Here is a 115,343-nt window from a genome sequence, read left to right as displayed (position 1 = left end):
GGGCCATCGCCCGCGGGGTCGCCCCGCAGCTGTTCTCGCCCTGGCGCATAGAAGTGCGCGATGTCAGCACACCCTCCGAGCGCGGCCAGTTGATACTGGCTTCCGTGCCGGCGTTGCTGATCATGACACTGTTTGTTGCCAGCCTGGCGACCGCTGTGGATGCCTCGGCGGGCGAGCGGGAGCGCCTCAGCCTGGAGAGCCTCTTGATGCAGCCACTGCCAGCCTGGCAAGTGGTGCTGGCGAAGACGCTGGCGGTGGCCAGCATGGGCTGGCTGGGCGGTTTGCTCGCAGTCGGGGCGCTGGCGCTGCTGATTCCGGTTATGCCGCTGGCGGAATTGGGGATACAGCAGAGCAGCAGCCTTGCCGACCTGGTGACCATGGGGCTGCTGCTGTTGCCGCTCGCCTTGATGGTGGCGGTGGTGCAGTTGCTACTGGCGCTGGGTTCCAGATCCTTCAAGGATGCGCAGATGCGGCTCAGCATTCTGCAGGTGGCCCCCCTGTTTGTGCTGATGGCTCTGGATATGTCCCAGGTGCAGCTGGATAAGCCGGCCTGGCAGCTGGTGCCATTGGTCGGTCAGCAGCAGTGGCTGAAAGCGCTGCTGGTGGGCGAGGCGGTGTCGCTGCCGATGCTGCTGGCGGGTTCGCTGGTCACCCTGCTGATGGTGGGCGGATTTGTCGCGATTGGGGGGCGGGCACTGCGCCGTGAAGCCTTGTTGGCGGCGGCCTGAACAGGGTGTATGCGTGGGAATCTTTTAGCTGGCAACGGGCTAGGGGCTTGTGCAAGCCGCCCTCGATACTAGCGGTCATCGGTCATCGGTCATCGGTCATCGGTCATCGGTCATCGGTCATTAAATTCTGACCCGTCTCGGCCGTCGCCAGCGACGGCAGTCTGACGCAGTGGGGAAAACGGATACATGAGTAAGGGTGCTTCAGCCGCATTGCGGCCGTTGATGGAGTTGCTGGCAGATGGTGAGATCCATTCCGGCGAATCTCTCGGTGCCGCGCTGGGAGTCAGTCGCGCCGCGGTGTGGAAGCAGTTGCAGAAGCTTGAGCAGCTGGGGCTGTCGGTTGAGTCGGAAAAGGGGCGCGGTTATCGCCTGCCGGGCGGTCTCGATCTGCTCTCTGTCGATGCCATAAAAGCGCGCTTGAGTGATGGCGGGCGGGCGCTGCTCGGCGAGCTTCGCGTCGTCGATCAGGTGGATTCCACCAATGCGCGGGTGCTGGAGTGCCTGGAATCCGGCTCCGGCCACGGCCTGGCGATACTCGCGGAACAGCAGACCGCGGGCAGGGGGCGCCGGGGGCGGGCCTGGCTGAGCCCATTCGGCGCCGGTATCAGTTTATCTGTCGGCTGGCAGTTTCAGGGCGGTGTGCAGCTGCTGGAGGGGCTGAGTCTGGCGGTGGGGGTGGCGCTTGCGCGGGCGCTGGAGCGCTTCGATGTACCGGGTGTGCGCCTGAAGTGGCCCAACGATGTCTGGTGTCAGGGGCGCAAGCTCGCCGGAGTGCTGCTGGAATTGAGCGGAGATCTGACCGACCGCTGCGCTGTTGTTGTGGGGGTGGGGCTGAACGTCGGCCTTGCCGAGGCTGCCGCGCGCGGCATCGATCAGCCGTGGATTGATCTCGCCACCGTGCGCCCTGGCGTGGCTCGCAATGAGCTGGCGGCGGCCATGCTGGACGAGTTGTTGACGCTGTTGAACGACTATCCCCGCGCGGGCTTTGCGGCCTATCGCAGCAGTTGGGAACGGCTGGATCAATTCGCCGGGCAGGAAGTCAGTCTGCACACGGCCTCGACCGAGTGGCGCGGCAGCAACCTCGGCGTCGATGCCAGCGGCGCGCTGCTGCTGGACATTGATGGCGAGGTGAGGCGCTTTCACGGCGGTGAGGTCTCCCTGCGCGCTTCGGGCGACTTAGATGCAGACCGAGGCCGCAAATGATCCTGGAGCTCGACCTCGGCAACACCCGCAGTAAATGGAGGCTGCTCTCGCCAGCTGGCGCCACGCCCGTGGGGATACCGGGGCATGCCGGCGTAGTGGAGACCCAGAGCCTAAGGGTTGGTGCGGTACCGGCAATGTGGCGGGAGTTGCCGGTCACGCGGGTACGGGCGGCCAATGTGGCCGGGAGCGAAGCAGCCACCGGGCTTTGCGCCATCGCCGAGGAGTTGGGCTGGGGCTCTGTTGAGTTTGCTCGCGTGGAGAGCCAATGCGCCGGTGTCACCTGCGGTTACCGCGATGTGTCCCGCTTGGGAGTGGATCGCTGGCTCGCGGTGATTGCCGCCCATCAGCATTTTCAGCGCCCCTGTCTGGTGGCTGACTGCGGTAGCGCGGTCACCCTTGACTTGTTGGGGGCTGGCGGACAGCATCTCGGCGGCTATATAGTCCCGGGGCTGGGTCTGATGCGCCGGGCGCTGTTCCGTGATACCGATGCGGTCAAGGTGCCCGATACCCTCGAGGCCGGAATGAGTCTGGATGCGGGCTGTGATACCACTGCGGCGGTGAACCGCGGGCTGGTGTTGATGGTGCTCGGCGCTATCGATGAAGCCATGGGGCGGCTCGCGGTTAAGGCGCCTGCGCCTTTACTGGTGCTCACCGGTGGTGATGGCGCGCTGCTCGCATCGCTGACGCGCCATCGCGCCGAGTTGCGGCCCGATCTGGTCCTGGATGGCCTCGCACTCAGCAACCCGTAACTGATAATCAACCGGGGCTTTCGCTCCCACTGACTGCCTATGCGCTGGATCGTACTCCTTCTCTTGGTCGCCAATATTGGCGCTTTTGCCTGGTTTCGCTATTTCGCCGGCCCGGCTGCACCGGCTGTTGCGGGAAATACAGCTGAAGTTCCGGCGCTGCCGGAAGGTAAGCGCATCGAGCTGGTGGGTGAGGTGCCTGCAAATACCCAGCCGAGGCTAGAGCAAGAGCCAAAGCCGCAGCCAAAGCGTGAGCGGGCCGTCAATGTGCCTGCCGCAGTGGCAGGCAAATCTCTGTGCACCATTATCGGTCCGGTGGAGGAGGTTTATCAGGGCGAGGACATCGTCGAGAGGCTGGCGGCGCTGCAGATTCCCGCCCGTTTGCGCGAAATACAGATGGCGGGACAGATGCGCTACTGGGTGTACCTGTCGCCACTGGGGTCGCGCCAGGAGGCCCTGCGCAAGCTGCGGGAATTGCAGGCGGAGGGCGTTGACACCTATTTAATACCCAAGGGGTCACTCACCAATGGGATTTCCTTCGGGATATTTTCCGAGGAGGAGCGGGCTGAATCCCTTGCGGCTGAATTGCGCCAGCGGGGTTATCCGGTGTTGACCCGCGAAGAGCCGCGCACCTATCTCGAGCGCTGGATACTGCTCGAGGCGGGCGCGGAGGCTGCGCTGGCGGAGGCGTTCTGGCAGCAGCTTCAGCTCGACTATCCACAGATGGATCGCAAACAGAATCTGTGTCAGGAGCTAGAGTCAGACTAGGGTGGCCGGCGGCTGTCGGCGTGACTGCCGGCGAAGTGAAAAAACTGCTTGTGCAACAGTTGCTTGTCGGCGGAAGTTACCCTAGAATCCCGGCCTCACTTGAGGGGTCGAACATCGGCAGCTCAAGTATAAGAGGCAAAGCTGGCGTAGCTCAGTTGGTAGAGCAGCTGACTTGTAATCAGCCGGTCGGGGGTTCGACTCCTCTCGCCAGCTCCATTTTGTCTCTGTGTTGTCACATTAGGTTTCGCAGCTAAGTCTGTGAAATCCAAAGAAAAAGTGTTGACAGCGCAACGGCCTGTGTAGAGAATACACGCCGCTTTCGAGCAGGGGTTCCCGAGTGGCCAAAGGGATCAGACTGTAAATCTGACGCGCAAGCTTCGGTGGTTCGAATCCACCCCCCTGCACCATTTTGAGATGCCTTTCACGAGGTGTCGCCAGCGGAAGGTTTGGTTTGAGGCCTTTTGCCTGGAGCTCCCGCACGCGGGCATAGTTCAATGGTAGAACCTCAGCCTTCCAAGCTGATGATGCGGGTTCGATTCCCGCTGCCCGCTCCACTTGTTCGCTCGTGGAGTATGAGGGAATGGGTCGCCGGGATGGCGCCCGAGTGGTCGGCAGTGTCGACCAGCTGCCTGGCTTTCATCTTTGTAGTGGTTGCTTGTGGTGGCGAAGTGCTCATGTAGCTCAGGGGTAGAGCACACCCTTGGTAAGGGTGAGGTCGGCGGTTCAAATCCGCCCATGAGCTCCATTTTTCAATGGCCGCGGGGGCAGGTGTCTCTGCGGCTGTTTGTATCCGGGTGTTGCGTTTTTGGTGCCCGATTCGGCGGCTTATGTGCATAGGTGACGCCTTGGTGCGCCTATCTTGAGGAGGCTAGCAATGGGAAAAGAAAAGTTTGAACGTTCCAAGCCCCACGTAAACGTGGGCACCATCGGTCACGTTGACCACGGCAAAACCACCCTGACTGCAGCTCTGACCCGCGTTTGTTCAGAAGTGTGGGGCGGTGCGGCCGTTGCTTTCGACGGTATCGACAATGCGCCGGAAGAGCGTGAGCGTGGTATTACCATCGCCACCTCTCACGTAGAGTACGAGTCCCCGACTCGCCACTACGCGCACGTTGACTGCCCCGGCCACGCTGACTACGTAAAGAACATGATCACTGGTGCTGCGCAGATGGATGGCGCTATCCTGGTTTGTTCCGCAGCTGACGGCCCCATGCCGCAGACCCGCGAGCACATCCTGCTGTCCCGTCAGGTAGGTGTACCTTACATCGTGGTATTCCTGAACAAAGCCGACATGGTGGACGACGAAGAGCTGCTCGAGCTGGTTGAAATGGAAGTTCGCGAACTTCTGGACCAGTACGAGTTCCCGGGTGACGACACTCCGATCATCACCGGTTCCGCTCTGATGGCCCTGAACGGCGAAGACGACAACGAAATGGGTACCACCGCTGTTAAGAAGCTGGTTGAAACCCTGGACGAGTACATCCCGGAGCCGGAGCGCGCCGTAGATCAGCCGTTCCTGATGCCGATCGAAGACGTATTCTCCATCTCTGGTCGCGGTACTGTAGTAACCGGTCGTGTAGAGCGTGGCATCATCAAGACTGGCGACGAAATCGAAATCGTCGGTATTCGTGAAACCACCACCACTACCTGTACTGGTGTTGAAATGTTCCGCAAGCTGCTCGACGAAGGTCGTGCTGGTGAGAACATCGGCGCCCTGCTGCGCGGCACCAAGCGTGACGACGTAGAGCGTGGTCAGGTACTGGCCAAGCCGGGCTCCATCACCCCGCACACCAAGTTCGAAGCGGAAGTGTACGTACTGTCCAAGGACGAAGGTGGTCGTCACACCCCGTTCTTCAAGGGCTACCGTCCGCAGTTCTACTTCCGTACCACCGACGTAACTGGTGCGTGTGAGCTGCCGGAAGGTACCGAGATGGTAATGCCGGGCGACAACGTCCAGATGACCGTTACCCTGATCGCACCGATCGCCATGGAAGATGGTCTGCGCTTCGCGATCCGCGAAGGCGGCCGTACCGTTGGCGCCGGCGTGGTAGCCAAGATCATCGAGTAATCGCTGATCCCGAAGGTGCCCCGGCTGTCTGCGGTCGGGAGCCTTTGCCAAATCGAGGGGGCGGTGCTAAGATTCGCCCCCTCGTTTTTCAGGTGCTGCGGCACCTGCGAGTGTTTCTAGGCCAGTAGTTCAATTGGTAGAGCACCGGTCTCCAAAACCGGCTGTTGGGGGTTCGAGTCCCTCCTGGCCTGCCAACTTCCGAATCGCCCTGTCATGATAATGCCTGAGGGCGTCGCAAGCCTTGGATGACTTCTAGGTTTGTGTTTGTAAGCGCTAAGGGCTTCTTCGTATGAATGCTAAAGTAGAGGCGAAAACCTTTCGTCTTGACGGCCTGAAGTGGCTGCTGGTGGCTCTGCTGGTCGGTGCCGCCGTGGCGGGTAACTCCTACTACGCCGAATTCCCCATTCTGTACCGTGTACTGGCGATTGTTGCCTTGTGTCTCGTGGCGCTGTTTGTAGCGGCGAAAACCGCCAAGGGCAATGCGCTCTGGACCCTGCTGCGCGAGGCGCAGACCGAGGTTCGCCGGGTTGTATGGCCGTCTCGTCAGGAGGCCACCCAGACTACCGCGATTGTGGTGGTTTTCGTGCTCATTATGGCGCTGATTCTATGGGCGCTGGATTCTGCCCTCGGGTGGGCGGCTTCCAAGATCATCGGCTAAGGGTGACGCATGTCTAAGCATTGGTACGTAGTTCAGGCCTATTCCGGTTATGAAAAGCGCGTCGCCTCCTCTCTGAAGGAGCGCATCGAGCTGCACGAGATGGATCACCTGTTTGGTGAGGTGCTGGTACCCACCGAAGAGGTGGTTGAAATGCGCGCCGGCCAGAAGCGCAAGAGTGAGCGCAAATTCTTCCCGGGTTATGTGCTGGTGGAGATGGAGCTCAACGACGATACCTGGCACCTGGTCAAAGAGACCCCGCGAGTGCTGGGTTTTATCGGCGGCAAGGCGGACAAGCCGGCCCCGATCACCGACCGTGAAGCGCAGGCCATCCTCAATCGCATCGACGATTCGGTGGATAAGCCGAAGCCCAAGACCTTGTTCGAGCCTGGCGAGATGGTGCGGGTTATCGATGGTCCGTTTAATGATTTCAACGGTGTGGTGGAAGAGGTCAACTACGAGAAGAGTCGCCTGCGGGTGGCGGTGTTGATCTTTGGTCGTTCCACACCGGTTGAGTTGGAGTTCGGTCAGGTCGAGAAGACCTGAGGCGAAGCTGAAGGATTTGGCCCTCTCCCGCCCAAGGTGGGGGAGGGCTTTCGCGTCCCTGAAAGATGCTGCCTGAGCGGTCATCTCGGGGTGAGAGGGGAGCCCAGTCCTGTGGCCATGCGGCTGTTCAGGGCAGGCGTTAACACCCAGACAAAGAGGAAGCTGTAATGGCTAAGAAAGTAGAAGCTTACATCAAGCTGCAAGTTAAGGCCGGTCAGGCCAACCCGAGTCCGCCCGTCGGCCCTGCGCTGGGTCAGCACGGCGTGAACATCATGGAGTTCTGTAAGGCGTTCAACGCGCAGACCCAGAGCCTGGAGCCGGGCCTGCCGGTTCCGGTTGTGATCTCTGTTTACAGTGATCGCTCCTTCACCTTCATCATGAAGTCGCCGCCCGCCGCAGTACTGCTGCGCAAGGCTGCCAAGATCAAGAGTGGCTCCGGTCGTCCCAACACCGAGAAAGTGGGTAAGGTTACCCGCGCTCAGTTGGAAGAGATCGTTGAAATGAAGAAGGCCGACCTGACTGCGTCCGACCTGGACGCGGCCGTGCGCACTATCGCCGGTTCCGCACGCAGTGCTGGTATCGAAGTGGAGGGTGTGTAAGTGGCTAAGTTGAGCAAGCGTCAGCGCGCAATCGCTGAGAAGGTAGAGTCCGGCAAGGCTTACGGTTTCGATGACGCCGTCGCACTGCTGAAAGAGCTGTCAAACGTCAAGTTCGCCGAGACTGTCGATGCCTCTGTGAACCTGGGTATCGACCCGCGTAAATCCGACCAGGCTGTGCGTGGCGCGACCACTCTGCCTCACGGTACCGGTAAAGACGTGCGTGTTGCCGTCTTTACTCAGGGCGCCAATGCAGACGCCGCTAAAGAAGCCGGCGCCGACCTGGTGGGTATGGACGAGCTGGCGGCTGAAGTCAAAGCCGGCAAGATGGATTTCGACGTGGTGATCGCCTCTCCAGACGCCATGCGCGTTGTCGGTCAGCTGGGTCAGATCCTTGGTCCGCGTGGCCTGATGCCGAACCCGAAGACCGGTACCGTAACCCCGGACGTGGTTACTGCGGTGAAGAACGCCAAAGCTGGTCAGGTGCGTTTCCGCGCTGACAAAGGCGGCATCATCCACGGTGGTATCGGCAAGGTGAGCTTCGACGCGAAAGCGCTGAAAGAGAACCTGGAAGCATTGATCGCTGACCTGAAAAAGGCCAAGCCGGCTTCCGCGAAGGGTGTTTACCTGAAAAAGGTCACTCTGAGCACGACTATGGGCCCTGGTCTGACCATCGACCAGGCCTCTCTGGACATCAAGTAATACCCGTCCAGGGGAACCTAACTTTGGGGTCCGCGCTTCGCGCGGGCCGTCAAAGACCGTAGGCGTCAGCGGGAATCGGTTATCCGTTTCCCGCGGCTTAATTCCGGGGCGAAGTTGTTCGGCTCGGGGCCTACGCAGACGGTGTCGCCCAAACCAGTATTTTTTTACTGGATTTGAGCTGTAAGCACCGGAACGGATCGGGGCATTAGCGCCGGTCTTTTTTCAAATCCAGGAGTGACACTATGGCTATTGGACTCGAAGACAAGAAAGCAATTGTCGCAGAAGTCCAGCAGGCTGCTGAGGGTGCTCTGTCTGCGGTCGTTGCGGATTCCCGTGGCGTAACCGTGAATGACATGACTGCCCTGCGCAAAGAGGCTCGCGAGAACGGCGTTTGGTTGAAAGTCGTCCGCAATACTCTGGCGCGTCGCGCTCTGGCGGGAACTGATTACGAATGTCTCACTGAGAAATTCGTCGGTCCCAGCATTATCGCTTTCTCCAACGAACATCCGGGTGCCGGTGCGCGCATCCTGAGCCAGTTCGCCAAGGGGAACGACAAGCTGGAACTGAAAGGTGCCGCCTTTGAAGGCGCGATCACCGACGTCGCACTGTTGGCAAGTCTGCCGACGTACGACGAGGCGATCGCCAAGCTGATGAGCGTTCTGAAAGAAGCATCCGCTGGCAAGCTGGTCCGCACTATTGCGGCCGTTCGCGACCAAAAGGAGCAGGAAGCTGCCTAATTGTTTCGCTGAGGCGAAATGGTGGTTTTCAATCAAATTTCGAGCAGGCGACTGCTCAACCAAATCAGGTACTGACAAATGTCTCTGACTAAAGAAGATATCATCAATGCTGTTGCTGAAATGTCCGTTAAGGACGTTGTCGAGCTGATCGAGGCAATGGAAGAGAAGTTCGGCGTAACTGCGGCTGCTGCTGTTGTTGCTGGTCCGGCTGGCGGCGAAGCTGCTGCAGAAGAGAAGGACGAGTTTGACGTAATCCTGGCTTCTGCCGGCGAGAAGAAAGTCAACGTGATCAAGGTTGTTCGCGGCATCACCGGCCTGGGCCTGAAAGAAGCCAAGGCGCTGGTCGACGGCGCTCCGAGCCCGCTGAAAGAAGGCGTGAGCAAGGACGAAGCCGAAGACGCGAAGAAGCAGCTGGAAGAAGCTGGCGCAACTGTAGAGCTGAAGTAATTCGGCTGTTGCGCATCTCCGCTGTCCGTCGGTTTGACCGGCGGTCAGCGGCAAGGCTGGTGGGCATTTGTCCGCCGGCCTTTTTGCCGTTTTCGGCCTAGGTGTTTTTCCGCGCCACTGTCGCTGAGGCAGTCCAGCGGCCTAGTAGCACCTTAACGCACACCGGACGCGACTGAAAAGCGCCGGATTATGGAGAGGTTTCCGATCAGTGTAGCGCGCTGCACTGGTCAGAGACTTCTCACCCGGGAGAGCCCCGTATCGCCGGTCAGCCGGCCGGGGTTCCACTGAAGTCTTGTCACTGATCAAGCTGGGGAATATGAATGGCTTACTCATACACTGAGAAAAAACGCATCCGCAAGGATTTTGGCAAACTGCCAAAGGTCATGGACGTGCCTTTCCTGCTTGCGATACAGCTGGATTCTTATCGCAAATTCACACAGGCCGACTCTCGCCCTGACGACCGACTGGATGTCGGACTGCAAGCGGCGTTTAAGTCCGTATTTCCAATTGTTAGCTACTCCGGCAATGCCGCGCTGGAGTTTGTGAGCTATACGCTGGGCAAACCGGCATTCGATGTGCAGGAGTGTACGCTGCGCGGTGTCACCTATGCGTGTCCGCTGCGCGTGCGCGTGCGGCTGATCATTTACGATAAGGAATCTGCCAACAAGTCCATCAAGGACATCAAAGAGCAGGAAGTCTACATGGGCGAAATTCCGCTCATGACCGAAAACGGTACCTTTGTGATCAATGGTACCGAGCGCGTGATCGTCTCCCAGCTGCACCGTTCCCCGGGTGTGTTCTTTGATCATGACAAGGGCAAGACTCACTCTTCCGGCAAGCTGCTGTACGCCGCGCGGGTAATCCCTTACCGCGGCTCCTGGCTCGACTTCGAGTTCGATCCGAAGGATCTCGTCTATGTGCGTATCGACCGTCGCCGCAAGCTGCCGGCGACCATTCTGCTGCGCGCGCTCGGTTACAGCTCCGAAGAAATGCTCGACATGTTCTTCGACACCAGCAAGTTCGAGCTGCACGATGACTCTGTCAGCCTTGAGCTGATTCCATCGCGCCTGCGCGGTGATGTTGCCTCCTTTGATATCAAGGATGGCAAGGGCAAGGTGATTGTCGAAGAGGGGCGTCGGATTACCCCGCGTCATATCCGCCAGCTGGAAAAAGCCGCTGTTGATCGACTGGACGCGCCGCTGGATTACCTCTACGGCCGTGTTCTGGCCCATGACGTGATCGACGATTCCACCGGCGAAGTGGCCGTGGAATGTAATACCGAAATCACCGAAGAGGTGATCGGCAAGCTGCGCGCGCTGAACATTAAGAGCATCGAGACGTTGTACACCAACGACCTCGACCGCGGGCCGTTTATCTCCGATACCCTGCGCAGCGAGCCCTCGCGCACGCAGCTCGAGGCGCTGGTAGAAATTTACCGCATGATGCGCCCCGGCGAGCCGCCGACCAAGGAATCTGCCGAGTCCTTGTTTGAAAACCTGTTCTTCACCGACGAGCGCTATGACCTGTCTGCGGTAGGGCGGATGAAGTTCAACCGTCGCCTGGGGCGCGAGGACGAAACCGGTCCCGGCACTCTGAGCAAGGAGGACATCGTCGATGTCCTCAAGACCCTGGTGGAAATCCGCAACGGCAATGGCATGGTCGACGATATCGACCACCTCGGTAACCGCCGTGTGCGCTCCGTTGGCGAGATGGCTGAAAACCAGTTCCGCGTTGGCCTGGTGCGGGTAGAGCGCGCGGTCAAAGAGCGCCTGTCCATGGCCGAGAGCGAAGGCCTGATGCCGCAGGACCTGATCAACGCCAAGCCGGTGGCAGCGGCCGTGAAGGAATTTTTCGGTTCCTCGCAGCTGTCCCAGTTTATGGATCAGAACAACCCGCTGTCGGAAGTGACCCACAAGCGTCGTGTATCCGCACTCGGCCCGGGCGGTCTGACCCGCGAGCGCGCCGGCTTTGAGGTGCGCGACGTTCACCCGACCCACTACGGCCGCGTGTGCCCGATTGAAACACCGGAAGGTCCGAACATCGGTCTGATCAACTCACTGGCCACCTACGCCCGCGCCAACCACTACGGCTTCCTGGAAAGCCCGTACCGCAAGGTGGTGGACGGTCAGGTCACCGACGAGACCGAATACCTGTCCGCGATCAACGAAGCCAACTACGTGATCGCCCAGGCGTCGGCAGCGGTGGACGAGAACGGCCGCTTCACCGATGAGCTGGTCAGCGTTCGTTACAAGAACGAGTTCAGCCTCAAGGGCCCGTCGGAAATTCAGTACATGGACGTCTCCGCCAAGCAGGTGGTGTCCGTGGCGGCGGCGATGATTCCGTTCCTGGAGCACGACGATGCCAACCGCGCATTGATGGGCTCGAACATGCAGCGTCAGGCCGTACCGACCCTGCGTGCCGAAAAGCCGTTGGTAGGCACCGGCATGGAGCGCACCGTGGCGCGCGACTCCGGCGTGTGTGTGGTTGCCCGTCGCGGTGGTGTGATCGAGCGTGTCGATGCCAGCCGCGTGGTGGTGCGTGTTCACGACGACGAGGTGGAAGCTGGCGAGGCCGGTGTCGATCTCTACGGTCTGACCAAGTACACCCGCTCCAACCAGAACACCTGCATCAACCAGCGCCCCATCGTTAAGACCGGTGACGTGGTTGCCCGCGGTGACATCCTCGCCGACGGTCCGTCCGTGGACCTGGGTGAGCTGGCGCTGGGCCAGAATATGCGCATCGCGTTTATGCCCTGGAACGGTTACAACTTTGAGGACTCCATCCTCATCTCCGAGCGTGTGGTGCAGGAAGATCGCTTCACCACCATCCACATTCAGGAGCTGACCTGTATCGCCCGCGATACCAAGTTGGGCAGCGAGGAAATCACCGCGGACATCCCCAATGTGGGCGAGTCGGCGCTGAACAAGCTGGATGAGTCCGGCATCGTCTACATCGGTGCGGAAGTGGGCGCCGGCGATATTCTGGTGGGCAAGGTGACGCCGAAAGGTGAAGCCCAGCTGACACCGGAAGAAAAACTGCTGCGCGCCATCTTCGGCGAGAAGGCGTCCGACGTGAAGGACACCTCCCTGCGCGCGCCCAGCGGCACTCGCGGCACCGTTATCGATGTGCAGGTCTTCACCCGCGATGGTCTGCAGAAAGACCAGCGCTCCCTGGATATCGAGAAGGCCCAGCTGGACCAGGTGCGCAAGGACCTCAACGAGGAATTCCGCATCGTCGAGGCCGCCACTTTCGAGCGCCTGCAGGCTGCCCTGCAGGGTCAGAAAGTCGCTGGTGGCAAGGGCGTCAAGAAAGGCGACGAGCTGTCCGCGGAAGTTCTGGAAAAGTTGCCGCGCGAGGACTGGTTCAAGCTGCGCATGGCGGAAGAGAGCCTCAACGAACAGCTCGAAAAGGCCGAAGCCCAGCTCAAGGAGCGCCGCAAGCTGCTCGACGAGCAGTTCGAAGACAAGAAAAAGAAACTGGAGTCCGGCGACGACCTGGCTCCGGGTGTGCTGAAAATCGTCAAGGTGTACCTGGCGATCAAGCGCCGCATTCAGCCCGGCGACAAGATGGCTGGTCGCCACGGCAACAAGGGCGTGATCTCCGTGATCAAGCCCGTGGAAGATATGCCCTACGACGAAACCGGCGAGCCGGTGGACATCGTTCTCAACCCGCTGGGCGTACCATCGCGTATGAACGTGGGCCAGGTTCTGGAAATGCACCTGGGTATGGCCGCCAAAGGCCTGGGCGTCAAGATTGATCGCATGGTCAAGGAGAAGCAGGAGGCGGAGAAATTCCGCGGTTTCCTGGGTGAGGTCTACAACTCCACCGGCGGCCGTCACGAAGACCTGGATCAGCTCACCGACGAGGAAGTGCTGGCCATGGCCGAGAACCTGCGCAAGGGCGTGCCGATGGCGACTCCGGTCTTCGACGGTGCCGACGAAGGCGAGATCAAAAAGCTCCTGCGTCTGGCGGATGTGCCCGACTCCGGTCAGATCACCCTGTACGACGGCCGCACCGGTGATGCATTCGAGCGTCCGGTTACCGTGGGCTACATGTATATGCTGAAGCTGAACCACCTGGTGGACGACAAGATGCACGCCCGTTCCACCGGTTCCTACAGCCTGGTCACCCAGCAACCGCTGGGCGGTAAGGCGCAGTTCGGTGGTCAGCGCTTCGGTGAGATGGAGGTCTGGGCACTGGAGGCGTACGGCGCCGCCTACACCCTGCAGGAAATGCTCACGGTCAAATCCGATGACGTGGAAGGCCGGACCAAGATGTACAAGAACATCGTGGACTCCGACCACCGCATGGAGCCCGGCATGCCGGAATCCTTCAACGTACTGGTCAAGGAAATCCGTGCGCTCGGCATGAACTTCGAGCTGGAACACGACTGACCCGTAGCGGTGTGAGCGCCTGCTGACAGGCGATAGCAATAGAATGCCGGCAATCCCAGGGTAACGGGATGCCGGCGGGCCCGGCTGAGGCCGGGTTGACTACCTCAAGTGGAGGAAAGGCCTTGAAAGATTTGTTAAACCTGGTGAAAGCCCAGGAGCACCTGGAAGAGTTTGACGCCATCCGCATCGGTCTGGCGTCCCCGGACATGATCCGGTCCTGGTCCTACGGCGAAGTGAAAAAGCCGGAGACCATCAACTACCGTACCTTCAAGCCCGAGCGTGAAGGTCTGTTCTGCGCCAAGATCTTCGGCCCGGTCAAGGACTACGAGTGCCTGTGCGGCAAGTACAAGCGCATGAAGCACCGCGGCATCATCTGCGAGAAGTGCGGCGTGGAAGTAACCAAGGCCAAGGTGCGTCGCGAACGCATGGGTCATATCGAACTGGCGAGCCCGGTTGCGCACATCTGGTTCCTGAAGTCACTGCCGTCCCGTATCGGTCTGCTGCTGGACATGACCCTGCGCGATATCGAGCGGGTTCTGTACTTCGAATCCTATGTGGTCACCGATCCGGGCATGACGACTCTGGAGCGCGGCCAGCTGCTCAACGATGAGCAGTACTTTGAAGCGATGGAAGAATTCGCCGATGAGTTCGAGGCCAAGATGGGTGCCGAGGCGATCCAGGAACTGATGCACGACATCGACCTGCCGTCCGAGATTCAGCGCCTGCGCGAAGAGATCCCGGCCACCAATTCCGAGACCAAGATCAAGAAGCTGTCCAAGCGTCTGAAGCTCCTGGAAGCCTTCTACAAGTCCGGTAATAACCCGGAGTGGATGATCATGCAGGCGCTGCCGGTACTGCCGCCGGATCTGCGCCCGCTGGTGCCGCTGGATGGCGGTCGCTTCGCGACTTCCGACCTGAACGATCTGTACCGCCGTGTGATCAACCGCAACAACCGTTTGAAGCGCCTGCTGGAGCTGAATGCGCCGGACATCATCGTGCGCAACGAAAAGCGCATGCTGCAGGAGTCCGTGGACGCACTGCTGGATAACGGCCGTCGCGGCCGCGCCATCACCGGTTCCAACAAGCGCCCGCTGAAGTCCCTGGCTGACATGATCAAGGGTAAGCAGGGTCGTTTCCGTCAGAACCTGCTGGGTAAGCGCGTCGACTACTCCGGCCGTTCCGTGATCGTGGTGGGCCCGACCCTGCGCCTGCATCAGTGCGGCCTGCCCAAGAAAATGGCTCTGGAGCTGTTCAAGCCGTTTATTTTCGGCAAGCTGGAATCCCGCGGCCTGGCCACCACCATCAAGGCGGCCAAGAAGATGGTCGAGCGGGAAGAGGCGGTAGTGTGGGATATCCTCGACGAGGTCATCCGCGAGCACCCGGTACTGCTGAACCGCGCCCCGACCCTGCACCGTCTGGGTATCCAGGCATTTGAGCCGGTGCTGATTGAGGGCAAGGCCATTCAGCTGCACCCGCTGGTCTGCGCCGCCTACAACGCCGACTTCGACGGTGACCAGATGGCGGTACACGTACCGCTGACCATCGAGGCGCAGCTGGAATCCCGCGCCCTGATGATGTCCACCAACAACATCCTGTCACCCGCCAACGGTGAACCGATCATCGTGCCGTCTCAGGACGTGGTGCTGGGTCTGTACTGGATGACCCGCGAGCGCGTAAACGACAAAGGTGAAGGCATGGCCTTCTCCGATATCAAGGAAGTGAGCCGCGCCTTCTACGCCGGCCAGGTGGGCCTGCAGGCCAAGGTCAAGGTGCGCATTCGCGAAGTGATCGTCGGTGAAGACGGCGAGAAGCGCGAGAATACCGCGGTACAGGACACCACCGTTGGCCGTGCGCTGCTGTGGAACATCGTGCCCGAGGGCCTGCCCTTCGAGCTGGTCAACCAGCCGATGAAGAAGAAGGCCATTTCGCGCATCCTCAACGAGTGCTACCGCAAGGTGGGCCTGAAGGCGACGGTAATCTTTGCTGACCAGCTGATGTACACCGGTTTCGACTTCTCCACCAAGTCCGGTTCCTCCATTGGTGTGAACGACTTCGAGATCCCCGCCGCCAAGGCGGAGCTGATCGCGGCTGCCGAAGACGAAGTAAAAGAGATCGAGAGCCAGTTCGCCTCCGGTCTGGTAACCGCCGGTGAAAAGTACAACAAGGTGATCGATGTCTGGTCCCGCACCAACGACAAAGTCACCCAGGCGATGATGGCTGGCATCCGCAAAGAGAAAGTCATCGACCGCGAGGGCAAGGAAACCGAACAGGATTCCTTCAACTCCGTATACATGTACGCGGACTCCGGAGCCCGGGGTAGTGAGGCGCAGATTCGCCAGCTGGCCGGTATGCGTGGCCTGATGGCGCGTCCGGATGGCTCGATTATCGAGAACGCCATTACCGCGAACTTCCGTGAAGGTCTGTCGGTACTGCAGTACTTCATCTCTACCCACGGTGCCCGTAAGGGTCTGGCGGATACCGCTCTGAAGACCGCCAACTCCGGTTACCTGACCCGCCGTCTGGTGGACGTGGCGCAGGACGTGGTGATCACCGAGGTGGATTGTGGCACCGACAGCGGCCTGACCATGGCGCCGGTGATCGAGGGCGGTGACGTCATCGAGTCTCTGGGTGACCGCATTCTGGGCCGTGTTGTGGCCCGCGATGTGACCAAGCCTGGCAGCGACGAGATCGCGGTGCCGGCGGGTACCATGATCGACGAGAAATGGGTCGAGCGCATCGAGAGCATGGGTATCGACGAGGTACTGGTGCGCTCGCCGATCACCTGTGAGACCGCCCACGGCATCTGTTCTCAGTGTTATGGCCGCGACCTGGCCCGTGGCCACCGCGCCAACTCCGGTGAGTCTGTCGGCGTAGTTGCCGCACAGTCCATTGGTGAGCCGGGTACCCAGCTGACCATGCGGACCTTCCACATCGGTGGTGCGGCGAGCCGTGCCTCCGCCGCGGACAGTATCCAGGTCAAGCAGGGCGGTACCGTGCGGCTGCACAACGTGAAAGTGGTGGAAACCACCAATGACACCCTGGTGGCGGTATCCCGTTCCGGTGAACTGGCGCTGGCAGACAGCGCCGGCCGCGAGCGCGAGCGCTACAAGCTGCCTTACGGTGCCAACATCAGTGTGCGCGAAGGCACCGTGGTTGACCCCGGCCAGATCGTCGCCAAGTGGGACCCGCACACGCATCCGATCATCACCGAGGTGGCCGGCTGGGTGAAGCTGTCCGGCATGGAGGATGGCCTGTCCATCCGCAAGCAGACCGACGAGATCACCGGCCTGTCCTCTATTGAGGTGATCGATCCGGCCGAGCGTCCGTCCGCTGGTAAGGACCTGCGTCCGGCCGTGACCCTGGTGGATGAAAACGGTGAAGAGCTGACCCTGGCGAACAGCAATGCGCCGGCTCACTACGCACTGCCGCCCCGTGCGATCCTCAGCCTGAAAGATGGCGACAAGGTGAGCGTCGGTGACGTTATCGCCCGTATTCCGCAGGAATCCGGCGGTACCAAGGACATCACCGGTGGTCTGCCGCGGGTTGCCGACCTGTTCGAAGCGCGCAAGCCGAAGGAGCCGTCCATCCTGGCCGAGATCTCCGGTACTGTGTCGTTCGGTAAAGAGACCAAGGGCAAGGTTCGCCTGCAGATCACTCCGAAGGACGGCAAACCGCTGGCCAATGGCAAGGATCACTACGAGGTTCTTATTCCCAAGCACCGTCAGCTGACCGTGTTTGAGGGTGAAACGGTGGAGAAGGGCGAGGTGATCTCCGATGGCCCGTCCAACCCGCACGACATCCTGCGCCTCAAGGGCGTGGAAGAATTGGCGCGCTACATTACCAACGAAATTCAGGAGGTTTACCGCCTGCAGGGTGTAGGCATCAACGACAAGCACATCGAAGTGATCGTGCGTCAGATGCTGCGCAAGGTGGAAATCCTCGAGATGGGCGATTCCGAGTTCATCAAGGGCGACCAGGTTGAATACCAGCGCGTCATCGAGGAGAACGAGCGCCTGCGTGCCGAGAACAAGCAGCCGGCGCAGTTCGAACGCCTGTTGCTGGGTATTACCAAGGCGTCCCTGGCCACCGAGTCCTTCCTGTCCGCGGCCTCCTTCCAGGAGACCACCCGCGTACTGACCGAGGCGGCGGTGACCGGCAAGGAAGACAGCCTGCGCGGCCTGAAGGAAAACGTGGTGGTTGGCCGCCTGATTCCGGCGGGTACCGGCCTGGCGCACCACCTGGAGCGCAAGCGCAAGCGCAGCCTGCAGTTGACCGAAGGTTACGCCGAAGGCCCGTCTGCCGCGGAAGTAGAGGCAGCACTGACCGAGGCGCTGAAGTCCTCCGGGGAGTAATCCCGGTAGCGGGGTGTGAGCCCCGCCACCTGGAGGCCCTGCAGTTGATGCGGGGCCAATACCATGGGTGTCGGCATGAGTGAGCACTCACAAATATGTCGATTGACTCGCGGGATGGCCGGCTATAGAATGCGGCCCCCGCATATGGGGTGTGCCGTCTGGTGAGCGCGTTTGCGTGCCCGGGCGACATACACTGACGATTGGCCCTCACTGTCAGAGGTGGGGGCGTTTTATTTTGGAGTGATTTTTAATGGCAACGATCAACCAGTTGGTTCGTAAGCCGAGAAAACGCAAAGTCGAAAAAAGCGACGTTCCCGCTCTGCAGGCCAGCCCTCAGCGTCGTGGAGTTTGCACTCGCGTGTACACCACTACACCGAAGAAGCCGAACTCTGCACTGCGTAAGGTTTGCCGTGTACGCCTGACCAACGGCTACGAAGTAACTTCGTACATCGGTGGTGAGGGTCACAACCTGCAGGAGCACAGCGTGGTACTGATTCGCGGCGGTCGTGTAAAAGACCTGCCGGGTGTGCGTTACCACACTGTACGCGGTGCACTGGACTGTGCCGGCGTAAACGATCGCAAGCAGGGCCGTTCCAAGTACGGCGCCAAGCGACCCAAGTAAGGTTTACCCCTTATTTGACCCAATGCGTTTCGGTTTCCAACCGGAGTAAGGCTGAGCTCGCCGATTTGTATTTTTACGGCGGCGTCTCAGAGCAACCCTGAAGAGAGGCAATTACAATGCCAAGAAGACGAGTAGTCGCTAAACGCGAAGTACTGCCCGATCCTAAGTTCGGGAATGTCACCCTGGCCAAGTTCATGAACCATGTCATGATCAGCGGCAAAAAATCTGTAGCCGAGAGCATCGTTTACGGTGCCCTGGACCAGGTTTCAGAAAAACTGAACAAAGACCCCATCGAAGTATTCGAAGAGTCCCTGGAAAATATCGCCCCCATGGTGGAAGTAAAATCCCGCCGCGTTGGTGGTGCGACCTATCAGGTGCCGGTTGAAGTGCGTCCCGCCCGCCGTATGGCGCTGGCAATGCGCTGGCTGGTGGAGTTCTCCCGCAAGCGCGGCGAAAAATCCATGTCTCAGCGCCTGGCCAACGAAATGATCGACGCTTCCCAGAACAAGGGTGGCGCGGTTAAGAAGCGTGAAGATGTACACCGCATGGCGGAAGCCAACAAGGCGTTCTCTCACTACCGCTTCTAAGCCTCATGACTTTTTTCAAATTGCTGAAAAACAGCGTGAGACATTAATACCGAAAGGCAGCGTGGGAACATTCCCTGGCTGCCTTTTGCCGTTATATCGAGGATACAACTGTGGCACGTAAAACGCCTATCGAACGCTATCGCAATATCGGTATCTGCGCCCACGTAGATGCCGGTAAGACCACGACCACCGAGCGCGTACTCTTCTACACGGGCCTGTCCCACAAAATCGGTGAGGTGCACGAAGGCGCCGCCACCATGGACTGGATGGAACAGGAGCAGGAGCGTGGTATCACCATCACCTCTGCGGCAACCACCTGTTTCTGGGCCGGCATGCAGCAGCAGTTCCCGCAGCACCGCGTCAACATTATCGACACCCCCGGACACGTTGACTTCACCATCGAAGTAGAGCGCTCCCTGCGCGTACTCGACGGCGCAGTCGTGGTTCTGTGTGGTTCTTCCGGTGTACAGCCGCAGACCGAGACCGTATGGCGCCAGGCCAACAAGTACGAAGTTCCGCGTATGGTCTTCGTCAACAAGATGGACCGCGCCGGCGCGGACTTCCGCAAGGTAGTCGGTCAGCTGAAAACCCGTCTGAACGCCACTGCAGTACCGCTGCAGATGACCATCGGCGCCGAGGACGAGTTCAAAGGCGTTGTCGACCTGGTCAAGATGAAAGCCATCCTGTGGAACGAAGAAGACATGGGTATGACTTTCGACTACGCCGACATTCCGGCCGATATGCAGGATGAGTGCGAAGAAATGCGCGAGTTCCTGGTTGAGGCGGCCGCGGAAGCCAGCGAAGAGCTGATGGAAAAATACCTGGAAGATGGTGAGCTGACCGAAGAGGAAATCAAGGCAGCAATCCGTCAGCGTACCCTGGCCAACGAAATCGTACCGGTTCTTGGCGGTTCTGCGTTCAAGAACAAGGGCGTACAGGCGATGCTGGACGCGGTTATCGAATACCTGCCGGCGCCGACCGAAGTTAAGGCGATCGAAGGAACCCTGGACGATGGTGAAACCATCGAGACCCGTCAAGCCGACGACAACGCGCCTTTCGCCGCGCTGGCGTTCAAAATCGCCACCGACCCCTTCGTTGGAACCCTGACTTTCTTCCGCGTCTACTCCGGCAAGCTGGAGAGCGGCACCGCGGTATACAACTCCGTGAAAATGAAGAAAGAGCGTGTCGGCCGGATGGTGCAGATGCACTCCAACGACCGTAAGGAAATCAAGGAAGTACTGGCGGGTGATATCGCTGCGGCCATCGGCCTGAAGGACGTGACCACTGGTGACACCCTGTGTGCCGAAGACGCGAAGATCGTTCTCGAGCGCATGGAATTCCCCGAGCCGGTAATTTCCGTGGCGGTTGAGCCGAAGTCCAAGCCGGACCAGGAAAAAATGGGTATCGCGCTGGGCAAGCTGGCTCAGGAAGACCCGTCTTTCCGCGTCAAGACCGACGAGGAAACTGGCCAGACCATTATCTCCGGTATGGGCGAGCTGCACCTGGACATCATCGTTGATCGTATGCGTCGTGAGTTCAACGTCGAGGCGAACATCGGTAAGCCGCAGGTGGCTTATCGTGAAACCATCCGCAACACCACTGAAATCGAAGGCAAGTTCGTTCGTCAGTCCGGTGGTCGCGGTCAGTACGGTCACGTATGGGTGAAGTTCGAGCCGGCCGAAGACGAGTCGCAGGAAGGCCTCGAGTTTGAAAATGCCATCGTTGGCGGTGTGGTACCGAAGGAATACATTCCGGCGGTACAGAAGGGTATCGAAGAGCAGATGCAGAATGGTGTACTGGCGGGCTACCCGCTGCTGGGCCTGAAAGCAACACTGTACGACGGCTCCTTCCACGATGTGGACTCCAACGAAATGGCGTTTAAAATCGCCGCTTCCATGGCTACCAAGAAGCTGGCTCAGGTGGGCGGTGCAGTCCTGCTCGAGCCGATGATGAAAGTGGAAGTGGTTACTCCGGAAGAGAACATGGGTGATGTGGTTGGCGACCTCAACCGTCGTCGCGGCCTGATCCAGGGCATGGAAGACAGTGCTTCCGGCAAGGTGATTAACGCAGAAGTGCCGCTGGCCGAAATGTTCGGCTACGCCACCGACCTGCGTTCGGCCACTCAGGGCCGCGCCACCTACACCATGGAGTTCCTGAAGTACGCGGAAGCGCCTAAAAACGTTGCCGATGAGATCATCGCAAAAACCAAAGCTTAAGCTTTAGCATCTTTAAAACTTTTTAGTTAGAGGATCCTGAAAATGGGAAAAGAAAAGTTTGAACGTTCCAAGCCCCACGTAAACGTGGGCACCATCGGTCACGTTGACCACGGCAAAACCACCCTGACTGCAGCTCTGACCCGCGTTTGTTCAGAAGTGTGGGGCGGTGCGGCCGTTGCTTTCGACGGTATCGACAATGCGCCGGAAGAGCGTGAGCGTGGTATTACCATCGCCACCTCTCACGTAGAGTACGAGTCCCCGACTCGCCACTACGCGCACGTTGACTGCCCCGGCCACGCTGACTACGTAAAGAACATGATCACTGGTGCTGCGCAGATGGATGGCGCTATCCTGGTTTGTTCCGCAGCTGACGGCCCCATGCCGCAGACCCGCGAGCACATCCTGCTGTCCCGTCAGGTAGGTGTACCTTACATCGTGGTATTCCTGAACAAAGCCGACATGGTGGACGACGAAGAGCTGCTCGAGCTGGTTGAAATGGAAGTTCGCGAACTTCTGGACCAGTACGAGTTCCCGGGTGACGACACTCCGATCATCACCGGTTCCGCTCTGATGGCCCTGAACGGCGAAGACGACAACGAAATGGGTACCACCGCTGTTAAGAAGCTGGTTGAAACCCTGGACGAGTACATCCCGGAGCCGGAGCGCGCCGTAGATCAGCCGTTCCTGATGCCGATCGAAGACGTATTCTCCATCTCTGGTCGCGGTACTGTAGTAACCGGTCGTGTAGAGCGTGGCATCATCAAGACTGGCGACGAAATCGAAATCGTCGGTATTCGTGAAACCACCACCACTACCTGTACTGGTGTTGAAATGTTCCGCAAGCTGCTCGACGAAGGTCGTGCTGGTGAGAACATCGGCGCCCTGCTGCGCGGCACCAAGCGTGACGACGTAGAGCGTGGTCAGGTACTGGCCAAGCCGGGCTCCATCACCCCGCACACCAAGTTCGAAGCGGAAGTGTACGTACTGTCCAAGGACGAAGGTGGTCGTCACACCCCGTTCTTCAAGGGCTACCGTCCGCAGTTCTACTTCCGTACCACCGACGTAACTGGTGCGTGTGAGCTGCCGGAAGGTACCGAGATGGTAATGCCGGGCGACAACGTCCAGATGACCGTTACCCTGATCGCACCGATCGCCATGGAAGATGGTCTGCGCTTCGCGATCCGCGAAGGCGGCCGTACCGTTGGCGCCGGCGTGGTAGCCAAGATCATCGAGTAATACTTGCTCTTGATCTGAAGCATAAAAGCCGCAGCGGAAACGCTGCGGCTTTTTTTATGGGCCCATATGCGTGACGCAAAGTCGTATCGCCTGCATGCTGACACAGGGATTGGTGGTGACTGGTTGCCGTTACGATGGCTCGTGGTTTCGAGCCGCCCATGGTGGCCGACGTGGCTGCAAAACCTCAGTGAGTTTTGCGGCATTGGTCGCCGCTAGCTGGGTTGCTGAGGGGGTTGTAAATAAACCGCCAGTGTCGCCGATGTGCGGAAGCTTACACCGGAAAGACGATATGAGAGCTGAGTGTTTGCTTCCGTGTTGGGCTAGATGTTGGACAGATTGTTGGGCGGTTGTTGGGCAGGGCGTTGACCTGCGGCAAGCGTGTCAGGCTGTGTGCTGTAAGCGAGTGGGCGGAAGCTTATGAATCAGCCCGCTTTATATCACCCGATAGCAATCACAAGCAAAAGTGAGCGCAATCCAGCATCGTTATATTTTCAAAATACAGAAGGAGTTTATTTAACATGTCGCAATTTACTGATGTAACCATTACCCGCGAAGCCAATATCTACTTTGACGGTAAAGTGACAAGCAGGTCTGTGCATTTTGCCGATGGTTCACACAAGACATTGGGTATCATGTTGCCCGGTGATTACGAATTTGGCACAGAGGCGAAGGAGCTGATGGAAATCCTGGCGGGAGATCTTGAGGTCCAGCTGCCGGGAGAGGGCTGGAAGAAAGTAGCTGCCGGGGAATCGTTTGAAGTGCCAGCCAACTCAAGCTTCAAACTCAAGATTTATGCAGTTACAGATTACTGCTGTAGCTATTTCTAACACAAAGTCATAGCCGGTTTTAATGCTGGCTGGTGAACGCTGCCCGTCACTTGCAGCCTGGCGAGCCTAGGGCGGCGTTTTCACCTTTGAGGTTAAACTGCACATCCAGCTAACAAAGCGCCGGTGCTAGGGGGAATGGGGACTTTGCCCGCCAATTGAAGCCCAGCCAGGGTTTACCGCAGCATCATAATTTTGCCCACGCCCACGCCCACGCCCACGCCCACGCCCACGCCCACGCCCACGCCCACGCCCACGCCCACGCCCACGCCCACGCCCACGCCCACGCCCACGCCCACGCCCACATTCACGTTCTCGTCCAGAATTGCGCCCTCAGTTGCGCCGCTAGTTGAGTAGAAGTGCTGGCATTCATTGGCGGCACTGTAAATGAAATATGCGCAAGGCTGTTAAAACTATGCTGTTGCGAGCTTGCTGAACGCCATTCGAGGAGTCAGTCTGGTTGAGTATTACAGACCTTGTCTTGAGTGTGGGCTGAGAGGCTGAAACGGCAGGTGGGAGAATGTAACAGGCAGAATGGGAGAGGGCGGTTAGATGAAGGCAATTCGTGAAAAGGTGCTGAGGCAAGGTGGTGTGGTCTGAATATGGCTCGAGGCAGTCTGTGGATCTGTGGACTGGAAGAATCCGCAAGGTCGGGGGTTGGCGTGTAATCCCGCCATGTTATCAGTCAATCGTAAGCTCATGCCTATCCTGACTTTAATCCGCGCGAGGGAAAGATCCGGTATTTTTTGATTACCCGCGGTGTGAAAAAGGGATAAATTAAGAGAAAAATTGGCTAGAAAGTCTGTATCCTTAAAAAAGAATTTTCCTGCCTAATTAGAAGATAAAAGTATATTTATATACTTCCGGAGCATAAGTGGATGAGCGAACTGCTGTTCTATCGCGGGCTGGTCGCGCTGCACCGGGAAAGTCATCGAAATCTCAAGTTTTCCCCATGCAGTAATTATCGCTTTTCGATTGCGGTCAATTCAGTTCCGCTGACGGGCGTGGAGTTCTTTGAAGCCAGCCGCGATCTCCCAATTCTGTTTAGCTGCAGTGATGCGAAGCGGTATTCGCCGCTGGCCTTACTGTCGTTGAGCAACCATGGCCATGGGCTGGTGGATGAAGAGGGTAGATGGCGCGGGAGCTATGTGCCGGCCTTTATCCGCCGCTACCCCTTTGCCATGAAAGATGGAGAGACGGTTTGTATCGATTTCGAAGCCTCGCACTTTTCTGAAGAAGAGGGTGAGCCGCTGTTCGATGATCGAGGCGAAAACAGCAAAGCGCTGAACGAGATACTGCGGTTTCTTGAGCACTACGAAGCCTCGTGCGAGCGCACGCGTGAATTTTGTCGGCAGCTCAGCGCGGCGGGGCTCTTCAAGCCTTTCAATATTCAGGTGATTGCGGGTAACGGCAAGCCGGTGCGCCTCGATGGCTTATATGTGATTGATGAAGCCCGGTTGCGGGACGTCGACCAGGAACAGGTATATCGGTTGTTCAAAAGCGGCGAGCTTGCCTGGATTTATGCGCATTTGCATTCCCTGGGTGCGTTGAAAGGGCTGGCAAAGCGGCAGGAGCAAGATGTGGCGCTGGGCCAGGCTAAAGAAAAAGCGCAGACCGGGGCCCTGAATTAACTGGAGCGATCGATATCATCGCAAGCAAGTGCCAGATTCATCGGTAGGGTCTGGTTAAGGGCAGCCCATACCGGGACAGCCTGCACCATATGTAGTGGCCTTTAGTCATGGCCATGAGCAAAGACTATGAGAAATGGCCATGAGAAATGGCCATGAGATATGGCCATTAGAAAAGACGCGGCTGCTTTACAGTTTTTATAAGAAGCCCGCGGCATATGCAGACGCATAATAGATAAAACGACCGAAGAAAACAGTCGTTGCCAAGGAAAATACCCATGAAGCCTTTCCGTCACCATCTGCTGACTCACGCCATTCGCAAGGCCACCAAGGCGCAAGCCGGTCAGGCGGGCACCGGGACCGGCAAGCAGTTGGGTAGGCAGCTGACCCTAGGAACCCTGCTGTCTACGGGGGCGGTGAACCTGATGGCAGCGACCCACAATATCGATGCGGTGGACGCTTTTACCAATGTTGAAGATCTGGGTAATAACACCGAGAAGGTCACCAGTAATTACAAGAAAGGTGATATTGGGGTCAACGTATTCAACAATTTCGTGGTTGGCGATATCAACACCGTCAACCTTGAGCTGGACAGTGATATCAGCCAGCTGGTGAATATTGTGCGGGATAGCCGTCCGGAGGTGTACGGTATCCTGAACAGCTATCAGGATGGCAGCCTGGGTGGCAATGTGGTGTTTGCCAGTTCGCACGGCTTCCTTGTCGGACCATCGGGAATCATCAACGTCGGGCAGTTGTCGATTAAAACACCCACACAAAGCGAGATTGATGGCTGGCTGGATGTGACGACACCGGCATTCTCAGATGATGGTTTGGCTGCGCTCGATAACAACAGCTATGCGGTTTCCGCCGACGGCCTGGTTACGGTGTCGGGAAAAATCAATACCGCAAGCGGTGTCGATATCCGCGCGAACCAGGTGGTGGTGGATGCCGGTGCGGTCATGACCGCCGGTAATGCGATTCAGGCCATCTATGTGGATGCGGCGCAGGTCAATGCCGGTGACGCCAGTGTGCCCACCGAGCTACAGGAAGAGAACGGCAGTATATATATCAGTGCAACAGGCGCTGCGGTGGGCACGGATGTCTCCCTGGCCGGCGATCTGCTGGCAGATGGGGGCATCACCATCAGTGCCGACACCATCGAAGTGAGCAGTTCGGCCGTCGTGGATACCCGCGATGCGGCCGCAGCCAACACCGCGGAAACCAGCGCGAGCTTTATCGGCGACAGCGTGATCGTTGCTGGGGCGGTACTGGCCAGCAATATCAATATCAGCGCGGATAGCGAAGTTGTTATCCGTGGTGATCTGACCGCTCTCGGCAGTGACGATGGCAGCAGCGTAACCGCCGGTGTGATCGATATCGACAGCGCCTACGCAAACATCAGCGGCGGTGCGAATGCGGTGATACTGGCCGGTAGCGGCGAGGACAATGCGGTGCAGACGGCGCTGACCGACGATGTGGTGATTGTCGGTCATCTGGATGTTTACGACCAGCTGGAGGTCAGTGCCGGTCGAATTGATATTGCTGCCGGCAACGGGGTTTCCGCATCGGATGTCAGTCTGCACGCGAGTGATATCAACATCGATGGCAGCCTTACGGCGGATGCCACCGCCGCCGGCAGCGCCGGCCGGGTTCAGTTGGATGGCGATGCCAACTATGGGGACCTCGGCAATATCAGCGCGGATATTCTACGGGTCGATACCGAGAATAACTTTTATATCAGTGGTGATGCCACTGGCCTTGGCAGCAGCGGCGATATCGTCTGGGAAGAAAACAGCGGTGCCCTGAGCGTGGGTTATGCGCTGGAAATCCATGCGGATAATATTTCCACCGGTGTTGATGTGAGCGCGGGTGGCATCACCCTGACCGCCACCAATGCGGTACAGGTGGATGGTGAGCTGAATGCGGCCGGCGACGGCTCGACATCGGGCCAGGTGGCCCTCAGCGGGACAACGCTGGCTTTGGATTTTGCGAAAATCTCAGCCGATGGCCTCGCCCTCACCACTTCCAGCCGCATGGTGTTCGCGCAAGATGTGACGGATAGCGAATACGTGGCTGCCGGGACTGAAGATTTTAAACTCGCCGGGGATGTAGACTTTGACGGTGACCTGACTCTGAGTGCCGCGGGCATTACCGTCACCCAGAATGCCTCGCTAACAGCGGCCAATGTCACCCTAGAATCCAATGACAGCAATATTGATGGCACTGTCACCGCCGATGGCGGCGACAGCGATGCCGCCACTTTCGGTAGCATCACCCTGGTGCAGGATGCCGATTACGAAGATCTCGCTAATCTCAATTACAGTCTGCTCGCCATCAGCACCGACAACGATATTGTGCTGTCTAACGATGCGAACTCCAGCGCGGTCACCACCGCCAACGGAGCGGATATTGTGTGGGTGGACGGCCAGGACTTCGATTTTTCCGGGCGCGATATCCGCTTCAATGGCGGCAGCCTGACCGTCACCACGGATACTGAACTGGCGGCGGATAATATTTCCATCGATGTGGATGCCTTTTATAACAGCGGCACCTTTACCGCTTCCGAATCGATTTTGCTGACGGGCGCGATCGATGACAGCCTGAACCTCGCCGGGCTGAATGCCAGCGCCCTGACCCTGCAAAGCGACTCCTCGTTGAGCTGGGCCGAAGATGTGCTCTACGGCGGCCTGCTCAAGTTTGTGGCCGATAGCGTCAGCATTGAATCCTCCGCCTCGGTGGCGGCCGCCGGTATTGCGGTGGAAGCTGACTCGATCACCATCGCCGGCACACTCACCAGTAGCGCGGGTAGCAGCGACACCGTGGGTGATATCGATCTGGTCGGAAAAAATATTACCCTGACCAGCAGCGGAGTTCTCGATACTGTCGATGGCGACAGCAGTACCACCGATGGCGATGTGAACCTGACCGCAACGGAAACCGACGCGGTGGGCTATGGCCGGGCCGCGGCCGAAACCAGTATTGCATTGTCCGGCTCCATTGAGGCGAACAATGTCACTGCGAAAGCCTTCAGCTCCTCGACCAGTTCCTTCTATGAAGAAATCGGCACCACCCTCGGCCTCAAAAGCGTGGCCGCACTGGGCGGGGTGGATTTCAATTATATGGAAGCGGATTCCGACGCGACGGTGACGGTCAACAGTGGTGCCAATATTAGCGCCGCCGGCAATGTCACCCTGTCCGCGGACTCCCACTCCGTTGCGGAAGCGATGGCGCTGGTGATGGGGGCCGACGTACTGACCGCCGCGCTGGCGGGGATTTACGTCAGTGGCGACGCCACCAGCACGGCCACTGTGAAGAGCGGTGCGACGATCAGCGCCGGTGGCGACCTTGCGGTGACCGCGCACAATGAAACCTATGTATCCTCCAGCGCCTTTGTGCTGGAGGCGGACAAGGCCAATAAGGTCGTTGCCGCTGTCGCCGTGGGCGAGGCCGATGTGGATGCCACGGCGGCCATTGAAACCGGCGCCAACCTGAGTGCGGACAACCTGCTGGTGGCGGCGGAAAACCTCAACCGCTTTTACACCTCCGCTTCGGTGTTCGGCCTCTCCAATACCCGCTACGGCATCGCCGTGGCGGTGGGCGATTTCGACTCCAGTGCCACGGCGGAAATGGGGGCCGATCTCGGCAGCAGCGCCAGCCAGGTTGGGGATGTCACCCTGCTGGCCCTCGATCGCACCGTAGAGCAGCGGGTGCACTCCGGTGTCGCGGTGGGCAGCAGCATTCTTGCCCGCACCATTGGCTCCAAACTGGTTTCCGGTATGGGCAAGGTGCAGGGCGGTGTGTCCAGCCTGTTGGGCAACTATCTGCCGGGCGGCGTGGACACCAGCGCCTCCAGCGATGCCAGTGGCAAGGTGAACTGGAAGGGCGGCCTGTCCTTCTCCCTCAACCTGTCGGACAAGGAAGCCTATGCCTATCTCGGCACCAATGCCGATGGCCAGAGCGACGCCCCGAGCATCGATGCCAGCGGTAATGTGCTGGTGGTGGCGGCCACAGACCTGGGAACCGACAACGATGCGGTGATTGGCGGCGACGGCCGCGGCGCCGTGGGTGGCGACCAGGGGGGGTACCGCACTTCGGCGGAAACTGCGGTCACCTCCCCCAAGGCCGGCACCGTCGGTGCCCAGCAGACCAGTGCCGCGGACAAGAGCGCGGCACTCGCGTTCAACTTCGCCATCCACGAAGGGGATGCGGTTGCGGAAGTGGGCGACTTCGTCACCATCAATGCCCAGAACCTGGGGGTGGTTGCCGAACAGAAAATGCCGATCGTTTCCACTTACGATCGCTGGGACACCCTGTCCGATGTGACCAGTAAATTCAACGGCATCGGTGGCCTGCAAAACAATATTCTCACCACCTTTGCCAACGCCGGTGCCGGTGCCGATAAGGAAGCCTACGGCGGCTCGGTCAATGTGCAGTGGAACGAGATCAATACCAAGGCGTGGATCGGTGATGGGGCCTCGGTAACGACCAGCGGCAGCGGCGATTGGAGTGTCTCCTACGATCTGGATTCCAGTGTCACCAGCCCGGGAATTTTCAGCGATTTCGAACCCTTCAAGGACGTCACCTACCGCTACGACTTCGACAGCTCGGTGACGGTGCGGGCCTACAACCTGGTTGAAAGCGCCCATGTGGCCGGCAATATCGGCAGTTTGGGGATACTGCCCAATGGCAACGGCACCAATGATGACGGCAAGTCCGTGGGCGGCAGCATCACCTTCGTGCAGCAGGCAAACCAGGCGATTGCCGGTATCGGTGATGCCAGCATCAGCGCTGCCGGCGACGTCACAGTAACGGCGGAGAGCGACGAGCGCCACCTGGTGGTGACGCCGTCCTCGGGTATGGGCAGCGGCACCGGCTTCAATGGTGTGATCGCCATTCTCAACAGCGAAACGCTGACCCACGCATCGCTGTCCAATCAGGCTTATGTGAGCGCGGATGACCTGATCATTATTGCCGATCACCAGGTGGGTAACTGGGCCGCGGCCGGTGCGGTTAACTGGTCTAACGGTGAGAGTGCGGTGGGTGTCGGCATTGCGGCGAATATCAGCCAGGGCGATACCAAGGCCTTCATTGGCGATAATTCGCAAGAAGCGGAAAAAGTCGAGTTCAACAACGATTCACAGCCGGCACCCTCCGCGCCCACCAATCCAACCCAGCCCGCCAGTCCCGCCATCATTGCCCGCAATATCGAAGTGCGCGGCAAGTCCAGTGGCTCCACAGGCAGCGTCGCCGTGGCCGGCGCGCTGCTGACCGAGAATACCGGCGAGCCGGGTCTCGGGCAGAAATTTGAAAACTGGTACGGGACAAAGTTTGGCGGCTGGTCCGGCGATCTGGAGAGCAATACCGCAAGCAGCCAGAGTGCAGCGAATTCCGGTTCCGGCAGCAGTTCGGTGGCATCCGCTTCACAGGCGGGCAGTAACGACAGCTCCTCGAGCTCCGCTGACAATGGCACGGCATCGCTGGATTCCAGCCAGACCAGCCTTGCGGGCGCGGGCAGCGTCGCGGTCAGCGTGTCGAATCTGGATGCGAAATCCATTATTGACGGTGCCACCATTGCCGGGCACAGCGGCGAAGAAGTGGATGTGGATATCCAGGCCCTGCAGAACATTGTTTCTGTGGCCGCGTCCGGCTCCGCCGCTCTGAACCTGTCGAAGTCTCCTTCCACGCCCAACTCCAGCGCCATGGCCGGTGCCATTGCCTACCAGATCACCTTCAACGACGCGCTGGCGTGGTTGCTCGAGTCCGATGTGAGCGATGTCGATGACCTGTCCATTCAGGCATTGCACGGTGGCGAGCTCACCTCTGTTGGTCTGGCGCTGGCAATCGATAGCCCCAGCGCCGGGGGTAAATCTACCTCTGCAGGCCTGTCGATTTCCGGTGCTCAGGTGCGCGACGGTACCTCCGCACGGATGGAGGGCAGCAGGGTCAGCGGCAGTGGCAGCGGCGCTAATGGCTTCGAAGTGAGCGCCTACAACAACACCGATATCGGTGTGGGCGGCGGCACTTTATATGGCGGCGGCAAAACCGGTTTTGGTCTGGCGGTGACCTTTGCCGATATTGATGACCCGGGCAATCTGCTCGGCGATTCCAACCCCGATGGCAACAATGTGCTGTCGTCCGCTTATGGCGAGGACGTCTACGCCGGCAAGGCCGTGGAAGCGGTGGTTACCCATGCCGACGATAGTGCGCAGACTGGCAGCGAGATTACCGACTTCGACAACATTGCCATCAGTGCGCGCGGTGTGCAGCGTATCGGCATCGGCGCGGCCGGTGTCGGTTACAACAACAACGCCAGCAATTCCACCGGCTATATGGGCAGCTTCGCCATCGGCTCCATCAAAGGCGACACCCGCGCGCTGCTGGAAGATGTCACCATTACCGGTGCCGACAATGTCGCGGTCAATGTGGCGGGCACCAGTGTCGGCAGTCTGGATTCCGTGCTCGATACCATCGGCTCCAGCTCGGTCAATGAGGACTTTGATTTCAGCGGCGCTGCGGTTTTTGACAACTCGCAGATACACACCAGTGACGATGGCAGCGGTTCCGCATACAGCTATGCCAGCGAAGGCGAACGGATCATTGCCGTGGCCGGTGTGTTGCAGATGGGTGGCTCCAACTTTGGTCTGTCTTATGCCCATGCGGATGTGCAGACTGAAAAAACCGCGATTATCCAAAACGCCAATATCAACTCCAGCGGCGACATCGCCGACAGTATCGATATCTCCGCGCGGGATGAGGCGCTGCTCTACACGGTGGCCGCCGGCCTCGGTGTTGCCACCGGCAAGTTCTCCGGGGTTGGCTCGGTAGCGGTCAACAGCCTGAATAATAGTGTGCGCGCGGAGCTGGGAGACTGGGATGGCGACGATCTGGGTACCGTGTACGCGGACAATGTTTCGGTAACTGCACAGAATGACATGGACCTGGTCAATGTGGCCGGTTCTGTGTCCGTCTCCTCCGGCAGCGGTTTTGCCGCGGGGCTGGCGGTGGCTCTTAATCTGATCGGCGACAGCGGCCATGAAACCCGCGCGCGCATCGGCAATGTGGACCTGGAAGCCGCAGGCGATATCACCGTCAAAGCGTCCAGTGGAGCCGACGGCGATGCCAACCTGCTGGTGGGCAATGCCATCGGCATCGGTATCTCCACCGGTAGCTCCGGGCTGGCATTTGCCGGCGCCCTGAGTGTTACCGATATGGATCAGACGGTGCAGGCGTCGATCAAAAACGTGGGCAGCAATTCACTCGGCTCCGCAGGCAGCAGTGGTGGCACTATTCGCGTGCAGTCCGCCGATTACACCGACAGCATATCCACCGCATGGATCGGGGCGGTTTCCACAAGCGGTTCCGCCGGCGGTATCGCCGCGGCGGTGAACCGTGTCGACAGCGACGTTACCAGTGAAATTCTCGGCGATGATGTTTCCGCGTCCAGCACCGCGCTGCAAGCCGCAGATGTTTACCTGGAGGCATTACGGGACAACAGTCTTCTGACCATTGATGCCGGGGTCGCGGCCTCCAAGCAGGCCTCTGTGGCACCGTCCATCGGTACCGGCGTTGTGGATGGCGATGTCACTGCGCGAATCGCGGACAAGGCCACTATCGACGCCTACGGCAACGTGGCGGTGGAGGCACTGGCCAGCAGCGAAAATGTGGTGGGCAGTGGCGCGGTGGGGGTGGGCCTGAATGGTGGCGCCGGCGCCATCGCCATTTCCACCGCGGCGGAATACGGCCAGACCCAGGCCTATATCGAAGATGCCAGCGTCACCGCCCTCGGCCTTGGGGGCAGCTTCGATATTCTCGATGGCGCACTCACCGGCATGACGGCTCTGCCGGACCTCTCCGCCACGACGGAGGAGAGCGATGGCAGTTCCAGCGCTGCCGGTAACGGCGACGTTTCCATGGACGACCTGACCACCGCCTTCGGGTCGCAGGAACTGAAGGAGGGGACCGAGGCCGTCAGCGGCGTTGGCGTCAACGCCACCAGCTATGTGAAGCAGCAGGCGATTACCGTGGGTGGTTCCGGCGGCAAGAATGTGGCCATCACCGCCAACGTGGCCACCAATGTGTTCGAATCGAGCACCGATGCCTACATCAGAAATGCCAGCATCAACCAGGGGGTTTCCGCCGGCGATGGCGCCGATGTCACCGTGCGCGCTTCCAGTCACGATTATGGTCTTGGCGTTTCCGCCGGCATTGCGGTTTCTCTCGGCGGTGCCGGGGTGGGCGGTTTCTCCACCAACCATATGGGCAAATCCGCCAGTGCGGAAATCGCCAATTCCACCATCAATGCCGACGAGCTGACCCTGGATGCCGCTTCCACCCAGCTGGCGCAGGCGGTCTCCGCCGGTGTAGCCGCGGGCGTCGGTGCCGAGGGTGGCATTGGTGGTACCGCATCGGTCACCATCAACCTGATGAAGGGCGGCACCGAAGCCTGGCTGCACGACAGCACCGTTACCGCCGGTGATGTGGTGGTCAGCGCGGAGCGTCGTCAGGACGTGAACTCCGCTGCCGGTTCCGTCGGTATCGGCACCACGGTGGGGGCGGGAATTGGGCTGGCGGTGAATATTCTCGGCGGCGACAGCAGCGCGAAGATCGGCAACGATCTGGACGATAGCGCCGACGCAGACACCACCCTGATCAAGGCCGATAACGTCACCGTGGATGCGGATCGCCTGCAGAGCGTCAACAGCTACTCGCTGGGCGCCGGTGTCAGTACCGGTTTCGGTGTGGCGGCGATGATCAATGTCAGTGAAGTGAAAGGCGAGACCCGCGCCGCTGTGCACGGCCTGCTGCACGACAACGAAACCGCCAACAACAGCGCGGACGATTACTTCACCACGCAGATTATTGGCAGTGATGGCAGCAGCGATGCCACCACTGTCAGCGTCAATGCCCAGGAAATCCTCGATGTGGATCAGGAAACCCTGGGGATCGGGGTCGGCGCCAGCGCCGGTGTGGGTGCGGTGGCCAACGTGGTGCTGGGGCGCAGCCAGGTCTACGCCGAAGTGGTGGGTGCGGATATCGATACCGCACTGCTGGACATGGACGCCACGGCCCAGCGCCAAGCGTCGATGATCTCGATTGCCGGTGCCGGTTCCAGCAATGTGGGCGCCGCATTAAGTATCGGTGTGGCGCTGTTCGGGCAGGGGGATACCACCACCGAAGACGGCACCGATGCCGAGGGCGAATTTGATCCGTCGCGCCAGTCCGCCAACAGCGTGATGTCGGAAGACACCGCCGCCTACAACCCGCACCTGTCGAGCGAGGATATTGCCGCGATCGAGCAGGAGAGTGGCGACACTATCGAAGCCAGCAGCGCACCTTCCACCGCCACCAGTACCGAGTCCGGCAGGTCGCTCACACTGAGCGGCGAAAGTGTGGTGGCGGCGCGAATTTCCGGCGGTGATATCGATGCCGATACCCTGGATGTGGATGCGCAGACCCTGCTGCATACCTATCAAGGGCTGGGCGCGGCGCAGGTTTCCAGTGTCGGTATTGCCGGTGCTGTGGGGGTTACCCGTCTCTATGACATGACTATCGCCACCGTCGACAGCGATCTCACCTCGAACAATGTCACCGTGGATGCGCAGGTCAAAGACGTATCCGAGGATGACGCCGCCGGTGAAATGAAATCCTTCGTGGTTGGCCTCGGCGGCACTTCGGTGGTGGTGAATTACAACGATGTGCGCAGTGAATTGCGCACCGTCGCCGGCGTGACTTCGGCGCTGGGCGACGACAGCGGGGATATTGCTGTTTCCGCCCGCGACACCACCGAACTGCGTGTTGGGGATGTGGATGCCGGCAGGCCGGACGATCCCACCGACGGTTCCCTGAGTGTCAACATCGGTGCCGCGGCGGTGGGTGTGTCCATCGGTTTTGCGGAAAAGCACAGTGACGTAGATGCGTGGCTGGGCGAAACCGGTCAGGGCGTGGATGGGTTCAACAATATTTATGTGGACGCCTATTCGGACGGTCTGGTGAAAACCACCGCGTTCGCACTGGGCGGTGGCCTGCTGGCCGGGATTCAGGGTGTGGTTACCGATGCCCGCGATGAGTCCGAGGTGAACAGCACCGTATACGGGACTATTTCCGCCGGCAGCGGGGTGGTCAACATCGAGGCGCAGGCGGTGCCGGAGGTTTATTCCCGAGCCTACGGTGTCACCGTGGCCGGCGTCGGCGCTATGGGTGGCTCCTTCGCCTATGCCATTGCCGACACCAGCGCGGAAGCCGAAGCGGCGGACGGGACCTATTTCACCGGCGAAGGCTCGGTCATTATCCGTGCGGAAACCGGCGACGGCTCCGACGAAGATTATGTGAGTGCCGACGCCAATGCCTTTGCCGCGTCCGGCGGCCTGCTGGCGGGCATCGCCGGCAGTGAGGCGCTCGCGCGCAACAGCTCCCAGGCGGTGGCCACGGTGGGCGATGGGGTGCGAATCCCTGACAATGATTTCGCTGTGTATGCGCGCAACACCGCAGTGCAGATCGCGGATGCCGATGGTTATTTCGTCGGGCTGGTTTCCGGTGGCTACAACGAATCCACTGCGGAATCGAAAACCTCCGCGCGGGTGGATTACGGCAGCAATCCCATTTCCAACGCCGTCATGCGCAGCGGCGATTTTATTCTCGATGCCTACAATTACGACGAGAACCAGAGCTTCACCACCGCCGGTGGTGGCGGTTATTACTCCGGTTCCGCTGCAGTGTCGAACGCCAACAGCTACAACAACAGCAGCGCGAATAAAGCGGCGAGTATCAATATTGCCGACTGGGCTTCCGGTTACGCCGTTGTACCGGTGCTGGGCGGTGAGGTGCGCCTGTCTGCTGCCCACGAGAGCCAGTTCTTTGCCGGCACGGATTCCACCACGGTTTCCGTAGTGGGGGGGTCCGGCGCGGTGGCCAATACGGATGTCGACAACGATGTTGAAGTGAATCTGGGGCAGAACGTCAGCTTCAGTGCTCTGGAAATCGATATCGACGCGGACAACAGCGCGCTGCATATTCAAACACCCAGCCGCTCCGGCTTCGAAACCAGCATCAATGCCGGTGCCGGTGGCGCCGCCAACGGTTCTGCAGGAGTTTCCGATCAGGAGCTGACCGGCATCGATGCCGCGATCAATATTGGTCACAACGCCGTGCTGTCCATCAGTGATTTCGCCTGGCTCGACGGTACATACGACCACAACATTTCTCTCGATGCCCACAGCCGTTTTTATGTCTACGATTCGTCGGTGCTAAAAGTGGGCGGCGCATTGCAGGGGGCCGGGTCCGAGTCCGATGTGGATGTCAGCACCAGCAATACCATCATCCTTAGTGATGGTGTGCTGATTTATAACCCGGTTGGTGAAATCGGTATCGGTACCTATACCACCGGCTCAGCCACCGCCCAGGCCAATACCACGGTGTGGGCCGTTGCCGGTGTGGCCGGCGGTGTTTCCGATGTGGATGTCACCGTGACCAATACAGTGGATCTCGGCGAGGGCGTGGTGATCAATGCCTACGACGATATCGGTATCTATGCTGGTCGCGGTTCCAATTATCTGGGCGAGAACCAGATTACCGCCGACGCCCGCACCAATGTGTACAACTGGACAGCAGTTCCGATTCCCGCGGGCAACAAGGCCAACGCGGATATCAGCGTAAACAACACAGTGGTGCTGGGGAATGCGATTGATGTGGGCAGCGATGGTCACATCAATATCGAGGCCAACGAAGGCACCCTCTATGCCAATGCCGAAGGGGTTGAACGCAACCCCTATATGGAGCTGTTCAGCACCGAGACGACATTTGGCTCCAGCGCCAGTAACAGCAATTCCGTATTGACCTTCGAGGGCTCCGGCAGCGTCACCGCAGGTCAGAACGCTTATCAGTGGGTGGATGTGGATGCTTCGGGCAACATCACTTCCGACCTCGCCGGCTACGGGCTGGCCGAGCAGCTGGCCGACAGCTACTCTTCCCGCGCCAGCCTGCAGGCGTACATCGACGAATTGCAGGCGCTGGTGACCGAATACGAAGCCTGGACCGAGACCAGCACCAGCACCACCGGCACGGCTGCCGACGGCAGTGATGGCACAGGCACTGGCGGCAGCGCCAGTAGTGGTTCCACGACTACCTCTGGCAGCAGCGGCGAGAACCCCTATACCGATGAGATCAACGCGCTCAAGACCGAAATCGCCAATCTGTCGGTAATTCTGAATGACCTTTCGGCCCAGGAAAATAATGTTGTCTCCGTGACCGGTATCAGTGCCTCGGCGGGCAACGTCAGCCTGGTGGCGGACACCATCGATCTGCAGGGTGGCTTTGGCAGCGCGCCGCAGATCACCGCGCGCGGCGATGCGTATATTGATATCAACAACCGCGATGACCAGCACCTGCTGGTGGGTAACCTTTATATCGCCAACCAGACCGGCGGCAACGTCTATGTCACCGGCGGAGCCAGTCTCGACAGCGCCTATATCCTTGAAGAAAACAGCGCTACTACCGGCATCAGCTCCGGTATCCACATCACCCACAATCCGTCCGGCGGCAATATCAATAATTCCGATGTGATCGTGGCCGGTGACATTACCAACCTGCTGTCGACGGTGGACATCACCCTGGAAGAGGGCGACCTGCTGCAGCAGGCGGCAATTGAAGCCAACACCATCAATCTGACGGTGGAAAACGGCAGCCTGGTGGTCAACGCCGGCAACCAGGATCTCGCCTACGGCCGTTCACCGGCGGCCTATGTGAATTTCCTCAGCGGCTGGAAACCCACCGATGCCGACGATTTTGTTCAGTACTGGATTAATGACCGCTATGAAACGCAGATCGATGCCGTTGGTATCGATGAATTCAACAACTGGTTCTATGCCTGTGCCACGGCCAATAAATGTTTTATCGGCGGCAGTGCATTCAATGATGAAAATGCGTATTTCAATAATGCCAGTGACGACAATGCGGACTACAACAAGATCCATGTGTTCTTTAACTGGGGCTTCAGTGACAGTCAGGAATATGGCGGTTCAGACGCGGTAGACCTGAAGTTCAAGACCGACAGCAGCAGCCGCGGCGGCCGCCACTGGAAATTCCAGCCGGTGTATAACAAACAGGGCAACCTGGAGCGCTCTGCCAGTTACAGCACCGTCAAGAACAGCATGGGCGCACCGGGGGCGAGCATCGTCGGTGAGAAAGTCGTTATCAATGCGCGCCGGGTGGATATCAACGGCACCATCGAGGTGGGCAAGGAGAATAACTGGTCGGTGACCGTGGGCAGTGGCTTCGACAGTGCCATTGCCGGCTACATCGCAGTGGCGGGGCTTACCGATGGTGACCAGATTGAACTGTCACCGGGTGGTACGCTCAGCCACCGATACGAAAACCCGAATTACCAGCCGAATCCGTTTGCGCCGCAGTATGATCCATCGCGCTATGTCACGGAAACCTTCGATCCGGAAATCGGCAGGATCAACGGTGCTGAAAGTATTTCGCTGACCTACGACGTAGCCAGTGGCCAGCTGCTGGTGGACGACGTGCCGGTATCCGGCGGCGGTTATCTGTCTATCAATGCGAAGATTTCCTCCACCAGTGCAGACGGCAAGATTCTGGTGCGCGATGGCCTCGGCCAGATCAGCATCGAGAATAATTCCAATACCGATCTGGTGATTAATTCTCTCGATGCCGGCGACGATGCCGTAGGCATCGTGCGGATCACCGATCAGAACTTCACCAAGAACATGAATGACGGTGGCAGTCGCAACGACTACTACAGCCACTGGTATGTGCACAGCCCGGGCGGCAAGATTCAGGAATACGAGACCACATCCTGGGCGACCAGTTATGAGGACGGCACCTATCTGGGTGAGTCCGGTGGTACCGGCACCACCTCAAGCACCACCTATAATCCACTGGCCGGGCAGCTGTATTACATCCGCGAAGACGCAAGTGTCAGCCGCACTTATACGGACTTCCCCGACGGATATCTGGCCAAATACCCTAACACAGTGGGCGAGTGGCAGGGCACTGGCGCCGGCGGCGCGATTGAGTGGAATGTGGAGGCGAGCTATTACACTTCTTGTGCGGCCAACCCCGGTGTCTGCACCAATGGCAGCGCCAGCAGTTTCATTACCCAGGAATATGATGCCGATACCATCCGCACTTACTGGTGGGGCATCGAATACAGCTATTCGGATTACTACGGCAGCAACTGGACCAACACCGATCCGAGCGTGTATATCCCCTACTACCTGAATATGGAAACCCACAGTTATGTGAAGGCGGATAACGCCATCGGGATTTCTTTCAATGGGGTGGCCAGCGGTAGTATCGATATTGATTCCACAGCCAATGTGTTCGTCAACGGCAATATCTATAACCCACTCGGCACCACCGATATTCGCACCAATAGCAGTTTGAGTGCCGGTGCCGGTTCATCCTTCGATGCCGATACGCTGCGTCTGTACGCCGGCCAGAGTGACCTGGGTGCGCTCGCTGATCCGCTCAACGTCACCGCGAATACTGTTTCCCTGCAGGCCCGGGGCGGTTCGCTGTATTTCGATATCACCGGTAAGTCTGCGGCGGTGAACCTGGAAAATTTCACCGCGCTCTATGACATCGTCGGCACTGTGGATAAAGGCCTGGTCGGTGTCGGCAGCGGCATACATATCCAGAGCGACACCGTTAATCTGGTGAGCTATTCCGGCGGTATTGGCAACGCCGGCATTATTGGCGACAGCGCAACCTACGACTACATCAATCTGGATGTGAATGAAGTCACCCTGGAAGCTGCTGATGATATTGTGATTCACCAGGCCCAGGGAGATCTGGCGGTCAACACCATCAGCGCCAGTGAAGATGTGGTGATTTCGCTGGGCAATGGCAGCCTGATCAACGGTATTGGTCAGAGCGAAAAATCCGATGAGGAGCTGGCCTATCTGCAAAGCGTCTGGGATGCGCTCAATCTTCAGGGTGCGGATGCCGGTGTCATTGCGGTGACCGGTTACGAAAACCAGTTTACGGCGAATTATCACAACTACTGGCTGATCAAGCAGCGTCTCGATGACGACAGCGAAGCGGGCTTCGCGGTCAACGCGGCCTTTATGGACAGCTTCAAATCCCGTTACGACGTCTCCACCGATGCGGAAGCGACTGCGGCGGCGAAAGCGGAATTTTTTGCTCTGCAGGACTGGTTTGCCGACCAGACCGCGTCTGCGGACGTGTACGTCAATCCGGAAGATGCGATTGGTATTGAGCAAAAGGGTACGCTGGAAGGTTATGACTACGGCGATCTGTTTACCGGCAGTTACGACAGCAGCTTTGCGCTTGCCATCGACGATAGCTCCAACTGGTATGCGAACCTGATCGATGGCGCCCAGTGGAGCCAGAGTCAGCTGGATATCAGTATTAACGCCGCCGCCCTGAATGCGGACGCACAGGCCACACTGACCAACCGCGAGGCCAATATCGTCGCCCCGAACCTGCATATTGCCGTCAGTGGCGGCAGCGTCGGCGAAGACCTGGATGATCTGGTGTTTGCGATTGATCGCAGTAATCCGGTGATCACCGATGCACAGAAAATCGCGCTGCTGGAAGCGGGCCCGGGCGATATCGAAACCCTGGAGAACGGCGATCTGGTGACCTTCAGCGTGTCGCAGGTAGACCCGCTCAAGATCGATACCACCGGTGAGCTGACTGTCAGTGCCGCCGATGAGATTTATATCGAGTCAGCCAGTGGCCTCACCATTGGCAATATCGCTTCCAGCTCCAGTGATGTGCGCCTGGCTGTAAACGGTGCGATCAGCGCGGCCGCGGGCGGCTTCAATATCTCTGCACAGGATCTGTATATCGCCAATACCCAGGGGGATATCGGCGCGGGCAACGCCAATCTCAGGCTGCAGCTTTCCGGTGTGCTGCGCCAGGCCGGTGCGGCCGGCAGTCTTTATGTCACCCAGACCGGTGGCGACCTCGTGGTGGATGCGGTCAGTGCGGGTGAGCGTATATGGATGGTGAGCAGCCACGACATTGTCGGCCTCGACAGCGAGAGCGTGATCTCCGCCAGCCTATTGGGGCTTTCCGCCAGTGACCTCGGCTCCTCTGCCCAGGCGCTGAACCTGCGCATGTCCGGTGGCGGTACTGTCACTTTTGATGCCGCCAACGCCTGGCTGAATATTGCCGATACCTCGGAGGCGAATTTCAGTGGGGTCAGCGCCGGCATCATGGATATCGATGCCAGTGGTGACCTGGTGTTGATCGGCGACTTGCGGGCGGATTCGCTCGACCTGTATGCGGCAGGGGATATTCTCGGCTCGGTCGCGGGCGTCATTGATGTCAACGGTCAGGCGAAGTTGGCGGCGGACAATATCGCGCTCGACACCCATGATCTGGATATCGGCAGCGGCGACTTTAATGCCTCCGCCGGTGGCATGACGCTGGCTGGCGTCACCGTCGGGGGCGATTTCGATTTGCTGGCCGCCGGTGAGTTGCTGTTTAACGGCGACGTGGACGTGGCCTATAGCAGTGCCTCCAGCGGCGGCAGCGCGCGGCTGTTGGCGGATGCCCAGAGCATCACAATGGCGGCGGGCGCCGAGCTGCGCACCGAGGGCGATATCACCCTGACGGCGATCGACGGCCTGGACCTGCAGACGCTGATAGCCGCAGGCGATATCAGCCTCAGCGCGCTCAACCTGACCGACAGTGTCAGCGGCAGTATCAGTGCCGTGCAGCTGAATGCCAGCGCCGTTGCTGCGGACGCCCAGGCAACTCTCACGCTGGGTCATGTGACCGCGGCCGATATCGATCTGGATGGCAATACCATCCTCGTAAGCGGTGATCTTGCTGGCAGCGGTGTGATCAGCCTCGATGCGGACAGCGGGCTTGAGGTCCAGGGCGATATCGCCGGCAGCAGTCAGCGCGCAACTGGTATCACCCTCAATGGCGGCACCGGCGCTGTGGCGCTGGCGGGCGATGCCTACAGCAATGGCGATTTCCTGGTTGGCAATGGCAGCCTGCTGACGCTGGCCGCCGGCAGTGTGGTGGATGCCAGTGTGATCGATGTGACGGTTGCCGGTTTGCAGGCGAACGCCAGCAGCCGCATGGTGTCTGCGAACGGTGCGTCTTTCGAACTCGGTGCAGACGGGGCCGGGTTCGGCGCGCTGGATATTAACGCTGCGCTGCAGATCGCCAGTGCGGGTGATGTGACCTTCCTCGCCGACACCGCAGTTGGCAGTGATCTGCTACTTGATGCGGCCGGTACTGTGGGCGTAACCGACGCGGTGCTGGTGGATGTGGCGGGCAGTCTCAAAGGCAGTGCCGGGACTGCTGCACAGCTGCGCAGCTGGAGCATGGCCGCGGGCAGCGAGCTGCAGGTGGCGGGCGATGTCGGTCTGCAAACCCAGGCCGGGCAGGCGTTTGCCCAGCTGACCGTAGGCGGTGATGCGACCCTTATGGACGCTGATCGCATTGCCTTCAATGGCGGTGCGGATATCGGCGGTTTTCTCGCTATTTCCGGTGCAGCCGATCTGGCTTTCAACGGTGATGTCGATGTGGGTACGGCTGTTGCTGGTTCTCTGCTGATCGATGTCGATGGCCTGGTTTCCCAGGCCGCGGGCCAGCAGCTCAGTGTCAGCGATGCGATCACCGTTACAGCCGCGGGCTGGGATGCGGATAGCAGCAGCGAGCTGCGCAGTGCTGGCGGGGCCGAATTCACTCTGTCAGACGACAGTAATTTTGGTGTGCTGACCAGCCTGGCCGATCTGAAAATGGACGCCGGTGGCGATGTGACTTTCCTTAACACCGTCACGGTAGGTTCCACACTCGCCTCTGCCGCTCTATTACTGGAGGCGGATGGTGCGGTAGTGATCGGCGACGATGTGCTGGTCGATATCTACGGCGGCCTGCGTGGTATCAGCGACACGACAGCTTCGGTAGGCAGCTTCCACGCCGGCAGCGGCAGCCAGCTGCGCACCGCGGCCGGCTTGCAGTTGCAGTCCGCAGGCAGCATCCACCTTGCCCAGCTGGTTGCCGGAGGTGATGTGTCGCTGAGTGCTGTCGGTGATATGACCTTCGCTGAAAGCGGCAATATCGCCGGCGGCCTGCTGATTGTCGATGCCGCAGATATCTCTTTTGGCGGTGACACGACTGTCGGCGACAGTGCTTCTCTCTCCGCAGTCTCTGGAGTAGACCTGGCCGCGCGCGGTGCGGTGAATCAGCCTGCGGGGCAATCACTGATCAGTTACGGCGACATTACTGGCAGCGCCGCAAGCTGGAGCATGGGTGCCGATGCGCTGCTGCAATCTCTGGCCGGGTCGATACAGCTCAGTACCGATGGTGCAATGACGCTGGATTCCGTGGATGCCGACAGTGGTATCGAGCTGACCGCTGGTGATGCGCTCGCCTTTAACAATGCACTGATCAGTGGTGCGGACATGCTGGTGCAAGCCGCGAGTGTGGCAATGGATTCCGGGGCGAGCCTGCATGTGGGCGGTGATTTCGGCGTGACTACCTCGGCGGAGCAACAGTATGCGCTGCTGGCGATCGAGGGCGACACGGCACTCAGCGCCGGCGGCGACATCACCTTCAGTGAAGCCGCCGATCTGAGCGGTGCGCTGAACATCCTCGATGGCAATCACCTGGCCCTGGTCGGCGATGTCAGCGCGGCCAGTGCTGACCTTAGCTTGCAGGGCGACGTCACCCAGTCAGCGGCAGAGACTTTCACCCTGAGCGGCGACCTGCTGGCCTCAGCGAACAGCTGGAGCATGGCTGAAGGCGCACTGCTGCAGACCGGCGGTGCTCTGACACTCTCCACCGCTGCGGCAATGGAGCTGGCCCAGCTGGACAGCGGCGCTGCGCTCGCGCTCGACAGCGGTGCCGGCATCGCCCTGCGCGAATCCCTGCTCGCAGCGGATGACATTATCCTGCAGGCCAGCCAAGCCATCGCCATCAGTGAGACCGCACTCTTGCAGGGCGGCGGTACCCTGAGCCTGAGGGCCGGCAGCTTCACCATGGGTAGCGGTGCTTCCGTGAACCTGAGTGGCGCCTTCTCTGCCATGACTGCGGGCGAGCAGCAGTTCGCTGTGCTGACTATTGGTGGCGACACGTCACTCAGCGCCGGCGGCGACTTCACTTTCAGTGAAGCCGCCGATCTGAGCGGTGCGCTGAACATCCTCGATGGCAATCATCTGGCCCTGGTTGGCGATGTCAGCGCGGCCAGTGCTGACCTTAGCCTGCAGGGCGATGTCACCCAGTCAGCGGCAGAGACTTTCACCCTGAGCGGCGACCTGCTGGCTTCGGTGAACAGCTGGCAGATGGCCGCGGGCAGTTTGCTGGAGATTGGCGCTACCACTGCGATCAACAGTGCCGGCGACATAGTGCTGGCCGGGCTGGTGGGCAACGGCGATGCCCGCTTTGTCGGCGGCGGTAACGTCCAGTTCAATGAGCACGCGGAAGTGTTTGCCAATCTGACTGTGGATGCCGCCGCACTGATGGGGCAGGCCGAGGCGCAGCAGCTGGTCGTCCACGGCGACTTCGAGTCCCGTGCGGGCAGCTGGCAGATGGCGAGCGAAGCCCGCCTGCAGGTTGTCGGTCAGGGCGGAGTGGAGCTGGCTGGCGATGCGGATCTGCAGCAGCTCAATGTGGGAGAAAACCTGCTGTTGCAGAGCGGTGGCGAGGTGACGCTGGGGGGCAACATTCATACCGGTGGCGACCTGTCCCTGACTGCCGTAGGCGATGTCACCCAGGGCGCCGCGACCCTGATAAATGCGGCAGGCGCCGTCGACATCGAGACCAATCGCTGGACCATGGGCGCCGGCAGTGCGCTGCAAGCTCTGGGGCCGATCCGCGTTCACAGCCGCGAGGATATGCTGCTGGCAAGCCTCAGCAGCAGCTGGAGCGGAGACTATGCCTTCGATCTCAGCAGCGATGGCCGTATTGACGGGCGCGCGGATTCCGACCTGCACCTGCAGGGTGTCGCAGGCGGCCGCAGCTACCTCAGTGCTGCCACTGGTATCGGTGATGCGCTGGTGATGGATCTGCCGTGGCTGTCCGCGGTCAGCGATGACGGTGATCTGAACCTGATTCTGCTGAATGATGCTTACGCAGAATTGTTGTCGGCGCAAAATGGTGAGGTGCGGATTCGCGCATTTGGCGATGTCGAGATCGAGGAATTGATCGGTACCCCATACCTGTGGATTGACGGCTTCCTGCTCGCCAAGCAACTCACCATTCCGGAGGGGACTTTTATTGGTGGCGAGGGCGTGCGGCTGAATCAGGTGAACCTGACTACTTCCGGACCGCTGCAGGTGCAGGGCCCCAGAATCGATATCAATCTGGATGGTGGCGACAGTGCCGAAACCTTCCTGACCCTGACCGGTATGGACGGGGTGGCCGCGCAATGGGTGGGTGTCAGTGCGGATAACACCGGCGGACTGGTGATTGAGCGCCTGTTTACCGACTACGGCGCCATCTCCACCAGTGGCGACTTGCGGCTGGAAAGCGCGGAGGTTTACTCCGCGCTGGATCTTAACAGTGCAGAGCTGGCCCTGGCGCTGAACAACGTCGACCTGTCACCGCGGGATGTCAGCGGGCAGCTGGTGACTCCCTACGGCGACTTCTGGCTGGATGTGCGTGGGAATCAGCTGCTTACCAATGCCCAGGTGACGCGCTATCGCGATCCGCTGGTGCTGACCTACCAGGGTGACAGCGACCGCTATATCGAGGGTGACACGGGCTTCTCCCGTCTTTCCATCGAGTATCAGCTGGAAAACGCGGTGCAGGGAGAGCGGGCCGAGGGTCGGGATCTCTGGCGCCAGTGGTTCAATCCAAGATTTGATGATCTGGGGACTGATGGCGAGCGCTGGACGCCTGTGGAGTGGCTGAACCCTGAGGATTACGGAGAGCTCGATGCCGAGGCCGACAACCCCGATTACGCGGAAATTGACTGGCAGCCGGATCTGGCGCGGCGAAACTGAGGCTGTTCGCCCGGCTCGGTCCGGGTGATGCCTCTCGCGAATAACGGGTGATGCCTCTCGCGAATAAAGAAGTGCATTAAGAACCAAATAAAGAAAAGGCGGGCGCACAGGGGCCTGCTAACGAGGTGAATATCTGTGGCAACCTTTGCTGTTAGGACGCGGACATCGTTATTGCTGCTGGCGCTTGGCGCGCTCCCCCTGAGTGCCTGGGCGCAGACAGGGCCCCCCCCGTCACTGCCATCGGGGGTGGACATCATTCCCGGCGCCGATGCCGGGGCCCAGGCTGCGGAGGCCCTGCGTCGGGAGGAGCGCCTGAGAGCGCGGGCTTCGCAGGAGCTGGAGGCCTCGACGGGCGAGGTGGAGGCGGTTGAGGTTGAGGAGACTAAGCCTGGCCCCGCGTTCCTGTTGCGCAGCGTTCGCTTCAGTAAATCGGAGCTGCTTTCCGAGCAGCAGCTCAGGAATATTGTGACTCCCTACCTGGGGCGCGAAGTGGCGCATGCGCAACTGATGGAAATCGTGGAGAAAGTGAACCGCACTTATCGCCAAGAAGGTGTGTATACCGCAGTGGCGGTACTGCCGCAGCAGGAGATTCGCGATGGTGTGGTCATCATCCGCCTGATTGAGGGCAGGCTGGGGAAAATTCGTTTTGAGGGCAATCAATACACTTCGGATGCCTTCTTTGAAAGCTGGCTCAGCGGCCACGAAGGGCGGGAAACCGTCGATATGCCGCTGCTGCAAGCGGATATCCTCGCTTTCAACCGGGTCCACGACGCGCGTGTGCAGGCGGAGCTTCGCCGCGGCGAGTCATTTGGTCTTACAGATATTGTCATCAAGATACAGGAGCCCGAGCGGGGTTACTTTCAGGGTTTTACGGACAACTATGGCTATGAAAGCTCCGGCCGCGAGGAGCTGGGCTTTATGTACCGGCATCAGCATTTGCTCGACGACGGCGACCGCGCTATCGCCTACCTGTCCGCCAGCGAGGGCGCCCAGTCACTGAGTCTCGGTTACAACCGCCCTCTGGGCCAATCCCGCTGGCGCGCAGGGGTGAGCGGCTCTCTAACTCGCACCGATCTCAAGGAAGGGGATTTCGCCACCTCGGATGTTAATGGTGATTCCTATCGCATCGGCATGGAATCGTCCTGGCTGGCCTGGTCCGGTGAGCGAATGTGGCTGGATATGGTCGGTGCGCTGGGCTACACGCGCTCCACCACCGAAATTGCCGGCGTGGTCTTCAGTGACGACGCCATTGTCCGCGCAGAGCTGGGGGCCTCGTTTACATGGATTGGCAGCCGCTGGCAGGTCAGTGGCCGCCAGACCGCCGCGTTTTCGGACCTCGATGACAAATCCGATGTGGGCAGTGCGCAGCAGGCATCCAGCGAGGTGCTGTTTAATGGCGGATTGAGCGGCTACTACCGTTTCGGAGCCAGTGGCTTTTACAGTCTCGCCGCGGCAGAGTGGCAATACAGTGATGCAGAAGCGCTGCCGGGGTCACTCTCCTTTACCCTCGGCGGGCCAGCCAGTGTGCGCGCCTACCTGCCCAGCGCTGTCAGCGGCGATAGTGGCTGGTATGGCCAGGTCGAAGCCCATTACGATGCCTGGCAGCTGTTGGGGGTGGCGGTAGATGCCTTCGCGTTTTATGACTACGGCGAGGCTGAATCACTGAACCCGTCGCAAACCCTGGCGGCAGCCGGGCTGGGGCTCTCCTTAACTGAGCGGGTCTGGTCGCTGGAGCTGACCGTTGCCGCCGCCATGCGAGACGTGCTGCCGACCCAGGATGATGAGGTTCTGTTTGCGCGTTTTAGTTATCGCTACTGAAAACCATAATCTGGTCGGCAGGTGATTGGATCTGACAATCTCTGGCATGCGGCTGATAGAGCCGTTCGTTGGTGGTGTGTTATGGCCAGTCCTTACTGAGATCGGCGTGATGGCAGCTGGAGAGTAGGGCGTCAAAATCCCGCCCATCCATAGCCACCAGGCCCTCGTGGTCTCCCGATTCGAAATACACCGTGTCACAGCGTCCGAGGCTGCTGTCGACGAGGGTGGTGATGCCGTAGGCAGGCCCGATGGGGGGTAGGGCACCCAGTTCACAGTCGGAAAACGGCTTGGCAAGCTCACTCTCCGCGACCATCTCAAGCTGGTTGCGCCCGGTTTCATCGTGCACAGCCCTCAGGTCGAGGCTGCTGCTGGCGGGGATGACCGCCATCACCAGCCCTTGCGCGTCCCGCAGCAGGATGGCTTTGGCCACCTGGTCCTCGCGGATGCCCGCTGCATGGGCGCTCTCCCGGCTGGTTGCGCTGTGGGCATGAGGTATCACCCGGTAGGATGCCGAGTGTTCTTCGAGAAATTGACTGACTGAGGCGGCGATGGTCACGGGGTAGCCCTCCCTTGTCGTGCTGTTGCGATTGGCAATGTAGAAAGTGATTCGGCTAGTGTAGTTTCGTCCGCGCCAGATACCCTCTTATTGAGTCCGCTACCGGCTTGACAGTCCGCGCCTCCGCCCGTAGAATTCGCGCTCCTTTTCGCCCGCCCTCGGGGCTGCGGAGAAGGACGTTCTTTGGTTATTAAGTTGGAGTTTGATTCCATGCAGGGTCAACGAATCCGAATTCGCCTGAAGGCGTTCGATCACAAGCTGATCGACACGTCCACCCAGGAGATCGTAGAGACGGCCAAGCGCACTGGTGCGCAGGTTCGCGGTCCCATCCCGCTGCCGACTCGCAAAGAGAAGTACACAGTGCTGGTTTCCCCGCACGTCAACAAGGACGCGCGCGATCAGTACGAGATCCGTACTCACAAGCGTTTGCTGGACATCGTTGAGCCCACCGAGAAAACCGTCGACGCGCTGATGAAGCTCGATCTGGCGGCCGGTGTTGAGGTTCAGATCAGTCTCGGCTAACACTTTAATTAACTACCGAATCCCGGGCGAAAAAGGTCTGGGTAGTGTAACGCTCTGAAACTGGGCGGCCGCAGTGGGTTAAAGCCCCGTGCACTGAGAGGTTAATGCAATGACTATAGGTATTGTCGGCCGCAAGAGCGGCATGACTCGCGTTTTCACTGAGGATGGCGCATCCATTCCGGTTACCGTTATTGAGGTAGCTCCGAATCGCGTTACTCAGGTGAAAACCGTGGAAACTGACGGGTATGCAGCGGTTCAGGTAGCTGTTGGCAACCGTAAGGCTTCCCGTGTCTCCAAGCCCCAAGCGGGCCACTTCGCCAAGGCCAACACAGAGGCCGGCACTCGTCTCTTTGAGCTTCGCGCTGAAGGTTCTGACGAAGCTTTCGAAATCGGTTCTGAAATCACTGTCTCTGGCTTTGAAGCCGGTCAGAAGATCGACGTAACCGGCACTTCCAAGGGTAAAGGTTTTCAGGGCGGCATTAAGCGCTGGAACTTCAGCATGCAAGATGCCACCCACGGTAACTCCCTGTCTCACCGCGCCCCCGGTTCTATCGGTCAGTGCCAGACTCCTGGCCGCGTGTGGAAAGGCAAGAAAATGGCTGGGCACATGGGTGCTGAGCGTGTAACCGTGCAGAACCTGGAAGTGGTTCGTGTGGATGCCGAGCGCAACCTGCTGCTGGTTAAAGGTGCCGTACCCGGCGCGCCCGGTGGCGATGTGATCGTCCGTCCGGCAGTTAAAGCCTAAGTCTGAGGGGAAATAGATATGGAACTGAATATCGCTACTCCCGAAGGCGCTAAAGGCACTGTAGCTGTCTCTGAAGTGACTTTCGGACGTGAGTTTAATCAGGATCTGGTACACCAGGCGGTGGTGGCCTACATGGCCGGCTCCCGTCAGGGCACCAAGGCCCAGAAAAACCGTTCTGACGTTTCCGGTGGCGGCAAGAAGCCCTGGCGCCAGAAGGGCACGGGTCGTGCTCGTGCCGGTACTATCCGCAGCCCGCTGTGGCGTTCTGGTGGCGTAACCTTCGCTGCTCAGCCGCGTGATCACAGTGTCAAGCTGAACAAGAAAATGTACCGCGCTGCACTGCGCTGCATTCTGTCAGAGCTGGCCCGCCAGGAGCGCCTGGTTGTGGTTGAGTCTTTTGAGGTGGAAGCGCCCAAGACCAAGCAGCTGGTTAGCAAGCTGGCGCAGTTTGATCTGGCCGATGCGCTGATCATTACTGAAGAAGTGAGTGAGAACCTCTACCTGGCCTCGCGCAACCTGCACAAGATCGATGTACGCGATGTGCAGGGCATCGACCCGGTGAGCCTGATTCGTTTCGACAAGGTCGTGGTTACCGTGTCTGCGCTCAAGAAAATTGAGGAGGTGCTGGGATGAACCAAGAGCGACTCTACAAAGTACTGCTGGGCCCGGTAATTTCCGAAAAAGCTGCTGTGTTGGCGGATAGCGCCAATCAGGTGGTTTTCAAGGTTACCACCGATGCCACCAAAGCTGAGATCAAGGCTGCGGTAGAAAAGCTGTTCAACGTTTCCGTTGAGCAGGTTCGCACCGTAAACGTAAAAGGCAAAACCAAGCGCACCCGCTACGGCATGGGTCAGCGCAACGACTGGAAAAAAGCCTACGTGAGCCTGGCCGAAGGCAGCGACATCAATTTTGAAGCTGCTGAGTAAAGGGGAAAGTTGCAATGCCGATTGTAAAGAGTAAACCGACCTCTGCCGGCCGTCGCCACCTGGTCAAGGTTGTTAACCCCGACCTGCACAAGGGTGCGCCTTACGCGCCTCTGGTAGAGAGCAAGAGCAAATCCGGTGGCCGTAACAACGCGGGCCGCATCACTACCCGTCACGTGGGTGGTGGTCACAAGCAGCACTACCGCATTGTTGATTTCAAGCGCAACAAAGATGGCATCCCTGCCAAAGTTGAGCGTCTTGAATACGACCCCAACCGCAGCGCGCATATCGCCCTGGTCTGCTATGCAGATGGCGAGCGTCGCTACATCATTGCACCGAAAGGCCTGAAGGCCGGTGCAACCGTACAGTCTGGTGATGCTGCACCGATCAGCGTGGGTAACACCCTGCCGCTGCGCAACATTCCGGTTGGTGCCGTGATTCACGGTATTGAGCTGAAGCCGGGCAAAGGCGCCCAGCTGGCTCGTTCTGCCGGTGCCTCTGTACAGCTGGTAGCGCGCGAAGGTCAGTATGCGACCATTCGTCTGCGCTCTGGTGAAATGCGCAAGGTTTTGTCTGAGTGCCGCGCCACCCTGGGTGAAGTGAGCAACTCCGAGCACAGCCTGCGTAAGCTGGGTAAAGCTGGTGCCAAACGCTGGCGCGGTGTTCGTCCTACCGTTCGCGGTGTGGCGATGAACCCGGTAGATCACCCGCATGGTGGTGGTGAAGGCCGTACCTCTGGTGGTCGTCACCCGGTTACTCCGTGGGGCGTGCCTACCAAGGGTAAGAAGACGCGCAAGAACAAGCGCACCGATAAAATGATTGTACGTCGTCGCGGCAAATAAGCCGCGCTTCGTCTGAGCAGCTAGAGAGGAATCGACAGTGCCACGCTCATTAAAGAAAGGTCCCTTTATTGATCTGCATCTGATCAAGAAGGTGGAGGCGGCGATCGCAGCCAATGATCGTCGACCGATTAAAACCTGGTCCCGCCGTTCCATGATTATGCCGGAAATGGTTGGACTCACGATTGCCGTGCACAACGGTCGTCAACACGTGCCCGTCCTGGTCAACGAAGAAATGGTTGGTCACAAGCTGGGCGAGTTCGCCGCTACCCGCACTTACCGCGGCCACGCTGCGGACAAGAAAGCGAAGAAGCGCTAAGCCGAGGTTAAAACGATGGAAGTAGCAGCAAAATTACGCGGCGCTCGTCTGTCGGCGCAAAAGGCGCGACTGGTAGCTGATCAGATTCGCGGCAAAGGTGTCGAGGAAGCCCTGGACATCCTGGCGTTCAGTCAGAAAAAGGGCGCGGCGATCGTCAAGAAGGTTCTGGAGTCGGCCATTGCCAACGCCGAGCACAACGACGGTGCCGACGTTGACGAGCTGAAGGTGTCCACCATTTTTGTGGATGAAGGTATGACCATGAAGCGCATTAAGCCGCGTGCCAAGGGTCGTGCTGATCGTATTCTTAAGCGTACTTGTCACATCACTGTGAAAGTGGCCGAGAAATAAGAGAGCAGGCGAGAAAACCATGGGACAAAAAGTACATCCTACCGGCATTCGTCTGGGTATCGTTAAAAAGCATACCTCTGTTTGGTATGCCGGCAGCGACGAGTACGCAGACAAGCTGTACACGGATCTGAAAGTTCGCGAATACATTCGCAAGAAGCTGGCCCACGCATCCGTGAGCCGTATCGAAATCGAGCGTCCGGCCAACACTGCACGTGTGACCATTCACACTGCGCGTCCGGGCATCGTGATCGGTAAAAAAGGCGAAGACGTTGAGCGTCTGCGCAACGAGGTAAGCGCTCAGATGGGTGTGCCTGTGCACATCGACATCGAGGAAGTGCGCAAGCCCGATCTGGACGCTGCGCTGGTTGGCCAGAACGTAGCACAGCAGCTGGAGCGTCGTGTGATGTTCCGTCGCGCTATGAAGCGTGCGGTTCAGAACGCCATGCGCCAGGGTGCCGAAGGTATCAAGATTCAGGTCAGTGGCCGTCTCGGCGGTGCGGAAATCGCACGTACCGAGTGGTATCGCGAAGGCCGTGTGCCCCTGCACACCCTGCGTGCCAACATCGACTACGCCACTGTTGAAGCGATGACCACTTACGGCATCATCGGTATCAAAGTTTGGATTTTCAAAGGCGAAGTTATCGGTGACGAAATTCCCGATGAGAAGCCGGCGAAGACCCGCAAGAAAGCTGCTAAGTAAGGGGTGCGCAGATGCTACAACCGAAGCGTACAAAATTCCGCAAGGTACAGAAGGGTCGCAACCGCGGTCTTTCCCAGCGCGGCTCTAAAGTGAGCTTTGGCGAGTTCGGCCTCAAGGCCATCGGTCGCGGTCGTATTACTGCCCGCCAGATCGAAGCAGCTCGTCGCGCAATGACCCGTCACGTTAAGCGTGGCGGTAAGATCTGGATTCGTGTGTTTCCGGACAAGCCCATTTCCAGTAAGCCCCTCGAAGTTCGGATGGGTAAAGGTAAGGGTAACGTAGAATATTGGGTAGCTCAGATTCAGCCCGGCAAGGTCCTCTATGAGATGGAGGGTGTTTCCGAGGATCTGGCTCGCGAAGCTTTCGAGCTCGCCGCCGCCAAGCTGCCTGTGAAGACAACTTTCGTTAAGCGTTCGGTGATGTAATGAAGACTGCAGATCTACGCGAAAAGTCAGTTGAGGAGTTGAACCAGGAGCTGCTGAATCAGCTGGAAGCTCAGTTCAAGCTTCGTATGCAACAGTCCACCGGTCAGCTGACTCAGACCCATCTGCTGAAGCAGACTCGTCGCGACATTGCTCGCATTAAGACTGTGTTGACCGAGAAGGCAGGTAACTAATCATGGCTGAAGCAAAACTGAAGCGTACTGCGACTGGTAAAGTCGTTAGTGACAAGATGGATAAGACCATCACCGTTTTGATCGAGCGCCGTGTTAAGCACCCGATCTACGGTAAATATGTGAGCAAGTCCACCAAGCTCAAGGCCCACGACGAGAACAATGAGTGCAGCATCGGTGATGTTGTAGTTATCGAGGAATCTCGTCCGCTGTCCAAGAGCAAGTCCTGGTCTTTGCAAAAGATTGTAGAGCGTGCGGCGAAGGTTTAACCCCTAGCGCATTGAAGAGTTTCGGAGAGAGACGATGATTCAAGCCGAATCCTACTTAGAAGTAGCTGACAACAGTGGGGCTCGCCGCGTCATGTGCATTAAGGTGCTGGGCGGCTCCCATCGTCGGTATGCCGGCGTGGGCGACATTATCAAGGTGACCGTTAAGGAAGCCATCCCCCGCGGTAAAGTAAAGAAAGGTCAGGTAATGAACGCTGTTGTGGTTCGCACCAAGAAAGGTGTGCGTCGCCCCGACGGCTCCCTGATCAAGTTTGACGAAAACGCAGCGGTACTGCTGAACCAGCAACATGCGCCGGTCGGCACCCGTATTTTTGGCCCGGTAACTCGCGAGCTGCGCAGTGAGAAGTTCATGAAGATCATCTCGCTCGCCCCCGAAGTTATCTAAGCCTGGAGCGGAGATAGAGTAATGCGCAAGATCAAGCGTGACGACGAAGTCATCGTTATCGCCGGTCGCGACAAGGGCAAGCGCGGCACCGTACGCAAGGTGCTGAACGACGGCCGACTGATCGTATCCGGTGTACAGATGATCAAGAAACACCAGAAGCCGAACCCCCAGATGGGTATTGCCGGCGGTATCGTTGAGAAGGAGGCCGCTATTCAGGGCTCCAACGTGGCGATTTTCAATCCGTCAACCCAGAAAGCTGACCGTGTGGGCTTCAAAGTACTGGAAGACGGCACTAAGATTCGCGTCTTCAAATCCAACGGCGAAGCCGTCGACGCATAAGCAGGTTGGGTATTTATCATGGCAAAGCTGAAAGAGCTCTACGTTAAAGAACTCGCGCCCAAGCTGAAAGAAGAGCTGGGTGTCGACAATGTGATGGCAGTGCCGCGCATCACCAAGATCACCATCAACATGGGTGTTGGTGAGGCGATTGGTGACAAGAAGGTGCTGGAACACGCTGTCAGTGACATGACAGCGATTACTGGTCAGAAGCCCATCGTGACCAAAGCGCGCAAGTCAATTGCGGGCTTTAAGATCCGTGATGGTTGGCCGATTGGCTGTAAGGTAACTCTGCGCGGCGAGCGCATGTATGAGTTCCTGGAGCGTCTGGTTGACATCGCGATCCCCCGTATCCGCGACTTCCGTGGCATCAGCCCGAAGCAGTTTGACGGTCGCGGAAACTTCTCTATGGGTGTGACCGAGCAAATCATCTTCCCGGAAATTGACTACGACAAGGTAGACAAGCTCCGTGGTCTGGATATTTGTATTACCACTACAGCGGCGAACGACGACCAAGGTCGTGCTCTGCTGAAAGCGTTTAACTTCCCTTTCAAGGGTTAAGAGGATTCCATGGCGAAGAAATCCATGATTGCGCGCGAGAACAAGCGCGCTCGAACCGCAGCTAAGTACGCTGAAAAGCGTCAGGAGCTGAAGGCGATCATCGCCAGTCCCACCGCTTCCGAAGAGGAGCAGTGGGAGGCTCAACTCAAGCTGCAGAAACTGCCGCGCGATGCAAGCCCGGTACGTCAGCAACGCCGCTGTCGTATTACTGGTCGCCCCCACGCTGTTTACCGCAAGTTCGGCTTGTGCCGTAACAAGCTGCGCGAAGCAGCCATGCGTGGTGATGTTCCCGGCCTGGTTAAGTCCAGCTGGTAAAGGCAGACTTGAGGAGTCTTTATAAATGAGTATGCAAGATCCGTTGGCAGATATGCTGACTCGCATCCGCAACGCCCTGGGGCGTGGTAAAGCGAGCGTTTCTCTGCCTTCTTCAAAACTGAAGGTTGCTGTAGCTAAAGTCCTGAAAGACGAAGGTTACGTCAACGATTTCGCCGTAAGCGAGGGCGCCAAGCCCGAACTGACCATTGACCTGAAGTACTTCCAGGGCAAACCGGTCATCGCCGAGCTGGATCGGGTTTCCCGTCCCGGCCTGCGCGCTTACTCTGGTAAGAAAGCTCTGCCTTCCGTACGCGGTGGCCTGGGCGTCGCTATCGTCTCCACCTCCAAAGGTGTGATGACTGATCGTGCCGCTCGCCAGGCTGGTGTCGGTGGCGAAGTGCTCTGCACCGTATTCTAAGCGGGGGTTAGTATGTCTCGAGTAGCAAATGATCCAGTAACTATCCCCGCCGGCGTAAGTGTTGATCTGAAAGGTCAGGACATCGCCATCAAGGGTGGCAATGGCAACCTGAGCATGGTTATCCACGGTGATGTGGAAGTGGCCGAAGCTGAAGGCAAGCTGACTTTCGCAGCCCGCAATGGTTCCAAGCAGGCCAAGGCACTGTCTGGCACCACCCGCGCTCTGGTCAACAACATGGTTGTTGGCGTGAGCCAGGGTTTCGAGAAGAAACTGCAGCTGTTGGGTGTTGGTTACCGCGCGAAGGCGTCTGGCAAAACCGTCAACCTGACCCTGGGCTTCTCCCACCCCATCGATTATCAGCTGCCGGAGGGCGTCACCGCCGAAACCCCGACCCAGACTGAAATCGTACTCAAGAGCAGCGACAAGCAGCTGCTGGGCCAAGTGGCCGCCGAGATCCGCGCATTCCGTCCGCCGGAGCCCTACAAAGGTAAGGGAGTCCGCTACGCCGAAGAGCGCGTGTATCGCAAAGAGGCCAAGAAGAAGTAGGTAGGGCATTGAAATGAACGTTAAAAAGCAATCTCGCTTGCGTCGTGCACGTCGTGCCCGCGCCAAGATCCGCGAGCTCGGCGCTGTTCGCCTGACCGTGAACCGCACGCCGCGCCACATTTACGCACAGATCCTGTCCGCCGATGGCGACAAGGTATTGGCTTCAGCCTCTACCCTGGATAAGGACCTGCGCGCTGGTAAAACCGGTAACGTCGATGCCGCGACTGCGGTTGGCTCCCTGATCGCCGAGCGCGCCAAGGCTGCCGGCGTTGAAGAAGTCGCCTTCGACCGCAGCGGTTTCAAATACCACGGCCGTGTAAAGGCTCTGGCTGACGCTGCCCGCGAAGCCGGTCTGAAATTCTAAGGGTTGAGTTATGGCTAGAGAGAAAGACAAAAGCAACGACGAAGGCCTGCAGGAAAAGCTGGTCCAGGTCAATCGCGTTGCCAAAACTGTAAAAGGTGGTCGCATCTTCGCTTTCACCGCGCTGACTGTAGTCGGTGACGGTAATGGGCGTGTCGGTTTCGGTCGCGGCAAAGCCCGCGAAGTACCGGTCGCTATCCAGAAGGCGATGGAAGCTGCGCGTCGCAACATGATTCAGGTTGAACTGAATGGCGACACTATCCAGTACGCCACCAAGGGTGTGCACGGTGGTTCCAAGGTATACATGCAGCCGGCCTCTCAGGGTACCGGTGTCATTGCCGGCGGTGCCATGCGCTCCGTACTGGAAATGGCGGGCGTGCACAACGTACTGGCCAAGTGCTACGGTTCCACCAACCCGGTGAACGTAGTGCGCGCTACTTTCGACGCGCTGTCTCAGATGAACAGCCCGGAAGACGTAGCGGCCAAGCGTGGCAAGTCTGTTGAAGAAATCCTGAACTGATAGCGGTTCGGACCAAAGGTTATTAGTGGGTAAGACCATGGCTAAGAAGACCATTAAAGTCACCCAGATCAAGAGCATCGCCGGACGCCTGAAAAGCCATCAGGCGTGCGTTGCCGGTCTGGGTCTGCGCCGCATCCGTCACACCGTCGAAGTGGAAGACACTCCGTCTGTGCGCGGCATGATCAACAAAGTGAACTACCTGGTAAAGGTGGAGGGGGAATAACATGCGTTTGAACGATCTTTCTCCCGCCGCAGGCCACAAGCACGCTGCCAAGCGTGTAGGCCGTGGTATCGGTAGCGGCCTCGGCAAGACCGGCGGCCGCGGCCACAAGGGCCAGAAGTCCCGCTCCGGCGGCAGCGTTCGTCCAGGTTTCGAAGGCGGTCAGATGCCGCTGCAGAAGCGCCTGCCGAAGTACGGCTTCACTGCATACTCTGCCCGCTTCGCGGCAGAAGTACGCCTCGGTGAGCTGAACAAGGTTGATGCGGACGTGATTGATTTGGCAGCGCTGAAGAATGCCGATATTATCGGCAACCACGTAAAGCGCGCCAAAGTGTTCCTTTCTGGCGAACTGACCAAGGCGGTTACCGTCAAGGGTCTCGGCGTCACCAAGGGTGCCAAAGCAGCCATTGAAGCTGCTGGCGGTAAAGTAGAAGACTAATTGAGGCCCAAATGGCACGACCAGGATCCGGCGTAAACGCCCTGGGCAACAGTAAGGGATTGGGCGAGCTCTGGGCTCGCCTTCGTTTTCTGTTCCTAGCAATACTTGTGTATCGCTTGGGTACACATATTCCGGTGCCCGGCATCGATCCGGAAAAGCTGTCCAACCTGTTTAATCAGAATCAGGGAACCATCCTTGGCCTGTTTAACATGTTCTCGGGTGGCGCACTGGAGCGCATGAGTATTCTGGCGCTGGGCATCATGCCGTACATCTCCGCATCCATCATTATGCAGTTGATGGCTGCGGTGACTCCGTCCCTCGAAGCCCTCAAGAAGGAGGGCGACGCGGGTCGGCGCAAGATCAACCAGTACACTCGGTATCTCACCGTGGTGCTGGCGCTGATCCAGGGTATCGGCATGACCTTCGGCTTAGCGGGTCAGAACCTGGCTTACTCTGCAGATCCTGCCTTCGGTTTCTACTTTGTGGCGGTAGTGTCACTGGTGACCGGTGCGGTGTTCATGATGTGGCTGGGTGAGCAGATCACCGAGCGCGGCGTTGGCAACGGCATTTCCATGCTGATCTTTGCCGGCATCGTCGCCGGTCTGCCCGGTGCGATTGGTCAGGCGTTTGAGCAGGCCCGTCAGGGTGAGCTACATATCCTGACACTTCTGGTTCTCGGCTTCGTAGCGATTGCAGTTGTCTACTTTGTTGTCGTGATGGAGCGCGGTCAGCGCAGAATCACCATCAACCATGCACGCCGTCAGGCCGGTCGCTACTCTGCTGCTCCCGCAGCTCAGTCCAGCCATCTGCCGCTGAAGGTCAACATGGCGGGTGTGATCCCGGTGATCTTCGCCAGCAGTATCCTGCTGTTCCCGGCCACACTGGCTCAGTGGTTTGGCCAGGGTGGCGAGGGCATCGGTGCGCAGATCCTGCAGTGGATGGCGCTGCAGCTGGGCCCCGGCCAGCCACTGAACATCATTCTGTTCGCGTTGCTGATCGGTTTCTTCTGCTTCTTCTACACGGCGTTGATGTTCAACCCGAAAGAAGTCGCTGACAATCTGAAAAAGTCTGGTGCGTATGTGCCTGGGATCCGTCCAGGTGAGCAGACGGCACGCTATATCGATAGCGTATTGACTCGCCTCACATTGGTCGGTGCCGTGTATATCGCGCTGGTTTCCCTGCTGCCGCAGTTCCTGGTGGTTGGGTTTAACATACCCTTCTATCTGGGAGGTACCTCACTGCTGATCGTTGTGGTTGTAGTGATGGACTTCATGGCTCAGGTGCAATCGCACTTGCTGTCACACCAGTACGAAGGAATGATGAAAAAGGCGAACCTGCAGAGCTACGGTCGTCGCTAATCGCGGCGCCGTCATGCGGTTTAAGTGAATTGAGGTAGGATCATGAAAGTACGGGCTTCTGTTAAAAAGATCTGCCGTAACTGCAAGATCGTGCGCCGCAAGGGCGTTCTGCGGGTTATCTGCAGCGCTGAGCCGCGTCACAAGCAGCGGCAGGGCTAGTCACGGCGTCAGCGCAGCGTTTGTTATCGCTGCGCGCTGTGGTTGGTGGTCGGCTGTTTACAGTTGGCCACATGTCCACACCGCTGATGGTGGAGTGGGCATGGTGTTGGAACATGCCTGCAGCTGCGGCCCCCGCCGCTGCAGGCGACACCGCAAGCCTTGGCTTGCGGTGGGAGCCGGGAGGATAGATTCCGGTTCCAATTGGGGGCGTTGACTGTCGTCCGTTTCTCTCTACGATTTATTCGGGGAGAGGGCGGGCTATTGCAATTTGGTGTCTGAAAAGCTATTCTTGCGCGCCTTTTTGGTGGCGCAGGCCGTTTTTTAGTCGCTGTCAGCGCCGAAATCTAAGATGAGTCACACAAGAGTGGCTCCCAATACGTGGAGTATGCCTCTATGGCACGTATTGCTGGTGTCAATGTACCAGACCACAAGCACGCCGTGATCTCCCTTACCCATATCTTTGGGGTTGGTCGCACGACGTCTAAGTCTATTCTGGCAGCGGTTGGTATCGCTGAATCCACCAAAATCCGCGATCTGTCTGAAGAGCAGATTGAGTCCATCCGTGGCGAAGTTGCAAAACTCACCGTGGAAGGCGATCTGCGCCGCGAAGTTTCCATGAACATCAAGCGTTTGATGGACCTGGGTTGCTTCCGCGGTTTGCGCCACCGTCGCAGCCTGCCGCTGCGTGGTCAGCGCACCAAGACAAACGCCCGCACCCGCAAGGGCCCGCGCAAGCCGATTCGCAAGTAAGGCGATCGCGCTGCCAATCGCGGTTTAAGAAGCCCTCGGGTATCGGGGGATTTGATACAGGATTTAGGATACAGGTATGGCTAAGCCAAAAACTACTGTTCGCAAAAAGGTCAAAAAGACCGTTGTCGACGGTATTGCCCACATCCACGCATCGTTTAACAACACGATCGTAACGATCACTGATCGTCAGGGTAATACCCTCAGCTGGGCCACCGCCGGTGGTTCCGGTTTCCGCGGCTCTCGTAAGAGCACGCCGTTTGCAGCCCAGGTTGCCGCCGAGCGCGCAGGTACTGCCGCTCAGGAATACGGCCTGAAAAACCTTGATGTCGAAGTTAAGGGCCCTGGCCCGGGTCGCGAATCTGCTGTTCGCGCACTGAACAACTGCGGCTACAAGATCACCAACATCACCGACGTGACGCCGATCCCGCATAATGGTTGTCGTCCGCCCAAAAAGCGTCGCGTGTAAGAGGGGGCTGACAAGATGGCACGTTATATTGGACCAAAATGTAAACTTTCCCGCCGGGAAGGTACCGATCTTCAGCTGAAAAGTGGTGTTCGCCCGCACGATTCCAAGTGCCGCGCGGAAACCAAGCCGGGCCAGCATGGCGCCGGTCGCGGTCGCCTGAGCGACTACGGTATTCAGCTGCGTGAGAAACAGAAAGTTCGCCGCATCTACGGCGTACTGGAAAAGCAGTTCCGCAACTACTATAAGGAAGCGGCGCGCCTCAAGGGTGCTACCGGTGAAAACCTCCTGCAGTTGCTGGAAAAACGCCTCGACAATGTGGTTTACCGCATGGGCTTTGGCGCCACTCGCGCCGAAGCGCGCCAGCTGGTTGCCCACAAGGCGATTCTGGTGAATGGCAGCGCTGTAAACATCCCGTCTTACCAGGTTCAGGCCGGTGACGTGATTGCGGTTCGCGAGAAAGCCAAAAAGCAGATGCGCATCCAGAACTCCGTTTCCCTCTCCGCCCAGCGTGGCGATGTCGAGTGGGTAGACGTCAACGCGACCAAACTGGAAGGCACTTTCAAGCGTGTTCCTGATCGCGTGGATCTGCCGGCAGAGATCAACGAAAACCTTATTGTGGAACTCTACTCCAAGTAAGGGATACAACTTTAAACAGGTATGGCTATGCAGACTGCTGTCAACGAGTTTTTGACACCGCGTCGTATTGACGTCACCGAGTACAACCCGAATCACGCCAAGGTGGTTCTGGAGCCGCTGGAGCGTGGTTTCGGCCACACTCTGGGTAACGCACTGCGTCGCATCCTGCTGTCCTCCATGCCGGGCTGCGCCGTCACTGAAGTCGAAATTGACGGTGTTGAGCACGAGTACAGCGCGATCGAAGGTGTGCAGGAAGATGTAATTGAAATCCTGCTCAACCTGAAGGAAATCGCCGTTGTCATGCACGGCAAGGATCAGGCCGTACTGAGCCTGAGCAAAAAGGGACCGGGTGCGGTAACCGCCGGAGATATCCAGGTAGACCACGACATCGAGATCGTTAATCCCGAGCACGTGATCGCCAACATCACCGGCAACGTGGAACTGAGCCTGCGTCTGACCGTTGCGCGTGGCCGCGGCTATCAGCCCGCCGACGCGCGTCGTGATGACGAGGAAGAGACCCGCTCAATCGGCCGTCTGCAGTTGGATGCCTCCTTCAGCCCGGTGCGCCGTGTTTCCTACAGCGTGGAGTCCGCGCGTGTAGAGCAGCGCACAGATCTGGACAAGCTGGTTCTGGACCTGGAGACCAATGGTACTCTGGACCCGGAAGAAGCCATCCGTCGCGCCGCGACCATCCTGCAGCAGCAGTTGGCCGTGTTTGTCGACCTGGAAGGCGAGAAGGATACCCAGCCCGCCGCTCAGGAGCCGGAAGTGGATCCTGTGCTGCTGCGCCCGGTGGACGATCTGGAGCTGACTGTTCGTTCGGCGAACTGTCTGAAGGCGGAAAACATCTACTACATCGGTGACCTGATTCAGCGCACTGAAGTAGAGCTGCTGAAGACCCCGAACCTGGGCAAGAAGTCCCTGACTGAAATCAAGGACGTTCTGGCTTCTCGCGGTCTGTCTCTGGGTATGCGCCTTGAGAACTGGCCGCCGGCCAGCCTCAAGGGTGACAGCAAGCTGAGCCCCCTGTAAGTATCTGGTAGGCGCGGCCCTGGCCGCGCGCTTAGAAAGAACCCGAGCGGTGTCTGGCCATTGGTGAGCGCCGCTCCAGCACGACTTGCTGAGACAGCACCGTCGTTAGCAAAATGTCGTAAGGAATTGAGTTATGCGTCATCGCTATAGTGGCCGTAAATTCAGCCGTACCAGCGCTCACCGCAAAGCCATGTTCAAGAACATGACCGCGTCGCTGGTGGAACACGAACTGATTAAAACCACCCTTCCCAAAGCCAAGGAACTGCGTCGCGTTGCCGAACCGCTGATCACCCTGGCAAAGAAGGACAGTGTTGCCAATCGCCGTCTGGCGTTCTCCCGTATTCGCGACAAGGACGCGGTCAAGAAGCTTTTCGAAGAGCTTGGTCCGCGTTACGAAGCGCGTCCGGGTGGCTACATCCGTATCCTGAAATGCGGTTTCCGCGCCGGAGACAAGGCCCCGATGGCCTTCGTTGAACTGGTGGATCGCCCTCAGGTTGAAGACGACGCAGTGGAAGCTGCCGAGGCCTAATAAGCCGCGGTTATTCGCTCCGGCGAATACCGAGTCTAAAAAAGCCGGTCTTTGACCGGCTTTTTTTTTGTCCGCCGGGCGTATAATCCTCGATAGCAGCGAATATTCACCCGCTACCCTGCGTCATCCGTGGAGCTTTTCATGACCTTGCAGCAGTTGCTAGACAACCTCAATCCACAGATCGTCGGCAGCCTCAAGCGCGCCATCGAATTGGGCAAGTGGCCAAATGGCCAGGCGCTCACACCGGAGCAGCGTGGCCTGTGTGCAGAGGCGGTCGCCAATTGGGAAATGCGCAACCTGCCGCAGGAATCCCGGGTAGGTTATGTGCCGCCGAAGAAGACCGCCTGCGCGGACAAGGATGAGGATCAGCCCCTCACTTGGGCCTGACCAGGGCTTGTTTCTCTTACGCAGAGGCATCGTCGACCACTTAGGCCTACCCGCGCGATAAAGTGCCGCGGTGCTCACTGAAACTCGTCGCTTGGTGCAAGCCTCATTGTGGCCACGTGAGCCTTGGTCCCAGCCCGCGCCTCATGTCTCATGCTCGATGCCTCACGCCTCACGCCTCACGCCTCACGCCTCACGCCTCACGCCTGACCCCTGAGCCCTGAGCCCTCAGTTCGCCACCAGCGAGTAAATCCCCAGGTGCAAGCACCCTAAAAAGGCGTGCTATTGCCTTTCAGCCTCTCTGTACAGGTCTGCTCCGGCACAGCATAGGGGTAGACTGGCTGTGCCTGTCCACAGGATTGAAGAGGAAGCAGCAATGCACAAGATGAGAAACCGGCTGGCGCTGGGGGCGCTGATGCTTGCCATGATGGCAGCTGTGCTGTTTTACGTGACCGGCATGGTCTTGCCAGATACCGACCCCACTAGCGCGCATAATGGCTCCGCTCACACTCTACAGCAGACGGAATATAACGAGGGGGAGCCCGAGGCGATTGCTAATACTGTAGGGGATTTGCTCGAACCCGGGGTGATTTTCGAAGATGCGTTGAGCGCACTGCTGCAAGATCCAAGGGTGGAGAAGTATCTGTCCCGAGAAGCAGATAAGAAGGCGCTGCGCAGTTACTTTGCGGGTGAACCGGGGGCCCTCAGTGACAGGGAGGCCTGGGAGCTGATTGAACGGATTGAAAATGAGGGCCGGGTCATCGCTTACGAAGGCCTCGCTATCAAGCTGGCCTGGCTCGAGCGCAATAGCGGCAGCAAGGCTGAGTACGATGAGCGAGCGGCGGCAATCATCGCCGAATACCGCCAGAGAGCACACCGGCAGCTGCAGGCGTATGATCCTTACCGGGAGGTGCCGGGATTCGCCCGTTACAAGGAAATGGAAGTGGAAATTTTGCGCGAAGTGCAGCAGATGGCAAGCTTCCCCGATGGACTCAGCCGTCAGGAATACCTGCGTCAGCGATTGCAGACTGCGAGAGAGGAGGCCTATGGCAATTAGTGCGATGAAGACTTTCTAAACAAAAAAGGCCGCGACAGCGGCCTTTTTTATAGAGTAATGCCTGTCGTTGCTTCTAAAGCAGGCCGCCCACCAGATCATAGAACCAGTTATTGTTGTTCTTGAAGTCCGAAACCTGATCGGTTTCATAGGCGCGGATAACACCGCCCCCTTCATGATTGATGATGTTGTTAAGAAAATCCCGGGTACTGAGTCCCTGTTCTGCAATCTCGCCGTACTGCAAGTCGAGCACGGTTGTGCAGTGACTCTCGTTGAAGTTGCGGAACATGGGGAAGTAGTAGCCCCAGTTGCTGGTTTGCTCCAGTAGCGGAATCAGGTTGTTATGTGTGTCCTGTTGCCATTTACTGCGCAATTTGGACAACCTGGAGTCCGCGTCCGGGTCGGTGTTGATGTCATCGAAGAACCGTTCATAGGAATACGAAGAAAAGTTTCCGTCGGCGAGGAAATGGGTAATGCCCATACGGTCGCTGGGGAACTTATTCGATAGACCTGCATAGACGCTGGCAAGCGCATTGCTATCAAATCCGGGAGTGATGTGCGCCAGCAGGTTGATCGGGTTCTCCGCGTTGGGGTCTCCTCCGTCGGCAAAGGTCGTCCAGGAGTCCAAGACCTTCTGGTGCAGGGGCAGGGAAGGGTAGGTCTGCGGGTCATCGCTGTTGCGCGGGGCATTGTAAAGCGGCCCGGAATCGACCAGCAGATAGCCGTACTTCACTTTCATATCTTGCCGCAGCTTGGAGTAATTCAGCAGCGCGCCAATGCTGCCGGCACTGCAGCCTGCGGCCAGCATCTGCTTGGGCTTCTGCAGGTTGTTCTTAACCCAGGAAGTCACTGCCTGCACATTGCGCAGCCCGTTGTGATGAAAGACCAGATCGGGGTTCTGCCCGGTGGGGTCCTGGTACACCTCTGTTTTATCGCCGACATAAATGTCGCCGGTGCAGTAGGGTACGTAGACAATATTCCACTCACCGGTTTTGTACTGGTCGTAGGGGTGGTGGGTATAGATTAAAGGCGAAGCCGCAGCGGTACCCAGGTTGGAGGAATTCTGGAAGTCGAGCAGGTTGATATTCTGCACATAGTGATCCGGAATCCCATTCGGGTTGCGGGCGCCGCGGATACCGGTCTGCCCGGAACAGCTTTCATAATCCCAGCAGGCGCCGCCTCCCTCGAAGTAAAAAATGGTGTTGCTGGTATCCGGCACTCGGTACACAAAAAACTTGTAGGGTGAGCCGTTACCACACATGGCTCCGGTACTGGCGGGTACGTCCACTTGCTGCCAGTTGTCGTAATCGCCGGGGTCGAAACCGTCGTTAAAGCCTGGGTCTGCGACGCTGAGTGGATACATCCCCTGGGTTTGTGTGTCTGTAACCGCAGCGTTGGCTTCGCGGGGTTTGGAGAGGTTGCGCAGGGTTTTCCAGAACCCGTAGTCCCCGGGCTCGGCGAAGACGCCGCCGCTGAACGTCATGGCGGCAACGGCAAGTGCGGCTGTTGTACTGCGGAGTGCTTTTATCATTTTGAATCCCTTTTATGACAGGTATTTTTCTCTGGGCAGGATCCAGGCGACTTCAGCAGTCGAACTTCATGGGGCGGCAAGGTGCAGCTGCCGTCCAACAGACCGCGACAACGGCATCCTGTCCGCATCGCTTTTGGGTAAATCGCTTGAAGGGTAAGTGCGGGTCAGCACTGCGTCCAGCAGCCGCGCATAGAGACTATTCAGTCAATGGAAAAAATTGAATGCGTTTCTATCCCGGCAAACTGGTTCACAAAATCCGGGTGCAAGAGCCGCCGTCCACAGAGTGTGAGGAACGATGCCCCAGCCCTTTAAAAAGCTAAAGAGCGAAAAGAACGAACAGGAAAAGGGAAAAAGAATGACAAAAAATAGCTCAAAGCCGCGCCAAATCCGCACCGGGAAAGTGTTCAGGGCACGCTGAGCGCAGGAGGGGGCGGATAGCTGGTAGAGCAAAATGCCAGGCCAGTCATCATGGGCGGGTGTCACGGATATATGAACGCAGCATAAATTTAAACGCGACAAGACTGTTCACTGCGGATAAAAATCGTCATCGCAAAAATAGGTGGCGATGAAATAAAAGACCATAAAATAAAAACGATGGAATAAAAAACCTGAAATTACGGTCGCCGAAGCCGCAGAATTCGCAGCCAGCGCTCGGCATAAAAAATCACGCGTCGCTCTATGTCGGTGGCGGCGGTTTAATGGCTTGCGGTTTCTTCGCGGTCGATTTGGCAAAGATGATACGGCCGAAGCTTTTCGCGGGTGAGGGCGGCTGAATGTTGGGCGACGTTTGGTAGGTTCTTGTGGGTGCTTGTTGACGCCTGTGAAGCGTAAAGCCGGCGGCGCGGATGGATCAATCCGCGCCGCTGAAAAATTTACAGCACGATGGGCTTCAGGAAGCGGCCGGTATGCGAGCGCTCGTTCGCCGCCACTTCTTCCGGAGTGCCGGTGGCAATGATTTCGCCACCACCGGAGCCCCCTTCCGGCCCCAAATCCACCAGCCAGTCCGCGGTTTTAATGACATCCAGGTTGTGCTCGATCACGACGATGGTGTTGCCGTGGTCGCGCAGGCGGTGCAGTACGTCCAGCAGCAACTGGATATCCGCAAAGTGCAGGCCGGTGGTGGGCTCGTCGAGAATATACAGCGTCTGCCCCGTATCGCGCTTGGACAGTTCCCGCGACAGTTTGACCCGCTGCGCCTCGCCACCGGACAGTGTGGTGGCGGCCTGCCCCAGCTTGATGTAGGAAAGCCCCACATCCATCAGTGTCTGCAGTTTCTTGGCGATGGCGGGCACCGGGTCGAAGAATTCACGCGCCTCCTCCACCGTCATCTCCAGCACTTCATGGATGTTCTTGCCCTTGTAGTGGACTTCCAGCGTCTCGCGGTTGTAGCGCTTGCCCTTGCAGGTGTCACAGGGCACATAAATATCCGGCAGGAAGTGCATTTCCACCTTGATGACGCCGTCACCCTGACAGGCCTCACAGCGCCCACCCTTGACGTTGAAGCTGAAGCGCCCGGGTTTATAGCCGCGCGAGCGCGCTTCCTGGGTGCCGGCAAACAGGTCGCGGATGGGAGTGAAAATCCCTGTGTAAGTGGCCGGGTTGGAGCGCGGCGTGCGGCCGATGGGGCTCTGGTCGATGTCCACGCACTTGTCGAAGTGCTCAAGTCCGGTAATGGTTTTGTAGGGTGAGGCCTTAAGGGTGGTGGCCTTATTGAGGGCGGTTGCCGCCAGCGGGTAGAGGGTGGTGTTGATCAGGGTGGACTTGCCGGAGCCGGATACCCCGGTCACACAGGTAAACAGGCCGACAGGAATTTCCAGGGTCACATTCTTCAGGTTGTTGCCGCAGGCGCCCTCGATTCGCAGCATATAGTCGGGGTCCGCCACATAGCGCTCTGCCGGTATGGCGATTTCCTTTTTGCCGGACAGGTACTGTCCGGTCAGTGAGCGCTCGCACTGCAGGATTGTTTCCGCCGGGCCGGCGGCCACCACTTCGCCGCCGTGCACGCCGGCGCCGGGGCCGATATCGACGATAAAGTCGGCGCTGCGGATGGCGTCCTCATCGTGCTCGACGACGATCACCGTGTTGCCGATATCCCGCAGGTGGGTGAGGGTGGCCAGCAGGCGCTCATTGTCGCGCTGGTGCAGGCCGATGGAGGGCTCGTCGAGAATGTACATCACGCCCACCAGCCCGGCGCCGATCTGGCTGGCGAGGCGGATGCGCTGCGCCTCGCCACCGGACAGGGTCTCGGCGCTGCGGTTCAGGGTCAGGTAGTTGAGCCCCACGTCCACCAGGAAGCGGAAACGATCGCGCAGTTCTTTCAGGATCTTATCGGCGATCTCTTTCTGCGCGCCGGTGAACTGCAACTGGTGATCGAAATAGGCGAATGCATCGCCGACCGGCAGCTCGGTGATTTGCGGCAGGGTGCGGTTGTCCACAAAGACGTTGCGCGCTTCGCGCCGCAGCCGCGTGCCGCCGCACTCCGGGCAGCTCTGGGTGCTCAGGTACTTGGCCAGTTCGTCGCGCACAGACTGTGATTCGGTGTCGCGGTAGCGGCGCTGGAAGTTGGGGATGATGCCTTCGAAGGTGTGACGGCGCACGGTGACATCGCCGCGGTCATTGACGTAGCTGAAGTCGATCACTGTGTCGCCACTGCCGTGCAGGATGACCTGGCGATCTTTCTTGCGCAGTTTGTTCCAGGGCGTATCCAGGTCGAAGCCGTAGTGCTCCGCCAGCGAGTCGAGCATGTGGTAGTAGTAGATGTTGCGGCGGTCCCAGCCGCGAATGGCGCCCTCGGAGATACTGCTGTCCGGGTCCGTGATGACCTTTTCTTCATCGAAAAACTGCTTAACGCCGAGTCCGTCGCAGCTGGGGCAGGCGCCTGCGGGGTTGTTGAAGGAAAAGAGTCGCGGTTCAAGTTCGTTGAGTGAATAGTCACACACCGGGCAGGCGTGGCGGGAGGAGAACAGCCGCTCCTCCTGATCGCCATCCATAAAGGCGATGGAAGCGATGCCGTCGGTGAGGGCCAGGGCGGTCTCGAAGGATTCCGCCAGGCGCAGCTGCAGGTCGTCGCGCACCTTGAAGCGATCCACCACCACCTCGATGGAGTGCTTCTTGCGCTTGTCCAGCTTGGGGGTGTCGTCCAGGTCGCACACGGTGCCGTCGATGCGCGCACGCACGAAGCCATCGCGGCGCAGGCGTTCGAACACATGCAGGTGTTCGCCTTTGCGGTCGCGCACCACCGGCGCCAGCAGCATGATCTTGGTGCCCTCAGGCAGGGCCAGCACCTGATCCACCATCTGGCTGATGGTCTGCGCCTGCAGCGGCTTGCCGTGGTCCGGGCAGCGGGGCTCGCCGACCCGCGCGAACAGCAGTCGCAGATAATCGTAGATCTCGGTGATGGTGCCGACGGTGGAGCGGGGATTGTGCGAGGTGGATTTCTGCTCGATGGAGATCGCCGGCGACAGGCCCTCGACGGTGTCAACGTCCGGCTTCTCCATCATCGACAGGAACTGGCGGGCATAGGTGGAGAGGGACTCCACGTAGCGGCGCTGCCCTTCGGCATAGAGCGTGTCGAATGCGAGTGAGGACTTACCGGAGCCGGACAGTCCGGTGATCACGATAAGCTTGTCGCGGGGAATATCCAGATCGATATTCTTCAGGTTGTGGGTGCGCGCACCCCGTACATAAATCGTGTCCACGCTCTACCTATTGTCTGGGCGGAAAAACAGGCAAGTATAAGCCCGCAGCGAAGTGTGCCAAAACCCGGGGGTCGGGTTTTCTCTGGCACACCTGTTTACGGTAGGGGGGCGGCCCGCAGATCCCCACCTTTCTGCTGCGCTGTTGGGCCCAGGTTTCGCCGCTGGCGGGCCGGTTCGGGTGCCGATTGAGTAACCACTGACCAATTCCCCCGCCACTGGTACAATGCGCGCCCTCAACCCATTGTCGTCAACCCACAGTCGTCGCCCGGATCACTTCATGAATAGCAATGAGCGCCGCGCCCTTGCGGGTCTCGCCTCCCTGTACGTTTTTCGTATGCTCGGCCTGTTCATGGTGCTGCCGGTGCTGTCGGTCTATGGGGCGGATTACCAGGGCAGTACCCCTGCCCTGCTCGGCGTTGCCCTGGGGGCCTATGGCCTCAGCCAGGCCCTGCTGCAGATACCGCTGGGCATGTTGTCCGATCGCTGGGGGCGCAAACCGGTGATCTACATGGGGCTTGCGGTTTTTGCGATCGGCAGTCTGGTGGCGGCGCAGACGGATTCGGTCTACGGCCTGATCGCCGGGCGCGTCCTGCAGGGCTGTGGCGCCATCGCCGCCGCCACCATGGCGCTGATGGCGGATCTGACCACGGACGAGAACCGCGGCAAAGGCATGGCGGCCATCGGCGCCGCGATTGGGCTGGCGTTTATGCTGGCGGTGATTCTCGGCCCCCTGCTGGCCGGGCTTGGCGGCCTGTCCGCGGTCTTCTGGCTAACCGCCGCGCTGGCGCTGCTGGGCTTGTTGATCGCCTGGCGGCTGGTGCCGGACCCGGCCCCGCAACAGGCCCGGGGGGCGACCGTGTATCGCGGTGGATTCCGCGCGCTGCTGGTCAGTGGCGAGATCTGGCGGCTGGTCAGCGGGGTTTTCTTTTCCCACCTGCTGCTGACCGCCCTGTTCGTTCCCCTGCCGCTTTTGCTGGTAGACAAGTTCGGCCTGCCGGGCGCCGAGCACTGGAAACTATACGCTCCGCTGATGCTGGGGTCGTTTTTACTGATGCTGCCGCTGATGCGCCTCGCCGAGCGCAGCGGCCGGGTACCGCTGGCACTGGTGCTGGCTTTCGCTGGTCTTGCCGTTGGTGGCCTGGCCCTGTGGGTGAACAGTGCCGCCCTGGCCATTGTGCTGCTGGCGCTGTTCTTTATCGCCTTCAACCTGCTGGAGGCGCTGCTGCCGGCCCAGCTGACCCGCTCGGCGCCCCCCGAGGCCCGCGGCGCAGCCTCGGGATTTTTCGCCACGCTGCAGTTTCTGGGGGCCTTTGCCGGCGGCGTGTTGGGTGGTTTTCTCTATGCCTTCGGCGGCGCCGGGGCGGTCGCTCTATTGGGGCTCGCACTGGCTGTTGTGTGGGGGCTGCTCTGGTGGCGGCTGGGGGCGCGCCTGTTGTATGCTGCTGGATAAATATCCAAATGCCCGTCGCGGTTTCGCAATGATTGCCGCACGGCAGTTTTGACACTGAATGAAAATCCGCGGACCGCTGGTCCGCCTGTACGAGAGAGGAGAGGCCAATGGCCCGGGGAATTAACAAAGTCATTCTGATCGGCAACCTTGGGGGTGACCCCGAGACTCGTTATCTGCCCAGTGGTGGTGCCGTCACCAATGTGAATCTGGCCACTTCCGAAAGCTGGAAGGATAAGCAGACCGGCCAGCAGCAGGAGCGCACCGAGTGGCACCGGGTGGTGTTCTTCAACCGCCTGGCCGAGATCGCCGGCGAGTATCTGCGCAAAGGCAGCAAGGTCTATATCGAGGGCAGCCTGCGCACCCGCAAGTGGCAGGACAAGAACAGCGGCCAGGACCGCTACACCACGGAGATTGTCGCCAGCGAGATGCAGATGCTGGACGGCCGCGGTGATCAGGGCGGCTTCGCTCCCAACCAGGGCATGGGCGGCTACGATCAGCAGGGGCAGGGCGGCTATCAGCAGCAGGGCGGTGGTTTTCAGCAGAGTGGTGGTTTCCAGCAGGGTGGGCAGGGCGACTATGCTCAGGGCCGCTCGGCACCCTCGCCGATGGCGCCATCCCAGGGCGGCGGACATGGCGGTCAGGCTGGCGGCAGTCAGGGCGGCAACCAGCCCCCGGCCGGTGGTTTCGACAACAGCTTCGATGATGACATCCCCTTCTGAGGGGCTGTGACTGAGGGGCAGTGACTGCCGTGCAAGTTCACCATACCGGTTATACCCCGGACTCCGTCGCGGTGGTCGGTTCTGGAGCCAAAGTCGACGGCATGCTGCAGAAGCGACTGCAGCGGGCCGGCTTTCGCGTTCAGCTGCTGACTGCAGAGGAGCTTGATCAGCTGCGCCCCGGAGCCATTGTAGTCAACGCGGTCTGTCTTGGCGGCGATCAGGCCATGGACCTGGCTCTGCAGGTCAGCCGCACGCTGGCTGCCGATGAGGGCGGCCCGCTGGTGCATATTTCCTCCTACCGCGTGTTTCCCGGTGGCACCCGCAAGCGCTACGACGAAGAGGATGAGCCCGCGCCGAACTCGGAGCAGGGCCAGTTCTGGCTCGCCTGCGAGGAGGCGCTGCGCGACAGGCCGGAAGTGACGGTTCTGCGTTTTGGCTGGCTGGTGGATAGCGCCGAGCAGGCACTTCTGGGGCATATCCTGGCCGCAGTCCTGTCGGGCCAGCCGCTGCAGCTGGACGACCAGAACCGCGGCAGCCCGGTGACCCTTGATGATCTGTGCCGCGTGGTGGTGGCGGTGGTGCAGCAGTTGGCCAGTGGGGCGCCGCGGACCGGCACTTACCACTATGGTGCGGCGGATGCCTGTACCGCGCACGAGTTTGGCCTCGAGGTGCTGGAGCGGGCGCAGTCTTTCTGCGATGTGGACTTGGAAGTGGCTCTCAGCCCGCTGCCGCAGGCGGAAAACCACAGCGCGGTGCTGGCCTCGGAAAAGCTGCGCGATGTATTCGGCATCCAGCAGCGCAGCTGGCGCCAGGGGCTGACCCGGCAGGTGGAGTTGTGGCTGGAGCGTCTCGGTAGTGTCAAGCCGGGCAGTAATGCCCAGTAATCGGTGGAAGCGGGCGGTGGCGGTCAGCGAGCAATAGCGTTAGATCCGTGATCGCATGCACAAAAAAAGGGCGTAACCCCTGGCGGTTGCGCCCTTTTTTTGTGCTGATGTTTTTGGTGGCTTGAGCCTTACTCAGCCCTTTCTCAGACCTTGTCGAAGACCAGGCTGGCATTGGTGCCGCCAAAGCCGAAGCTGTTGGACACTGCGCGCTGGATCTGCTGATTGCGCAGTTCGGTCACCAGATCCATGCCTTCGGCTTCGGGGTCGCGGTGCTCCACGTTGGCGGAGGCGGCGATAAAGTCGTTCTGCATCATCAGCAGACAGTAGATGGCCTCCTGCACGCCGGCGGCCCCGAGGGAGTGACCGGTGAGGGATTTGGTGGAGGAAAACGGCGGTACCTGCTCGCCAAACACCTCGCGCAGTGCGCGCAGTTCTGCCACATCGCCCACCGGCGTGGAAGTGCCATGGGTGTTGACGTAATCCACACCGCCATCGAGGCCCCTGCCATCCATGCCCGCCAGCGCCTGCTGCATGCAGCGCACCGCGCCCTCGCCGCTGGGTGCGACCATATCGTAGCCGTCGGAAGTGGCGCCATAGCCGGTCAGCTCGGCATAGATGGTGGCGCCGCGGGCTTTGGCATGCTCCATCTCTTCCAGCACCAGGCAGCCGCCGCCACCGGCGATGACGAAACCGTCGCGGTCCGCATCGTAGGGGCGTGAGGCCCTCTGCGGGGTGTCGTTGTACTTGCTGGACAGGGCGCCCATGGCGTCGAACAGGTGGGTCAGGCTCCACGCCAGTTCTTCACCGCCACCGGCGAAAACGATGTCCTGCTTGCCCATCTGGATCAGCTCGGCACCGTTGCCGATGCAGTGCGCGCTGGTGGCGCAGGCGGATGAGATGCTGTAGTTGACGCCCTTGATCTTGAACGGTGTGGCCAGGCAGGCCGAGACGGTGCTGCCCATGACCTGGGGCACGCGGAAGGCGCCCACGCGGCGCACACCCTTTTCCTTGAGGGTCTGCGCGGCGTCAATGATGGCGGCGGTGGAGGTGCCGCCGGAGCCCATCACGAGGCCGGTGCGGGGATTGGAGATATCACGCTCTTCCAGTCCGGAGACGCGGATGGCCTCCTGCATGGCGATATAGGCGTAGGCGGCGGAATCGCCCATAAAGCGCAGATGCTTGCGATCGATATGGTCTTTGAAATCGATATCAACAGGGCCTGCGACCTGGCTGCGCAGCCCCAGTTCGCGGTACTCCTCCTGAAAGCGGATACCACTGCGGCCCTCCTTCAAGGATGCGGTCACCGCCTCCAGGTTGGTGCCAATGCAGGACGTAATGCCCATTCCGGTGATCGCAACCCGACGCATAATGGTCTCCGTAAAACTTGTCGACTGTGGTCGTTGTTATTGTTTACTCGGCGCTTCAGCCGCCGGACTTCTTAAAAGTTATCGGTGCGGGTGAACAGGCCGACCCGCAGGTCTTTGGCGCTGTAAATCTCGCGGCCGTCCACCGCGACGGTACCGTCACCAATGCCCATCACCAGCTTGCGCTCGACCAGCCGGTTCAGCTGGATATGGTAAGTGACTTTCTTCGCCGTGGGCAGGATCTGGCCGGTAAACTTGACCTCACCACAGCCCAGGGCACGGCCGCGGCCGGGGTTGCCCTTCCAGGCCAGGAAAAAGCCCAGTAGCTGCCACATGGCGTCCAGGCCCAGGCAGCCGGGCATTACCGGGTCGCCGGGAAAGTGGCAGTCAAAGAACCACAGGTCCGGGTGGATATCCAGCTCGGCGATCAGCTCACCCTTGCCGCAGGCGCCGCCCTCTTTGGAGATGTGGGTGATGCGATCGAGCATCAGCATGTTGGGCGCGGGCAGCTGGGCGTTGCCGGGGCCAAACATTTCACCCTGAGAGCAGGTCAGCAGTTCTTCGCGGGTATAGCTATTTTTCTGAACGAAATTACTCATTTTGTCCCCGGTTTTGGGCGTTTTTACACAGCGGGCATTCTAAGCCCTGGGGGGTACTTGTCCAGTCGGTCACCGACCTGTTTGGGGCTGGCATGGGCCTTGCTGACTAATTCGCAGTGGTTCGCTGCCGCAAATGCCCACCCTGAAAGCGGCGCCTGACACGCGTAACGGGGTGAAATGGGGCTGTGACTGAATTGCGCCGCGGAAGTGTGATAAGTTGCGCAGCCTCTAAAAGAATGCGCTGTTAATTAGAAAAATATGGGGACCCAGTAACAATGCTGAAGAAATGTATTTTTCCGGTGGCCGGTTACGGCACCCGGTTCCTGCCCGCCACCAAGGCCATGCCGAAGGAAATGCTGCCGCTGGTGAACAAGCCTCTGGTCCAGTATGGGGTGGAAGAAGCCATTGAGGCCGGGCTCAGCGAGATCGGTTTCGTGACCGGTCGCGGCAAGCGCGCCATCGAGGATCATTTCGATACCAATTTTGAGCTGGAGCACCAGATCTCCGGTACCGGCAAGGAGCGCTATCTCGACAGCGTCCGTCGAGTGATCGACAAGGCCAGCTTCTCCTACACACGTCAGGGCGAAATGCGCGGCCTCGGCGATGCCATCCTGCAGGGGCAGCGTCTGGTGGGCGACGAGCCGTTCGCGGTGGTGCTGGCGGATGACCTGTGTCTGAACGACGGTATGGGCGTGCTGGGGCAGATGGTGGAGCTCTACAAGCAGTTCCGCTGCAGTATCGTGGCGGTGGAAGAGGTGCCGCGGGAGCAGATCCACAAGTTCGGCGTTATCGCCGGCAACGAGATCAAGCCGGGCCTGTGGCAGGTCACCGATATGGTGGAGAAGCCGCCGGCGGACGAGGCCCCCAGCAATATGGCCATCATCGGCCGCTATATCCTCACCCCGGATATCTTCGATCTGATCCGCGAGACACCGCCGGGCAAGAATGGTGAGGTGCAGATTACCGATGCCCTGCTGGCCCAGGCCCAGCGCGGCTGCGTATTGGCCTACAACTTCAAGGGGCGCCGTTTCGACTGTGGCTCCGTCGATGGTTTTGTCGAGGCCACCAATTTCGTCTATGAAAACGTCTACCTGCCGGAACAGGCGCAACACGAGCAGTAATGAGAAGTAACAAGGAAACGATGCCATGAGTGCACTGACCTGTTTCAAGGCCTACGACCTGCGCGGCCGTGTCCCCGATGAGTTGAATGCAGATGTGGCCTATCGAGTGGGTCGCGCTTTCGCCCAGTTTCTCAATGCGCGGCGGGTGGTGGTGGGTCACGATATTCGCCTGACCAGCCCACAGCTCACCGAGGCCCTGGCCAACGGCCTGATGGATGCCGGTGCCGATGTATTCCATATCGGTGAGTGCGGTACCGAGGAAGTTTACTTCGCCACTTTCCACGGCGACTTTGACGGCGGCATCTGTGTGACCGCCAGTCACAATCCCATGGATTACAACGGCATGAAGTTCGTGCGCTCCGGCAGTCGCCCCATCAGCGGCGATACCGGCCTGAAGGATATCCAGCGGCTGGCGGAGGAGAACGACTTTGCGCCGGTTGAACAGCGCGGTGAACTGAAGCGCTTCGCGCACCGCGACGATTTTGTCGCGCACCTGCTGGGCTACGTTGATGTCGCGCAGCTCAAGCCCCTGAAGCTGGTGGTGAATGCCGGTAATGGCGGCGCGGGCATGGTGGTGGATGCGCTGGCGCCACACCTGCCGTTCGACTTCGTGCGCGTAAATCACGAGCCCGATGGCAATTTCCCCAATGGCATCCCCAACCCTATCTTGCCGGAAAACCGCGACTCCACCGCGCAGGCGGTCAAGGACAGCGGGGCCGATTTTGGCATCGCCTGGGATGGCGACTTCGACCGCTGCTTTTTCTTCGACGAGAACGGCGTGTTTATTGAAGGCTACTACGTGGTCGGCCTGCTGGCGGAGGCCTTCCTGCTCAAGCAGCCGGGCGCCAAAATCGTGCATGATCCGCGCCTGACCTGGAACACCGAGGCTATCGTGCGTAACGCCGGCGGCGATCCGGTACAGAGCAAGACCGGCCACGCTTTCATCAAGGAGCGGATGCGCAAGGAGGATGCCATCTACGGTGGCGAGATGAGTGCGCATCACTACTTCCGCGACTTCGCCTACTGCGACAGCGGTATGATTCCGTGGCTGTTGGTGGCGGAGCTGGTCAGCCGCAGCGGCAAGCCGCTGTCACAGCTGGTGGGCGAGCGCATGGCCGCCTTCCCCTGCTCTGGCGAAATCAACTCCAAGGTGGAAGATCCCGCGGCACTGCTGCAGGCCGCCGAGGAAAAGTACGCCGCGGATGCCGTCAGTGTCGAACATGTGGACGGCCTCAGCGTGGCCTTCGCCGACTGGCGCTTCAACCTGCGTATGTCCAATACCGAGCCGGTGGTTCGCCTGAATGTGGAGTCCCGTGGCGACGAGGCTTTGATGCGGGAAAAAACCGCGGAGCTGCTGGCGCTGATTCGCAGCTGACGCGCAGCGATCATGGATGTGGAGAGGGCGAACCTAGTGTTCGCCCTTTTTATTTCTTGGCTATGGCGCGCAGTAGAACCAGAGTGGCGGCGCGATGGCCGCCGACCCTTTGCGGCAATGGCGGGGGCTACACCGTCCGCTCGATGGCGAAGTCGGCCAGCTGCTGCAGCGCCGTCTTCTGCTCGCTCTCCGGCAGGAACTGCAGGTGATTCTTGGCGTGGTCGACGGCTGCGCGCGCTTGCTCCATGGTGTAATCCAGCGCGCCGCAGGCGTTGATCGCGCTGACGATGTCCGTCAGGCGCTCGGCGCTGCGCTGCACAATGGCCTCGCGCACCAGCGCTGCCTGTTCCGCCGTGCCCCTGGCCATGGTGTAAATCAGTGGCAGGGTGGGTTTGCCCTCCGCCAGGTCGTCCCCCACATTCTTGCCCAGCTCTTCCGGGTTGCCGCGGTAGTCCAGCGCGTCGTCCACCAGCTGGAAGGCCAGGCCCAGCTGGCGACCGTAGAGCTTGAGCGCGCTGCGCTCCTCCAGGCTGCAGCCCGCCAGTACCGCAGCGGTCTCGCAGGCGGCCTCGAACAGGGCACCGGTCTTCTTGTGAATCACCGTCAGGTAATTTTCCTCGCTGACCTGTGGGTCGCCGGCGTTCACCAGCTGTTGCACCTCGCCTTCGGCAATGGTGTTGGTTGTGTCGGACAGCACCGCCATGATGTCCATATCCTTGAGGGCGACCATCATCTGGAAGGCGCGGGAGTAGAGGAAGTCGCCCACCAGCACCGCCGGGGCGTTGCCCCACTGGGCGTTGGCGGTCAGTCGGCCGCGGCGGCGCTCGGAGGTGTCGACCACATCGTCGTGGAGCAGGGTGGCGGTGTGGATAAACTCGATAACGGTCGCCAGGTCGATGTGATTCTGCCCCTGATAGCCGGATGCGCGGGCACAGAGCAGTACCAGCAGTGGCCGCAGGCGCTTGCCGCCGGCTTCCACCAGGTAGTGGCCGATGTTTTCCACCAGGGGAACGTCCGAATGCAGTTGGTCGAGGATGCGCTGATTGACCGCGGCGAAGTCGTCCGCGGCGACCCGGTGGAAAGGCAACATTGGGGGATCCTTGTGCTACTGCTTATATGAGGCTGCTTGTTAGGGTTGTCGCCGTCGCTGCGGCGCGGGCACTATTGTATCAATCAAGGGAATTGATTAGAATCTGCGCCCCGTTTGATCCGCCTTCGAGGCTCGTCACGGTAAAGCTGTTTAAACACACGGCGCAAGCTCCTGAAATGCGGGGTGGTGACTGCCAGATTCTGGCGTCTGCCCGCTGCTTCGTGTCGTCCATCCGGAGCATAGAGATATGTACGCTGTAATTGAGAGCGGTGGCAAGCAGCACCGCGTAGAAGAGGGCGAAGTCCTTCGCCTGGAGAAGCTGGAAGTTGCAACCGGCGATTCCATCGATTTTGACAAGGTGCTGATGGTTGTCGACGGCGACAAGATCAACATCGGCGCTCCCGTCGTAGACGGCGCTAAAGTGACTGCGGAAGTGGTCAGCCACGGCCGCGGCGAGAAGGTGAGAATCATCAAGTTCCGCCGTCGTAAGCACTCCCTGAAGCGCCAGGGCCACCGTCAGTGGTACACCGAAGTTAAAATCACTGGCATCAAGGCATAAGCAGAGGAGTAACGACTCATGGCACACAAGAAAGCTGGCGGTAGTACGCGCAATGGGCGCGATTCCGAAAGTAAACGCCTGGGCGTGAAGCGCTTTGGCGGCCAGGCTGTAGCGGCTGGCAACATCATCGTGCGTCAGCGCGGCACCAAGTTCCACGCCGGCGTCAACGTTGGTATGGGCAAGGATCACACCCTGTTCGCCACTGCGGACGGCGTTGTGAAGTTTGAGGTGAAAGGCCCCAACAACCGCAAGTTCGTTTCCATCGAAACTGCCTAAGCGGTATTGGTCCTAGCTTCACGAAAAGCCCCGCATATCGCGGGGCTTTTTTGTTGCGGCTGCTGGCGGAGCGGGTAGGAAAAGGTTGCGCAGGTTACACTGCCAAAGAGAGAAACAGCCGCAGCTGCGGTGGAGTAAGCATGAAATTTGTCGATGAGGCGCCCATCTACGTACAGGCCGGCAAGGGTGGCAATGGGTGCCTGAGTTTCCGCCGGGAAAAATTCGTTGAAAAGGGTGGCCCCGATGGTGGTGACGGGGGCGATGGCGGTTCCGTTTACCTGCTGGCCGACGAGTCCCTGAATACCCTGGTGGATTATCGCTACCAGCCCCGCTACAAGGCCGAAAGCGGCCAGCCCGGGCGCGGTCGCAACTGCACCGGCGCCAAGGGCGCGGATCTGGAGCTGAAGGTGCCTGTGGGTACCACGGTCATCGATACCGATACCGGCGAGACGCTCGGCGATCTCACCGAGCCGGGTCAGCGCCTGATGGTGGCCCAGGGTGGCTGGCACGGGCTGGGCAATACCCGCTACAAGTCCAGCACCAACCGCGCGCCGCGCCAGACCACCAACGGTACTCCGGGTGAGGAACGCGCGCTCAAGCTGGAGCTGAAGGTGCTGGCGGATGTGGGCATGCTGGGGCTGCCCAATGCCGGCAAGTCCACCTTTATTCGCGCCGTGTCCGCGGCCAAGCCGAAAGTGGCCAATTATCCCTTTACGACCCTGGTGCCCAATCTGGGGGTGGTGCAGGTGGAGCGCCACCGCAGCTTTGTGATTGCCGATATTCCGGGCCTGATCGAGGGCGCCGCCGAGGGTGCCGGGCTGGGGATTCGTTTCCTCAAGCACCTGACCCGCTGCCGGGTACTGCTTCACCTGGTGGATCTGGCGCCGTTCGACGGCTCCGATCCGGTGGAAAATGCCCGCGCCATCGAGCGGGAGCTTGCAGCCTTCAGTCCAACACTGGCCAACCGCGAGCGCTGGCTGGTGCTGAGCAAGACCGACCTGGTGCCGGCGGCGGAGCTGGACGCACGCTGTGAGGCCATCGTGGAGGCGCTGGACTGGCAGGGGCCGGTGTTCCGTGTGGCGGCAATCCGCAAGGCGGGCACGGATGAGCTGGCCGGGCGCCTGATGGATTATCTGGAGGAGCGCAAAGAGGAGGAAGCCGCCAATCCTGAGCTTGCCGAGGCGGAATTGGAAGCGCAGCGGCAGATGCAGCGGGAGGCTCGTCAGCGCATTGAGGAGTTGCGCGAGGCGCATCGAGCCAAGCGCCATGCCGACCAGAACGACGAGGATGATTGGGACGACGATGACTACGACGTCGATATAGAATATCGCCACTGAAGTGGCCTGATAGGGCCGGTCTTTTCGCTCCATTCGAGCGTTCACGGGGGAAGTATGGATTTCGTAGCGGCTCGCCAGCGACTGGCAGGGACCCGTCGCTGGGTGATCAAGATTGGCAGTGCGCTGATTACCGATAATGGGCGCGGAGTCAATCGGCAGGCAATTTTGCAGTGGGCGCGCCAGATGGCGGCTCTTCGCGCCCGCGGCATCGAGGTGTTGCTGGTCTCCTCCGGCGCGGTCGCGGCCGGCATGGATCGTCTCGGCTGGCCGAAACGGCCGGAGTCCATCCATCAGCTGCAGGCCGCCGCCGCCGTCGGGCAGAGCCGGCTGGTGCAGGTCTACGAGCAGGCCTTTGGTCAGTTCGATTGCTGTACGGCGCAGATCCTGCTGGATCACGACGACCTGTCGAATCGCACCCGCTATCTCAATGCGCGCAGCACCGTGCGCACCCTGCTGTCCCTCGGCGTGGTGCCGGTCATCAACGAAAATGACACCGTGGTTACCGACGAAATCCGCTTTGGCGACAACGATACCCTGGCGGCGCTGGTGGCCAACCTGGTCGAGGCTGAGGTGTTGCTGATCCTGACCGATGCCGAGGGGCTGTTTACCGAAGACCCCCGGGATAATCCCGCCGCCGAGCTGATTCGCGAGGGGGCCGCCGGCGATGCCGCGCTGATGGGGATGGCTGGCGACTCCCGCAGCGGCCTCGGTCGCGGTGGTATGACCACCAAGGTGCGCGCCGCACAACTGGCGGCGCGTTCCGGGGCCTGTACCGTTATCGCCGGAGGCGCGGTGGAGGATGTGATCGAGCGGGTCAGCAGTGGCGAGCGGCTGGGTACACTGCTGCTGCCGGAGGCGGACCCGATGGCGGCGCGCAAGCGCTGGCTTGCCGGTCAGCTGCAGGTGCGCGGCAAGCTGGTACTGGACGAGGGCGCGCAGCGCGCGCTGAGCGACAGCGGGCGCAGTCTTCTGGCGGTGGGGGTGAGCGCCGTGGAGGGGCACTTCCGTCGCGGTGAGCTGGTGTCCTGCTGTAACGGTGCTGGTGTGGAGATTGCCCGCGGATTGGTGAACTATGACAGTAGTGAGGCCGCGCGCATTGTCGGTGAGTCCTCGGAGCGCTTTGTGGAATTGCTGGGTTACCGGGGTGACGATGAGCTGATTCACCGCGACAACCTGATCCTGCTCTGAGTCATCGGTCGAACACCGGCGGCAGCCTGACCGGTTTGTTGCTTCTTCTTTCCCTGACACCCAAACAAAAAACCCCGCCATTGGCGGGGTTTTTTGTGTTCTGTGCGCGGATCAGGCAGCCAGGGCTTTGATCTTGGCGTTCAGGCGGCTCTTGTGACGGGCGGCCTTATTCTTGTGAATAATGCCTTTGTCCGCCATGCGGTCGATGACCGGTACCGCTTCCGCGTAGGCTGTCTTGGCTTTTTCTGCATCACCTGCATCAATGGCCGCAACTACCTTTTTGATGTAGGTGCGCACCATGGAGCGCAGGCTGGCGTTGTGATTACGGCGCTTGTCGTTCTGGCGCGCGCGCTTCTTCGCTTGAGGTGAGTTGGCCACCGGTTGCTCCTGTTGGAATCTCAAAAACTCTGTAACTGACGGGCCGGGGCCCGATTGGGACGCGACATTATCCCCACAGTTGGTTGTTTGTCAACCGCTTCCGGGGGTGGTCGGAACCTTGTCGTGGGTTGCCCTCTTGCGCGCTGTGCCTGTGTGGGCTGAGGCGCGGGGCGGCGCGGGCTGGGGAGGGCCGGATTGCGGGGGCTGGGCAGGCTCGGTGTTAACGGCTTCAGCAGTCAGGGCGCGCAGATAAAAGGCCCCTGATAGCAGTCCGGCGGCTAGCGCCTGCCTCTGGTCTGATGTCAGCAATTGCGACTAGAGCTAGGGCTGCGCGATGTGGATGTCGACCCGGCGCTCCATGGCGTAGGCGTCGATATCGCCCTGTGGGGCCTGGGAGAGGGTCGCGCCGAGTGCTTTGCGCTGGATGCGAGCGCTGTCGACTCCGCTGGCAATCAGAACCCGCTGAACGCTGAGGGCGCGCTGGTCTGAGAGCACATTGTTGTAGCCATCACTGCCGCGGGGGTCGGCATGCCCCTCCAGGCATACCTGTAGCTGCGGGTAGCGTTGCAGGAACTCGGCCAGTGTGGTGACCTGGCGTAGCTGACTGTCCGCCAGCTGGTCGTCACCCGTGATGAAAAACAATTGGAATTGCAGGCTGTCGATGGCGAGCTGGTTGGCATCGTTTGCCGAGAGGTGCGCCGTATCCAGTTGGTAGGCCAGGTTTTCCAGCTCGCTGCGGCTCTCTGTCAGTTGTGATGCCAGCATGGTTGTCTCTTGTGCCTCTTGTAGCTGGTGGCTAGAGCTGTTGCAGCTATGTTGCATTTACAGCGGTTGCCCTTGTAGCTGTTGATCCTGTGGCTGTTAGTTAATAGTGCCGGTTTTCGCACACATTCTCTTTGTAGTTTATTGCAGTTTTTTGATCTGGCACGTTTTCCTTTCCGGCCGATGTCCTGTTGTTTAAGTCCGTTGCCTAAGGCCGCTGTCTAAGTCTGTTGTCTGCTACCTAGTGGCCTGGTCGTTCAGAGCCTTGCCTTATAAGGGGCTCCTTAGGGGCTCTTCAGGCTCGCCTTAGACCTCCCTTAGGCCTCCCTTAGACTTCCCTTAGGCATTCCTTCGGCGCTTCCTGGAAGAATAGGGGAACCCAAAGAGAAAAGCGCCGCAAACACACGCCGTGCGGGATTGGCGAGGCGTGCCCGAGGCTGCTTCCGTGCCCTAATTTGCGCTGACCAGCTTCCAATGTACGGCTAACGGCTAACGGCTAACGGCTAACGGCTTCCGCTGGGCGGCTATCGAAACAGCTATCGGTGCAGCTATCTGGGCCGCCACCCTTGCTCGGCTCTCGTTGCCCTACCGCCTCGTTGCCCTGCCGCCTCGTTGCCCTGCCGCCATGTCTCAACGTCCGTTGCCGTTATGGCAGGCCCTGGCTTGTGCGGCTCAGTGCCGGCGTCGAAACCGCTGGTCTCTGGGGGTCTCGATTTGAACCCGAATCCGCTTCGGGCGTGGCCCCAAGGCCACCGTTACATACAGCAGGACTGCCAGCGCCAGGGCGATCAGTAATGCGTTGATGGTCATCCGTCATCTCCTTACGCCAATGGTCCCGCTCGGCGTGGGTTTCGCTCTCCCTGAGTATAGTTTGCCGGTTGCGCACCGGCAGGCGAATATGCGCTTCATCGGCGATCCCGCACGGTTTTTTACGGTAGACTTGCCGGCCATTCCAGCAGAGCCATTTTCGGGAGCCAGCGCCTTGTCAGCAGAGTCCGCCAGTGATGAAAACAGCAGCCCTCGCCGGGCTCCGGGCCTGTTGCGCGGCAGTGCAGTGGTCGGCGGGGCGACACTGCTGTCGCGGGTTCTCGGCCTGGCCCGGGATATGGTTTTTGCCCGCTTTGCCGGTGCCGGTGATGCCGCCGATGCCTTTTTTGTCGCGTTCAAGATCCCCAATTTTTTTCGCCGCCTGTTTGCCGAGGGTGCCTTCGCCCAGGCTTTCGTGCCGGTACTGGCGGAGTATCGGCAGAAGGGCGGTCTGGCCGCCGCCCGGGAGCTGAACGACCGGGTGGCCGGCGCCCTCGGCGGCACGCTGCTGCTGGTGACCCTGTTCGGGGTCCTGTGCGCGCCACTGGTGGCGGGAATTTTCGCTCTCGGCTGGTGGTGGGACGGCAGCGAGCGGGAAAAGTTCGCGCTGGCGACGGAGATGCTGCGCATCACCTTCCCCTATCTCATGCTGATATCCCTGACCGGTTTTGCTGGCGCGGTTCTCAACAGCTTTGATCGCTTTGCCATTCCCGCCCTGACTCCGGTGCTGCTCAATCTGGTGCTGATCGGCGCCGCCGTACTCGGTACCCGCTGGTTCGAGCCGTCGATTATGGCGCTCGCCTGGGGGGTGCTCGCGGCGGGGGTGGTGCAGTTGCTGTTCCAGTTGCCGTTTCTTGCGCCCATGGGGCTCCTGCCCAGGCCGAAGTGGGACTGGAACTACCCGGGGGTGCGCAAGATTCTGCGCCTGATGGCGCCGGCGATCTTCGGCGTCTCGGTAACCCAGATCAGCCTGGTACTGGACACGGTACTGGCATCCTTCCTGCCCACCGGCAGTGTTTCCTGGCTGTATTTTTCTGACCGCCTTGTCGAACTGCCCCTTGGGGTCTTCGGCGTCGCGGTGGCCACGGTGATACTGCCGAACCTGTCGCGCCAGCATGTGGGCGGCGACCCGCAGCGCTTCAGTCAAACCCTGGACTGGGCCCTGCGCTCCGTGACCCTGATTTCCCTGCCGGCGGCGCTGGCCCTGATTGTGCTGGCGGAGCCGCTACTGACCACTCTGTTCCAGTACGGCCGCATGGAGCCGCGGGATATGGCGATGGCCGCCTGGTCGCTGCGCGCCTATGCGCTGGGTCTGCTGGGCTTTATGTTGATCAAGGTGCTGGCGCCGGGGTATTTCGCCCGGCAGGATACCTATACCCCGGTGCGGTTTGGGCTGATTGCCATCGCCGCCAAGATGCTGTTGAGCCTCGCCTTTGTGATCCCTCTGAACCACTATTTGCAGCTCGGGCATATGGGGCTGGCGCTGGCGACCGCCGCCCAGGCGGCGCTGAATGCCTGGCTGCTGTTCAAGGGCTTGCGGCGGGATGCGGTCTATCGCCCGCAATCGGGCTGGCGGCTATTCCTGCTGCGCCTTGTGGTGGCGAACCTGGCGATGGTGGCCGTGCTGCTGGCGGGTCTGGCGGCCTGGCCGTCCTGGAGCGACTGGGGCTGGTGGGAGCGCGCCTGGCGCATGGGTGTGCTGGTTGCCGCTGGCGGTGGCGCCTACCTGCTGGTGCTGGTCGCCAGCGGTCTGCGGCCGCGCCATTTCCGCGCGCAGGGCTAGCGGCCGCGGCCACTGACCGCCCCCCCTGAATCCGCTATACTGCGGCGCTCAATTTTGTGAGGATGGGAAGGCCCCTTGGTCCAGGAGCGCGAACTGATCCGCGGGTTGCACAACCTGCGCCCCCGCCACCGCGGCTGTGTGGCCACCATCGGCTCGTTCGATGGGGTGCATCGCGGTCACCAGGCGATTATTGCGCAGGTTCGCGAGCGCGCGCGGGAGCGTGGCGTGCCCTCGGTGGCCATCATTTTCGAACCCCAGCCCCACGAATATTTTTCCGGAGAAAAGGCGCCGGCACGGCTGATGCGCTTCAAGGAGAAAGTGCTGGCCCTGTTTGAGGCCGGCGTCGACCGGGTACTCTGCCTGCAATTCAATGAGCACCTGCGCACCCTGGGTGCGGAAGATTTTATCCGCCAGGTGCTGGTGGATGGCCTCGATATCCGCCACCTGGTGGTGGGCGACGACTTCCGCTTCGGTTGCGACCGCAGCGGCGATTACCAGCTGCTGCAGAAGATCGGCCGCGAAGTGGGTTATACCGTTGAGGATACCGCCACACTGGAGATTCGCGGGGAACGGGTCAGCAGTACCCGCATTCGCCGGGCTCTGGAAAACGGCGACTTCGAGCTGGCGGAAATCCTGCTGGGCCAGCCCTACCAGATCACCGGCCGGGTAGCTCCGGGGCGTGCGCTGGGGCGCCAGCTGGGCGCGCCCACCGCCAATGTGCGCCTGCACCGCTACCGCTCGCCGTTGGTGGGGGTTTACACGGTGCGGGTGCGCGCGACCGATGCGGGCGAGCTGGCCCCGGGGCGCGTTGAAATTGACGGCGTGGCCAACGTGGGATTCCGGCCCACCGTGGAAGGCGAGGGCGCCCAGCCGCTGCTGGAGGTCAACCTGTTTGACTTCAGTGGTGACCTCTACGGCCGCGAGCTGGCGGTGGAGTTCTGCCATAAACTGCGGGACGAAGAGAAGTTCGCTTCACTCGACCAGCTCAAGGCCCAGATTGCCCAGGATATCCGCGATGCGCGGACCTGGTTCGAACAAAATCCCCGGCCGTCGGATCGCCACTGAATCCGCCGCGGCGAACAAATTCCCAGTCTAGAACTGAAGTAACTACCCAATGACCGACTACAAAGCGACTCTGAACCTGCCCCATACCGACTTCCCCATGCGCGGCAATCTGCCGCAGCGGGAGCCGGCCACCCTCAAGCAGTGGCAGGAGGGCAAGCTCTACGAAAAAATCCGCGCGGCCCGCGCCGGGCGCGAGCAGTTCATCCTGCACGACGGCCCTCCCTATGCCAACGGGGATATTCATATCGGTCATTCCGTCAACAAGATCCTCAAGGACATCATCGTCAAGTCCAAGACCCTGAGCGGTTTCGACGCCCCCTACGTGCCGGGCTGGGACTGCCACGGCCTGCCGATCGAGCACCGGGTCGAGAAGAAGATCGGCCGCGCCGGCGCCAAGGTGGATCACCGCACCTTCCGCCAGAAGTGCCGCGAATATGCCGCCAAGCAGGTAGAGGGGCAGAAAAAAGACTTTATCCGCCTGGGGGTGTTCGGCGAGTGGGACAACCCATACCGCACCATGGACTTTGCGTTCGAGGCAGACATCATCCGCGCCCTCGGCCGCATCGTGAAAAACGGTCACCTGGCGCGGGGTTTCAAGCCGGTTTACTGGAGCGTGGTGGGTGCCTCGGCACTGGCCGAGGCCGAAGTGGAGTACCAGGACAAGACCTCCTACTCCATCGACGTCTGCTACCCGGCGACTGAGGAAACCGCCCTGGCCATCGCCGACGCCGCCGGTGGCCACGCCGGTGACGGCGAGCTGTCCGTGGTGATCTGGACCACCACCCCCTGGACACTGCCGTCCAGCCAGGCGGTTGCCGTCAACGGCGAGCTGGAATACGTGGTCGTGCAGGTGGCTGAGCGCCGCCTGCTGATGGCCGCAGCATTAAAGGACGCAGTGCTGGCGCGCGCCGGCCTTGAGGGCGACGTAGTCGGTCATATCCGCGGCGCGGCACTGGAGCACCTGAAGGTGCGCCACCCCTTCTACGACAAGACCCTGCCCATCGTGCTGGGTGACCACGTCACCACCGACGCCGGTACCGGCTGTGTGCACACCGCCCCGGACCACGGCCCGGATGACTTCCTGGTGGGCAAGAAATACGGCATCGACACCCTCAATTACGTGGATGAGAACGGCGTCTACCGGGACAGTGTGCCCGTATTCGCCGGTGAGCACGTGTACAAGGTGGACGACAAAATTGTCGCCTACCTGAAAGAGAAGGGCACGCTGCTGCACGAGGGCAAGCTGGTGCACAGCTACCCCCACTGCTGGCGCACCAAGACGCCGCTGATCTACCGGGCAACCCCGCAGTGGTTTGTCAGCATGCAGCAGAACGACCTGCTCGATCACGCCAAGAAGGCCGCCGATCAGGTGCAGTGGATTCCCGGCTGGGGCAAGGCCCGCATTGATTCCATGCTGGAAGCCAGCCCGGACTGGTGCATCTCCCGTCAGCGCACCTGGGGTGTGCCTATCGCCCTGTTTGTGCACCGGGAAACCCATGAAATTCACCCCGACACCCCGGCGCTGATGGACCAGGTGGCCCAGCGTGTCGAAACAGGGGGGATGGATGTGTGGTTCGACCTGGACCCGGCGGAGCTGCTTGGCGACGAGGCCGACCAGTATCAAAAAGTCACCGACACCCTGGATGTCTGGTTCGATTCCGGCGTCACCCACTATGCGGTACTGGAGCGCCGCAAGGGCCTGCGCTTCCCCGCCGACCTGTATCTGGAAGGTTCCGACCAGCATCGCGGCTGGTTCCAGTCCTCCCTGAAAACCTCCATCGCCATCAACGATGTGGCCCCCTACCGGCAGGTGCTTACCCACGGTTTCACGGTGGACGCGGAAGGGCGCAAGATGTCCAAGTCCATCGGCAATACCGTGGCGCCGCAGGATGTGATCAACAAGCTGGGTGCGGATGTGCTGCGCCTGTGGGTTTCGGCCACCGACTTCAGCGGTGAAATGGCGGTCTCCGACGAAATCCTCAAGCGCACCGCAGACTCCTACCGGCGCCTGCGCAACACCGCCCGCTTCTTCCTTTCGAATCTGGCCGGCTTCGACCCGCAGCAAGACCTGCTGCCGGCTGAGGAGCTGCTGGCGCTGGATCGCTGGGCCATCGACAAGGCCGCACGGCTGCAGGACGAGATCATTGCGGCCTACGACAACTATCAGTTCCACCAGATCTACCAGAAGCTGCACAACTTCTGCGTAGTGGAAATGGGTGGTTTCTACCTGGATATCATCAAAGACCGCCAGTACACCACCCGCGAAGACAGTGTGGCCCGTCGCTCCGCGCAGACCGCGCTGTACCATATCGTGCAGGCTTTCACCCGCTGGGTGGCGCCGATCCTGAGCTTCACCGCCGATGAACTGTGGCAGTTTATTCCCGGCGACAAGGGCGAGAGCGTCTTCCTCGAAGAGTGGTACCCCCTTGAAAGGCTGCCCGCCGACGCCGACAAGGGCGCCGACTTCTGGGCCGAGATCGCGCGGGTGAAAACCGCGGTCAACAAAGTACTCGAAGAACAGCGCAGTGCGGGTCAGATCGGCGGCTCCCTGCAGGCCGCAGTGACCCTGTATGCGGACGAAGCCCTGCGGGAAAAACTCTCAGCCCTGGAAGACGAGCTGCGCTTTGTGCTGATCTGTTCCTCCACCAATGTCCAGCGCCTCAGCGATGCCGCCGGTGCCCACAATACCGAGCTGGAAGGGCTCAAGGTGGATGTGCGCAAGGTGGATCATCCGAAGTGCGAGCGCTGCTGGCATTACCGCGCCGACGTGGGTTCCGTGCCGGAATACCCGCAGATCTGTGGCCGTTGCGTGGAGAACGTGGCGGGCACCGGTGAGGAGCGGCACTATGCCTAATAGTCCCTCGCTGGCAGGGCACCCCTGGCGCTGGTACTGGCTGGCCCTGGGGGTGATCGTTGTGGATATCGCCACCAAGGTGTGGGCGGTGGATCGCTTTATGTACGGCCCTGAACTGCAGATTATTCCCGGACTTTTACAGTTCACCTATGCGGAAAACTACGGTGCGGCCTTCAGTTTCCTCGCCGATGCCGGCGGCTGGCAGCGCTGGTTTTTTGGCGCGGTGGCACTGGGCTTCAGCGCCATGGTGATCGTCTGGCTGTGGCGTCTGCCGGCAGCGAAACGCTGGGAGCCCCTGGCGCTGGCGCTGATCCTGGGTGGTGCCATCGGCAACCTGTGGGACCGCATCCTGCTCGGCTATGTGCGGGATTTTATTTCTGTGTATTACGGCAGCTGGCACTTCCCGGTGTTCAACGTGGCCGATATGGCCATCAGTATCGGCGCCACCATGCTGGTGATCGAGTTGCTGTTTTTTGCCGAATCTAAAGATACCGAAAAGAATGCGGAAGTTTAAAAAAGTATGAGCAACAACGTGATTGGTGAGCACAGCCGTGTCACCCTGCATTTCAGTCTCAAGCTGGACGACGGCAGTGAAGTGGACTCCACCTTCAAGGGCGACCCCGCCAGTTTCACCGTCGGCGACGGCAGTCTCCTGCCAGGCTTTGAGAAGGCCCTGTTCGGTCTCAAGGCCGGCGACGAGGCCGAGATCGAGATCCCGCCGGAGGCCGGCTTCGGCCAGCGCAACCCCGCCAACCTGCAGAAGGTGCGCCGGGATCACTTCAGCCCCGATATGGAGCTGGAGCCCGGACTTGTGGTTTCCTTTGATAACGGCAGCGGCGAACTGCCGGGCGTGATCCGCGAAATCGAAGATGACGAAGTGACGGTGGACTTCAACCATCCTCTGGCAGGGCAGACGCTGACCTTCCACGTCAAAATTATCGAGGTGGCCTCGGTCAACTGAGGGGCATTTTTGCCTCCCGAGTGGATGCCTGAACGAGGCTGTCTGGCCAAGATTGGCTGTGACAGGCTAAGAGAAGTAAGAGGCTAAGCGAATACAAGACTATGCAAATCCGACTGGCAAATCCCCGCGGCTTCTGCGCCGGTGTTGATCGCGCGATCGACATCGTCAATCGCGCCCTGGACGTATTCGGTGCACCCATCTACGTGCGTCATGAAGTGGTGCACAACAAGTTTGTGGTGGACAGCCTGCGCGAGCGCGGCGCGGTGTTTGTGGATGAACTGTCGGAAGTGCCGGACGATGTCATCGTGATTTTCAGTGCTCACGGTGTTTCCAAAGCCGTGCAGCGGCAAGCCGCCGCCCGCGGACTGCGGGTTTTCGATGCCACCTGCCCGCTGGTGACCAAGGTGCACCTGGAGGTGAGCAAGTACAGCGGCGACGGAAGCGAGTGCATACTGATTGGTCACGCCGGGCACCCCGAGGTGGAAGGCACCATGGGGCAGTACGACACCAGTGGCGGCGGTGCCATTTATCTGGTGGAAGACGAGGAGGATGTGGCCAGGCTGGTGGTGAAAGACGAGAACAACCTGTCTTTCGTCACCCAGACTACCCTCTCCATGGATGACACCGCCAAGGTGATCGACGCCCTGCGCACACGCTTTCCCGGTATCCGCGGCCCGCGCAAAGACGACATCTGCTACGCGACCCAGAACCGCCAGGATGCGGTGCGCCAACTGGCCCTGGAGAGCGATTTGGTGCTGGTGGTGGGCAGCCCCAACAGCTCCAACTCCAACCGCCTGCGGGAGCTGGCGGAGCGCTGTGGAGCCACCGCAAAACTGATCGACGGCGCGGCGGATATCGATCCCGCATGGCTGACCGACTGCGCGGCCATCGGCATCACCGCCGGCGCCTCCGCACCGGAAGTGCTGGTGCAGGAAGTGATCGACCGCCTGCAGCAGCTGGGTGCCGAGCCCCCCGCGGAAATGGCCGGGCGCGAGGAAAATGTCCGCTTCTCCCTGCCCAAAGAACTGCGCTAACTGTTCTGTGAGCTCTCGACACCTGCATCACCCGAGCCGACCGCTGGTCGGCTCTTATTCCCCGCCTATCGGTTACTCCCTTCTCCTGCGATCACAGAACTTCCACTCTGGCCACGAGCTGGTATAACTAGGCTTGGTCAGTACTCCCTAGCCGGAGTGCTTCAAATAATGACAAGGTTCCCTAATGACAATCTCAAAGCGTTCCATGGGTTTTACCCTGATTGAGCTGATGATCGTGGTGGCGATTCTTGCCATCGTCACGACTATCGGGGTGCCCTCATTCAATACCCTGATCAAGGATAACCGCCTGACCGCCGCCGCCAATGATCTTGTCGGTGCGTTGCAGTTTGCCCGCGCCGAAGCCGTGCGGCGCGGTCGCACTATTCAGGTGGGGAGTCTTGACGGGGGCGTTGCCAATGGCCTGCGGGTCTGGTTCGACGAAAACGGGAACGGTGAGCTCAATGAAGGGGAAGAGCTGCGTATTGTCCGCCTGGCCACGGCTTCAGGCCTTAAGGTCTCTGGCGAAGTGGATGGCAGCTCAGTGGCCGTTCTGAATATTGGTTATAGCCCACGAGGTGCTGTTAAAGGCGGCAGTATGAGAATCACCTTGTGCGATGATCGCTCTGGCAACCACGGCAAGCAACTCAGTCTGCTCGCGTCTGGGCTGCTGCGTTCCTCCTCGGGTATCGCATGCAGTAACTAGGATACGGAATGAATAATCCAGAGGCCAGTATGCAAAAGTCGGCGGGGGGCTTGAAAACAACGATGGCAACTATGAAGAGCCAGAAAGGCGCAACCATGATCGAGGTGCTGGTGACAATACTGGTGCTGTCCGTTGGTCTGCTGGGGCTTTCCGCTACACAGGTAATGAGCCTCAAAAATGCCAACAATTCTCACCACCGCTATATGGCAGTCTTGGCCGCACAGGAGATGGCCGAGCGTCTGCGGGGGAATTTCCTTGGTGTGCAAGACGGGCTGTATGACGACAAGAAGGTGGATGGTAGTGAGACCAAGGCCACCTGCAGGTCGATGTGTGGGCCACAACAGCTAGCCAGAGCGGATCTTTATGATTGGGGGCAGTTGATCAAGCAAAACCTGCCGGCTGGTGAGGGCGCGATCAGCCGGGATGAAGGCACTTTCACCCTGACGATGACCTGGAGCGAACAGCACACGGGTGAAAAGCGTGGTAGCGCTGCTGGCGGTACCGAGGAATCCCAGTTTGTGATGGTGGTGGAGCTCTGATGAAAAATTCTCTGGCTAAACAGCGCGGCCTGTCGCTGATCGAATTGATGATTGCCCTGCTGCTCAGCGCCCTGCTGCTGCTGGGGGTATTGCAGATCTTTGACAGCAACCGCAGTGCCATACAGATGCAGACGGCCTTTGCCCGTGTGCAGGAAAGTGGCCGTTTTGCTGTGGAGCAGCTTGCTGGGGACATCCGCATAGCGAGCTACTGGGGCTGCACAGCTGATCCGGCAAGCATCGAGAACCATTTGAGCACCATTCCTGCGAGCTCGCCGCTAAAAGGTCTTTACGAGGAGATCGGAACCAAAGGGGTTCAGGGCGGCGACAACAGCAGTGGCGAGAAAATCGGCGGGATTGACGTGTTGGATGGAACTGACACTCTGACGTTGCGTGGCGCCCAGGAAGCCTGTGTGGGACTTGGCCGTATTGCTTCCAGTGAGTCCGCAGGCTCATCCATGCAGTTGAGCGGGCAATGTGACCTCGAGCCCGGTGATGTGGTGCTGCTCTCCAGCTGTCAGGGGGCGGACCTCTTGAGCATCACCAATGTGCCCGGCAAAGGAGGCTGCAACAGTAACGGCAATAGCAATAGCAATACTGGCGATGACAAATTCACGGCCAACAAAGGCCAACAGTGCGAGTTCCCGAATGCGAGCGGCAACAACCTGAAGGATGACTACCCGGTGGACACCCGCATTCTAAAGCCTTTTGAGCGAACATACTTCCTTGCCAATAGCACAGTAACCGGCCGGCCATCCCTCTATTTGGCGGATACCGGCGCATCGCCCATGGAGTTGGTGTCAGGGGTGGATGATATGCAGATTCTTTACGGGCTCGATACCGACGACAATCAGGTGGTGGATATCTGGTCGTCCTCTGAAAACCTTGATGATGCAAAGATGAAAAATGTGTTGTCGGTAAGGGTGCAACTGTTGATCTCGAGTGATGGCAGTGTGCAGGCAGACGAGTTGATGGTGACGGACCTGGACGACGAAACAACTACCTATACCGATGGCAAGTTGCGCAAAGTCTATGTAACGACCACGAAAATTCGCAATCGGGGAAGTCTCTAAATGAACCACTCGGCAAGCAATTCCCTGGGGCAGCAGCGCGGTGCAGTGCTGATGGTCAGCCTGATCGTCCTGCTGGTTATCACCCTGATGGGTGTTTCGGCGGCGCGCACCGTGCTGCTGGAAGAGAAAATGACTTTCGCCTCACGGGACGCAAAGCTGGCACTGGAGGTTGCAGAATCCGCAGTCAAGGTCGCGGTAATGGAGATTTACGATATGGAAGATACCAGTGGCTTTGGGACCCAAGCCTACGGCCACCTGCACAACCCGGGGGAGGGCCCGGCCGACCTGCAGGATCCAGAAATCTGGGGTGTTGACGCTACTACGACCCAAACAAAAAGTGCGTCGTTCACTATGGCGGGTCATACCCTGCAGGGCCGTTACTACATCGAACTGGGCGATACGGTCGATGATGCCACTTTATTCCGTATCGTCGCCCAGGGGCGCGGCCTTTCCGATACCACTGCCCGTACCCTCATCGTCCATTACAAGAAAAAGTTCTAGGTAATAACAATGAATAATAAGCTGCTGAAGAAAATGGCGCCGAAGCCGCTGCTGTTGGGGCTGCTGGGTTTTGGAATCACCCTTTCAACTTGTGTCAGCGCACAAGAAGCAGAAGAAGTTTTTTTTGCAGAACCCCTGGCCTTATCCAATACCCCTCTGCAGGCTACCGGCCGGATCGAACCCAATCTAATGATCCTGATCGATAATTCTGGCTCCATGGACGAAAAGTTGGCGTCGGGAGAAAAACGGATGAAAGTGGCTCAGGACGCAGCCAAAGAGGTGATCGACGGATTGAGCGGGATGCGTGTGGGGTTGGCGCAGTTCGATAACAGATCCCCCTATGACCGTGGCGGGCAAATCTTACAGGGACTGACAAGCCTTTCCGAGCCCAATGCCCGGGATAACTTGAAAAGTAAAATCGATAACATCGAGCCTGAGACTTGGACTCCGCTGGGCAAAGCTATGGGTATGTTGGGTCGTTACTTTGTCGAGGGTTATGAGGGCAAGAAGGTGACGATCCATCCTGGGCATGCCACAAAAGAGGAGCGCGTAAATGCAGGGAGTGTATTGCCTCTGAAGCCATACTATGGGAGTGTGGCAGAGCCTACGAGCTCTAGCCCGGTGATTCAGCAGTATTGTCAATCGAATTTTATTATTGCCATGACCGATGGTGAGCCTGCACACGATAAGTCAGTCAGTACCTATATCGATAATTATGATCTGGATGGAAATAGCGACGATGAGGATGCCCTGGATGATATTGCCAAGGCTCTCTACGAGATCGACTGGCGTCCGGACCTAGAAGACCCGGACAACCCGAATCACAAGAATAATATTATCAGCCACTTTATTGGTTTTGCTGACAAGAAACTTAAGGATAACCAGCTGTTGAAAGACGCCGGTGCGCAGGGCGGTGGCAGCTACCAGTTCGCAGAGAATGCCGAGGAGCTGGCTCAGTCGCTGAACTTGGCGGTTAACAGTATCACCAGTTCAATTGGTTCCCAGTCCTCGGTTTCCTTTAGTTCCACCAGTCTGAAAGAACAGAAGGTCATTTATATGGCCAAGTTTGATACTTCAGATTTCAGTGGCCAGCTCTATGCAAAAAGCCTGGACCTGATGACTGGAGTTGTTGCAGAGGATGAAGAAGCGTTTTGGGAGGCGTCTGAGCAACTGGCCGGGGAAACATCGGATTCGCGGGAAATTATCACCTATCTTAACGGCAAGGGGGTTCCCTTTACTGTCACTGGCTTGACCCCTGTCTCTGAAAAAAACAACAACAAGAAGAAGAAGAAGAAGAAGAAGGACGACAAGGATGAGGGCGATGCGGAAGATACGGCCCAAGCGCAAGACCTGATGATGCTCGATACAGATGGGGAGCCCGATGAGCTCTGGGTAGAGCGTCTTGAATATATCCGCGGCAGTACCGCTTATGACAATCTGGATGAGGACGACGATGAATACGAGGGCGATTTTCGCCGCCGCAGCCGGATTTCCTCATCGAACGGCGTTATGGGCAGTAAATTACTGGGGGATATAGTCCACTCGACGCCCATCTATGTGGGCAAGCCGGATGAAGACTGGCCGAGCAGGTGGGGCGGTAATCAGTCGGCAGATTTTTACCAGCAGTACAAGAGAGACAACGTCAACCGCAATCCCATGGTATATGTGGGAGCCAACGATGGCATGTTGCATGGGTTCCGTGCGGATACCGGCGAAGAGGTGTTTGCCTATGTCCCTTCCCTGGTGCTGGATACCAGTCGTTACAAGGGGCTGCATTCCTTTACTCACAAAGATTACCCGCATAATTACTATGTGGACCTGACCCCTACCGTGTCTGATATTTATATTGATCCCGCCGGAGGGAGTCAGCAGCAGTGGATGACTGTCCTGGTGGGTGGCCTGCGCGGTGGTGGCAAGGGTTATTTCGCCCTGGATATTTCCGCTGCTGGTACAACGGAAAAAACGGATAATGGTATAAGAACCACGCCGGACCGTTTTGATGAAGCCTTTGCCGATGAAATGGTCCTGTGGGAGTTTGATGGCGCAGCTGACGCGGCTAACCTCGGTTATTCCTATTCAGAGGTCGAAATTGCCAAGCTCAATAATGGCAAATGGGCGGCGATATTCGGCAATGGTTACAATAGCGACAACGGTGTTGCCGGGCTCTTCATCGTTTACATCGAGGAGGGTGCCGACGGTTCCTGGGATGTCAACGACTATAAATTTATCAGCACGGGGCGCGGTCAGTTGGATTCCCGCAAGAACGGCCTGTCCGCCCCGGCATTGCTCGATATGGATGGGGATCACATTGTTGACCGGGTCTATGCCGGTGACCTGATGGGCAATATGTGGTCTTTTGATCTGTCCGCGAAAACGGATAACCAATGGGGCATCTACGGCAACAAGCCGCTTTTTAGCGCTGGAGATGAGGCCGGCATGCGCCATGTATCAATTCTTTCCGCGCCGGCTATTGCTAAGAATAATGGCAAGGGTGCCGGTGCCGGTGCCGGTGCCAATGTGCTCGTGCTGTTTGGTACCGGTCAATATCTCAATAATGGCGATCTCACGGATGAAAACCCCGGCGCTTTCTACGCGGTGCTGGATGACGGTTCCACGATGCTGGGCAATTCCATTGTCGCGGCGGATTTGGCTGAAAGAATGTTCACTGAAGATGATCTAATGGCGCCAACGGAGTTTTCCGTTGACAGCAGAGTTCGTCAGATCGACGCACAAAGTACCGAGGTGGACTGGGAGATCCACAAAGGCTGGAGGTTAGCTTTGACGCGCGGCGAGATCAGCGATACTGGTTTTGCCGGAGAGCGCGTGGTTACTGAACCGAGTGTGGGCTTCGACGATGTTGCGAGGAGCTACACGGTATTCTTCAGCACTATCATCCCCAACCCGCAGCCCTGCGCTTCCAGTGGTACAGGTTACATTATGAGCCTTGACGTACTTAGCGGTGGGGCCCCCTCCCTCGTGTCCGATTTCAACAATGATGGTGAAGTCGATTCCCATGATAAGGGATACATCGGAGAGCAGTTTGTGGCCTGTGCCGGGTACTGCTTAGAAGGTAAAGGCAAAAGCGAAGATCCCGGAATGCCGGGGAAGTCTGCCTTTATTGAAAACCGGCGCTGTACTCCAGGGAGCGCCGGCGTTGTCATCTGCGATGAAGTTATACCCTTGGAGGATGAGGGCCCTGGGTGGATGCTTATGCGCAAGGGCATCATGTCCTGGGAGGAGGTCTCCCCTAGATAACAACCGCGATACCTGATCCTGTTTAAGAGGGCTGTATCTGTGGAACCCTCAAGCGAAAAGCATGGTGGCTAAGATGATAAAGAAACAGCGTGGTTTTACCCTGATTGAATTGATGATCGTAGTGGCGATCATTGCGATTCTTGCTGCGGTGGCATTGCCTAACTATCAGAAATATGTGAAATCCTCCAAACGGGCGGATGCGCAGGGTGCCTTGATGGGCCTTGCGCAGGCGATGGAGCGGCATTACACACAGAGAGGCAGCTACTTTGGTGCCGCCAAAGATGGAGATGATGATGGCGCACCGGGGATTTTCCCCTCCCAGTCGCCGCTCGATGGCAACAACAAGAGCTACGACTTGACGATGGATGTCAGCGATGCTGGGGACACCTACGAGCTTTTTGCCACGCCTATCAACGGCGGGACCCAGGAAAATGATGGCCAATTGCGACTCAGCTCCAGCGGAGAGCGAGGCTGGGACCGGGATAATGATGGGGAGTATGCAGACAACGAGCTCTGCTGGAGCAATAGCTGTAACTGATCATCCTTTACTGACTGAAATTAACCGTTGTCACGGCAGTCCAGATCCTCGCCGCTGCCGTTTTCCACCATGCCGTCGCCGTTGGTGTCCCTGCCATAATAGGGGCGCCCGGCGCCGTTCAGCACGATAATCCAGCTGAATTCATTATCGCCATCCGGCGGGCAGTAACTGAAGTTGCCACTCTGAGAGAGGGTTAATCCACTCGGCCGGTACTGCAGGTAGGATTTGTTGCCCCAGCTTCTCCAGTTAAGCGACGAACCTTCCGGCAGTGCTTCCATGATCCGCTCAATTTTCTCGTCGCTGTCTCTGCTGCCGCTGCCGTCCGCGTCCCTGAAGAGAAGAGCGCTCTTGCTCCAGTCTCTGGTGCAGGTTTGGCCATCCGCGCTGCCACACAGTGTATAAATTGCGCCCTCAGAATAAGCCTTGCCCCGGGCCAGCGCGATCAGCTCGAAAAGGTGCTGCCTTTGAATTTCGGCCCGGTAGCGCTTTACCAGATTGGACATGGGCGGCGTGGCAACTGAAATGATGATCGAGAGGATGGTAATCGCAATCATCAGTTCGATCAGGGTAAACCCCCGGCAGCTTTTACCAGCTTTCTCCATAATGACGCTCTCCTTCCCTGAGAGAGCATCAGCATAAATAATCCGGCACAAAAGCCAATCACACGCGCTTACAGTACGCTCGTGTCAGGTCTGTATCAGACCCGTACGGGTCATTCCTCAGTCCTCAGTCCTCAAGCCCGAGCTTTTTCAGGCGGTAGCGCAGTGAGCGAAAACTGATCCCCAGTTTCTGTGCGGCGGCGGTGCGGTTCCAGCGGGTTTCCTGCAGAGTGTTTTCGATGGCCTGCCGCTCGATATGCTCCAGATAGTCGTCCAGTGAACTGTAGTGGCCGCTATCGTAATGGGCGCGGCTCTGGTCCAGGGAGGCGAGGGCGTTTGAGGCGTGCGTGGAGCCTGCCACAGTGCTTGCGGGCGCAGCGGCTAAAGATGCCGCAGAGGAAGTCTCAGCGGGTGCGGGGGAGGGGGCCTGCGGTTGCGCTGGAGGGGGGGGCGCTGCGGGGGTGGCGTCCTGTTCCAGATTCAGGTCGGCCTCGCGGATGACGCCATCCTCGCACAGGGTAAAAGCGCGCTCGAGGATATTTTCCAGCTGGCGTACATTGCCGGGGAACTTGTAGCGCTGCAGGGCGCCGAGCGCCGCGGGGGCAAGGTCGGGCACTGGGATACCCGCGGCGCGGGCGATGCGCCGCAGGATGGTGTCGGCCAGAAGCGGTATGTCCGCGGCCCGTTCACGCAGCGGCGGCACCGCGATTTCTATCACATTGATGCGGTAGTAGAGGTCGTTGCGAAAGCGGCCTGCGACCACTTCCTGTGCCAGATCTTTGTGGGTTGCGCAAAGTATCCGCACATCAACGGGAATTTCCTCCGAGCCGCCAATAGGACGCACGGCTTTTTCCTGAATGGTGCGCAGCAGTTTGACCTGCATGGCTAGCGGCAGATCGGCCACCTCGTCCAGGAACAGGGTGCCGCCCGCGGCACTCTGGAAGAGCCCCGGCTTGTCCCGGTGCGCGCCGGTGAAGCTGCCCTTCTTGTGGCCAAAGAATTCACTCTCCATCAGTTCGGCGGGGATGGCGCCGCAGTTGACCGCCACGAACGGCTGTTCGGCCCTGGCGCCGCGCAGGTGGATGGAGCGGGCTGCCAGTTCCTTGCCGGAACCGGATTCACCACTGATATAAATGGGGGCGTCGCTGCGCGCCACTTTGGCGATCTGCTCGCGCAGCCTGTGCATTGCTGGCGCCTCGCCCAGCAGCAGCTGTGGTGCCGATGAGGCACTGCGATCGTCCCGCTCGCGATTCAGGCGCAGAGCCAGCTGCACCAGAGTGCGCAGCCGCTCCAGGTCAACCGGTTTACTGACGAAGTCGAAAGCGCCGAGCTTCAGTGCGCCGATGGCGGTGTCGGTATTGCCATGGGCGGTGATGACGGCAACCGGCAGCTGTCCGTCCAGCTCCCGCTGGATCAGCTCCACCAGCTCCAGCCCATTCCCGTCGGGCAGGCGCATATCGGTCAGGCAGAAGTGATAAGTGTGTTCCGCCAGCAGGTGGCGGGCAGCGGCGAGATTGGCCGCGGTGTGGCAGTGCACATCCATGCGCCGCAGGGTCAGGGTCAGGAGTTCACAGATGTCCGGTTCGTCATCGACGACCAGGGCCAGTGGTTGCATGGTTCCGCTTACTCTTAACTTTTGGCTACTTAGGGGCCGGATTATGACAGAGATTTGGGTGACATGGTAAGTAACCGCTTACTGCGCGAGGTTTTCCGGTGGCGCGAATTCAGCCCGGAAACAGCTGCGCTCACTGCGGTCGCGGCAGTGGTAGAGATTGATCTGGTTGGCCCCCGCGAGTTCCCGCGCGATGTAGAGGCCGAGACCACTGCCGCCCTGGCCGGTGGTGAAAAATGGCTCGAAGATCTGCTCCAGGTGTTCCGCGGGGATGCCCGCTCCCAGGTCGCTGATGTCGAGCACCGGGCAATCGGTTTTGGGGTGCCGGTAGACCTCGATGCCCACCCAGCGGCGCCCGCTGCTGAGCTTTGAATAGTGCAGGGCGTTGTTGCACAGGTTGGTGGCAATCTGGCCCAGCTGGTGACTGTCGAAGTGCGCCTGGATTTCGCCCGAGGGCAGGTCGAGTTCGATGATGGTGTCGCCGGGGGCTCCGGCGCGGAAATCCACCACAAACTGCTCGGCCCATATGGCGAGATCCTGCAGGCGCGGCTCCGCCGGCTGGCGCCGGGACAGCTGCATGACATTTTCCACAATCTGGTTCACCCGCACGCTGTGGCGGCAGATGATATCCACCAGGTGGCGGTCCTCGGCCCCCAGATTGGGGGACTCTGACAGCAGCTGTGCGGCATGGCTGATGGCACCGAGGGGGTTGCGTATCTCATGGGCGATGGAGCCGGTCAGGTGGCCGAGGGAGGCAAGCTTGAGCTTTTGTGCGGCCTCGGTGAGCTTGCGGCTGTCCTCCACGAACAGCAGGGTGCTGTCGCCGCGCTCCCGCGGCAGGTTGCTGAGCTTCAGGCGCAATTCGCCGCCGTTGTCAGCCGGCAGCAGGGGGCTGTTGCGGGTGGGGTCCCGCCGCCACTCCCGCACCAGCTGGCCCAGCTCGCTGGCGCCGCTTTCCCCGCTGTGCAGCTTGTCCCCCAGCAGTTGCTGGGCGGAGCGGTTGACCAGCTCTGTTTTGTTGGCCGGGTCCAGCACCAGTACGCCGGTGCGCATCCTCTCCACAATCTGTTGCGCCAGGCGCTGCAGGTGCGCGGCCTGGCGGCTCTGCTGGTCGGCGCGCTGGGTGGCGGCACTGATGCGCCCGGAAAGGTATTGCAGGGCACTGACGGTGACAAAAATCAGGATGCCGAGGCTGCCGGCGGAAACAATGTCCTGGGTGTTCGATGTTCCGCTCAGCAGGCCGTATACCTGCTGGCCGATGATCGCGATGCTGGCCACGGCGGCAAAGAAGGCGCTCAATCGCCGGACCAGCAGCATGGAGCCCACTGAGCAGTTGATCAGCAGCAGGTAGCCGAGCCCGGAGTTCAGGCCGCCGCTGGCGGCGATCAGGATCAGGAAGGTGACGATGTCGCAGCCGAGAATCAGCCCGACCTGACTGACGCTGGTGCGGAAATGGTTGTGGCGCAAATAGAACAGCCAGCCCACATTCAGCATGCAGTAGGCGCTGACCGTTTTGATGTAAATAGCCGGCGCACTGTTGCCGGCGGTGCCGAGACCGAACTCCGAGTTGAAGATACCCAGCAGGATCAGCGCGATGACGACCCGGTAATAGCCGTAGATCCGCAACAGCTCATGGTGTTGCTGGTAGAGACCACTGGCACTCGTCGTTGAACTGCTCACTGCGGGGTTCCGGAATCTTTTGTCGTTATTGAGGCGGCCGGTGCTGCAGTGTCCGGCTCGCGGTACAATTGCGGTCTGTATGGACCGAGGTGAGAAGATGTCTACTTTGCAGCTAGTGCTGGCACAAATCAATTCCCTGGTGGGAGATATCCCCGGCAATACCGAGCGGGTGATCGACACCGCCCGCGAGGCGCGACGGCAGCACGGAGCTGACCTAGTGGTCTTCCCGGAGTTGACCCTCTGCGGTTACCCGCCGGAGGACCTGTTGCTGAGGCCCAGCATGCAGCGGCGTATCGATGCCGCACTGGAGCAGCTGAAAGCGGCGGCGCTGCCCTGCTCGGTACTGATCGGTTATCCCAAGGTGGTGGCCGGGCAGCTGTTCAATATGGCCGGCCTGCTGGTGGACGGTGAGCTGGTGGCCGAGTACGCCAAGCAAAAGCTGCCGAACTATCAGGTCTTCGACGAGTTGCGTTATTTCGCTCCCGGGGACAAACCCTGCGTGGTGGATATCCATGGCATTCCCACCGCGATCACCATTTGTGAAGACATCTGGCATCCCCAGCCCGTGGCCCAGGCAGCGGCGGCAGGGGCGAAACTGATGCTGAATATCAATGCCTCTCCCTTCCATCGCGGCAAGTCTCGGGAGCGCCTTGAGCTTCTTGGCGAGCAGGCCCGGGCCGGCAACATGCCCATTATCTACACCAACTGGGTGGGCGGTCAGGATGAGCTGGTATTCGATGGTGGCTCCTTTGCGGTGGATAGTCAGGGCACCCTGGCTGTTCGGGCCCCGGAGTTTACCGAAAAGCTCTTGCCGCTGACGGTTGAGGAGGCGGGCGGCGTGGTGGCCTTGCGCCCCGGTGAGACTGCCCCGGCGCAGCAGGACCTGGCCTCGGTCTACCAGGCGCTGGTGCTGGGCGTGCGGGATTATGTCAACAAAAATGGCTTCAGCGGAGTGGTGCTGGGGCTGTCCGGCGGCATCGATTCGGCCCTGACCCTGGCCATCGCGGTGGATGCGCTGGGCAGCGAGCGGGTTGAAGCGGTGATGATGCCCTTCCGCTATACCTCCGAGTTGAGTCGCAATGATGCCGCCGATCAGGCGCAGCGCCTCGGCGTGCACTACCGGGTGATCAGTATCGAGCCGATCTTCGATAGTTTTATGGCGGCACTGGCCAGCGAGTTCGAGGGCACCGCGCGGGACACCACCGAGGAAAACCTGCAGGCCCGCTCCCGTGGCGTGCTGCTGATGGCGATCTCCAACAAAAAGGGTTCGATGGTATTGACCACCGGCAACAAGAGCGAGATGGCCGTGGGCTATGCCACTCTCTACGGCGATATGGTGGGCGGCTTTAACGCACTGAAGGATGTGCCCAAGACCCTGGTCTTTGCTCTCGCCCGCTACCGCAACACCCTGTCCGAGGTGATTCCGGAAACGGTCATCACACGCCCCCCCAGCGCGGAGCTGGCTCCGGATCAGGTGGATTCCGACAGCCTGCCGGACTACGACGAGCTGGACCGGATTCTGGAGCTTTACGTGGATCAGGACATGAGTGCGGCCGCGATCATCGCCGAGGGCTTTGCGCGCGAGGTGGTTGAGCGGGTGGTGCGGCTGGTGGATCGCAATGAGTACAAGCGGCGCCAGTCGGCGGTGGGTGTGCGGATTTCCCGGCGCGGCTTTGGTCGCGACCGCCGCTACCCCATCACCAACGGCTGGAAGGCCGGCGAGTGAATGCGCGTGGGTGATGCCCCTGAAACGGGGTGAAACAAAAACGGCGCCAAAGGCGCCGTTTTTTATCGCGAAACTGTAATTGCGGCAATTGCCGCTGCCGGCAATTACATCAGTTCCGGCGGCAGCGGGGTCTCCTCGCGCCGGTACTCCACATTGTACTGCTCGCGGCTGTCGAAGCCGCGCGGGTCGGACTTCTCGAACAGGCCCAGTGTCAGCCGGTGCACGATATTGCGGCCACTGGCGCCTTTGTAATAGTTGTAATTAAAGCCGCCGTTACTGTTGAGCGCGGGGTGATCCGGGTAGTTGGCCTTCAGCACCTGCAGGGAGTTGGCCTCCAGTGTCGGCATTTCCAGCAGGTGGTAGCCCTGTACCATCACCGCCAGGGCGTCAGGCACCGCCGGGGTCTGCTGGAAGTTTTCCAGCACATAGCGGCCGCGGTTGGTGGCCGCCAGGTAAGCGCCGCGCTTGAAGTAATAGTTGGCCACGTGAATTTCATAGCGCGCCAACAGGTTGCGCAGGTGAATCATGCGCTTCTGCGCATCCGGCGCGTAGCGGCTGTCGGGGTAGCGCGCCATCAGCTGGGAAAAGTAGGCGAAAGATTCCCGCGCGGAACCGGGGTCGCGACGTGTCATGTCGGTGGGCAGGAAGCGTTCAAACAGGCCGCTGCCCTCGGTGAACGACGCCAGCCCCTTCATGTAATAGGCGTAATCCACGTTGCGGTGCTGGGGGTGCAGGCGAATAAACCGGTCCGCGGACGCGATGGCGGCATCATTTTCGTAGTTGCGGTAGTAGGCGTAGATGAGTTCCAGCTGGGCCTGCTCGGCGTAACTGCCGAAGGGGAAGTTGTCTTCCAGGGCGCGCAGATTCTTGATGGCCAGGTCCCACTGGCTGGAGCGCAGCTGGCGCTGGGCAGCCTCGTAGAAGGCCTGTTCGGTGCGGCTGCCGGAGGGCAGATCTTCTTCTTTCTCTTCGGTACTGGCGCAGGCGACCACAATTGCGGACATCACCACCAACAACAGGGTTTTCCAGGCCTGCATAGTGCCTCGCTCTATCATTATTGCTCTCTACCTTATTAAACTACACGCCATCTGTTCATTTCGCGGCGGCCCGACATTTAACCACAGTCGCGGACCTGCCCAAAGTTTTCGTGCCCGCAGAACCCGAGTATGACCGACAAGATACATGTGGACATCCTAGTACCTGCTCACCTGGCCGGTCAGCGTTTTGACCAGGTAGCAGCGGAATTAATTCCCGACTATTCCCGCGCCCGCCTGCAGGGCTGGATCAAAAGCGGTGAGCTGACGGTGGACGGGCGCAAAGGTAAACCGAAAGACAAGCTGTTTGGCGGTGAACGGCTGGGACTTCGCGCCGCGCTGCAGGCTCAGGGGGAGTGGCTCGCAGAAGACCTCTCGCTGGAAGTGGTGTTTGAGGACGAGAGCCTGTTGGTGATCAACAAGCCCGCTGGCCTGGTAGTGCACCCGGCGGCCGGCAATCCCGACGGCACACTGCTGAATGGGCTCCTGTATCACTGCCCGGCCCTGGAGAATATTCCCCGCGCCGGCATCGTGCATCGGCTCGACAAGGACACCAGTGGCCTGATGGTGGTGGCCAAGACACTGCCGGCGCAGGTCAACCTCGTCAACCAGCTGAAGGCGCGCAGCGTCCGTCGCCTTTACGATGCGGTGGCCCAGGGGGCGATGACGGCCGGTGGCACGGTGGATGCTCCCATAGGTCGCCACCGCCAGAATCGGTTGAAGATGGCGGTGCTGCCGGCAGGTGCCGCAGGCGCCAAAGAGGCGGTCACCCACTACCGGGTGGTGGAGCGCTTTGCCGCCCACACCTTGCTGCGCTGTCAGCTGGAAACCGGTCGCACCCACCAGATCCGTGTGCACATGGCGCATATTCACCACCCGCTGGTGGGTGATCCGCTCTACAGCGGCCGCGGCCGGCTGCCCGCCGGCGCTTCAGCGGAACTGTTGCAGGCGCTGACGTCTTTCCCGCGCCAGGCATTGCACGCTGCCGAGCTGTCGCTGCAGCATCCGCTCAGCAATGAGACGCTGCACTGGAGCGCCGACCTGCCGGAAGATATGCTGAACCTGCTGGACAGCTTGCGCGCCGGCTAATCGCCCGCCGCCCGCCGCTTGCAGCTTGTCGATTAACCAGCGCGCAATCGCGACACCGGTGTCGCCGCCAGTGCGGTGCGTTGAGTCTGTGTATGCGGCACTGCCTGCGCAGTGTTGTTCAGCGGGGGCGCAGGCACCTTCATTCCGATGCCGGGCGCCTGTTCCGAATATTGATATATCAGGAGAGAGCATGGCCCTCGACCACTACCTATTTCCGGACTGGCCTGCCCCCACGGCGGTAAGGGCGGCGGTTACCCTGCGCAGCGGCGGTCACAGCGAGGGCCCCTACGCCTCATTCAACCTGGGCAGCCATGTCGGGGACAGCGAGGCTGCGGTCATGGCCAACCGCGCGCAGCTAGAGCGGGAACTGCAGTTGCCCTGCGCGCCACAGTGGCTGGAGCAGATTCACAGCGACAAGGTGGTGGCGGCGGGCAGCGACGGCATTGTCCGCACCGCCGATGCCAGTTATGCCACCGGCCCCGGGGTGGTCTGTGCGGTACTGACCGCCGACTGTCTGCCGCTACTGCTGTGCGACCGCGAGGGCTCGCGTGTGGCGGCTGTGCATGCGGGCTGGCGCGGCCTCGCCGCTGGAGTGGTGCGCAATACCGTCGCAGCCCTCGACTGCCAGCCGGAAAACCTGCTGGCGTGGCTGGGTCCGGCCATTGGCCCCGACGTTTTTGAAACCGGCGTCGATGTGCTGGAGGCCTTTTTTGAAAACGCGCAGAGCGCCGCGCACACGGAGCAGATGGCGCAGTGTTTTCGTCCCCATAGCCGCAAACCACTGCATTTTCTCGCCGATATTTACGCACTGGCGCGGGCCGAGTTGCAGGCCCTGGGTGTTGGCGCAGTTTATGGCGGTGACCGCTGTACGGTGAATGACGCTGAAAACTTTTATTCCTATCGTCGCGATAAAACCACTGGCCGCATGGCTTCGCTGATCTGGTTGCGGCCCTAGCCTCCAAAGCCCACACATCGCGTGTTGAAAAAGCCTCAACCGACCGCACATTGATTACTAGACTCTAAAGCTGTGCTGTCGCAATAAATCGTAAGAGGATTTTTCCGTGCGCATAGACCGTATGACCAACCCGCTCCAAGCCGCGATTGCCGATGCGCAGTCGATCGCCGTCGGCCGCGACCACAACCAGATTTATCCGGAACACCTGCTGCAGGCGCTGTTGAATCAGAACAACGGCAGTGTGCCCGCGTTTCTCTCCCAGGCCGGTTTCAACCTCAATGGCTTGCGCAACGATCTGGCCAAGCGCCTGGATGCGTTGCCCACCATCAGCTCGCCCACCGGCGATGTGGGAATGTCACAGGAGCTGGTGCGCCTGTTTAACCTCGCCGATAAAAAGGCCCAGCAAAATGGCGATTCCTTTATCGCCAGTGAGACGGTGCTGTTGGCCGCGTTCGACTCGGCGGCCGGCGAGGTGTCTAAAATCCTGCGTGCCAACGGGGACGTGCAGCATCTCGAAGCCGCCATTAAAAAAGTGCGCGGCAGTGAAAAGGTCAACGACCCGGCTGCCGAGGACGCGCGTCAGGCTCTGGATAAATACACCCTGGACCTGACCGAGCGCGCGGTGGCGGGCAAGCTGGACCCGGTGATCGGGCGCGATGATGAAATCCGCCGCACGATCCAGGTATTGCAGCGCCGTACCAAAAACAATCCGGTGCTGATCGGTGAGCCCGGCGTCGGTAAAACCGCCATCGCGGAGGGACTCGCCCAGCGCATCGTCAATGGCGAAGTGCCGGAGGGCCTGAAGGACAAGCGCCTGCTGTCTCTGGATCTCGGTGCGCTGCTCGCCGGTGCCAAATTCCGTGGCGAATTTGAGGAGCGCCTGAAGGCGGTGCTGAACGAGCTCTCGAAGCAGGAGGGGCGCATCATCCTGTTTATCGACGAGCTGCACACCATGGTCGGCGCCGGCAAGGCGGAAGGCGCAATGGACGCGGGCAATATGCTGAAACCCGCCCTGGCCCGCGGTGAACTGCACTGTGTGGGCGCCACCACTCTGGACGAATACCGCAAGTACATCGAGAAAGATGCGGCGCTGGAGCGTCGTTTCCAGAAGGTATTGGTGGACGAACCCACGGAGGAGGACACCATCGCCATCCTGCGGGGGCTGAAGGAGCGCTATGAGGTTCACCACGGGGTGGACATTACCGACTCGGCCATTATCGCCGCCACCCGTTTGTCCCAGCGCTACATCACCGATCGCCAGTTGCCTGACAAGGCCATCGACCTGATCGATGAGGCGGCCAGCCGTATTCGTATGGAAATCGATTCCAAGCCGGAGTCGATGGACAAGCTGGAGCGCCGCCTGATCCAGCTCAAGATCGAGCGCGAGGCGGTCAAGAAGGACAAGGATGACGAGGCGGCACAGAAGCGGCTGGTCAAGCTGGAAGAGGATATCAACCAGATTGAAAAGGAATACGCCGATCTGGAAGAAGTCTGGAAGGCGGAAAAGGCCCAGTTGGCCGGCAGCCACGATATCAAGGAGAAACTCGAGCAGGCCAAGCTGGACATGGAGGCGGCGCGCCGCGCTGGTGACCTGACCCGCATGTCCGAGCTGCAGTACGGGGTTATCCCGCAGCTGGAGCAGCAGCTGCAGGCCGCCTCCAGCGCGGATAGCGAAACGTCGGAAGAGCCGCGCCTGCTGCGCAACCGTGTCACCGATGAGGAGGTGGCGGAGGTGGTCTCCCGCTGGACCGGTATCCCGATATCGAAAATGCTGGAAGGCGAGCGGGAAAAACTGCTGCGCATGGAGGATGCGCTGCACCACCGGGTAATCGGCCAGGATGAGGCGGTCAGCGCGGTGTCCAATGCGGTGCGCCGCTCCCGTGCCGGCCTCGCCGACCCCAACCGGCCCAATGGTTCCTTCCTGTTCCTCGGCCCCACGGGGGTGGGCAAGACCGAGTTGTGCAAGGCATTGGCGCAGTTCCTGTTCGACACCGAAGACGCCATGGTGCGCATCGACATGTCGGAGTTTATGGAGAAGCACTCCGTTGCCCGCCTGATCGGCGCGCCCCCCGGCTATGTGGGTTACGAAGAGGGCGGCTACCTGACCGAGTTGGTGCGCCGCAAGCCCTATTCGGTCATCCTGATGGACGAGGTGGAGAAGGCGCATCCGGATGTGTTCAATATCCTCCTGCAGGTGCTGGAGGACGGGCGTCTAACCGATGGCCAGGGGCGCACGGTTGATTTCCGCAATACCGTGGTGGTGATGACATCCAATCTGGGCTCGGACCTGATCCAGAAATATGCCAGCGCCAAGGAGGAGGACGAACTCGATAGCGAAATCCGCTATCGGCAGATGAAGAGCGCGGTGATGGAGGTAGTGGGCGATCACTTCCGGCCGGAGTTTATCAACCGAATCGACGAGGTGGTGGTGTTCCATCCCCTGGGGCGGGAGCAGGTGCGGGAGATTGCCGAGATTCAGCTGGATTATCTGCGCCGGCGCCTGGGCGACCGGGAGTTAAAGCTGGACGTTTCGCCGGAGCTGCTCGCCAAGCTGTCGGAGGTGGGCTTCGACCCGGTCTACGGCGCGCGCCCGCTCAAACGCGCTATCCAGATGTGGCTGGAAAACCCGCTGGCTCAGGAGGTGCTGGCGGGCAAGTTCGCCCCGGGCGATACCATCCATGCCAATGTCGAGGGTGACAAGGCGGTCTTCACTAAGTGAGCCTGTGGGGCGGCGGTTTTCTGCCGCCGCTCCTTTCGCACCCCTTCCTTTTCTCTCTGTTTCGACCCGCTCTCTCACTATTCCCGAGCCCGCGCAAGGAGCTTTTTAGGGGGCGATAGTCGATTTAATCGCCGGCTTGCTTAACTGCCGGCTTAGCTAATCGTCGTCTTGCAATTGTCTTCTTAGCAATTGTCGGCGATGGCCTTTCTGGCGTTGGCGATGCGCGCCTGCCGCTCATCCTCGGGCACCACGCGCTGGTTGCCGTCAGCGCCGACTTCGCGTACCCGATTGCGGCTGGTCAGCGACTCCAGGTTGGAGCGGGCCATGCGGCAGCGCTGCGCCTTCAGCGCTTTCTCGGCCTTGGCGAGCTGCTCCGCCTCCTCCTGCGCCTTTTTTTGTGCCTGCTGCTGTGCGTCCTGTTGCTGCGCTGCCGTGTCCGTCGCTTTTGCCTCGTCCCCGGGCTGCTTGTCTCCCTGCAGTGAGGCCTGAGTCGCCATCTGCTCGGACTCCCATTGACGGTAACGCTCGGACTTGGGCTTGCGCACCACTTCTACCTGCTTTTCCGCCTGGGGAGGTTGAGCCCCGAAGTGCACTACGCCATCTTCGTCTACCCACTTATAGATGCCGTCCGCTTGCGCGACCAGTGCCAGGGTGAAGGTGGTTACGGTTGCAATCATCGCTAGTGCAGAGCGCATGGAGAGCCTCGGTTTATGGGTCTTATATGGGGTGGATGTCTGCGCCCATTGTACAGACCACCGACAGCTTGCCTACCACCCCTTTCAACACTTTTTCACCGATGGATTTTCGCGGATAGAGGGCGCAGTCCTCTCGCAGGTTGACAGTGCGCGCAGAGTTTGGACAATCAGTGCCCTCCTCGACAAGCAGAGACCGCCGCACACCCGCGGTTTGGCTGCCTTACCGGCGACCTTGGCCTCTGCCACCACCGGGCCACCCGCCCGCCACCATCCGTCGAGATGGCCCTCCTCATCCCGGAGGCCTGATGGTTCACAGCGGGTTTTTCCCGATGTGGACCGGCGCACTTTGTCGAGCGATGACGTTATCCTAAAAGTTGCCCGGAAAGTGCGTTTCAGGCTGATATTTGTCACAAATTTCCTTTACAATCGCCGCTGGCATCCTCGTCAGGCGGTGATTTTCAGTCTTTTGAGTGATGGATATCCTAACTTTCGTTAAGATTTAGGGGGCTCCCGTGGAATTACTCTCCGGCGGCGATATGTTGGTTCGCGCGCTGCAGGATGAAGGGGTAGATCTGATCTTCGGCTACCCTGGTGGGTCGGCGCTGCACATTTACGACGCCATCTTTCGGCAAAAGAAAATCAAGCATGTTCTGGTGCGCCATGAGCAGGGCGCCACGCACGCGGCGGACGGCTATGCCCGTTCGACCGGTAAGGTGGGCGTGGTGCTGGTGACTTCGGGCCCCGGCGCCACCAATGCCATTACCGGCATCGCTACCGCGTATATGGACTCCATTCCCATGGTGGTGATCTCGGGCCAGGTGCCCAGAGACAAAATCGGTGAGGACGCTTTCCAGGAAACCGACATGGTGGGCTGCTCTCGCCCCATCGTGAAGCACAGTTTCCTGGTCAAGCATGCCGAAGACATTCCCGCGGTGGTCAAGAAGGCGTTCTATATAGCCAGTACCGGCCGCCCCGGCCCGGTGGTCATTGATATTCCCAAGGATGTCACCAATCCGGCGGACCGCTTTCCTTATCGGTTCCCGGAGAAGCTGCGCATGCGATCCTATACGCCGGCGGGCAAGGGGCATACCGGGCAGATTCGCAAGGCCATGGCGCTGCTGCTGTCGGCCAAGCGCCCGGTCATCTATGCCGGCGGCGGGGTGGTGCAGGGCGATGGTTCCGAGCTGTTGACCGAACTGGCTCAGCGCCTCAATTTCCCGGTTACCAATACCCTGATGGGCCTCGGCGCCTATCCGGGCACGGATCGTCGTTTCCTCGGCATGCTGGGTATGCACGGCACCTTCGAGGCCAATACGGCCATGCATCACGCGGATGTGATTCTGGCGGTTGGTGCGCGCTTCGATGATCGGGTGACCAACACACCGGGCAAGTTCTGTCCCGGGGCCAAGATCATCCATATCGATGTGGATCCGGCTTCTATCTCCAAGACCATTGTTGCCGACGTGCCCATCGTCGGTACCGTCAAGTCGGTGCTCGGCGATATGGTCGAGATGCTGAAAAGCAGTGACGAGCAGCCGGACCAGTCGGCCATCACCGACTGGTGGCGGCAGATCGATGACTGGCGCGAGCGGCACGGTATTTATACCGCGCCCCGCTATCGCACCGGTGGCGATATGCTGATGCCGCAGGAGGTGATCCGCGCGGTGCACGAGATCACCGAGGGCGATGCGTTCGTCACCTCGGATGTTGGCCAGCACCAGATGTTTACGGCCCAGTACTACCTGTTCGACAAGCCCCGTCGCTGGATCAATTCCGGTGGTCTCGGCACCATGGGGTTCGGCTTGCCGGCGGCGCTGGGGGTGAAAATCGCCCATCCCGACACCGAGGTGGTGTGTGTGACCGGTGAAGGCAGTATCCAGATGTGTATTCAGGAGTTGTCCACCGCGACCCAGTACCACCTGCCGGTGAAAATCCTCTGCCTGAACAATCAGGCTCTGGGTATGGTCAAGCAGTGGCAGGAGATGCAGTACGAAGGTCGCCTGTCCCACAGCGTGTACGAGGAGTCACTGCCGGACTTCGTCAAACTGGCCGAGGCCTATGGCCATCTTGGCATGAAGATCGAGCACCGCGACGATCTGTATGGCAAGCTGCGCGAAGCGTTCGCGATCAAGGATCGCACCGTCTTCATCGATGTTTACGTGGATCCGTCTGAGCACGTTTATCCCATGCAGGTGATGCCGAACGGCTCCATGCGGGATATGTGGTTGAGCAAGACGGAGCGGACCTAGGGAATCATCGAGATGCGCAGAATAGTTTCAGTATTGATGGAGAATGAACCCGGGGCGCTGTCGCGGGTTGTAGGCCTTTTTTCCCAGCGGGGTTACAACATCGAAAGCCTGACCGTGGCTCCGACCGAGGATTCCACGCTGTCGCGGCTGACGCTGGTGACCATTGGCGACGACCACAAGATCGAGCAGGTGACCAAAAACCTGAACAAACTGATCGACGTGGTGAAGCTTGTGGACCTCACCGAGGGTTCCCACATCGAGCGCGAGCTGCTGCTGGTCAAGGTGCGGGCTACCGGCGCCCAGCGCGATGAGGTGAAGCGCAGTGTCGACATCTTCCGCGGCCAGATCGTGGATGTCACCAGCAACATGTATACGGTGCAGGTGGCGGGAACCAGCGAAAAGCTCGATGCTTTCCTGCAGGCCCTGGGGGAGCACACCATCATGGAGGTGGTGCGCTCCGGTGTCTCGGGGATCGCCCGGGGCGAAAAAGTTTTGAGTGTTTGAATTGTTAAGAAACAGGAACAGAAGAATGCAAGTTTATTACGACAAAGATTGCGACCAGTCCTTAATTCAGCAGAAGACCGTTGCCATCATTGGCTACGGCTCCCAGGGCCACGCGCACGCCAACAACCTGAAAGATTCCGGTGTCGAGAATGTTGTGGTGGGTCTGCGCAAGGGCTCCAGCTCCTGGGCCAAGGCCGAAAAGGCCGGTCTGCGGGTGGCGGAAGTGGCCGATGCGGTTAAGGATGCAGACGTTGTCATGATTCTGGCCCCGGACGAGTACCAGGCGGCTATTTACCGTGAGCAGGTAGCGCCCAACCTCAAAGCCGGTGCCGCCCTGGCGTTTGCCCACGGTTTCAATGTGCACTTCGAGCTGATCGAGCCGCCCAAGGATGTGGATGTCATCATGATCGCGCCCAAGGGTCCGGGTCACACCGTGCGCTCAACTTACCTCGAGGGGGGCGGTGTTCCGACCCTGATCGCGATTTATCAGGACGCTTCCGGCAAGGCCAAAGAGTTGGCTCTGTCTTACGCTTCCGCCAACGGTGGTGGCCGCTCCGGTATTATCGAGACCAACTTCCGCGAAGAAACCGAGACCGACCTGTTTGGTGAGCAGGCGGTACTGTGCGGCGGCGTTTCTGCGCTGGTCACCGCGGGTTTCGAAACCCTGGTGGAAGCCGGTTATGCGCCGGAAATGGCCTACTTTGAGTGTCTGCATGAGCTGAAGCTGATCGTAGACCTGATGTACCAGGGCGGCATTGCCGATATGCGCTACTCTATCTCCAATACTGCCGAGTACGGGGATTACGTGACTGGTCCGCGTATCGTCACCGAGGAAACCAAGGCGGAAATGAAGCGTGTTCTGAAGGACATTCAGGCCGGTCGCTTCGCCAAGGACTTCATGCTCGAATCGCTGGCAGGTCAGCCGCGTCTCAAGGCCGAGCGTCGCATCGGTGCCGAGCACGAGATCGAGCAGGTGGGCGCAAAACTGCGTGCGATGATGCCCTGGATCAAGGCCAACAAGATCATCGACAAGACCGAGGGCAACAGCTAACGCTGGCGCTCTAAGGGAAAAGCGGCGGGGGAGACCCCGCCGCTTTTTTTTGGGCTGTGCCCCGGCGTGGTCTTCGCTGTACACTCGCCGGTTGCGCAATGCACTAACGGAGAAGCTATGAGCGATAACGGGGAAGATAAGAAGAGCCTGGGTGAGGGTGCGGGACCGGGTGCCGCTGACGAGATTCGACTGCCCGTTGATGAGCATATCGAAGAAGAGCTCTCAGCCAACGGCGGCAAGGTGCGCGCGCGCGGCGTCTATCTGTTGCCAAACCTGATTACTACCGGCGCCCTGTTCAGTGGTTTCTATGCCATCGTCGCTGGCATGGGTGGCAACTTTGAGGCGGCTGCTATCGCGATCTTTGCCGCTATGATCCTCGACGGTCTGGACGGCCGTGTGGCCAGGCTGACGGATACCCAGAGCGCCTTCGGTGTGCAGTACGACTCCCTCTCCGACATGGTGTCTTTTGGCTTGGCGCCGGCACTGGTGGTGTTCAGTTGGGCGCTGGGGCCGCTGGGGAAATTCGGCTGGGCGGCGGCGTTTCTTTACGCAGCCTGCGCCGCGCTGCGTCTTGCGCGCTTCAATACCCAGGTGGATACCGTCGACAAAGGTATTTTCATCGGCCTTGCAAGCCCTACCGCTGCCGCGATTGTCGCCAGCATGGTCTGGGCTGGCCACAATGCGGACGTGGGCTTGGGGTTGGCCATCGTAGCCGCTCTGGTGACGGCCGCTGCCGGCCTGCTAATGGTTTCGAACTTCCGCTATACCAGCTTTAAGACGCTGGACGTGAAGGGGCGGGTGCCGTTTGTCATGATGTTGGCGGTGATCCTCGCCTTTAGTCTCGTGACTATTGATCCGCCACGAGTACTCTTAGGGCTGGCGGTCATCTACACCCTTTCCGGCCCTGCCCTATGGCTGTGGCGTGTCCGCCGTGCAGGCGGTACAGAGTCGGAGCTGCATAAATAGCGTTTGCGCACTGGTGACCCTCGGGTAGTGATACTAGAGTTAGGAAGGTTGCGCAGCGATAGCTCTATGGCGGCAGTGCAGGTATGTGTCGGGGATGTGTCGGGGATGTGTCTCGGTATCCCGTGGGGTGGTGAGCCGCCTAGCAGGCCCTCACCTCGATGCCGCTTGATGCCAGAAGCCCCCTGGTGAAAAAGAGAGGATACGCGACGAAAATCACTTGCGCCGGGGTTCGCTTGTCCGTATAGTTCGCGCCCTCGCTGCTTGAGAAGTGGTGAGGAGGCGGTTCCAAGTGATTGATTTTCTTAAGAAATTTTCTTCACGAAAGAGCTTGCCAAGGTCGAAGAGGCCGCTATAATGCGCGCCACTTCGAAGGAGTCCCAACCGGCTCCGCCAGGTCTCCCGCGAGGCCATTTCATGCTGCTGAGCGGCGTGAATCAGTATCGGAAGGCGCGTCTTGTGGAGTCGCCTCCGGCACTGAAAAAAGCCTCAAAAAAGGCTTGTCGCGGAGAGGTGGCTCGCTATAATGCGCGCCCCTCACGAGCTACCGGAAGCGGTGGTTCGGGGTTTCGGAAAGCTCTTTAGGTAGAGTGCTCCGAAAGCCAAAAAGGCTGCAAGAAAGCACTTGCTTCAGCAGTTCGGATGTGTAGAATACGCGTCCCGCAGTTAGAGCCTAGCGCTCAACTGAGTTGTTTAAAAAATCGATCAAGCAATGCGTGTGGGTGCTTACGGAGCGATGAATCGATACACCTGGCTTCGGTCAGGAAATGATTTATCGGAAGTAAGTAACTCGACAATTCAAATCGAATTACGTTTTATTCCGAGCAAGACTTAAGTCTGGTGGGAAGCTTAGCTTCCGTGAGCACCGGGCGACTCTTTAA

At 59.7% G+C, this 115,343-nt stretch carries 95 protein-coding genes and 5 tRNA genes (1 of these 100 running past the window's edge); 85 read left to right on the top strand and 15 right to left on the bottom strand.

Going from position 1 to position 115,343, the window contains the following annotated elements:
* The 23 genes from ABEA58_RS08500 to ppnP all read left to right on the top strand — a co-directional run.
* Positions 1-728, top strand: partial view of an ABC transporter permease gene (locus tag ABEA58_RS08500; RefSeq protein WP_345550595.1) — the 3' portion only. 463 nt of this gene lie to the left of the window's left edge; only the last 728 of its 1,191 coding nucleotides appear in the window; the start codon falls outside the window, past its left edge; the stop codon is at positions 726-728.
* Between the two features lie 186 nt (positions 729-914).
* Positions 915-1,931 (top strand): bifunctional biotin--[acetyl-CoA-carboxylase] ligase/biotin operon repressor BirA, encoded by a 1,017-nt coding sequence (gene birA / locus ABEA58_RS08495; protein ID WP_345550593.1) that lies wholly within the window; start codon positions 915-917, stop codon positions 1,929-1,931.
* A complete protein-coding gene (locus ABEA58_RS08490; RefSeq protein ID WP_345550591.1) occupies positions 1,928-2,680 on the top strand; it encodes a type III pantothenate kinase in 753 nt (250 codons plus the stop codon). The genes birA and ABEA58_RS08490 overlap by 4 nt, the downstream gene beginning before the upstream one ends.
* 39 nt (positions 2,681-2,719) lie before the next feature.
* On the top strand, positions 2,720-3,445 hold the full coding sequence (locus ABEA58_RS08485; RefSeq protein ID WP_345550589.1) for an SPOR domain-containing protein: 726 nt from the start codon (positions 2,720-2,722) through the stop codon (positions 3,443-3,445).
* A 140-nt stretch (positions 3,446-3,585) separates the two neighbouring features.
* Positions 3,586-3,661: transfer RNA gene (locus tag ABEA58_RS08480), tRNA-Thr, on the top strand.
* 107 nt (positions 3,662-3,768) lie between these two features.
* Positions 3,769-3,852: transfer RNA gene (locus tag ABEA58_RS08475), tRNA-Tyr, on the top strand.
* A 73-nt stretch (positions 3,853-3,925) separates the two neighbouring features.
* Positions 3,926-3,999 (top strand) — tRNA-Gly (locus tag ABEA58_RS08470).
* 116 nt (positions 4,000-4,115) lie between these two features.
* Positions 4,116-4,190, top strand: a tRNA-Thr gene (locus tag ABEA58_RS08465).
* Positions 4,191-4,319: 129 nt separating this feature from the next.
* On the top strand, positions 4,320-5,513 hold the full coding sequence (tuf, locus tag ABEA58_RS08460) for an elongation factor Tu (RefSeq protein WP_345550569.1): 1,194 nt from the start codon (positions 4,320-4,322) through the stop codon (positions 5,511-5,513).
* Positions 5,514-5,631: 118 nt separating this feature from the next.
* Positions 5,632-5,707 (top strand) — tRNA-Trp (locus tag ABEA58_RS08455).
* A 95-nt stretch (positions 5,708-5,802) separates the two neighbouring features.
* Positions 5,803-6,171: a preprotein translocase subunit SecE gene (gene secE / locus ABEA58_RS08450; protein ID WP_345550588.1), complete on the top strand. Its 369-nt coding sequence runs from the start codon at positions 5,803-5,805 to the stop codon at positions 6,169-6,171.
* Between the two features lie 9 nt (positions 6,172-6,180).
* A complete protein-coding gene (nusG, locus tag ABEA58_RS08445; protein ID WP_091517132.1) occupies positions 6,181-6,714 on the top strand; it encodes a transcription termination/antitermination protein NusG in 534 nt (177 codons plus the stop codon).
* Between the two features lie 167 nt (positions 6,715-6,881).
* On the top strand, positions 6,882-7,313 hold the full coding sequence (rplK, locus tag ABEA58_RS08440; RefSeq protein ID WP_345550586.1) for a 50S ribosomal protein L11: 432 nt from the start codon (positions 6,882-6,884) through the stop codon (positions 7,311-7,313).
* Positions 7,314-8,012 carry a 50S ribosomal protein L1 gene (rplA, locus tag ABEA58_RS08435; RefSeq protein ID WP_345550584.1) on the top strand — a complete coding sequence of 233 codons (699 nt, stop codon included), beginning with the start codon at positions 7,314-7,316 and terminating at the stop codon, positions 8,010-8,012.
* 242 nt (positions 8,013-8,254) lie between these two features.
* The gene (rplJ, locus tag ABEA58_RS08430) at positions 8,255-8,749 is read left to right on the top strand and encodes a 50S ribosomal protein L10 (RefSeq protein WP_345550582.1); all 495 of its coding nucleotides are present in this window, start codon (positions 8,255-8,257) and stop codon (positions 8,747-8,749) included.
* A 78-nt stretch (positions 8,750-8,827) separates the two neighbouring features.
* On the top strand, positions 8,828-9,196 hold the full coding sequence (gene rplL / locus ABEA58_RS08425; protein ID WP_345550580.1) for a 50S ribosomal protein L7/L12: 369 nt from the start codon (positions 8,828-8,830) through the stop codon (positions 9,194-9,196).
* 320 nt (positions 9,197-9,516) lie between these two features.
* Positions 9,517-13,590, top strand: coding sequence for a DNA-directed RNA polymerase subunit beta (gene rpoB / locus ABEA58_RS08420; protein WP_345550578.1), 4,074 nt, complete (start codon positions 9,517-9,519; stop codon positions 13,588-13,590).
* 122 nt (positions 13,591-13,712) lie between these two features.
* Complete coding sequence (gene rpoC, locus ABEA58_RS08415; protein ID WP_345550576.1) at positions 13,713-17,942, top strand: DNA-directed RNA polymerase subunit beta'; 4,230 nt, start codon at positions 13,713-13,715, stop codon at positions 17,940-17,942.
* Positions 17,943-18,192: 250 nt separating this feature from the next.
* Complete coding sequence (gene rpsL / locus ABEA58_RS08410; RefSeq protein WP_067087076.1) at positions 18,193-18,564, top strand: 30S ribosomal protein S12; 372 nt, start codon at positions 18,193-18,195, stop codon at positions 18,562-18,564.
* A gap of 116 nt (positions 18,565-18,680) precedes the next feature.
* Positions 18,681-19,151 (top strand): 30S ribosomal protein S7, encoded by a 471-nt coding sequence (gene rpsG / locus ABEA58_RS08405; protein WP_345550572.1) that lies wholly within the window; start codon positions 18,681-18,683, stop codon positions 19,149-19,151.
* 110 nt (positions 19,152-19,261) lie between these two features.
* Positions 19,262-21,367, top strand: a complete 2,106-nt coding sequence (gene fusA, locus ABEA58_RS08400; RefSeq protein ID WP_345550571.1) for an elongation factor G — start codon at positions 19,262-19,264, stop codon at positions 21,365-21,367.
* Between the two features lie 42 nt (positions 21,368-21,409).
* On the top strand, positions 21,410-22,603 hold the full coding sequence (gene tuf, locus ABEA58_RS08395; RefSeq protein WP_345550569.1) for an elongation factor Tu: 1,194 nt from the start codon (positions 21,410-21,412) through the stop codon (positions 22,601-22,603).
* 518 nt (positions 22,604-23,121) lie between these two features.
* Positions 23,122-23,430: a pyrimidine/purine nucleoside phosphorylase gene (gene ppnP / locus ABEA58_RS08390; RefSeq protein ID WP_345550567.1), complete on the top strand. Its 309-nt coding sequence runs from the start codon at positions 23,122-23,124 to the stop codon at positions 23,428-23,430.
* 173 nt (positions 23,431-23,603) lie between these two features.
* Here ppnP and ABEA58_RS08385 read toward each other — a convergent pair whose 3' ends face one another.
* Positions 23,604-23,738 carry a hypothetical protein gene (locus ABEA58_RS08385; protein ID WP_345550565.1) on the bottom strand — a complete coding sequence of 45 codons (135 nt, stop codon included), beginning with the start codon at positions 23,736-23,738 and terminating at the stop codon, positions 23,604-23,606.
* A 567-nt stretch (positions 23,739-24,305) separates the two neighbouring features.
* On the opposite strand from ABEA58_RS08385, the gene ABEA58_RS08380 reads away from it, so the two are divergent.
* From ABEA58_RS08380 to ABEA58_RS08370, 3 genes are all read left to right on the top strand, one after another.
* Complete coding sequence (locus ABEA58_RS08380) at positions 24,306-25,058, top strand: SapC family protein (RefSeq protein WP_345550563.1); 753 nt, start codon at positions 24,306-24,308, stop codon at positions 25,056-25,058.
* Positions 25,059-25,333: 275 nt separating this feature from the next.
* Complete coding sequence (locus tag ABEA58_RS08375; RefSeq protein WP_345550561.1) at positions 25,334-46,006, top strand: leukotoxin LktA family filamentous adhesin; 20,673 nt, start codon at positions 25,334-25,336, stop codon at positions 46,004-46,006.
* A 246-nt stretch (positions 46,007-46,252) separates the two neighbouring features.
* Complete coding sequence (locus ABEA58_RS08370; RefSeq protein WP_345550559.1) at positions 46,253-47,824, top strand: ShlB/FhaC/HecB family hemolysin secretion/activation protein; 1,572 nt, start codon at positions 46,253-46,255, stop codon at positions 47,822-47,824.
* 79 nt (positions 47,825-47,903) lie between these two features.
* Here ABEA58_RS08370 and ABEA58_RS08365 read toward each other — a convergent pair whose 3' ends face one another.
* The gene (locus ABEA58_RS08365) at positions 47,904-48,380 is read right to left on the bottom strand and encodes an aminoacyl-tRNA deacylase (protein ID WP_345550558.1); all 477 of its coding nucleotides are present in this window, start codon (positions 48,378-48,380) and stop codon (positions 47,904-47,906) included.
* A 210-nt stretch (positions 48,381-48,590) separates the two neighbouring features.
* On the opposite strand from ABEA58_RS08365, the gene rpsJ reads away from it, so the two are divergent.
* From rpsJ to ABEA58_RS08215, 30 genes are all read left to right on the top strand, one after another.
* On the top strand, positions 48,591-48,902 hold the full coding sequence (rpsJ, locus tag ABEA58_RS08360; protein WP_067087062.1) for a 30S ribosomal protein S10: 312 nt from the start codon (positions 48,591-48,593) through the stop codon (positions 48,900-48,902).
* 109 nt (positions 48,903-49,011) lie between these two features.
* The gene (gene rplC, locus ABEA58_RS08355; RefSeq protein WP_345550557.1) at positions 49,012-49,647 is read left to right on the top strand and encodes a 50S ribosomal protein L3; all 636 of its coding nucleotides are present in this window, start codon (positions 49,012-49,014) and stop codon (positions 49,645-49,647) included.
* An 18-nt stretch (positions 49,648-49,665) separates the two neighbouring features.
* Entirely contained in the window at positions 49,666-50,280 is a 615-nt protein-coding gene (gene rplD / locus ABEA58_RS08350) for a 50S ribosomal protein L4 (RefSeq protein WP_345550555.1), read from the top strand.
* Complete coding sequence (gene rplW, locus ABEA58_RS08345) at positions 50,277-50,573, top strand: 50S ribosomal protein L23 (protein WP_345550553.1); 297 nt, start codon at positions 50,277-50,279, stop codon at positions 50,571-50,573. Before rplD ends, rplW begins: the two co-directional genes overlap by 4 nt.
* A 14-nt stretch (positions 50,574-50,587) precedes the next feature.
* Positions 50,588-51,412, top strand: a complete 825-nt coding sequence (gene rplB, locus ABEA58_RS08340; protein WP_345550551.1) for a 50S ribosomal protein L2 — start codon at positions 50,588-50,590, stop codon at positions 51,410-51,412.
* A 37-nt stretch (positions 51,413-51,449) separates the two neighbouring features.
* Complete coding sequence (gene rpsS, locus ABEA58_RS08335) at positions 51,450-51,728, top strand: 30S ribosomal protein S19 (protein WP_069946924.1); 279 nt, start codon at positions 51,450-51,452, stop codon at positions 51,726-51,728.
* A 15-nt stretch (positions 51,729-51,743) separates the two neighbouring features.
* Positions 51,744-52,076 carry a 50S ribosomal protein L22 gene (rplV, locus tag ABEA58_RS08330; protein WP_067087040.1) on the top strand — a complete coding sequence of 111 codons (333 nt, stop codon included), beginning with the start codon at positions 51,744-51,746 and terminating at the stop codon, positions 52,074-52,076.
* 19 nt (positions 52,077-52,095) lie between these two features.
* Positions 52,096-52,776, top strand: coding sequence for a 30S ribosomal protein S3 (gene rpsC / locus ABEA58_RS08325; RefSeq protein WP_345550546.1), 681 nt, complete (start codon positions 52,096-52,098; stop codon positions 52,774-52,776).
* Between the two features lie 11 nt (positions 52,777-52,787).
* Positions 52,788-53,201 carry a 50S ribosomal protein L16 gene (rplP, locus tag ABEA58_RS08320; protein ID WP_067087034.1) on the top strand — a complete coding sequence of 138 codons (414 nt, stop codon included), beginning with the start codon at positions 52,788-52,790 and terminating at the stop codon, positions 53,199-53,201.
* Positions 53,201-53,392, top strand: a complete 192-nt coding sequence (rpmC, locus tag ABEA58_RS08315; protein WP_067087030.1) for a 50S ribosomal protein L29 — start codon at positions 53,201-53,203, stop codon at positions 53,390-53,392. Before rplP ends, rpmC begins: the two co-directional genes overlap by 1 nt.
* A 2-nt stretch (positions 53,393-53,394) precedes the next feature.
* Positions 53,395-53,658, top strand: a complete 264-nt coding sequence (gene rpsQ / locus ABEA58_RS08310) for a 30S ribosomal protein S17 (protein ID WP_345550541.1) — start codon at positions 53,395-53,397, stop codon at positions 53,656-53,658.
* A gap of 34 nt (positions 53,659-53,692) precedes the next feature.
* Positions 53,693-54,061, top strand: a complete 369-nt coding sequence (rplN, locus tag ABEA58_RS08305; protein ID WP_067087024.1) for a 50S ribosomal protein L14 — start codon at positions 53,693-53,695, stop codon at positions 54,059-54,061.
* Positions 54,062-54,082: 21 nt separating this feature from the next.
* On the top strand, positions 54,083-54,400 hold the full coding sequence (gene rplX / locus ABEA58_RS08300) for a 50S ribosomal protein L24 (RefSeq protein ID WP_345550538.1): 318 nt from the start codon (positions 54,083-54,085) through the stop codon (positions 54,398-54,400).
* 18 nt (positions 54,401-54,418) lie between these two features.
* A complete protein-coding gene (gene rplE, locus ABEA58_RS08295) occupies positions 54,419-54,958 on the top strand; it encodes a 50S ribosomal protein L5 (protein ID WP_067087017.1) in 540 nt (179 codons plus the stop codon).
* Between the two features lie 9 nt (positions 54,959-54,967).
* Positions 54,968-55,273 (top strand): 30S ribosomal protein S14, encoded by a 306-nt coding sequence (gene rpsN, locus ABEA58_RS08290; RefSeq protein WP_345550535.1) that lies wholly within the window; start codon positions 54,968-54,970, stop codon positions 55,271-55,273.
* 25 nt (positions 55,274-55,298) lie between these two features.
* Positions 55,299-55,691 (top strand): 30S ribosomal protein S8, encoded by a 393-nt coding sequence (rpsH, locus tag ABEA58_RS08285; protein ID WP_345550533.1) that lies wholly within the window; start codon positions 55,299-55,301, stop codon positions 55,689-55,691.
* 12 nt (positions 55,692-55,703) lie between these two features.
* Complete coding sequence (rplF, locus tag ABEA58_RS08280; protein ID WP_345550531.1) at positions 55,704-56,237, top strand: 50S ribosomal protein L6; 534 nt, start codon at positions 55,704-55,706, stop codon at positions 56,235-56,237.
* 13 nt (positions 56,238-56,250) lie between these two features.
* Positions 56,251-56,601, top strand: a complete 351-nt coding sequence (gene rplR, locus ABEA58_RS08275; protein WP_237068661.1) for a 50S ribosomal protein L18 — start codon at positions 56,251-56,253, stop codon at positions 56,599-56,601.
* Between the two features lie 10 nt (positions 56,602-56,611).
* A complete protein-coding gene (gene rpsE / locus ABEA58_RS08270; protein ID WP_067086997.1) occupies positions 56,612-57,118 on the top strand; it encodes a 30S ribosomal protein S5 in 507 nt (168 codons plus the stop codon).
* Between the two features lie 37 nt (positions 57,119-57,155).
* On the top strand, positions 57,156-57,341 hold the full coding sequence (rpmD, locus tag ABEA58_RS08265) for a 50S ribosomal protein L30 (protein WP_345550526.1): 186 nt from the start codon (positions 57,156-57,158) through the stop codon (positions 57,339-57,341).
* Between the two features lies 1 nt (position 57,342).
* Positions 57,343-57,777: a 50S ribosomal protein L15 gene (rplO, locus tag ABEA58_RS08260; protein WP_345550524.1), complete on the top strand. Its 435-nt coding sequence runs from the start codon at positions 57,343-57,345 to the stop codon at positions 57,775-57,777.
* Between the two features lie 11 nt (positions 57,778-57,788).
* On the top strand, positions 57,789-59,135 hold the full coding sequence (gene secY / locus ABEA58_RS08255; RefSeq protein ID WP_345550522.1) for a preprotein translocase subunit SecY: 1,347 nt from the start codon (positions 57,789-57,791) through the stop codon (positions 59,133-59,135).
* Between the two features lie 42 nt (positions 59,136-59,177).
* Entirely contained in the window at positions 59,178-59,294 is a 117-nt protein-coding gene (rpmJ, locus tag ABEA58_RS08250) for a 50S ribosomal protein L36 (protein WP_010133825.1), read from the top strand.
* Between the two features lie 393 nt (positions 59,295-59,687).
* Positions 59,688-60,044 carry a 30S ribosomal protein S13 gene (gene rpsM / locus ABEA58_RS08245; protein ID WP_345550512.1) on the top strand — a complete coding sequence of 119 codons (357 nt, stop codon included), beginning with the start codon at positions 59,688-59,690 and terminating at the stop codon, positions 60,042-60,044.
* A gap of 76 nt (positions 60,045-60,120) precedes the next feature.
* Positions 60,121-60,510: a 30S ribosomal protein S11 gene (gene rpsK, locus ABEA58_RS08240; RefSeq protein ID WP_020411406.1), complete on the top strand. Its 390-nt coding sequence runs from the start codon at positions 60,121-60,123 to the stop codon at positions 60,508-60,510.
* A gap of 15 nt (positions 60,511-60,525) precedes the next feature.
* Positions 60,526-61,146: a 30S ribosomal protein S4 gene (gene rpsD / locus ABEA58_RS08235; protein WP_345550501.1), complete on the top strand. Its 621-nt coding sequence runs from the start codon at positions 60,526-60,528 to the stop codon at positions 61,144-61,146.
* Between the two features lie 27 nt (positions 61,147-61,173).
* Positions 61,174-62,178, top strand: a complete 1,005-nt coding sequence (locus ABEA58_RS08230) for a DNA-directed RNA polymerase subunit alpha (RefSeq protein ID WP_345550499.1) — start codon at positions 61,174-61,176, stop codon at positions 62,176-62,178.
* A 133-nt stretch (positions 62,179-62,311) separates the two neighbouring features.
* On the top strand, positions 62,312-62,707 hold the full coding sequence (rplQ, locus tag ABEA58_RS08225; RefSeq protein WP_345550498.1) for a 50S ribosomal protein L17: 396 nt from the start codon (positions 62,312-62,314) through the stop codon (positions 62,705-62,707).
* A gap of 141 nt (positions 62,708-62,848) precedes the next feature.
* Positions 62,849-63,094: a YeaC family protein gene (locus ABEA58_RS08220; protein WP_345550497.1), complete on the top strand. Its 246-nt coding sequence runs from the start codon at positions 62,849-62,851 to the stop codon at positions 63,092-63,094.
* A 373-nt stretch (positions 63,095-63,467) separates the two neighbouring features.
* Positions 63,468-64,148, top strand: a complete 681-nt coding sequence (locus tag ABEA58_RS08215) for a hypothetical protein (protein WP_345550495.1) — start codon at positions 63,468-63,470, stop codon at positions 64,146-64,148.
* Positions 64,149-64,221: 73 nt separating this feature from the next.
* Here the strand turns inward: ABEA58_RS08215 and ABEA58_RS08210 are convergent, their stop codons facing one another.
* Together ABEA58_RS08210 and uvrA are read right to left on the bottom strand one after the other, a co-directional pair.
* Positions 64,222-65,676, bottom strand: coding sequence for a pectin acetylesterase-family hydrolase (locus tag ABEA58_RS08210; RefSeq protein WP_345550493.1), 1,455 nt, complete (start codon positions 65,674-65,676; stop codon positions 64,222-64,224).
* Between the two features lie 872 nt (positions 65,677-66,548).
* A complete protein-coding gene (gene uvrA / locus ABEA58_RS08205) occupies positions 66,549-69,374 on the bottom strand; it encodes an excinuclease ABC subunit UvrA (protein ID WP_345550491.1) in 2,826 nt (941 codons plus the stop codon).
* 277 nt (positions 69,375-69,651) lie between these two features.
* Here uvrA and ABEA58_RS08200 point away from each other — a divergent pair, with 277 nt between their 5' ends.
* From ABEA58_RS08200 to ABEA58_RS08190, 3 genes are all read left to right on the top strand, one after another.
* Positions 69,652-70,824 carry an MFS transporter gene (locus ABEA58_RS08200; RefSeq protein ID WP_345550489.1) on the top strand — a complete coding sequence of 391 codons (1,173 nt, stop codon included), beginning with the start codon at positions 69,652-69,654 and terminating at the stop codon, positions 70,822-70,824.
* A gap of 107 nt (positions 70,825-70,931) precedes the next feature.
* On the top strand, positions 70,932-71,543 hold the full coding sequence (ssb, locus tag ABEA58_RS08195; RefSeq protein WP_345550486.1) for a single-stranded DNA-binding protein: 612 nt from the start codon (positions 70,932-70,934) through the stop codon (positions 71,541-71,543).
* Between the two features lie 29 nt (positions 71,544-71,572).
* A complete protein-coding gene (locus ABEA58_RS08190; protein WP_345550484.1) occupies positions 71,573-72,427 on the top strand; it encodes a sugar nucleotide-binding protein in 855 nt (284 codons plus the stop codon).
* A gap of 143 nt (positions 72,428-72,570) precedes the next feature.
* On the opposite strand, the gene fabB is transcribed toward ABEA58_RS08190, so the two are convergent.
* Positions 72,571-73,794: a beta-ketoacyl-ACP synthase I gene (gene fabB / locus ABEA58_RS08185; protein ID WP_345550481.1), complete on the bottom strand. Its 1,224-nt coding sequence runs from the start codon at positions 73,792-73,794 to the stop codon at positions 72,571-72,573.
* A 71-nt stretch (positions 73,795-73,865) separates the two neighbouring features.
* The gene (fabA, locus tag ABEA58_RS08180; protein WP_345550480.1) at positions 73,866-74,390 is read right to left on the bottom strand and encodes a 3-hydroxyacyl-[acyl-carrier-protein] dehydratase FabA; all 525 of its coding nucleotides are present in this window, start codon (positions 74,388-74,390) and stop codon (positions 73,866-73,868) included.
* A gap of 275 nt (positions 74,391-74,665) precedes the next feature.
* Between fabA and galU the strand changes: the two genes are divergently transcribed.
* Both galU and ABEA58_RS08170 read left to right on the top strand, forming a co-directional pair.
* Complete coding sequence (galU, locus tag ABEA58_RS08175; protein ID WP_345550478.1) at positions 74,666-75,511, top strand: UTP--glucose-1-phosphate uridylyltransferase GalU; 846 nt, start codon at positions 74,666-74,668, stop codon at positions 75,509-75,511.
* Between the two features lie 25 nt (positions 75,512-75,536).
* Positions 75,537-76,886 carry a phosphohexomutase domain-containing protein gene (locus ABEA58_RS08170; protein WP_345550476.1) on the top strand — a complete coding sequence of 450 codons (1,350 nt, stop codon included), beginning with the start codon at positions 75,537-75,539 and terminating at the stop codon, positions 76,884-76,886.
* Between the two features lie 127 nt (positions 76,887-77,013).
* On the opposite strand, the gene ABEA58_RS08165 is transcribed toward ABEA58_RS08170, so the two are convergent.
* Positions 77,014-77,976, bottom strand: coding sequence for a polyprenyl synthetase family protein (locus ABEA58_RS08165; RefSeq protein ID WP_345550474.1), 963 nt, complete (start codon positions 77,974-77,976; stop codon positions 77,014-77,016).
* Positions 77,977-78,223: 247 nt separating this feature from the next.
* On the opposite strand from ABEA58_RS08165, the gene rplU reads away from it, so the two are divergent.
* The 4 genes from rplU to proB all read left to right on the top strand — a co-directional run bounded on the left by rplU (position 78,224) and on the right by proB (position 81,336).
* The gene (gene rplU, locus ABEA58_RS08160; RefSeq protein ID WP_345550472.1) at positions 78,224-78,535 is read left to right on the top strand and encodes a 50S ribosomal protein L21; all 312 of its coding nucleotides are present in this window, start codon (positions 78,224-78,226) and stop codon (positions 78,533-78,535) included.
* 18 nt (positions 78,536-78,553) lie between these two features.
* Positions 78,554-78,811, top strand: coding sequence for a 50S ribosomal protein L27 (gene rpmA / locus ABEA58_RS08155; protein WP_067086922.1), 258 nt, complete (start codon positions 78,554-78,556; stop codon positions 78,809-78,811).
* Positions 78,812-78,951: 140 nt separating this feature from the next.
* The gene (gene cgtA, locus ABEA58_RS08150) at positions 78,952-80,148 is read left to right on the top strand and encodes an Obg family GTPase CgtA (protein ID WP_345550463.1); all 1,197 of its coding nucleotides are present in this window, start codon (positions 78,952-78,954) and stop codon (positions 80,146-80,148) included.
* 54 nt (positions 80,149-80,202) lie between these two features.
* Positions 80,203-81,336 (top strand): glutamate 5-kinase, encoded by a 1,134-nt coding sequence (gene proB / locus ABEA58_RS08145; protein ID WP_345550461.1) that lies wholly within the window; start codon positions 80,203-80,205, stop codon positions 81,334-81,336.
* Between the two features lie 111 nt (positions 81,337-81,447).
* Here the strand turns inward: proB and rpsT are convergent, their stop codons facing one another.
* The 3 genes from rpsT to ABEA58_RS08130 all read right to left on the bottom strand — a co-directional run bounded on the left by rpsT (position 81,448) and on the right by ABEA58_RS08130 (position 83,286).
* Complete coding sequence (rpsT, locus tag ABEA58_RS08140) at positions 81,448-81,714, bottom strand: 30S ribosomal protein S20 (RefSeq protein ID WP_345550459.1); 267 nt, start codon at positions 81,712-81,714, stop codon at positions 81,448-81,450.
* A 321-nt stretch (positions 81,715-82,035) separates the two neighbouring features.
* On the bottom strand, positions 82,036-82,479 hold the full coding sequence (locus ABEA58_RS08135; RefSeq protein WP_345550457.1) for an OmpA family protein: 444 nt from the start codon (positions 82,477-82,479) through the stop codon (positions 82,036-82,038).
* Positions 82,480-83,148: 669 nt separating this feature from the next.
* Entirely contained in the window at positions 83,149-83,286 is a 138-nt protein-coding gene (locus ABEA58_RS08130; RefSeq protein WP_345550456.1) for a hypothetical protein, read from the bottom strand.
* Between the two features lie 172 nt (positions 83,287-83,458).
* Between ABEA58_RS08130 and murJ the strand changes: the two genes are divergently transcribed.
* From murJ to ABEA58_RS08070, 12 genes are all read left to right on the top strand, one after another.
* Positions 83,459-85,066 (top strand): murein biosynthesis integral membrane protein MurJ, encoded by a 1,608-nt coding sequence (murJ, locus tag ABEA58_RS08125; RefSeq protein WP_345550454.1) that lies wholly within the window; start codon positions 83,459-83,461, stop codon positions 85,064-85,066.
* 75 nt (positions 85,067-85,141) lie between these two features.
* On the top strand, positions 85,142-86,131 hold the full coding sequence (gene ribF, locus ABEA58_RS08120) for a bifunctional riboflavin kinase/FAD synthetase (RefSeq protein WP_345550452.1): 990 nt from the start codon (positions 85,142-85,144) through the stop codon (positions 86,129-86,131).
* 49 nt (positions 86,132-86,180) lie between these two features.
* Positions 86,181-88,985: an isoleucine--tRNA ligase gene (gene ileS / locus ABEA58_RS08115; RefSeq protein WP_345550451.1), complete on the top strand. Its 2,805-nt coding sequence runs from the start codon at positions 86,181-86,183 to the stop codon at positions 88,983-88,985.
* Positions 88,978-89,499 carry a signal peptidase II gene (gene lspA / locus ABEA58_RS08110; protein WP_345550450.1) on the top strand — a complete coding sequence of 174 codons (522 nt, stop codon included), beginning with the start codon at positions 88,978-88,980 and terminating at the stop codon, positions 89,497-89,499. Before ileS ends, lspA begins: the two co-directional genes overlap by 8 nt.
* A 6-nt stretch (positions 89,500-89,505) precedes the next feature.
* Positions 89,506-89,946, top strand: coding sequence for an FKBP-type peptidyl-prolyl cis-trans isomerase (fkpB, locus tag ABEA58_RS08105; protein ID WP_345550448.1), 441 nt, complete (start codon positions 89,506-89,508; stop codon positions 89,944-89,946).
* Positions 89,947-90,047: 101 nt separating this feature from the next.
* Positions 90,048-90,980, top strand: a complete 933-nt coding sequence (ispH, locus tag ABEA58_RS08100) for a 4-hydroxy-3-methylbut-2-enyl diphosphate reductase (RefSeq protein WP_345550446.1) — start codon at positions 90,048-90,050, stop codon at positions 90,978-90,980.
* 184 nt (positions 90,981-91,164) lie between these two features.
* On the top strand, positions 91,165-91,683 hold the full coding sequence (locus ABEA58_RS08095; RefSeq protein WP_345550444.1) for a GspH/FimT family pseudopilin: 519 nt from the start codon (positions 91,165-91,167) through the stop codon (positions 91,681-91,683).
* Positions 91,684-91,691: 8 nt separating this feature from the next.
* Entirely contained in the window at positions 91,692-92,222 is a 531-nt protein-coding gene (gene pilV, locus ABEA58_RS08090) for a type IV pilus modification protein PilV (protein ID WP_345550442.1), read from the top strand.
* Positions 92,222-93,292: a PilW family protein gene (locus tag ABEA58_RS08085; protein WP_345550440.1), complete on the top strand. Its 1,071-nt coding sequence runs from the start codon at positions 92,222-92,224 to the stop codon at positions 93,290-93,292. The genes pilV and ABEA58_RS08085 overlap by 1 nt, the downstream gene beginning before the upstream one ends.
* Complete coding sequence (locus tag ABEA58_RS08080; RefSeq protein ID WP_345550438.1) at positions 93,293-93,793, top strand: pilus assembly PilX family protein; 501 nt, start codon at positions 93,293-93,295, stop codon at positions 93,791-93,793.
* A 9-nt stretch (positions 93,794-93,802) separates the two neighbouring features.
* A complete protein-coding gene (locus ABEA58_RS08075) occupies positions 93,803-97,048 on the top strand; it encodes a PilC/PilY family type IV pilus protein (RefSeq protein ID WP_345550436.1) in 3,246 nt (1,081 codons plus the stop codon).
* Between the two features lie 73 nt (positions 97,049-97,121).
* Positions 97,122-97,586 carry a type IV pilin protein gene (locus ABEA58_RS08070; protein ID WP_345550434.1) on the top strand — a complete coding sequence of 155 codons (465 nt, stop codon included), beginning with the start codon at positions 97,122-97,124 and terminating at the stop codon, positions 97,584-97,586.
* A 20-nt stretch (positions 97,587-97,606) separates the two neighbouring features.
* Here ABEA58_RS08070 and ABEA58_RS08065 read toward each other — a convergent pair whose 3' ends face one another.
* The 3 genes from ABEA58_RS08065 to ABEA58_RS08055 form a co-directional block, all read right to left on the bottom strand.
* The gene (locus tag ABEA58_RS08065) at positions 97,607-98,188 is read right to left on the bottom strand and encodes a GspH/FimT family pseudopilin (RefSeq protein WP_345550432.1); all 582 of its coding nucleotides are present in this window, start codon (positions 98,186-98,188) and stop codon (positions 97,607-97,609) included.
* Positions 98,189-98,312: 124 nt separating this feature from the next.
* Positions 98,313-99,800 carry a sigma-54-dependent transcriptional regulator gene (locus ABEA58_RS08060; RefSeq protein WP_345550430.1) on the bottom strand — a complete coding sequence of 496 codons (1,488 nt, stop codon included), beginning with the start codon at positions 99,798-99,800 and terminating at the stop codon, positions 98,313-98,315.
* Between the two features lie 78 nt (positions 99,801-99,878).
* Positions 99,879-101,477, bottom strand: a complete 1,599-nt coding sequence (locus ABEA58_RS08055; RefSeq protein ID WP_345550429.1) for a sensor histidine kinase — start codon at positions 101,475-101,477, stop codon at positions 99,879-99,881.
* Between the two features lie 97 nt (positions 101,478-101,574).
* On the opposite strand from ABEA58_RS08055, the gene ABEA58_RS08050 reads away from it, so the two are divergent.
* Positions 101,575-103,203 carry an NAD+ synthase gene (locus ABEA58_RS08050; RefSeq protein WP_345550427.1) on the top strand — a complete coding sequence of 543 codons (1,629 nt, stop codon included), beginning with the start codon at positions 101,575-101,577 and terminating at the stop codon, positions 103,201-103,203.
* A gap of 104 nt (positions 103,204-103,307) precedes the next feature.
* Here the strand turns inward: ABEA58_RS08050 and ABEA58_RS08045 are convergent, their stop codons facing one another.
* On the bottom strand, positions 103,308-104,240 hold the full coding sequence (locus ABEA58_RS08045; RefSeq protein ID WP_345550426.1) for an outer membrane protein assembly factor BamD: 933 nt from the start codon (positions 104,238-104,240) through the stop codon (positions 103,308-103,310).
* A 129-nt stretch (positions 104,241-104,369) separates the two neighbouring features.
* On the opposite strand from ABEA58_RS08045, the gene rluD reads away from it, so the two are divergent.
* The 3 genes from rluD to clpB all read left to right on the top strand — a co-directional run bounded on the left by rluD (position 104,370) and on the right by clpB (position 109,000).
* On the top strand, positions 104,370-105,326 hold the full coding sequence (gene rluD / locus ABEA58_RS08040; protein ID WP_345550424.1) for a 23S rRNA pseudouridine(1911/1915/1917) synthase RluD: 957 nt from the start codon (positions 104,370-104,372) through the stop codon (positions 105,324-105,326).
* Positions 105,327-105,516: 190 nt separating this feature from the next.
* Positions 105,517-106,281, top strand: coding sequence for a peptidoglycan editing factor PgeF (gene pgeF / locus ABEA58_RS08035; protein ID WP_345550422.1), 765 nt, complete (start codon positions 105,517-105,519; stop codon positions 106,279-106,281).
* Between the two features lie 106 nt (positions 106,282-106,387).
* Positions 106,388-109,000 carry an ATP-dependent chaperone ClpB gene (gene clpB, locus ABEA58_RS08030; RefSeq protein ID WP_345550421.1) on the top strand — a complete coding sequence of 871 codons (2,613 nt, stop codon included), beginning with the start codon at positions 106,388-106,390 and terminating at the stop codon, positions 108,998-109,000.
* Between the two features lie 182 nt (positions 109,001-109,182).
* On the opposite strand, the gene ABEA58_RS08025 is transcribed toward clpB, so the two are convergent.
* Complete coding sequence (locus ABEA58_RS08025; protein ID WP_345550419.1) at positions 109,183-109,695, bottom strand: DUF4124 domain-containing protein; 513 nt, start codon at positions 109,693-109,695, stop codon at positions 109,183-109,185.
* A 512-nt stretch (positions 109,696-110,207) separates the two neighbouring features.
* Between ABEA58_RS08025 and ABEA58_RS08020 the strand changes: the two genes are divergently transcribed.
* The 4 genes from ABEA58_RS08020 (at position 110,208) to pssA (ending at position 114,465) form a co-directional block, all read left to right on the top strand.
* Complete coding sequence (locus ABEA58_RS08020; RefSeq protein WP_345550417.1) at positions 110,208-111,944, top strand: acetolactate synthase 3 large subunit; 1,737 nt, start codon at positions 110,208-110,210, stop codon at positions 111,942-111,944.
* Positions 111,945-111,956: 12 nt separating this feature from the next.
* Positions 111,957-112,448, top strand: coding sequence for an acetolactate synthase small subunit (gene ilvN / locus ABEA58_RS08015; RefSeq protein WP_345550415.1), 492 nt, complete (start codon positions 111,957-111,959; stop codon positions 112,446-112,448).
* A gap of 25 nt (positions 112,449-112,473) precedes the next feature.
* A complete protein-coding gene (gene ilvC / locus ABEA58_RS08010; protein WP_345550413.1) occupies positions 112,474-113,499 on the top strand; it encodes a ketol-acid reductoisomerase in 1,026 nt (341 codons plus the stop codon).
* 117 nt (positions 113,500-113,616) lie between these two features.
* A complete protein-coding gene (pssA, locus tag ABEA58_RS08005; protein ID WP_345550411.1) occupies positions 113,617-114,465 on the top strand; it encodes a CDP-diacylglycerol--serine O-phosphatidyltransferase in 849 nt (282 codons plus the stop codon).
* Positions 114,466-115,343: the final 878 nt, after the last annotated feature.

Origin of the sequence: Microbulbifer aestuariivivens, assembly GCF_039545115.1 — a bacterium.
GTDB classification, from domain to species: Bacteria; Pseudomonadota; Gammaproteobacteria; order Pseudomonadales; family Cellvibrionaceae; genus Microbulbifer; species Microbulbifer aestuariivivens.
The sequence above is the reverse complement of the archived record's forward strand: the minus strand, read 5'-3'. Positions and strand labels throughout refer to the sequence as shown.

Coding starts and splice junctions, on each gene's coding strand:
- birA (WP_345550593.1), top strand. CDS start 915: ATGAGTAAGGGTGCTTCAGCCGCATTGCGGCCGTTGATGGAGTTGCTG.
- ABEA58_RS08490 (WP_345550591.1), top strand. CDS start 1,928: ATGATCCTGGAGCTCGACCTCGGCAACACCCGCAGTAAATGGAGGCTG.
- ABEA58_RS08485 (WP_345550589.1), top strand. CDS start 2,720: ATGCGCTGGATCGTACTCCTTCTCTTGGTCGCCAATATTGGCGCTTTT.
- tuf (WP_345550569.1), top strand. CDS start 4,320: ATGGGAAAAGAAAAGTTTGAACGTTCCAAGCCCCACGTAAACGTGGGC.
- secE (WP_345550588.1), top strand. CDS start 5,803: ATGAATGCTAAAGTAGAGGCGAAAACCTTTCGTCTTGACGGCCTGAAG.
- nusG (WP_091517132.1), top strand. CDS start 6,181: ATGTCTAAGCATTGGTACGTAGTTCAGGCCTATTCCGGTTATGAAAAG.
- rplK (WP_345550586.1), top strand. CDS start 6,882: ATGGCTAAGAAAGTAGAAGCTTACATCAAGCTGCAAGTTAAGGCCGGT.
- rplJ (WP_345550582.1), top strand. CDS start 8,255: ATGGCTATTGGACTCGAAGACAAGAAAGCAATTGTCGCAGAAGTCCAG.
- rplL (WP_345550580.1), top strand. CDS start 8,828: ATGTCTCTGACTAAAGAAGATATCATCAATGCTGTTGCTGAAATGTCC.
- rpoB (WP_345550578.1), top strand. CDS start 9,517: ATGGCTTACTCATACACTGAGAAAAAACGCATCCGCAAGGATTTTGGC.
- rpsL (WP_067087076.1), top strand. CDS start 18,193: ATGGCAACGATCAACCAGTTGGTTCGTAAGCCGAGAAAACGCAAAGTC.
- rpsG (WP_345550572.1), top strand. CDS start 18,681: ATGCCAAGAAGACGAGTAGTCGCTAAACGCGAAGTACTGCCCGATCCT.
- tuf (WP_345550569.1), top strand. CDS start 21,410: ATGGGAAAAGAAAAGTTTGAACGTTCCAAGCCCCACGTAAACGTGGGC.
- ppnP (WP_345550567.1), top strand. CDS start 23,122: ATGTCGCAATTTACTGATGTAACCATTACCCGCGAAGCCAATATCTAC.
- ABEA58_RS08380 (WP_345550563.1), top strand. CDS start 24,306: ATGAGCGAACTGCTGTTCTATCGCGGGCTGGTCGCGCTGCACCGGGAA.
- ABEA58_RS08375 (WP_345550561.1), top strand. CDS start 25,334: ATGAAGCCTTTCCGTCACCATCTGCTGACTCACGCCATTCGCAAGGCC.
- rpsJ (WP_067087062.1), top strand. CDS start 48,591: ATGCAGGGTCAACGAATCCGAATTCGCCTGAAGGCGTTCGATCACAAG.
- rplC (WP_345550557.1), top strand. CDS start 49,012: ATGACTATAGGTATTGTCGGCCGCAAGAGCGGCATGACTCGCGTTTTC.
- rplD (WP_345550555.1), top strand. CDS start 49,666: ATGGAACTGAATATCGCTACTCCCGAAGGCGCTAAAGGCACTGTAGCT.
- rplW (WP_345550553.1), top strand. CDS start 50,277: ATGAACCAAGAGCGACTCTACAAAGTACTGCTGGGCCCGGTAATTTCC.
- rplB (WP_345550551.1), top strand. CDS start 50,588: ATGCCGATTGTAAAGAGTAAACCGACCTCTGCCGGCCGTCGCCACCTG.
- rplV (WP_067087040.1), top strand. CDS start 51,744: ATGGAAGTAGCAGCAAAATTACGCGGCGCTCGTCTGTCGGCGCAAAAG.
- rpsC (WP_345550546.1), top strand. CDS start 52,096: ATGGGACAAAAAGTACATCCTACCGGCATTCGTCTGGGTATCGTTAAA.
- rplP (WP_067087034.1), top strand. CDS start 52,788: ATGCTACAACCGAAGCGTACAAAATTCCGCAAGGTACAGAAGGGTCGC.
- rpmC (WP_067087030.1), top strand. CDS start 53,201: ATGAAGACTGCAGATCTACGCGAAAAGTCAGTTGAGGAGTTGAACCAG.
- rpsQ (WP_345550541.1), top strand. CDS start 53,395: ATGGCTGAAGCAAAACTGAAGCGTACTGCGACTGGTAAAGTCGTTAGT.
- rplN (WP_067087024.1), top strand. CDS start 53,693: ATGATTCAAGCCGAATCCTACTTAGAAGTAGCTGACAACAGTGGGGCT.
- rplX (WP_345550538.1), top strand. CDS start 54,083: ATGCGCAAGATCAAGCGTGACGACGAAGTCATCGTTATCGCCGGTCGC.
- rplE (WP_067087017.1), top strand. CDS start 54,419: ATGGCAAAGCTGAAAGAGCTCTACGTTAAAGAACTCGCGCCCAAGCTG.
- rpsN (WP_345550535.1), top strand. CDS start 54,968: ATGGCGAAGAAATCCATGATTGCGCGCGAGAACAAGCGCGCTCGAACC.
- rpsH (WP_345550533.1), top strand. CDS start 55,299: ATGAGTATGCAAGATCCGTTGGCAGATATGCTGACTCGCATCCGCAAC.
- rplF (WP_345550531.1), top strand. CDS start 55,704: ATGTCTCGAGTAGCAAATGATCCAGTAACTATCCCCGCCGGCGTAAGT.
- rplR (WP_237068661.1), top strand. CDS start 56,251: ATGAACGTTAAAAAGCAATCTCGCTTGCGTCGTGCACGTCGTGCCCGC.
- rpsE (WP_067086997.1), top strand. CDS start 56,612: ATGGCTAGAGAGAAAGACAAAAGCAACGACGAAGGCCTGCAGGAAAAG.
- rpmD (WP_345550526.1), top strand. CDS start 57,156: ATGGCTAAGAAGACCATTAAAGTCACCCAGATCAAGAGCATCGCCGGA.
- rplO (WP_345550524.1), top strand. CDS start 57,343: ATGCGTTTGAACGATCTTTCTCCCGCCGCAGGCCACAAGCACGCTGCC.
- secY (WP_345550522.1), top strand. CDS start 57,789: ATGGCACGACCAGGATCCGGCGTAAACGCCCTGGGCAACAGTAAGGGA.
- rpmJ (WP_010133825.1), top strand. CDS start 59,178: ATGAAAGTACGGGCTTCTGTTAAAAAGATCTGCCGTAACTGCAAGATC.
- rpsM (WP_345550512.1), top strand. CDS start 59,688: ATGGCACGTATTGCTGGTGTCAATGTACCAGACCACAAGCACGCCGTG.
- rpsK (WP_020411406.1), top strand. CDS start 60,121: ATGGCTAAGCCAAAAACTACTGTTCGCAAAAAGGTCAAAAAGACCGTT.
- rpsD (WP_345550501.1), top strand. CDS start 60,526: ATGGCACGTTATATTGGACCAAAATGTAAACTTTCCCGCCGGGAAGGT.
- ABEA58_RS08230 (WP_345550499.1), top strand. CDS start 61,174: ATGCAGACTGCTGTCAACGAGTTTTTGACACCGCGTCGTATTGACGTC.
- rplQ (WP_345550498.1), top strand. CDS start 62,312: ATGCGTCATCGCTATAGTGGCCGTAAATTCAGCCGTACCAGCGCTCAC.
- ABEA58_RS08220 (WP_345550497.1), top strand. CDS start 62,849: ATGACCTTGCAGCAGTTGCTAGACAACCTCAATCCACAGATCGTCGGC.
- ABEA58_RS08215 (WP_345550495.1), top strand. CDS start 63,468: ATGCACAAGATGAGAAACCGGCTGGCGCTGGGGGCGCTGATGCTTGCC.
- ABEA58_RS08210 (WP_345550493.1), bottom strand. CDS start 65,676: ATGATAAAAGCACTCCGCAGTACAACAGCCGCACTTGCCGTTGCCGCC.
- ABEA58_RS08200 (WP_345550489.1), top strand. CDS start 69,652: ATGAATAGCAATGAGCGCCGCGCCCTTGCGGGTCTCGCCTCCCTGTAC.
- ssb (WP_345550486.1), top strand. CDS start 70,932: ATGGCCCGGGGAATTAACAAAGTCATTCTGATCGGCAACCTTGGGGGT.
- fabB (WP_345550481.1), bottom strand. CDS start 73,794: ATGCGTCGGGTTGCGATCACCGGAATGGGCATTACGTCCTGCATTGGC.
- fabA (WP_345550480.1), bottom strand. CDS start 74,390: ATGAGTAATTTCGTTCAGAAAAATAGCTATACCCGCGAAGAACTGCTG.
- galU (WP_345550478.1), top strand. CDS start 74,666: ATGCTGAAGAAATGTATTTTTCCGGTGGCCGGTTACGGCACCCGGTTC.
- ABEA58_RS08170 (WP_345550476.1), top strand. CDS start 75,537: ATGAGTGCACTGACCTGTTTCAAGGCCTACGACCTGCGCGGCCGTGTC.
- ABEA58_RS08165 (WP_345550474.1), bottom strand. CDS start 77,976: ATGTTGCCTTTCCACCGGGTCGCCGCGGACGACTTCGCCGCGGTCAAT.
- rplU (WP_345550472.1), top strand. CDS start 78,224: ATGTACGCTGTAATTGAGAGCGGTGGCAAGCAGCACCGCGTAGAAGAG.
- rpmA (WP_067086922.1), top strand. CDS start 78,554: ATGGCACACAAGAAAGCTGGCGGTAGTACGCGCAATGGGCGCGATTCC.
- cgtA (WP_345550463.1), top strand. CDS start 78,952: ATGAAATTTGTCGATGAGGCGCCCATCTACGTACAGGCCGGCAAGGGT.
- proB (WP_345550461.1), top strand. CDS start 80,203: ATGGATTTCGTAGCGGCTCGCCAGCGACTGGCAGGGACCCGTCGCTGG.
- ABEA58_RS08135 (WP_345550457.1), bottom strand. CDS start 82,479: ATGCTGGCATCACAACTGACAGAGAGCCGCAGCGAGCTGGAAAACCTG.
- ABEA58_RS08130 (WP_345550456.1), bottom strand. CDS start 83,286: ATGACCATCAACGCATTACTGATCGCCCTGGCGCTGGCAGTCCTGCTG.
- ileS (WP_345550451.1), top strand. CDS start 86,181: ATGACCGACTACAAAGCGACTCTGAACCTGCCCCATACCGACTTCCCC.
- lspA (WP_345550450.1), top strand. CDS start 88,978: ATGCCTAATAGTCCCTCGCTGGCAGGGCACCCCTGGCGCTGGTACTGG.
- fkpB (WP_345550448.1), top strand. CDS start 89,506: ATGAGCAACAACGTGATTGGTGAGCACAGCCGTGTCACCCTGCATTTC.
- ispH (WP_345550446.1), top strand. CDS start 90,048: ATGCAAATCCGACTGGCAAATCCCCGCGGCTTCTGCGCCGGTGTTGAT.
- ABEA58_RS08095 (WP_345550444.1), top strand. CDS start 91,165: ATGACAATCTCAAAGCGTTCCATGGGTTTTACCCTGATTGAGCTGATG.
- pilV (WP_345550442.1), top strand. CDS start 91,692: ATGAATAATCCAGAGGCCAGTATGCAAAAGTCGGCGGGGGGCTTGAAA.
- ABEA58_RS08085 (WP_345550440.1), top strand. CDS start 92,222: ATGAAAAATTCTCTGGCTAAACAGCGCGGCCTGTCGCTGATCGAATTG.
- ABEA58_RS08080 (WP_345550438.1), top strand. CDS start 93,293: ATGAACCACTCGGCAAGCAATTCCCTGGGGCAGCAGCGCGGTGCAGTG.
- ABEA58_RS08075 (WP_345550436.1), top strand. CDS start 93,803: ATGAATAATAAGCTGCTGAAGAAAATGGCGCCGAAGCCGCTGCTGTTG.
- ABEA58_RS08070 (WP_345550434.1), top strand. CDS start 97,122: ATGATAAAGAAACAGCGTGGTTTTACCCTGATTGAATTGATGATCGTA.
- ABEA58_RS08065 (WP_345550432.1), bottom strand. CDS start 98,188: ATGGAGAAAGCTGGTAAAAGCTGCCGGGGGTTTACCCTGATCGAACTG.
- ABEA58_RS08060 (WP_345550430.1), bottom strand. CDS start 99,800: ATGCAACCACTGGCCCTGGTCGTCGATGACGAACCGGACATCTGTGAA.
- ABEA58_RS08050 (WP_345550427.1), top strand. CDS start 101,575: ATGTCTACTTTGCAGCTAGTGCTGGCACAAATCAATTCCCTGGTGGGA.
- ABEA58_RS08045 (WP_345550426.1), bottom strand. CDS start 104,240: ATGCAGGCCTGGAAAACCCTGTTGTTGGTGGTGATGTCCGCAATTGTG.
- rluD (WP_345550424.1), top strand. CDS start 104,370: ATGACCGACAAGATACATGTGGACATCCTAGTACCTGCTCACCTGGCC.
- pgeF (WP_345550422.1), top strand. CDS start 105,517: ATGGCCCTCGACCACTACCTATTTCCGGACTGGCCTGCCCCCACGGCG.
- ABEA58_RS08025 (WP_345550419.1), bottom strand. CDS start 109,695: ATGCGCTCTGCACTAGCGATGATTGCAACCGTAACCACCTTCACCCTG.
- ilvN (WP_345550415.1), top strand. CDS start 111,957: ATGCGCAGAATAGTTTCAGTATTGATGGAGAATGAACCCGGGGCGCTG.
- ilvC (WP_345550413.1), top strand. CDS start 112,474: ATGCAAGTTTATTACGACAAAGATTGCGACCAGTCCTTAATTCAGCAG.
- pssA (WP_345550411.1), top strand. CDS start 113,617: ATGAGCGATAACGGGGAAGATAAGAAGAGCCTGGGTGAGGGTGCGGGA.